The sequence below is a fragment of the Aeromonas sp. MTB genome (assembly GCF_056632455.1).
The window spans coordinates 2,143,944-2,258,359 of the sequence record NZ_CP147026.1 but is presented as its reverse complement, the minus strand read 5'-3'; the positions used below and the strand labels follow the sequence as shown (position 1 = coordinate 2,258,359).

Annotated in this window: 109 protein-coding genes and 2 pseudogenes (2 of these 111 cut by a window edge); 40 read left to right on the top strand and 71 right to left on the bottom strand. The window is 57.8% G+C overall.

From position 1 onward, the window contains the following. The 12 genes from rbsK to potA all read right to left on the bottom strand — a co-directional run. Positions 1-244 carry the beginning of a ribokinase gene (gene rbsK / locus WBR25_RS10410; protein WP_479749821.1) on the bottom strand. The gene continues 689 nt to the left of window position 1, outside the view, so 244 of the gene's 933 nt are visible here — the first part of the coding sequence; its start codon is at positions 242-244; the stop codon falls past the left edge of the window. A gap of 108 nt (positions 245-352) precedes the next feature. After that, entirely contained in the window at positions 353-1,228 is an 876-nt protein-coding gene (gene rbsB / locus WBR25_RS10405; RefSeq protein ID WP_005360585.1) for a ribose ABC transporter substrate-binding protein RbsB, read from the bottom strand. A gap of 30 nt (positions 1,229-1,258) precedes the next feature. Further along, positions 1,259-2,227, bottom strand: coding sequence for a ribose ABC transporter permease (rbsC, locus tag WBR25_RS10400; protein ID WP_005336670.1), 969 nt, complete (start codon positions 2,225-2,227; stop codon positions 1,259-1,261). Then, positions 2,224-3,753 (bottom strand): ribose ABC transporter ATP-binding protein RbsA, encoded by a 1,530-nt coding sequence (rbsA, locus tag WBR25_RS10395; RefSeq protein ID WP_479749819.1) that lies wholly within the window; start codon positions 3,751-3,753, stop codon positions 2,224-2,226. Before rbsA ends, rbsC begins: the two co-directional genes overlap by 4 nt. 35 nt (positions 3,754-3,788) lie before the next feature. Beyond that, complete coding sequence (gene rbsD / locus WBR25_RS10390; RefSeq protein ID WP_479749818.1) at positions 3,789-4,208, bottom strand: D-ribose pyranase; 420 nt, start codon at positions 4,206-4,208, stop codon at positions 3,789-3,791. Positions 4,209-4,441: 233 nt separating this feature from the next. Continuing rightward, the gene (locus WBR25_RS10385; protein WP_479749816.1) at positions 4,442-5,059 is read right to left on the bottom strand and encodes a glutathione S-transferase family protein; all 618 of its coding nucleotides are present in this window, start codon (positions 5,057-5,059) and stop codon (positions 4,442-4,444) included. A 265-nt stretch (positions 5,060-5,324) separates the two neighbouring features. Next, positions 5,325-6,443: a hypothetical protein gene (locus WBR25_RS10380; protein ID WP_257691600.1), complete on the bottom strand. Its 1,119-nt coding sequence runs from the start codon at positions 6,441-6,443 to the stop codon at positions 5,325-5,327. 69 nt (positions 6,444-6,512) lie between these two features. Further along, positions 6,513-7,022, bottom strand: coding sequence for a hypothetical protein (locus tag WBR25_RS10375; RefSeq protein ID WP_257686961.1), 510 nt, complete (start codon positions 7,020-7,022; stop codon positions 6,513-6,515). Between the two features lie 449 nt (positions 7,023-7,471). After that, entirely contained in the window at positions 7,472-8,539 is a 1,068-nt protein-coding gene (locus tag WBR25_RS10370) for an extracellular solute-binding protein (protein ID WP_005345409.1), read from the bottom strand. A gap of 81 nt (positions 8,540-8,620) precedes the next feature. Next, positions 8,621-9,391 carry a spermidine/putrescine ABC transporter permease PotC gene (potC, locus tag WBR25_RS10365; protein WP_005336644.1) on the bottom strand — a complete coding sequence of 257 codons (771 nt, stop codon included), beginning with the start codon at positions 9,389-9,391 and terminating at the stop codon, positions 8,621-8,623. Further along, complete coding sequence (gene potB / locus WBR25_RS10360) at positions 9,388-10,275, bottom strand: spermidine/putrescine ABC transporter permease PotB (RefSeq protein WP_005351941.1); 888 nt, start codon at positions 10,273-10,275, stop codon at positions 9,388-9,390. Before potB ends, potC begins: the two co-directional genes overlap by 4 nt. Beyond that, positions 10,262-11,365, bottom strand: a complete 1,104-nt coding sequence (gene potA, locus WBR25_RS10355; protein ID WP_005351940.1) for a spermidine/putrescine ABC transporter ATP-binding protein PotA — start codon at positions 11,363-11,365, stop codon at positions 10,262-10,264. The genes potB and potA overlap by 14 nt, the downstream gene beginning before the upstream one ends. Positions 11,366-11,566: 201 nt before the next feature. On the opposite strand from potA, the gene WBR25_RS10350 reads away from it, so the two are divergent. Both WBR25_RS10350 and WBR25_RS10345 read left to right on the top strand, forming a co-directional pair. Continuing rightward, positions 11,567-12,304, top strand: a complete 738-nt coding sequence (locus tag WBR25_RS10350; protein WP_279504758.1) for a DUF2189 domain-containing protein — start codon at positions 11,567-11,569, stop codon at positions 12,302-12,304. 16 nt (positions 12,305-12,320) lie between these two features. After that, positions 12,321-13,007: a DUF2987 domain-containing protein gene (locus tag WBR25_RS10345; protein WP_429106692.1), complete on the top strand. Its 687-nt coding sequence runs from the start codon at positions 12,321-12,323 to the stop codon at positions 13,005-13,007. 102 nt (positions 13,008-13,109) lie between these two features. Here the strand turns inward: WBR25_RS10345 and ttcA are convergent, their stop codons facing one another. The 11 genes from ttcA to ccoN form a co-directional block, all read right to left on the bottom strand. Continuing rightward, positions 13,110-14,018, bottom strand: a complete 909-nt coding sequence (ttcA, locus tag WBR25_RS10340; protein WP_005336634.1) for a tRNA 2-thiocytidine(32) synthetase TtcA — start codon at positions 14,016-14,018, stop codon at positions 13,110-13,112. A 74-nt stretch (positions 14,019-14,092) separates the two neighbouring features. Beyond that, positions 14,093-15,040: a universal stress protein UspE gene (gene uspE / locus WBR25_RS10335; protein WP_005345417.1), complete on the bottom strand. Its 948-nt coding sequence runs from the start codon at positions 15,038-15,040 to the stop codon at positions 14,093-14,095. 151 nt (positions 15,041-15,191) lie between these two features. Further along, positions 15,192-15,947: an FNR family transcription factor gene (locus WBR25_RS10330; RefSeq protein ID WP_005351934.1), complete on the bottom strand. Its 756-nt coding sequence runs from the start codon at positions 15,945-15,947 to the stop codon at positions 15,192-15,194. Positions 15,948-16,015: 68 nt separating this feature from the next. Beyond that, positions 16,016-16,702, bottom strand: coding sequence for a sulfite exporter TauE/SafE family protein (locus tag WBR25_RS10325; protein WP_042054997.1), 687 nt, complete (start codon positions 16,700-16,702; stop codon positions 16,016-16,018). After that, positions 16,686-16,874 (bottom strand): cbb3-type cytochrome oxidase assembly protein CcoS, encoded by a 189-nt coding sequence (gene ccoS / locus WBR25_RS10320; RefSeq protein WP_005336630.1) that lies wholly within the window; start codon positions 16,872-16,874, stop codon positions 16,686-16,688. Before ccoS ends, WBR25_RS10325 begins: the two co-directional genes overlap by 17 nt. Before the next feature lie 138 nt (positions 16,875-17,012). Continuing rightward, a complete protein-coding gene (locus WBR25_RS10315; protein ID WP_236353195.1) occupies positions 17,013-19,397 on the bottom strand; it encodes a heavy metal translocating P-type ATPase in 2,385 nt (794 codons plus the stop codon). Positions 19,398-19,483: 86 nt separating this feature from the next. Next, positions 19,484-19,984, bottom strand: a complete 501-nt coding sequence (locus tag WBR25_RS10310) for a FixH family protein (RefSeq protein WP_043820362.1) — start codon at positions 19,982-19,984, stop codon at positions 19,484-19,486. Between the two features lie 140 nt (positions 19,985-20,124). Continuing rightward, complete coding sequence (gene ccoP / locus WBR25_RS10305; RefSeq protein ID WP_019446377.1) at positions 20,125-21,108, bottom strand: cytochrome-c oxidase, cbb3-type subunit III; 984 nt, start codon at positions 21,106-21,108, stop codon at positions 20,125-20,127. Next, positions 21,108-21,287 (bottom strand): CcoQ/FixQ family Cbb3-type cytochrome c oxidase assembly chaperone, encoded by a 180-nt coding sequence (locus WBR25_RS10300; protein WP_005336620.1) that lies wholly within the window; start codon positions 21,285-21,287, stop codon positions 21,108-21,110. The genes ccoP and WBR25_RS10300 overlap by 1 nt, the downstream gene beginning before the upstream one ends. Positions 21,288-21,297: 10 nt before the next feature. Then, positions 21,298-21,912 carry a cytochrome-c oxidase, cbb3-type subunit II gene (gene ccoO, locus WBR25_RS10295; protein ID WP_005336618.1) on the bottom strand — a complete coding sequence of 205 codons (615 nt, stop codon included), beginning with the start codon at positions 21,910-21,912 and terminating at the stop codon, positions 21,298-21,300. A gap of 16 nt (positions 21,913-21,928) precedes the next feature. Then, positions 21,929-23,353, bottom strand: coding sequence for a cytochrome-c oxidase, cbb3-type subunit I (ccoN, locus tag WBR25_RS10290; protein WP_005360548.1), 1,425 nt, complete (start codon positions 23,351-23,353; stop codon positions 21,929-21,931). A 281-nt stretch (positions 23,354-23,634) separates the two neighbouring features. Here ccoN and WBR25_RS10285 point away from each other — a divergent pair, with 281 nt between their 5' ends. From WBR25_RS10285 to rmf, 15 genes are all read left to right on the top strand, one after another. Continuing rightward, positions 23,635-24,096, top strand: a complete 462-nt coding sequence (locus tag WBR25_RS10285; protein WP_429103233.1) for a hypothetical protein — start codon at positions 23,635-23,637, stop codon at positions 24,094-24,096. 93 nt (positions 24,097-24,189) lie between these two features. Continuing rightward, positions 24,190-24,648, top strand: coding sequence for a GAF domain-containing protein (locus tag WBR25_RS10280; protein ID WP_005336610.1), 459 nt, complete (start codon positions 24,190-24,192; stop codon positions 24,646-24,648). Positions 24,649-24,750: 102 nt separating this feature from the next. Continuing rightward, a complete protein-coding gene (proQ, locus tag WBR25_RS10275) occupies positions 24,751-25,389 on the top strand; it encodes an RNA chaperone ProQ (protein WP_005351923.1) in 639 nt (212 codons plus the stop codon). An 8-nt stretch (positions 25,390-25,397) separates the two neighbouring features. Continuing rightward, positions 25,398-27,413, top strand: a complete 2,016-nt coding sequence (gene prc, locus WBR25_RS10270) for a carboxy terminal-processing peptidase (RefSeq protein ID WP_005351922.1) — start codon at positions 25,398-25,400, stop codon at positions 27,411-27,413. Between the two features lie 143 nt (positions 27,414-27,556). Further along, positions 27,557-30,181 (top strand): aminopeptidase N, encoded by a 2,625-nt coding sequence (gene pepN, locus WBR25_RS10265; protein ID WP_236271444.1) that lies wholly within the window; start codon positions 27,557-27,559, stop codon positions 30,179-30,181. Between the two features lie 70 nt (positions 30,182-30,251). Next, positions 30,252-30,473 (top strand): DUF2835 domain-containing protein, encoded by a 222-nt coding sequence (locus tag WBR25_RS10260; protein ID WP_033136823.1) that lies wholly within the window; start codon positions 30,252-30,254, stop codon positions 30,471-30,473. Between the two features lie 278 nt (positions 30,474-30,751). Then, on the top strand, positions 30,752-35,590 hold the full coding sequence (locus WBR25_RS10255) for an NAD-glutamate dehydrogenase (protein ID WP_429106695.1): 4,839 nt from the start codon (positions 30,752-30,754) through the stop codon (positions 35,588-35,590). 77 nt (positions 35,591-35,667) lie between these two features. Continuing rightward, a complete protein-coding gene (pyrD, locus tag WBR25_RS10250) occupies positions 35,668-36,678 on the top strand; it encodes a quinone-dependent dihydroorotate dehydrogenase (protein ID WP_139741222.1) in 1,011 nt (336 codons plus the stop codon). A gap of 90 nt (positions 36,679-36,768) precedes the next feature. Beyond that, positions 36,769-37,305 carry a cell division protein ZapC gene (locus WBR25_RS10245; RefSeq protein WP_421348442.1) on the top strand — a complete coding sequence of 179 codons (537 nt, stop codon included), beginning with the start codon at positions 36,769-36,771 and terminating at the stop codon, positions 37,303-37,305. Positions 37,306-37,685: 380 nt separating this feature from the next. Further along, positions 37,686-37,949, top strand: a complete 264-nt coding sequence (locus WBR25_RS10240; RefSeq protein ID WP_005336598.1) for a type B 50S ribosomal protein L31 — start codon at positions 37,686-37,688, stop codon at positions 37,947-37,949. Continuing rightward, positions 37,950-38,075, top strand: coding sequence for a type B 50S ribosomal protein L36 (gene ykgO, locus WBR25_RS10235; RefSeq protein WP_005336596.1), 126 nt, complete (start codon positions 37,950-37,952; stop codon positions 38,073-38,075). A gap of 139 nt (positions 38,076-38,214) precedes the next feature. After that, on the top strand, positions 38,215-40,410 hold the full coding sequence (gene rlmKL / locus WBR25_RS10230) for a bifunctional 23S rRNA (guanine(2069)-N(7))-methyltransferase RlmK/23S rRNA (guanine(2445)-N(2))-methyltransferase RlmL (RefSeq protein ID WP_479749806.1): 2,196 nt from the start codon (positions 38,215-38,217) through the stop codon (positions 40,408-40,410). Continuing rightward, entirely contained in the window at positions 40,410-40,640 is a 231-nt protein-coding gene (locus tag WBR25_RS10225) for a glutaredoxin family protein (protein WP_362771602.1), read from the top strand. The genes rlmKL and WBR25_RS10225 overlap by 1 nt, the downstream gene beginning before the upstream one ends. Before the next feature lie 73 nt (positions 40,641-40,713). Continuing rightward, positions 40,714-42,627 (top strand): ATP-binding cassette ATPase Uup, encoded by a 1,914-nt coding sequence (gene uup, locus WBR25_RS10220; protein ID WP_021230103.1) that lies wholly within the window; start codon positions 40,714-40,716, stop codon positions 42,625-42,627. Positions 42,628-42,785: 158 nt separating this feature from the next. Beyond that, on the top strand, positions 42,786-42,965 hold the full coding sequence (gene rmf / locus WBR25_RS10215; protein WP_005315693.1) for a ribosome modulation factor: 180 nt from the start codon (positions 42,786-42,788) through the stop codon (positions 42,963-42,965). Between the two features lie 84 nt (positions 42,966-43,049). On the opposite strand, the gene fabA is transcribed toward rmf, so the two are convergent. Together fabA and WBR25_RS10205 are read right to left on the bottom strand one after the other, a co-directional pair. Next, positions 43,050-43,610, bottom strand: a complete 561-nt coding sequence (gene fabA / locus WBR25_RS10210; RefSeq protein WP_005336586.1) for a 3-hydroxyacyl-[acyl-carrier-protein] dehydratase FabA — start codon at positions 43,608-43,610, stop codon at positions 43,050-43,052. Between the two features lie 77 nt (positions 43,611-43,687). Beyond that, positions 43,688-45,664 (bottom strand): Lon protease family protein, encoded by a 1,977-nt coding sequence (locus WBR25_RS10205; protein WP_106843382.1) that lies wholly within the window; start codon positions 45,662-45,664, stop codon positions 43,688-43,690. A gap of 140 nt (positions 45,665-45,804) precedes the next feature. On the opposite strand from WBR25_RS10205, the gene WBR25_RS10200 reads away from it, so the two are divergent. Further along, positions 45,805-46,236 (top strand): hypothetical protein, encoded by a 432-nt coding sequence (locus WBR25_RS10200; protein WP_236380604.1) that lies wholly within the window; start codon positions 45,805-45,807, stop codon positions 46,234-46,236. A 28-nt stretch (positions 46,237-46,264) separates the two neighbouring features. Here the strand turns inward: WBR25_RS10200 and WBR25_RS10195 are convergent, their stop codons facing one another. From WBR25_RS10195 to WBR25_RS10125, 15 genes are all read right to left on the bottom strand, one after another. Then, positions 46,265-46,555, bottom strand: a complete 291-nt coding sequence (locus WBR25_RS10195; protein ID WP_236380603.1) for a hypothetical protein — start codon at positions 46,553-46,555, stop codon at positions 46,265-46,267. Positions 46,556-46,943: 388 nt separating this feature from the next. Further along, entirely contained in the window at positions 46,944-47,858 is a 915-nt protein-coding gene (locus WBR25_RS10190) for a zonular occludens toxin domain-containing protein (RefSeq protein ID WP_479749802.1), read from the bottom strand. Between the two features lie 30 nt (positions 47,859-47,888). Then, positions 47,889-48,155 (bottom strand): DUF2523 family protein, encoded by a 267-nt coding sequence (locus WBR25_RS10185; RefSeq protein WP_479749800.1) that lies wholly within the window; start codon positions 48,153-48,155, stop codon positions 47,889-47,891. Between the two features lies 1 nt (position 48,156). Continuing rightward, positions 48,157-49,278, bottom strand: a complete 1,122-nt coding sequence (locus WBR25_RS10180; protein ID WP_479749798.1) for a hypothetical protein — start codon at positions 49,276-49,278, stop codon at positions 48,157-48,159. A gap of 105 nt (positions 49,279-49,383) precedes the next feature. Next, positions 49,384-49,548, bottom strand: a complete 165-nt coding sequence (locus WBR25_RS10175; RefSeq protein WP_479749797.1) for a major capsid protein — start codon at positions 49,546-49,548, stop codon at positions 49,384-49,386. A gap of 129 nt (positions 49,549-49,677) precedes the next feature. Beyond that, on the bottom strand, positions 49,678-49,962 hold the full coding sequence (locus tag WBR25_RS10170) for a hypothetical protein (protein WP_479749796.1): 285 nt from the start codon (positions 49,960-49,962) through the stop codon (positions 49,678-49,680). Then, positions 49,962-50,216, bottom strand: a complete 255-nt coding sequence (locus tag WBR25_RS10165; RefSeq protein WP_330124251.1) for a hypothetical protein — start codon at positions 50,214-50,216, stop codon at positions 49,962-49,964. Before WBR25_RS10165 ends, WBR25_RS10170 begins: the two co-directional genes overlap by 1 nt. A gap of 2 nt (positions 50,217-50,218) precedes the next feature. Then, positions 50,219-50,560, bottom strand: coding sequence for a DNA-binding protein (locus WBR25_RS10160; RefSeq protein WP_429187532.1), 342 nt, complete (start codon positions 50,558-50,560; stop codon positions 50,219-50,221). Between the two features lie 53 nt (positions 50,561-50,613). Beyond that, positions 50,614-52,338 carry a phage/plasmid replication protein, II/X family gene (locus WBR25_RS10155; RefSeq protein WP_479749795.1) on the bottom strand — a complete coding sequence of 575 codons (1,725 nt, stop codon included), beginning with the start codon at positions 52,336-52,338 and terminating at the stop codon, positions 50,614-50,616. 457 nt (positions 52,339-52,795) lie between these two features. Continuing rightward, entirely contained in the window at positions 52,796-52,984 is a 189-nt protein-coding gene (locus WBR25_RS10150; RefSeq protein WP_421182062.1) for a hypothetical protein, read from the bottom strand. 413 nt (positions 52,985-53,397) lie between these two features. Beyond that, positions 53,398-54,222: a hypothetical protein gene (locus WBR25_RS10145; protein ID WP_219277905.1), complete on the bottom strand. Its 825-nt coding sequence runs from the start codon at positions 54,220-54,222 to the stop codon at positions 53,398-53,400. 360 nt (positions 54,223-54,582) lie between these two features. After that, positions 54,583-55,356 (bottom strand): hypothetical protein, encoded by a 774-nt coding sequence (locus tag WBR25_RS10140; protein WP_479749793.1) that lies wholly within the window; start codon positions 55,354-55,356, stop codon positions 54,583-54,585. A 294-nt stretch (positions 55,357-55,650) separates the two neighbouring features. Further along, positions 55,651-55,989 carry a hypothetical protein gene (locus tag WBR25_RS10135; protein WP_005333109.1) on the bottom strand — a complete coding sequence of 113 codons (339 nt, stop codon included), beginning with the start codon at positions 55,987-55,989 and terminating at the stop codon, positions 55,651-55,653. A gap of 373 nt (positions 55,990-56,362) precedes the next feature. Next, positions 56,363-57,640, bottom strand: a complete 1,278-nt coding sequence (locus tag WBR25_RS10130; protein WP_479749905.1) for a tyrosine-type recombinase/integrase — start codon at positions 57,638-57,640, stop codon at positions 56,363-56,365. A gap of 380 nt (positions 57,641-58,020) precedes the next feature. After that, positions 58,021-58,323 (bottom strand): YebG family protein, encoded by a 303-nt coding sequence (locus WBR25_RS10125; protein WP_005333111.1) that lies wholly within the window; start codon positions 58,321-58,323, stop codon positions 58,021-58,023. A gap of 170 nt (positions 58,324-58,493) precedes the next feature. Between WBR25_RS10125 and WBR25_RS10120 the strand changes: the two genes are divergently transcribed. Next, positions 58,494-59,369, top strand: a complete 876-nt coding sequence (locus WBR25_RS10120; RefSeq protein WP_479749791.1) for an esterase/lipase family protein — start codon at positions 58,494-58,496, stop codon at positions 59,367-59,369. Between the two features lie 90 nt (positions 59,370-59,459). Here WBR25_RS10120 and WBR25_RS10115 read toward each other — a convergent pair whose 3' ends face one another. Further along, positions 59,460-61,433: an SDR family oxidoreductase gene (locus WBR25_RS10115; RefSeq protein WP_479749790.1), complete on the bottom strand. Its 1,974-nt coding sequence runs from the start codon at positions 61,431-61,433 to the stop codon at positions 59,460-59,462. Positions 61,434-61,681: 248 nt separating this feature from the next. On the opposite strand from WBR25_RS10115, the gene WBR25_RS10110 reads away from it, so the two are divergent. The 4 genes from WBR25_RS10110 to WBR25_RS10095 all read left to right on the top strand — a co-directional run bounded on the left by WBR25_RS10110 (position 61,682) and on the right by WBR25_RS10095 (position 64,993). After that, entirely contained in the window at positions 61,682-62,254 is a 573-nt protein-coding gene (locus tag WBR25_RS10110) for a phasin family protein (protein WP_479749789.1), read from the top strand. A 94-nt stretch (positions 62,255-62,348) separates the two neighbouring features. Further along, positions 62,349-63,536, top strand: coding sequence for a patatin-like phospholipase family protein (locus WBR25_RS10105; protein WP_202004554.1), 1,188 nt, complete (start codon positions 62,349-62,351; stop codon positions 63,534-63,536). A 1-nt stretch (position 63,537) separates the two neighbouring features. Then, positions 63,538-64,179: a TetR/AcrR family transcriptional regulator gene (locus tag WBR25_RS10100; protein ID WP_479749788.1), complete on the top strand. Its 642-nt coding sequence runs from the start codon at positions 63,538-63,540 to the stop codon at positions 64,177-64,179. A gap of 25 nt (positions 64,180-64,204) precedes the next feature. After that, on the top strand, positions 64,205-64,993 hold the full coding sequence (locus tag WBR25_RS10095; RefSeq protein WP_204383176.1) for a tetratricopeptide repeat protein: 789 nt from the start codon (positions 64,205-64,207) through the stop codon (positions 64,991-64,993). A gap of 115 nt (positions 64,994-65,108) precedes the next feature. On the opposite strand, the gene WBR25_RS10090 is transcribed toward WBR25_RS10095, so the two are convergent. Both WBR25_RS10090 and WBR25_RS10085 read right to left on the bottom strand, forming a co-directional pair. After that, positions 65,109-66,539 carry a wax ester/triacylglycerol synthase family O-acyltransferase gene (locus WBR25_RS10090; RefSeq protein ID WP_479749787.1) on the bottom strand — a complete coding sequence of 477 codons (1,431 nt, stop codon included), beginning with the start codon at positions 66,537-66,539 and terminating at the stop codon, positions 65,109-65,111. Between the two features lie 255 nt (positions 66,540-66,794). After that, positions 66,795-67,127 carry a polyhydroxyalkanoic acid system family protein gene (locus WBR25_RS10085; protein WP_129504070.1) on the bottom strand — a complete coding sequence of 111 codons (333 nt, stop codon included), beginning with the start codon at positions 67,125-67,127 and terminating at the stop codon, positions 66,795-66,797. Between the two features lie 259 nt (positions 67,128-67,386). On the opposite strand from WBR25_RS10085, the gene WBR25_RS10080 reads away from it, so the two are divergent. After that, positions 67,387-68,115: a DUF8198 family protein gene (locus WBR25_RS10080; RefSeq protein WP_421286635.1), complete on the top strand. Its 729-nt coding sequence runs from the start codon at positions 67,387-67,389 to the stop codon at positions 68,113-68,115. A 99-nt stretch (positions 68,116-68,214) separates the two neighbouring features. Here the strand turns inward: WBR25_RS10080 and WBR25_RS10075 are convergent. The 3 genes and pseudogenes from WBR25_RS10075 to prpB all read right to left on the bottom strand — a co-directional run bounded on the left by WBR25_RS10075 (position 68,215) and on the right by prpB (position 71,694). Further along, positions 68,215-69,658, bottom strand: a pseudogene (locus tag WBR25_RS10075) (bifunctional 2-methylcitrate dehydratase/aconitate hydratase). 10 nt (positions 69,659-69,668) lie between these two features. Next, on the bottom strand, positions 69,669-70,796 hold the full coding sequence (gene prpC / locus WBR25_RS10070) for a bifunctional 2-methylcitrate synthase/citrate synthase (RefSeq protein WP_479749786.1): 1,128 nt from the start codon (positions 70,794-70,796) through the stop codon (positions 69,669-69,671). A gap of 10 nt (positions 70,797-70,806) precedes the next feature. Continuing rightward, positions 70,807-71,694 (bottom strand): methylisocitrate lyase, encoded by an 888-nt coding sequence (gene prpB / locus WBR25_RS10065; protein WP_479749904.1) that lies wholly within the window; start codon positions 71,692-71,694, stop codon positions 70,807-70,809. A 147-nt stretch (positions 71,695-71,841) separates the two neighbouring features. Between prpB and WBR25_RS10060 the strand changes: the two genes are divergently transcribed. The 4 genes from WBR25_RS10060 to rsmF all read left to right on the top strand — a co-directional run bounded on the left by WBR25_RS10060 (position 71,842) and on the right by rsmF (position 77,237). Further along, positions 71,842-72,468 (top strand): paraquat-inducible protein A, encoded by a 627-nt coding sequence (locus WBR25_RS10060; protein WP_005333129.1) that lies wholly within the window; start codon positions 71,842-71,844, stop codon positions 72,466-72,468. Further along, on the top strand, positions 72,452-73,054 hold the full coding sequence (locus tag WBR25_RS10055) for a paraquat-inducible protein A (RefSeq protein WP_479749784.1): 603 nt from the start codon (positions 72,452-72,454) through the stop codon (positions 73,052-73,054). Before WBR25_RS10060 ends, WBR25_RS10055 begins: the two co-directional genes overlap by 17 nt. A 55-nt stretch (positions 73,055-73,109) precedes the next feature. Further along, positions 73,110-75,662 carry a PqiB family protein gene (locus tag WBR25_RS10050; RefSeq protein WP_479749783.1) on the top strand — a complete coding sequence of 851 codons (2,553 nt, stop codon included), beginning with the start codon at positions 73,110-73,112 and terminating at the stop codon, positions 75,660-75,662. A gap of 144 nt (positions 75,663-75,806) precedes the next feature. Further along, positions 75,807-77,237, top strand: coding sequence for a 16S rRNA (cytosine(1407)-C(5))-methyltransferase RsmF (gene rsmF, locus WBR25_RS10045; protein WP_479749782.1), 1,431 nt, complete (start codon positions 75,807-75,809; stop codon positions 77,235-77,237). A gap of 226 nt (positions 77,238-77,463) precedes the next feature. Here rsmF and WBR25_RS10040 read toward each other — a convergent pair whose 3' ends face one another. The 15 genes from WBR25_RS10040 to yceD form a co-directional block, all read right to left on the bottom strand. Then, positions 77,464-77,748, bottom strand: coding sequence for a RepB family protein (locus WBR25_RS10040; RefSeq protein ID WP_421337700.1), 285 nt, complete (start codon positions 77,746-77,748; stop codon positions 77,464-77,466). Positions 77,749-77,911: 163 nt separating this feature from the next. Next, positions 77,912-78,853, bottom strand: coding sequence for a site-specific integrase (locus WBR25_RS10035; protein ID WP_421337701.1), 942 nt, complete (start codon positions 78,851-78,853; stop codon positions 77,912-77,914). A 372-nt stretch (positions 78,854-79,225) separates the two neighbouring features. Continuing rightward, positions 79,226-80,005, bottom strand: a complete 780-nt coding sequence (locus WBR25_RS10030) for a TatD family hydrolase (RefSeq protein ID WP_128835688.1) — start codon at positions 80,003-80,005, stop codon at positions 79,226-79,228. Positions 80,006-80,029: 24 nt separating this feature from the next. Continuing rightward, the gene (holB, locus tag WBR25_RS10025) at positions 80,030-80,977 is read right to left on the bottom strand and encodes a DNA polymerase III subunit delta' (RefSeq protein ID WP_479749781.1); all 948 of its coding nucleotides are present in this window, start codon (positions 80,975-80,977) and stop codon (positions 80,030-80,032) included. Next, a complete protein-coding gene (gene tmk / locus WBR25_RS10020; RefSeq protein WP_144713191.1) occupies positions 80,962-81,603 on the bottom strand; it encodes a dTMP kinase in 642 nt (213 codons plus the stop codon). Before tmk ends, holB begins: the two co-directional genes overlap by 16 nt. Beyond that, positions 81,603-82,604: an endolytic transglycosylase MltG gene (gene mltG, locus WBR25_RS10015; protein ID WP_421337705.1), complete on the bottom strand. Its 1,002-nt coding sequence runs from the start codon at positions 82,602-82,604 to the stop codon at positions 81,603-81,605. The genes tmk and mltG overlap by 1 nt, the downstream gene beginning before the upstream one ends. Continuing rightward, positions 82,594-83,400: an aminodeoxychorismate lyase gene (pabC, locus tag WBR25_RS10010; RefSeq protein WP_064337926.1), complete on the bottom strand. Its 807-nt coding sequence runs from the start codon at positions 83,398-83,400 to the stop codon at positions 82,594-82,596. Before pabC ends, mltG begins: the two co-directional genes overlap by 11 nt. Positions 83,401-83,470: 70 nt before the next feature. Further along, a complete protein-coding gene (gene fabF / locus WBR25_RS10005) occupies positions 83,471-84,712 on the bottom strand; it encodes a beta-ketoacyl-ACP synthase II (protein WP_005333158.1) in 1,242 nt (413 codons plus the stop codon). Between the two features lie 82 nt (positions 84,713-84,794). Next, a complete protein-coding gene (acpP, locus tag WBR25_RS10000; RefSeq protein WP_005300909.1) occupies positions 84,795-85,031 on the bottom strand; it encodes an acyl carrier protein in 237 nt (78 codons plus the stop codon). 158 nt (positions 85,032-85,189) lie between these two features. Beyond that, on the bottom strand, positions 85,190-85,924 hold the full coding sequence (gene fabG / locus WBR25_RS09995) for a 3-oxoacyl-ACP reductase FabG (RefSeq protein ID WP_005333159.1): 735 nt from the start codon (positions 85,922-85,924) through the stop codon (positions 85,190-85,192). A gap of 13 nt (positions 85,925-85,937) precedes the next feature. After that, positions 85,938-86,873 carry an ACP S-malonyltransferase gene (gene fabD, locus WBR25_RS09990; RefSeq protein ID WP_479749903.1) on the bottom strand — a complete coding sequence of 312 codons (936 nt, stop codon included), beginning with the start codon at positions 86,871-86,873 and terminating at the stop codon, positions 85,938-85,940. Between the two features lie 71 nt (positions 86,874-86,944). Next, entirely contained in the window at positions 86,945-87,904 is a 960-nt protein-coding gene (locus tag WBR25_RS09985; protein ID WP_040065495.1) for a beta-ketoacyl-ACP synthase III, read from the bottom strand. A gap of 7 nt (positions 87,905-87,911) precedes the next feature. After that, positions 87,912-88,931, bottom strand: a complete 1,020-nt coding sequence (gene plsX / locus WBR25_RS09980) for a phosphate acyltransferase PlsX (RefSeq protein WP_005351844.1) — start codon at positions 88,929-88,931, stop codon at positions 87,912-87,914. Positions 88,932-88,940: 9 nt separating this feature from the next. Next, positions 88,941-89,108: a 50S ribosomal protein L32 gene (gene rpmF, locus WBR25_RS09975; RefSeq protein ID WP_005300935.1), complete on the bottom strand. Its 168-nt coding sequence runs from the start codon at positions 89,106-89,108 to the stop codon at positions 88,941-88,943. A gap of 19 nt (positions 89,109-89,127) precedes the next feature. Continuing rightward, on the bottom strand, positions 89,128-89,649 hold the full coding sequence (yceD, locus tag WBR25_RS09970) for a 23S rRNA accumulation protein YceD (protein WP_013723766.1): 522 nt from the start codon (positions 89,647-89,649) through the stop codon (positions 89,128-89,130). Positions 89,650-89,768: 119 nt separating this feature from the next. Between yceD and WBR25_RS09965 the strand changes: the two genes are divergently transcribed. Next, the gene (locus WBR25_RS09965; RefSeq protein WP_479749780.1) at positions 89,769-90,350 is read left to right on the top strand and encodes a Maf family protein; all 582 of its coding nucleotides are present in this window, start codon (positions 89,769-89,771) and stop codon (positions 90,348-90,350) included. 101 nt (positions 90,351-90,451) lie between these two features. Here WBR25_RS09965 and WBR25_RS09960 read toward each other — a convergent pair whose 3' ends face one another. After that, on the bottom strand, positions 90,452-91,114 hold the full coding sequence (locus tag WBR25_RS09960; RefSeq protein ID WP_479749779.1) for an HAD-IA family hydrolase: 663 nt from the start codon (positions 91,112-91,114) through the stop codon (positions 90,452-90,454). Beyond that, positions 91,114-92,058 carry a 23S rRNA pseudouridine(955/2504/2580) synthase RluC gene (rluC, locus tag WBR25_RS09955; RefSeq protein ID WP_205759536.1) on the bottom strand — a complete coding sequence of 315 codons (945 nt, stop codon included), beginning with the start codon at positions 92,056-92,058 and terminating at the stop codon, positions 91,114-91,116. The genes WBR25_RS09960 and rluC overlap by 1 nt, the downstream gene beginning before the upstream one ends. A 413-nt stretch (positions 92,059-92,471) precedes the next feature. On the opposite strand from rluC, the gene rne reads away from it, so the two are divergent. Continuing rightward, a complete protein-coding gene (gene rne, locus WBR25_RS09950; protein WP_479749778.1) occupies positions 92,472-95,564 on the top strand; it encodes a ribonuclease E in 3,093 nt (1,030 codons plus the stop codon). 742 nt (positions 95,565-96,306) lie between these two features. Here rne and fruA read toward each other — a convergent pair. The 3 genes from fruA to fruB are packed head-to-tail and all read right to left on the bottom strand — an operon-like array spanning position 96,307 to position 100,117. After that, positions 96,307-98,031, bottom strand: coding sequence for a PTS fructose transporter subunit IIBC (fruA, locus tag WBR25_RS09945; RefSeq protein ID WP_479749777.1), 1,725 nt, complete (start codon positions 98,029-98,031; stop codon positions 96,307-96,309). Next, positions 98,028-99,017 carry a 1-phosphofructokinase gene (pfkB, locus tag WBR25_RS09940; protein ID WP_479749776.1) on the bottom strand — a complete coding sequence of 330 codons (990 nt, stop codon included), beginning with the start codon at positions 99,015-99,017 and terminating at the stop codon, positions 98,028-98,030. Before pfkB ends, fruA begins: the two co-directional genes overlap by 4 nt. Continuing rightward, entirely contained in the window at positions 99,017-100,117 is a 1,101-nt protein-coding gene (gene fruB / locus WBR25_RS09935; RefSeq protein ID WP_479749775.1) for a fused PTS fructose transporter subunit IIA/HPr protein, read from the bottom strand. The genes pfkB and fruB overlap by 1 nt, the downstream gene beginning before the upstream one ends. Before the next feature lie 296 nt (positions 100,118-100,413). Here fruB and cra point away from each other — a divergent pair, with 296 nt between their 5' ends. The 7 genes and pseudogenes from cra (at position 100,414) to WBR25_RS09900 (ending at position 106,579) form a co-directional block, all read left to right on the top strand. Further along, on the top strand, positions 100,414-101,400 hold the full coding sequence (cra, locus tag WBR25_RS09930) for a catabolite repressor/activator (RefSeq protein WP_168176924.1): 987 nt from the start codon (positions 100,414-100,416) through the stop codon (positions 101,398-101,400). 559 nt (positions 101,401-101,959) lie between these two features. After that, on the top strand, positions 101,960-103,153 hold the full coding sequence (locus WBR25_RS09925) for an aromatic amino acid transport family protein (protein WP_257686984.1): 1,194 nt from the start codon (positions 101,960-101,962) through the stop codon (positions 103,151-103,153). 253 nt (positions 103,154-103,406) lie between these two features. Then, positions 103,407-103,964, top strand: a complete 558-nt coding sequence (locus WBR25_RS09920) for a hypothetical protein (protein ID WP_043819989.1) — start codon at positions 103,407-103,409, stop codon at positions 103,962-103,964. A gap of 219 nt (positions 103,965-104,183) precedes the next feature. Beyond that, complete coding sequence (locus WBR25_RS09915) at positions 104,184-104,336, top strand: hypothetical protein (RefSeq protein WP_479749774.1); 153 nt, start codon at positions 104,184-104,186, stop codon at positions 104,334-104,336. A gap of 55 nt (positions 104,337-104,391) precedes the next feature. Continuing rightward, positions 104,392-105,554, top strand: a protein-coding gene (locus WBR25_RS09910; protein WP_479749276.1) for an IS3 family transposase whose coding sequence is annotated in 2 segments (ribosomal slippage) — positions 104,392-104,647 and positions 104,647-105,554 — 1,164 coding nt in all. Because the reading frame shifts where the segments join, the coding sequence is not laid out codon by codon here. 21 nt (positions 105,555-105,575) lie between these two features. After that, positions 105,576-105,812: pseudogene (locus WBR25_RS09905) on the top strand (MAPEG family protein); the annotation flags it as partial. Between the two features lie 116 nt (positions 105,813-105,928). Beyond that, positions 105,929-106,579 carry a hypothetical protein gene (locus tag WBR25_RS09900; RefSeq protein WP_439845085.1) on the top strand — a complete coding sequence of 217 codons (651 nt, stop codon included), beginning with the start codon at positions 105,929-105,931 and terminating at the stop codon, positions 106,577-106,579. A 120-nt stretch (positions 106,580-106,699) separates the two neighbouring features. On the opposite strand, the gene WBR25_RS09895 is transcribed toward WBR25_RS09900, so the two are convergent. Further along, complete coding sequence (locus tag WBR25_RS09895) at positions 106,700-108,100, bottom strand: DEAD/DEAH box helicase (protein WP_479749773.1); 1,401 nt, start codon at positions 108,098-108,100, stop codon at positions 106,700-106,702. Between the two features lie 348 nt (positions 108,101-108,448). Between WBR25_RS09895 and WBR25_RS09890 the strand changes: the two genes are divergently transcribed. Further along, positions 108,449-109,279, top strand: coding sequence for a substrate-binding periplasmic protein (locus WBR25_RS09890; protein WP_245096553.1), 831 nt, complete (start codon positions 108,449-108,451; stop codon positions 109,277-109,279). A 111-nt stretch (positions 109,280-109,390) separates the two neighbouring features. On the opposite strand, the gene aroC is transcribed toward WBR25_RS09890, so the two are convergent. Together aroC and prmB are read right to left on the bottom strand one after the other, a co-directional pair. Further along, positions 109,391-110,479, bottom strand: coding sequence for a chorismate synthase (aroC, locus tag WBR25_RS09885; RefSeq protein WP_479749772.1), 1,089 nt, complete (start codon positions 110,477-110,479; stop codon positions 109,391-109,393). A gap of 12 nt (positions 110,480-110,491) precedes the next feature. Next, positions 110,492-111,427, bottom strand: a complete 936-nt coding sequence (gene prmB, locus WBR25_RS09880) for a 50S ribosomal protein L3 N(5)-glutamine methyltransferase (RefSeq protein WP_005360393.1) — start codon at positions 111,425-111,427, stop codon at positions 110,492-110,494. An 82-nt stretch (positions 111,428-111,509) separates the two neighbouring features. Here prmB and smrB point away from each other — a divergent pair, with 82 nt between their 5' ends. Further along, positions 111,510-112,034 (top strand): endonuclease SmrB, encoded by a 525-nt coding sequence (smrB, locus tag WBR25_RS09875; RefSeq protein ID WP_005333198.1) that lies wholly within the window; start codon positions 111,510-111,512, stop codon positions 112,032-112,034. Between the two features lie 57 nt (positions 112,035-112,091). Next, positions 112,092-113,387, top strand: coding sequence for a sensor domain-containing diguanylate cyclase (locus tag WBR25_RS09870; RefSeq protein WP_479749771.1), 1,296 nt, complete (start codon positions 112,092-112,094; stop codon positions 113,385-113,387). A 133-nt stretch (positions 113,388-113,520) separates the two neighbouring features. On the opposite strand, the gene WBR25_RS09865 is transcribed toward WBR25_RS09870, so the two are convergent. Both WBR25_RS09865 and WBR25_RS09860 read right to left on the bottom strand, forming a co-directional pair. Beyond that, positions 113,521-114,129, bottom strand: a complete 609-nt coding sequence (locus tag WBR25_RS09865) for a histidine phosphatase family protein (RefSeq protein WP_042083010.1) — start codon at positions 114,127-114,129, stop codon at positions 113,521-113,523. Between the two features lie 31 nt (positions 114,130-114,160). After that, positions 114,161-114,416, bottom strand: the 3' portion of a protein-coding gene (locus WBR25_RS09860) for a GFA family protein (protein ID WP_042083008.1). Its footprint extends 131 nt past the window's final position; the window shows 256 of its 387 coding nt (coding positions 132-387); the start codon falls outside the window, past its right edge; its stop codon occupies positions 114,161-114,163.

The window sequence follows — 114,416 nt, the reverse complement described above, 5'->3', positions numbered from 1 at the left end:
TGACGTCGATGCCATCTTTGGCAAAGCCGGTTTTCATCTGGTGGCCGATGGCGTCATCACCGATGCGGGCGATAAAGGAGACGGGGGCGCCAAGGCGGGCGGCCGCAACCGCCTGATTAGCCCCCTTGCCACCGGGGACCACCTGATAGCTGTGGCCGATCAGGGTTTCACCCGGGCGAGGAAAGTGGGGAACGCGCAGCACATGGTCTGCATTGACACTGCCCAGAACGACGAGACGATTCATGTTGACTACTCCTGATGCATCTTGGCTTGAACACAATGACTGAGTGAGCCCAAGCCGGGAGGCACCTGAACGAGAGGGAAAAGGGGAGGCGAACCTCCCCTCGAGCACTTACTTGCTGACCACTTGCAGCGGTACCGGAATGGATTTCTCGACTGGCTGACCTTTCAGCACCTTGTCGGCAGTCTCGACGCCGATGGCACCGATCAGGGCGGGTTGCTGGGCTACGGTGGCGGCCAGTTTACCCTTGGCAACGGCGGCTTTGCCATCGTCAGTGCCGTCGAAGCCGACGATCATCACCTCTTTGCCGGCAGCCTGCACCGCGCGGATGGCACCCAGCGCCATCTCGTCGTTCTGGGCGAACACAGCCTGTACGGTCGGATGGGCCGCCAGCAGGTTTTCCATGACGTTCAGACCCTTGGTGCGGTCAAAGTCGGCAGGCTGGGAAGCCAGCACCTGCAGCTTGTTGGCCGCCACGGCCAGGGCAAAACCTTCGCCACGGTCGCGGGCGGCGGAGGTACCGGCAATCCCTTCCAGCTGGATCACCTTGGCGCCGGTACCCAGTTTTTCGGTGATGAAGTCACCGGCCAGCTTGCCGCCTGCCACGTTGTCGGAGGCGATATGGGCCTTGACCTCACCCTGCGCGGCGCCGCGGTCCAGGGTCAGCACCGGAATGCTGGCGCGGTTGGCCAGACGAATGGCGTTGCCGACAGCTTCAGAGTCGGTGGGGTTGATCAGGATGGCGCCGACCTTGCGCACGGTGAGATCTTCCATGTTGGAGAGCTCTTTGGCCGGGTCATTCTGGGAATCCAGTACCACCAGCTCGTAGCCAAGCTCTTTGGCTTTGGCTTCGGCACCCTCTTTCATGGTGACGAAGAAGGGGTTATTGAGGGTGGAGACCACCATGGCCAGGGTTTGATCGGCGGCCTGGGCGGTGCCCAGCACGGACATGATGGCGGCAGCGAGCAGGGTATTGAGCTTTTTCATCATTTCATTCCTTGTGTGTGGCTTGTCTTATCAACGATTGCTTTTGTTATCGATCATCACGGCAAGCAAGATCACGCTGGCCTTGGCGATCATCTGGTAATAGGAGGATACGTCGAGCAGGTTGAGGGCGTTGTTCAGGAAGCCGATGATCAGCGCACCTATCAGGGTGCCCATGATGCGGCCCTTGCCGCCCATCAGGCTGGTACCACCCAGCACCACAGCGGCGATGGCATCCAGCTCGTAACCCATGCCCGCCGTCGGCTGGGCAGAGGAGAGGCGAGAGGTAACGATAAGCCCTGCCAGCGCCGAGAGCGCGCCGCACAGACCATACACCGCCAGCTTCACCCGATCCACATTGATACCGGAGAGGCGGGTAGCAGATTCGTTGCCACCCAGCGCGTAGATGTAGCGACCGAGACGGGTGTGGTTGAGCATGAACCATGCGAGCAGGAAGACGATAGCCATCAGCCAGATGGGCACCGGCAGACCGAACAGGTAACCGGTACCGAGCCAGGCGAAATGATCGGCGCCGTCACTGAAACCGGTGGAGATGGGACGCCCCTCGGTATAGACCATGGTGATGCCGCGCAGAGCGGTCATGGTGACCAGGGTGGCGATAAATGCCTGTACCTTGCCCTTGGCAATGATGAGACCGCTGACGCCGCCCAGCAGGGCACCGGCACCCAGAGTGAGGGGCACCACCAGCCAGATTGGCAACTCCATGGCGACCATGGTCGCGGCCAGCGCACCGCACAGGGCGAGCACAGAACCGACCGACAGATCGATACCGGCGGTGAGGATAACCAGCGTCATACCGACCGCCATGATGGCGTTGACCGAGGTCTGGCGCAGGATATTGAGGAGGTTGTCGGCGGTGAAGAAGTTGGGGCTCAGAAAGGAGACCACACCAATCAGGACCAGCAGCGCGACCAGGGATTTATTCTCGATCCACCACGCCTTGCTCATAACGCCACGGCGGGAAAGGGTTTGGGTTGTCATTGGGATGCCTCTTGCTCTGCTTGCCACTGTTTACCGACTGCCGCCGCCATCAGCTTCTCCTGATTGGCATCGCGGGTGTTGAACTCTGCGCTGATGCGCCCTTCGTGCATCACCATGATGCGATCACTCATGCCGAGCACTTCCGGCATCTCGGAGGAGACCAGAATGATGCTCATCCCCTCCTTCTTGAACTGGTTGATCAGCTGATAAATTTCCTTTTTCGCCCCCACGTCGACGCCGCGGGTCGGCTCGTCGAGGATCAGCACCTTGGGCCGGGTCAACAGCCCCTTGGCGATGGCCACCTTCTGCTGGTTGCCGCCGGAGAGCAGCTTTATCAGCTGATCCTGACTCGGGGTCTTGATGTTGAAGAGGCGCACATAGTCGCTCACCGCCTGCCGTTCGGCCTTGCCGTCGATCTTGCCGTTGCTGATGAACTCGTCGAGGGCGCACAGACTCATGTTTTCGCGCACCGACAGCTCCAGCACCAGCCCATCACCCTTGCGATCCTCGGAGATATAGGCGATGCCAGCGGCCAAGCCATCGGCCGGGCTTCTGGGCACCAGCGCGTGGCCATCGACTGTGATTTCACCGCTGCTGACGGGGCTGGCGCCATAGATAAGCTTCATCAGTTCGGTACGACCGGAACCCATCAGGCCGCTAAAACCCAGAATTTCCCCCTGACGCAGGGAGAAGCTCACCCCGCGCACGCCGGGACCGGCCAGATCCTTCACCTGCAGGCTGACGGGGCCGAGCTCGCGCTCAAGGCGCGGGTACTGCTCTTCCAGTCGGCGACCCACCATCATCTCGATGATCCTGTCTTCATCCAGATCGCTCACCGCCTTCTCGCCAATCCACTTGCCATCGCGCAGCACGGTGACCCGATCGCAGATCTCGAAGATCTCCTTGAGGCGATGGGAGATATAGACGATGCCGCAACCCTGCTCACGCAGCTCGCGGATCACCTTGAACAGCTGCTCGGTCTCGGTATCGGTCAACGCATCGGTCGGCTCGTCCATGATGATGACGCTGGCTTCGAACGACAGCGCCTTGGCAATCTCCACCATCTGCTGTTCACCGATGGAGAGATCTCCGAGTCGGGTATCCGGCCCATGTTTGACGCCAAGTCGCGCCAGCAGGCCGCTCGCCCGCTCGCGCAGCTGTTTGTGGTCGATGCTGCCAAAACGGGTACGCGGTTCGCGACCGAGGAAGATATTGGCGGCAATCGACAACTCCGGCAGCAGGTTCAGCTCCTGATGGATGATGCTGATCCCCTGATCCTGAGAGTCGCGCGGCCCCTTGAAGTGAACCGGTTGACCGCGGTAGCTGACGCTGCCCGTATCGGCCTGATAGATGCCGGTCAGCACCTTCATCAGGGTGGATTTACCGGCGCCATTTTCACCGAGCAGGGCCATCACCTGGCCCGGATAGACCCGCAGACCCGCTTCGTCGAGGGCGCGCACACCGGGGAAGGTCTTGACGATCCCGGTCAGCTCCAGAATGGGTGAGAGGGGGGAGGTTGTGCTCATTTGCAGCTTCCTTGAAGAGGCCTTCTTTGAAGGATTCAGAACGCCACACCGGCGCAGAGGATCAGGTTGGCGTAGGGAGTCACCTCGCCGCTGCGCACGATAGCCTTGCTCTGGCGGGTGCGGGTTTTGAACTCCTCGTGCAGGCAGTATTCGATGGCGATGGGCTTGCCCTGGGCGGCGGCATGGGCCTCGAGCTGATCGACCAGCGCCTGATGGGCGGCGGGGCTGATCTGCTTGATCTCGCTTGCCATGATCGCTTTCTCCACCACCAGATCGGTGAGCAGGGCGGTCAGTACGGTTGCAAGGCTGGGCGTCCCCGCCATCAGCGCCAGATCGATCCGCTCCGGCCCTGCCGGAATGGGCAAGCCTGCATCGCAGACGGTGATCTCGTCGGTGTGGCCCATCTGTGCCACCAGAGCACTCAGGGGAGCATTGAGCAGTACGCCTCGTTTCATACAGCACCTCATCAGGCCTTGGCCCGTCAATCTGTGAACCGCTAGGCAACCGGTTACGCAACCGGTTGCGTCATGGCGCAAAGATAGGCTTTTTACCGGGGAAGGGCCACGGCAAAACCACGGAAATGTGAAAACGATCTCAAAGGCGGGAGAAGAAGTGCAGGGGAGGAGGCAGGAAGGGTGTCAGCAGAGCCCTGGCACCCTTGTTATTCATCGAGCTATTGATTTTATGGTTAGTTGGCCAGTGCCTTGGCGACCGCCGAACGGCTCAGCATGCGCTGATAATGCACGGCAACCTTGGGGAATTCACTGATCTCGACCCCATCGCTTTTCAGCCAGCCCGCGACCACGAACAGATAGATGTCCGCCACGCTGAACTGCTCGCCCAGCACCCAAGGGCCAGCCAGATAGTGCTGCTCAATCTGGGCAAAGCCATCGCGCATATTGCTGGCGACTTTCTGCTGCATGGCGGCAATGGCTTGCTCGTCATCGGCCCAGCGGCTGCCACGGCGACCGTGGGCGTGGGAGACATGCACGGTGGAGGCGAGGAAACTGTTGACCTCCTGCATGCGGGCCAGCAGGAACGGGTTGTCCAGCGGCGCCAGTTTGGCATCGGGGAAGCGCTGCGCCACATAGAGCAGCAGGGCCGGGGTCTCGGTCAGGGTGCCCTGCTCGGTGACAAGGGCAGGCACCCGCCCTTTGGGGTTGATGGCAAGATACGCAGGGTCACGCTGCTCCCCTGCGGCGAGGTTGACGAGACGGGGTTGGAACGGGGCATTCGCTTCCAGCAGGGCAATCTGCACGGCCATGGCACAAGTGCCGGGAGCGAAATAGAGGGTCAGATCGGACATGAATACTCCTGATTGGCTCAGGCCACTCGCGATATTGGCGAAAAACGTGTTTTCCGTGATACCTCGAGGGGTCATGAAAAAAGAGAGGGGGCAACGTTTGCCCCCCGACCAATCTACACCCCTAAGGGGTAATGAAAAAGCGCAGAATTAATCGGCTTTGGCCAACTTGCCTTTTGCCCATACCTTAAACTATTCGGCCAAAACTTCGAACCAGATAGTGCTGAGTTTTATTGGAAAAGACTGAGGGACGCTGTGGATTCATAAGTTAGCCACCAACTCGCTTTTCCATCCACTCTACGGCTTCATTGATGTCAGCAATTACCAGACATGGATAGTCGTTTGCCAATTGGAGATGCTTTTGCTGAAGCAGTGACCTTAGAGGTTTTTCCGTCATGAAGGCACTACAGTAACCAACTGCGGCTGCCGCATGTTGAAAGTCGTAGAAATCATTCGCTTCCAATTTTCTTCTTTTGTCCCAGCGAACTGCTGCATGGCATAGGGCAGAAACATGAAGACTCGGCAATCTCAGTGCCACGGACTTCTCTTTCACTAAGTTTCCGAAGACTGTGTGCCATTTCTGTTCACGCTCAAGTATTTCATGATCCGAGCACGAAGGCGAAACGCCCGATACTCTTTTGTATTCATTTTCCAACCACATGCGTGGTACATGCATGAACAGACTTAATGCACCGCGGATTTCATTAAGGTATAGCTGTTTAAAGTTCTTCACCTCATTTTGGTGATTTTGATTTAGCTCATTCAGCTTGTCAGCCATTTCACCAAACTTCTCGGGTGGAAAGAAGGTGTCGTCCTCGAGATAGGAAAGTACTTCAACTAATGGAATATTCCACATATGGTCAAAAAATGACTTTTGAATGACGAGTTCTTCTACCGGAGGAAAAACTGTCTCAGAAGGGTGCACTACGCCTAACACATAACTGAGTTTCGACCATATGAGGTCTTTGGGCTCATGATATTGAGCTCCGTTGGGTGTCAGCATGGTAATGACACTAATCAGCTCTTGTGCAACCCGTTGTTCGTATGGGGCGATTGTGATGCCATGGCTGAATTCATCAATTAGCTCTGCAGTCGCTTGCCGAGTTGTTAGATCTTGCTGTTTAAGCAACTCCAAAAACACGGATTCACTAATCGGGCAGAGAATTTTGCCGCTCGTTACAGCGCTTCTTATCGTGCCGAGCAGCCTATAGGCAGCCTGAATATTAGACCGCCCCATGTGTGCATCACGAAGTAGCACCCAAAAGCGTTGATCGAGATATATTTTCTCCATGTCTTGGATTGACTCAGCAAGCCCCAATGTTTTTGCTTTGACATATTGTTCTATAGAAATCTCAGGATGTTGCCTGTGAAACTCGAGTGAATGCATGGGATTACCTAGGAGGTTAATGTCTTAATGTGCAGAGAACCGGCAAGCAGTGTCGGCTTGAATGCAATGTTATGTTCGATTTAGGTCAATTAGTGCCTGTTTTAGCAGGTCTGACAATGCCTGCTGGTGAGCGATAAACTCGGCTTCATAGAACTCAAATTTTGGTTCTTCATTATAATCAAGTTGTTTTCTGTCTCGTAGTTCTTCCAGCAAGAAAACTGAATCCTTGGATATAAACAAAACCCCTATATCCGTTGCTCTAGATAAAGCAGCGGATGCTTTGATGTACTCCAAATAGAGTTCTCTTTCCTTCTCTTCAGACAGTCCAGTCCCTTGGCCATAATCTTCCTTGTGAACTCGGAAGTATGTAATTTTATCGTAAAGAGCATTAATGATCTCTTCATATGCTTGTTCACGGCGTGTGATTTGAGATCTGTAGCTTTCCAGCCTAACGGCATAGTCATGTTTTATGGATTCTCTTAGTCTTTCGAGTATCCAATTTTTGCCAAGGAAGATAAGTAGCGCAGCTAAGCTTACGCTGCTAATTGAGCTGAGCAATGCTATTGAGATTGATTCCATATGAACCTAGAACATAACCATAGTTAGATGGAAGGCGTATTAATCCATTTATATAAATATCTATATGACGCCGTATCACATTCTGTGAATGAGAAATTAAATTACTTTAAAATCATAATATTACTAACATGTGTTAATTGTCTAGGTATGTTCGCTTGAATCGGCTTCATGCCTGCTGTTAGCCGTTCTGCTACCGCATTCAAATCCTCCAATCTGCTGTGTATCACGGCATCGTCTTGCTGCACAGTTCAAGCAGCATCACCAACCCTGATCTGCATACTCATTCGGTTGGTGTTTGGCTATTGGGTTACTAATCCCGCTGCTCCATAAAATGCAGCAGGTGCCGGTGCATGGCTCGTTGTGGCTAGGCGTCGCAGATCCGAAAGACGAAAAAGGGGGCAATTGCCCCCTTTATCCATTAAGCCCATAAGGGCCGATTAACAGCCGACTTAACCGGCCTTGGCCACCATGGCTTTCAGCTGCAGGAAGTACTGCTCGTAGAGGCGGGAGGCATCCCCCACATCGGACTGGAACTCCCCCTTGCGTTTGATCTCGTCGCTCGGGAAGACCATGGGGTTGTTGCGAAACGCCGGGGTGAGCAGGGGAATGGCATCCTTGACCGGGGTCGGGTAGCCAATTGCCTCGGCCACCTTGGCGGCCACATCGGGGCGCATCAGGAAGTTGATCAGGGCGTGGGCCTCCTTCACATGCTTGGCCTTGGCCGGGATGGCGAGGTTGTCCATCCAGAGCACGGCGCCTTCTTCGGGGTAGGTCATCTGGATGGAGGGGTATTCGCGCTGGGCGCCGTAGGCCGAGCCGTTCCACAGCATACCAATATTGACCTCACCGGCGATAAAGGGGTCGGCCGGGTTGTCGGAGTTGAACGCCTTGACGTTGGGCATCAGTTTTTTCAGGTATTCGAAGGCTTCGGCAATTTGCGCCTTGTCCTGGGTGTTGGGGCTATAGCCCAGTTGCACCAGCGCGATATGGAACACCTCGCGGGCATCGTCCATCAGCAGCAGGCTCTCTTTCCACTCCGGTGCCCAGAGCTGCTTCCAGCTGGTGACCGGCTGCTCGATGATGTCGGTGTTGGTGCCGATCCCGGTTGCGCCCCAGATATAGGGGATGGAGTAGCGGTTGTCCGGGTCGTACTCGTGGTTGAGCAGGGTAGGGTCGAGGTGCTTGAAGTTGGGCAGCTGGGCGCGATCCAGCGGCTGCAGCATTCCCTCTTTGGCCATTTTCGAGATGAAATAGGTGCTGGGCACCACCACGTCATAGCCGTCGCCATGGGTTTTCAGCTTGGCGTAGAGGGTCTCGTTGGATTCGTAGGTGGAGTAGATCACCTTGATGCCGGTCTCTTGCTGGAACTGCTCCAGCAGGCCATCCGGCACATATTCCGACCAGTTGTAGAAGTAGACCACCTTGTCGTCGGCCGCGTGAGCGCTTTGGCTCAGCAGCGGGGTGGTGAGGGTGAGGGCGGCTGCCAGCAGGGCGCCGGCCTTGTGTTGGATTGTCATCAACAACTCCTTGGGGTTATGGGGCCTTGCGGCCCACCGTGACAGAGTTCGCCAAAGATGGCGGGGACGAAACGGGCAGGGTTAACCCTGCCGTTTGCGCAGTAACAGTTGCGCCAGCAGCACCATCCCGAGGGAGGCGACCAGCATCAGGGTGGCCAGGGCGTTGACCTCGGGGGAGACCCCCACCTTGACCATGGAGTAGATCTTGAGCGGCAGGATCTCGTAGGCCGGGCCGGTCACAAAGGAGCTCACCACCACGTCGTCCAGCGACAGGGTAAAGGAGAGCAGCCAGCCCGCCATCACCGCCGGCAGGGCCAGCGGCAGTATGATGCGGCGCAGGATGATCCACTCGCCAGCCCCCAGATCCCGCGCGGCTTCCAGCATCCGCACATCAAAACCGCACAGCCGCGAGTAGACGGTGATCACCACGAACGGCAGGCAGAAGGTGATGTGGGCAATCAGTAGCGACCAGAAGCCCAGCGCAATGCCGGTCACTACAAACAGGGTCAGCAGGGAGATGGCCATGACGATATCGGGGGACATCATCACCACAAACAGCATGCCGCTCACGTACTGTTTGCCGCGAAAGCGGTAGCGAAACAGCGCTACGGCGGTGAGGGTGCCGATCAGGGTGGCCGCGGTGGCGGTGAGGGCGGCGATGGTCAGGGAGTGCTGGGCCGCCTGCATCAGGCTGGCGCTGGCAAACAGCTTCTCATACCAGCCCAGGGTAAAGCCGCGCCAGTCGATGCCATATTTCGACAGGTTGAAGGAGTTGGCGATCAGCACCCCGATGGGCACATAGAGGTAGCCAAACACCAGCAGCAGGAACAGAGCTTTCAGTGCGCGCATCATGCCAGCTCCCCCTTCTTGCTGAGTAGCTTGCCTGCCCGCCAGTAGCAGTAGACCAACAGCGCCATCAGCACCGTCAGCATCACGCTGATGGCGGCGCCAAAGGGCCAGTCACGGCTGTTGAGGAACTGGGTCTTGATCAGGTTGCCGATCAGCAGGTGCTTGGCGCCCCCCAGCAAATCGGAGACATAGAACATCCCCATGGCGGGCAGGAACACCAGCAGACAACCGGCGATGATACCGGGCAGGGTGAGGGGCAAAATGATCCGCACCAGCCGCTGCCAGCCGTTGGCGCCGAGATCTCGCGCCGCCTCCAGTAAACGGCCATCCAGCTTCTCGATGCTGGAGTAGAGCGGCAGCACCATAAAGGGGAGCAGCACATAGACCAGCCCGATGATGACGGCCACCTCGGTATACATCATCTGCAGCGGTCGCTCGATAAGCCCCAGATCCAGCAGCCAGCCATTGATCAGCCCCCGGGTGCCGAGCAGCACTTTCAGGGCATAGGTGCGGATCAGGGAGTTGGTCCAGAACGGCACCACCACCAGAAACAGCAGCAGTGGGCGGATACGCGCTGGCAGATGGGCCAGCAGCCAGGCAAAGGGGTAGCCCACCAGCAAGCAGATGCTTGTAGCGAGCAGTGCCAGCCAGAGGGAGTGGAGCAGCACCTCGAAATAGAGCGGGTCCAGCAGGCGGCCATAGTTGCTCAGGGTAAAGAGCGGTGCGATAAGCTCGGACTCGTCACGGGTCAGGAAGCTGACGCCGATGATCATCAGGTTGGGCAGGAAGACAAACAGCGTCAGCCAGCCCAGGATCAGCGCGATGGCCCCGTTGCGAAAGCCATTGTGGGCAAAGCTGTGCGGCACCCGCAGATTAGTGAGGCTCATAGGGCAGCACCACCTCCCAGCTGTCAACCCAGTGGATCGCCACCTCCTGACCCAGACGGTAGTCAAAGTCGGGGTCATCCTCGTCGAAGAACTCGGAGATAAGCAGCTGTTTGCCACTTTCGAGTTCGATCACCGAATCCAGCGTCGCCCCCTTGTAGTTGCGCTCGCGGATATTGCCCCGCAGCGCGCCACTCTGATCGTCATCCTGATCGAGAATGCGCAGATCTTCCGGGCGCAGCAGCACCAGCACCTTGTCGTCTGGCTGGAACGGCAAGGTGGTATGGAGCAGGCATTCGCGCCCCTCTACCTCCGCTTGCCAGATACCGGGCTCGCGCTGGCTGATCAGTTTGCCATCCATCACATTGATCTCGCCGATAAAGCGGGCCACGAACAGATTGGCTGGCGATTCGTAGATATCGCGCGGGGTGCCGCGCTGGATGATCTTGCCGCCCTCCATCACCAGGATGCGATCAGACATGGTTAGCGCCTCTTCCTGATCATGGGTAACGAAGACAAAGGTGATGCCAAGGCGACGTTGCAGCGCCTTGAGCTCGCTCTGCATCTGTTTGCGCAGCTTGTAGTCGAGCGCCGAGAGGGATTCGTCAAGCAGCAGCAGGCGTGGCTTGTTGACCACGGCGCGGGCAATGGCGACCCGTTGTTGCTGACCGCCGGAGAGCTGATCCGGGCGGCGGTTGGCCAGCTCGGTGAGCTGCACCATGGCGAGGGTCTCCTCGACCCGCTGGCGGATCTCGCTGGCCGGTACTTTCTGCATCTCGAGGCCAAAGGCGACGTTTTCAAACACCGTCATATGGGGGAAGAGCGCATAGCTCTGGAACACGGTGTTGATGTGCCTGTGTTCGGCGGGGATATGGGTGATCTCGTCACCGGCCAGATGAATGGTGCCACCATCGACCGATTCGAGCCCGGCCAGCAGGCGCAGCAGGGTGGTCTTGCCACAGCCGGAAGGGCCCAGCAGGGTAAGAAATTCACCGTCATAGATTTCAAGGTCAAGGTCACTCAGGATCACCTTGCCATCGTATTTTTTGCTGATCTTGTTCAGCGCGACAATTACCTGTGGATTGTTCATCATCCGCCAGTCTCACCCCAGCCAGTGGCCATCGTGTTGAAAGAGGGCCGCATTCTATGCAGCCGACACATGAAATTAAAGGCTTTTTGGCCCGAATTAGCCGCAAGTGCGCAGGAAAAACGGCTACGAATAGCAGACCAAATCGCTATAATGTGCCACCTGATTTGGTCGTTTTCGATATTGGATAGTCAATTGAGTAATAAAATGCGTATTGGCGGCTCCCTTGAGCAGTCTCTGAACCAGGGCTACCGCCTTGATCTGAAAGGGGTCATCCAGGAGGGATGGCAACAGACCCGCCGTACCGGATTTGGCCTGCTGCTGGCGATTGTCGGGGTGACGGCGATCTGGATCCTGCTTAGCAATATGCTGCTGTTGCCCTATCTGGGGGACGACAACCAGATGAATGTGGCCATGGTGCTGAGCCTGCTGATGACGGTGGTGATGGCCCCCATGACCAGCTCCCTCGATATGCTGGGGTTGCAGCAGTCGGTCGGGGTGCGTGCCCGGGCCAACCAGGTGTTCGACTTCTTCCGCCACTTTGTGCGCCTCGGCATGTTGAGCCTGCTTGGCAGTCTGCTCACCAGCCTGTTTGGCCCGCTGTTCGATCTGCTGGGCTTGCCCGCCGTACTCTCTTTCATTCCCTCGGCCCTGATCGGCATGGGGCTGCTCTTTACCGTCCCGTTGGTGCTGGAGCGTGGCCTGACGCCGCCCCAGGCCATTCTGGTCTCTCTCAAGCTTTTCGCACGCGGCTGGCCCAGCATTGTGCTGTTCCACGGTGTGATGACCGCGCTCTTCTTCCTGGCTCTGATCCCCATGGGGTTGGGGCTTATCTGGGTGGCACCGCTCTATTTCAACTGCAAGGGGATCCTCTATCGGGATCTCTGCGGGGTGGGGGTAGAGGTTAACGAGGTGACAGAAGGCCCCAACCATTTCAATGCATGATGCAAAAGGACGTTGAATGACCCGTCGATATGGAGTGACCAAGGCTGTGCGCCAGAGTCTGCTGGCCACGCTCTTGCTGCCTGGGCTGGCGCTGGCTGAGCCGGTGCTGGATCTGCAATACAGCACCTTCTACAGCCAGATGAAGACCTTTGCCAAAGGGGAGTTTGGTCACGCCAGACTGGGGTTTTATCTGACCGATCCGCAAAATGGTCAGCGCTGTGGCCTCACCTTTGCCCAAGTTGCAACCGACACCAAGGAGGTCGCGGGCGAGGTAACTGTTGATAGTGAACTGCGACTGCCTTTTGATGAGGATCTCAACCTCGACAAGGGGATCGTGACCGTCGGCCTGAAAGAAGAGCACGCCACTTGCGATATGACGGTACAGGTGATGGCCGACGCACCGAACGGACCCGAGCTGCCGCTGGCCGAGCTGGCGGCCCGTCAGCAGCAGATGCAGTCGCTGCTCGACAAGATGGCGGGCATGGTCGGCAAGCACTTCCTGCCGAAGATGGAAGGGGTGCGGATTACCCTGGTGCAGCATAGCGGAACAGCTTATCTGATTGATGGTGCCCGTCAGGAGGCGCTGCCCTGGGAGGAAGGCCATCTGTTGCTTAGCAATGAGCAACTGGCCGCGTTCGCCACTGGGCAACTGCGTTTGCAGGGTTACGTGTTGCGCCTGACCCCCTGGCTGCATAAAGGATGAGATCGGTCGCGCTGTTACCGCAGTGACAGGCCAATCCAGAAAGCAAAAAGGAGCGATGATCGCTCCTTTTTTATTGCGTGGCGTTTGCCCTGTGAGCGCGGCTTAGCGCACTTCAATCACATCCAGCATGTCCATCTCGTCGATATCCAGCAGCGGCGCCTTCGGCATCTCGGGCGGATCAAACGCCTTGTCGCCGCCATCTATGATGCCGGAGTCGCGGTTGATGCTCTTGAAGTCAAACAGCTTGTGATCGAGCAGGTGGCTCGGGATCACGTCCTGAATGGCGGTGAACATGGTCTCGATACGACCGGGGAAGCGGCGATCCCAATCCTGCATCATCTGCTTGATGGCTTGACGCTGCAGGTTCTCCTGCGAGCCGCACAGGTTGCACGGAATGATGGGGAAGGCTTTGACGTCGGCGTAGCGGATCAGATCCTTCTCTTTGCAGTAGGCCAGCGGGCGGATCACCACGTTCTTGCCATCGTCGCTCACCAGCTTGGGCGGCATGGACTTGAGCTTGCCACCGTAGAACATGTTGAGGAACAGGGTCTCAAGGATGTCGTCGCGGTGGTGGCCAAGGGCAATCTTGGTGCAACCCAGCTCCTGGGCGGTGCGGTAGAGAATACCGCGGCGCAGCCGTGAGCAGAGGGAGCAGGTGGTTTTGCCTTCCGGTACCTTCTCCTTGACGATGGAGTAGGTATCCTCTTCGACAATCTTGTACTCGATGCCGAGGGAATCCAGGTACTCGGGCAGCACATGCTCGGGGAAACCGGGCTGCTTCTGATCCAGGTTGACGGCAACCAGATCGAAATGGATGGGGGCGCTGGCTTTGAGGCTCATCAGTATGTCGAGCATACCGAAGCTGTCCTTGCCGCCGGAGAGGCAGACCATGACCTTGTCGCCCTCTTCAATCATGTTGAAGTCGGCAATGGCCTGACCCACGTTGCGCCGCAGGCGCTTCTGCAGTTTGTTAAAACTGTATTTTTCTTTGGCGTTCAGCTCTTCTAGCATGCTCGTAAAACCCGGGACACAAATAAGCGCGTTATTATAGCCATGTCCCGGGGGAGGGCAAGGTGCCAGGCACCTTATGATTGATTGCGACGACTGTCGACCGGGCAGCTGTAGTCCGCCGGTTTGAGGATCAGGATGTCGCAGGAGAGGCGGTCAATCACATGTTCGGCGGTATTGCCGAGCAAAGCTGCAGAAAGCCCGGTACGGCCGACGCAGCCCATGATCATCAAGGTTGCCTTGAGCTCTTCGGCCATATCTGGCAACACCTCTTCCGGTAGCCCCTCTGCTACCCGGGTCCAGAGATGACCGATCCCGAACTTGTCGGCATGGCTGAGCAGCAGGCTTTCGTGGTGTTTGCGGATCGCTTCGTTGTAGGCGTTGGGATCAAACTCCGGCAGCTCTATGGCCACGTTGACCGGGGTGCCCGGGTAGGTGTTGACCAGATAGAGGTTGGAGCCCAGTAGTTCGGCGATGTCGCTTCCCTCCTGGGTGATCCGTTCATTGAGCAGTTTCTGATCCGGATCGTCGCTTGAGCAGTTGATGGCGGCGATGATGTTGCCGCCCCGTTGCCAGTGACCCTCCTTGACCAGCAGCACCGGACAGGGGCATTTGCGCAGCAGGTGCCAGTCGGTGGGGGTAAAGATGAAGGTTTGCAGGAAGCTGTGATGGTGAGTGGCTTTGACCACCAGATCGTGACGCTGCTCAAGCACTTCCTGAATGACACACTCGAAGGGGCGATTGTGCCAGACAACCTTCACTTCGCATTCGATCCCCTGTGCCCGATAGGGGGTCAGGATCTCGTCCAGCCACTCACGTCGCTGTGAAATGACGCCGTCGCGCATCTCTTGCCGCTCGTCCACCGAGAGCATGGCAGTCATTTCATACGAGAAGTCATAGATGGTGAGCAGCAGGGTCAGATGGGCGTTTTCGTCCAGCTCGGCGACTTTGACTGCCCGTTCGAGGGCGATTTGACGCTCCTCTTCTGGATTGATAACCACCAGAATATTCTGATATTTGACCATCTTCTCCTCCTTGGAAAAGTCCAATGACAGCAGAATCTTAGCCATTACAGCTTAGCGCAGGAGGAGGGTATGGGGAACGTACCGGATCACATTCCAGAGGAAAGGATCCGGCAGGGAAAGCAGGAAAAAAGTGAGAGGGTAAGCGGAAAAATCAGCCGCAGGGCGGGCGAGTTGCACCGGCCATCATGCCTAGCGCGACCTGATCCAGCACGGTAATGTATTTGCCTTTGACGCTGATGAGACCGGACTTCTGGAAACGGCCGAGCAGACGACTGATTGTCTCGACGGTCAGACCCAGATAGTTGCCAATGTCACCACGGGTCATGGAGAGACGGAACTCCTTGGCGGAGAAACCGCGCTCGGAGAAGCGTACCGACAGATTGTGCAGGAAGGCGGCGAGGCGCTCTTCGGCATTTTTCTTGGAGAGCAGCAGGATCATCTCTTGATCGCCCATGATTTCGCTGCTCATCAGACGCATGATCTGCTGGCGCAGTTTGGGCATCTTGCCGGAAAGATCATCGAGCACTTCAAACGGGATCTCGCATACCATGGCCGTTTCCAGCGCTTGGGCGAAGGAGGGGTGGGCCTGCTTGTTGATGGCATCAAAACCGACCAGATCACCAGCCAAGTGGAACGCAGTGATCTGCTCATCCCCTTGCTCGGTGATGGTGTAAGACTTGATGGTCCCGGAACGGATGGCATAGAGCGATTTGAACTCATCGCCAGCCTTGAACAGCTCTTCACCCTTCTGGATCGGCTTCTTGCGCTCGATGATGCTGTCCAGCTGATCAAGCTCGTTGTCGTTCAGAGTGAAGGGAATACAGAGCTGACTGATGCTGCAATCCTGGCAATGAATTGCACAGCCACCGCTCTGGATACGTCTGCCAGGTTTCTTTTCCGGGATCATAGGCTCATACGAATAATTGATTTATATCAAACAAGTTTACCATTAACTCATCCGTTTTGGATAGGGTTTCAAAAGGAAGCAATGCCAATCCAGAAGGTATGCACCCCGAACAAAATGAGCAGCAGGGCACCGCCAAGGCGCAAACTGCGCAGGGTGAGCCAGTATCTCAGGCGATCGGCGAGTCCGCCCAACGCGAACAGGGTGGGCAGGGTGCCGAGACCAAAAAAGAGCATGATGAGCGCCCCGCCACTGGCCGAACCGGCCGCCGCACTCCAGGTCAGCATGGAGTAAACAAGCCCGCAGGGGAGCCAGCCCCACACCATGCCAAAGGGCAGTGCCTGCACAGGTGATGTGAAGGGGATAAATTTGCCCGCCAGCGGTTTGATACGGGGCCAAAGTCTGGCGCCGAGCCGCTCCAGCAGCAAGATCCCTTGCCACCAGCCCGCCAGATAAAGGCCAAGCGCAATCATCAATAACGCTGCCACCAAGCGCAATCCGGCGATGGCGTGTTTGCCTGCGCCCAGCTCGCTGGTGGTGGCGAGCAGGCCGCCCACCAGTGCACCTGCAATCACATAGCTCAGGATCCGGCCGAGGTTGTAGTTGAGCAGATAGGCGAGTCGCCCCCAAAAATGCTGCTTGTTGGCGGGGATCGCCATGGAGAGCGCGGCGGAGACGCCACCGCACATGCCAATACAGTGGGCAGAGCCTGCCAGTCCGACCAGCAGGGCGCCGGCCAGATCAAGGTTGTGGGTCATGGTCAGCAGGCTTTACGGGTTTGTGGGCAGGTTGCTCTTCGTCAAACAGGATGTTGGAACCCTGCCGGTCGAGATCTTCAAACTGCTCGGAGCGAATGGCCCAGAAGAAGACGACCCCGGCGATGATCACAAACAGGATGGCGATGGGGATCAGGACAAAAATTATATTCATGAGAGGTACCTTGGCGTTCATCCTTGGCAAGCGCCCCCTATGGTAACCCTGTTCGGGCAGGGGGCCAGCCGCTATCAGTGAGAAATGTGGCCTGCATCGGAGGCAGGCCACATTTTCAGCTATTTTCCGCCACCAGCCTCATCGGTTTAGGCGCATGGAGTTGGTTACCACGATGAGTGAGCTGAGCGACATGCCCGCCGCCGCCAGATAGGGGGGGAGCCAACCGCAGGCTGCCAGCGGCAGCACCAGCAGGTTGTAACCGATGGACCAGGCGAAGTTCTCGATGATGATCTTGCGGGTACGCATTGCCAGCACTCTGGCCTCGAGCAGTCGGCTCAGGTCATCGGCCAGCAGGATGGCATCGGCGCTGTTTTTCGCCAGATCGGTGCCACCAGCCATGGCAAACGAGGCGTGAGCTCCGGCCAGTACCGGGGCGTCGTTGATGCCATCGCCCACCATGATGCTGATATCCCCCTGGGCTTCCCGGGCCTTGAGGTACGCCAGCTTGCCATCGGGCGAGACCCCCTTGACCAGCTCATCCACGCCCAGCTCGCGGGCAATCTCGTCTGCCTGCAGAGAGCTGTCACCAGTCAGCACGGTAGTTTGCAGACCTGCCGCCTTGAATGCCGCGATCAGCGCCCTGGCATCGGGGCGCAGGGTATCTTCCAGATTGAAGCGGGCCAAGACCTGCTGCTCGTCGGCCAGATAGATAGCCAGACCGCGGCCGCATTCTTGCGCTGGTTCCAGCCCAAGCCAGCGGGCACTGCCGATGCGGTAGCGTACTCCATCCACCAGCGCCGTGATGCCGTGACCGATGACCGGGGTGAACTCGCGAACGGATGGCAACACGGCGATGCTGTCGGCGGGCAGTCGGAAGGCGCGTGCAATGGGGTGTTCGGATTGCGCCTCCATGGCCCGGGCGATGGCGAGGCAGTGGGCCACGTCAAGGTCGGCCAACGCCTGAGTCTGCGTCAGACTGATCTCACCTGTGGTCAGGGTGCCAGTCTTGTCCATCACGATCCGGTTTGCCTTGGTCAGCACGTCCAGCACATGACCACGGCGCAGCAGAATGCCGTTGCGGGTCAGATTGGCGGTGGCCGAGGTCAGCGCCGTCGGGGTCGCGAGTGACAGGGCACAGGGGCAGGTGGCAACCAGCACGGCGAGGGTGACCCAGAACGCCTGATCCGGTTGATGGAAGTGCCAGAAGGTCCAGACCGCGGCGGCAATGATCAGCAGCACCAGAATAAAGTGGCGCGACAGCTGATCCGCCATCTGGGCGATGGCCGGTTTATCGTCGAGAGCATGATCCTGCAGCCGCATGATCTGGGCGATCCGCGACTCTTCAATACGGTGGCTGACCCGGATCTGCAGCGGGGCATCTGTGTTGATGGTGCCAGCATAGACCTGATCACCGCGCTGTTTGAGCAGGGGCAGCTGTTCACCGGTCAGCATGGATTCGTTGAGGCTGGCTTGTCCTTCGATAATGATGCCGTCCGCCGGCAAGGTGGCGCCAGCAAGCACCCGTACCCGATCGCCGACCTGCAAGGTCTTGGCCGCTACCTCATGCTCCCCTTCATCATCGATGCGGGTCGCCATGATGGGCACCAGTCGCGCCAGGTTGGAGCTCGATTCCGACGCCTTGCGTCGGGCCCGCAACTCGAGAAAGCGCCCCAGCAGCAGGAAGAAGACGAACATGGTGATGGAGTCGTAATAGACCTCACCGGTATTGAACACGGTGGCCCACATGGAGGCGATAAAAGCCCCGATCAGCGCCAGCGACACCGACACATCCATCGACAAGTGACCCTGTTTCAGGCTGCGCCAGGCACCCACGTAAAAGGGCTGGGCCGAGTAGATCATGATGGGGGTGGAGAGCAGCAGGCTTATCCACTTGAAGTAGACCATGAACTCATCTTCAACGCTGATGAAGAGATCCATGTAGAGGGCCACGGCGCACATCATCACCTGCATTGAGCCAAGCCCCGCCAGTGCCAGCCGGAACATATAGCTGCGCACCTCTTTGGCGTAGAGCGCCTCCTGTTGATGGGTCTGGAACGGATAGGCGCGATAGCCGATCTGGGCAAATCCCTTGAGGATGTCACTCAGGGAGAGCTGGTCCGGATCCCACTTGATGCGGGCCCGGTGGGTGGTGGTGTTGACGTTGATGTAGCGCAGGCCGCCAAGGGTCATCAGGTGGCGCTCGATAAGCCAAGCACAGGCGGCGCAGGTGAGCCCTTCAACTGTCAGCTGGATTTCGCGAAGGGTACCGCTGTCGGTGACAAACTCCTGTTGCACTTCTGCCAGATCGTAGTGGGTGAGGGCGGCCAGCTCTTCGGGTACCAGATCCCCCTTGGTGCCGGGGGCGGTGCGGTGATCGTAGTAGCTGGCGAGGCCGCACTCCATGATGGTTTCCGCCACCGCCTGACAACCGGGGCAGCACATGGGGCGAACAATCCCCTTTATCTCGAGGGAATAGCCACTATTGGCGGGTACCGGCTCGCCACAGTGAAAGCAGGGGGTCATGCTTTATCTCCCCCTGAATGCAGAATGCAAGCAGCAGGGGCGCTGGCGAGCACCGGCTCGCCACAGTGAGAACAGCCGGTCATGGCTTAGCGTCCTTTCGGGTCGAGTTCGACAGGGGCCAGGGTGGGCAGCTGGACGGTCTCTTGCAATCGCCACTCGTGATCAAAGGCATCGACCCGAATGTGCCACTTGCCGACCAGCGGCTTGTCGAAATGGAGGCGATAGGTGCCGCTCGCATCGGCGGTGATCATGTGTTCGCTGTCCTGACCGGCCAAGGTCGGGTGGAACAATGAGAGATAGAGAGCTTGCCCGGCAGGAATGTCACCGCTGATGGGTTTGAGGGTCAGCTCGTTGCCGTCAACCTCCAGCCCAAAGCGGATATTGAGCGCTTCGGAGCGGTCAAACTTGCTCAAGTCCTGATTGATCTCTTTCCCTTGTTTGTAATAGTCCTCGGCCACCAGATTGACCCCATCCTTGCTTGCGATGATGGCGGTGGCGATGCTGCCGACCACGGCGGCAGTGGGGAGGGCGATGATAAACCAGGGCCAGAATTGGCGATACCACGGTTTAGATAGAGGTTGGGTCATGATTGCTACTGCCATGAAACGAATGATTAACGTGGAAGATGGTTTTTACGCAACACAAGATAACAAAAAGCCTCGAGGAGTCGAGGCTTTTTGCTGTGTAATCACGTGTTTATCACATGTTACAACGTTACGGGCGAACCTTATTTGGCAGACTGTTGATGAGACAGGCTGTAAACGTAGGAGGCCAGCAGGTGAACCTTGTCCTCACCCAGAATGTCTTTCCAAGCTGGCATCACGCCGTGACGACCGTGGGTGATGGTTTGCACCACCACTTCGCGGGAGCCACCGTAGAGCCAGGTGTTGTTGGTCAGGTCTGGCGCACCGACGGCAACACCGCCCTTGGCATCGGCCCCGTGGCAGGCAGCGCAGATGGCAAAGCGTGCTTCACCTTTCTTCGCTTCCACCAGGTCGACCTTGCGACCGGAGAGGCTCAGCACATAGGAGGCCACTTCCTGAACGCCATCTTTGCCGAGGATTTCACCCCAGGCCGCCATGATCCCCTGACGACCGCCCATGATGGTGGTCTTGATTTGATCAGGCTGGCCGCCCCATTGCCATTCGCTGTCGGTCAGGTTCGGGAAGCCGCGACCACCACGGGCATCGGAGCCGTGACACTGGGAGCAGTTCTGCAGGAACAGACGCTGACCCACTTTCAGGGCTTCCGGATCCTTGGCGATCTCGGTGATGGCACGATAGGTTTTGCCATCCGCTTCATAGGTGAGTTCACGGAACTTGGCGCCGTAGATCTCGTCAGCCTTGGCGACCTCACGGTCATACTCCACCGCGCGACCTTCAGCCTTGGCCGATTCGGTTGCAGCCTTGGACTCGGCCAGCGAGCGCACGTCCTGGTTGGAACTTTGCCAGCCCAACAGGCCTTTAAAGTTGCCAAGCCCCGGGAAGGCGATCAGATAGACCAGACCGGTGACGATGAAGAAGAGGAACATGTAAGTCCACCACTTCGGCAGCGGGTTGTTGATCTCCTCGATGCCATCGAAGGAGTGCCCCATCGATTTGCCTTCTTCAACACCCATCTTGTCCTTGCGGCACCACATCAGCAGCAAGAAGCAGCCGAGGATGGTTCCCAGACTGATGACAGTCACAAAAATGCTAAACAGAGTGCTCATTATTGTTTCGCTCCTGCGTTCTTTTTATCAGCACCGGGTTGCTCATCATCGGCAAAAACCAGATTGGCAGCCTCGTCGAAAGAGGTCTTGCGGCGTTTGCTATAGGCCCAGACGATGATGCCAATCATGATGGCCATCAACAGCAGGGTATACAGACCGCGAAATGTGCCGTAGTCCATCTTCGCCTCCTTATTTCAGGGCATGACCCAGTGATTGCAGATAGGCCACCAGCGCATCCAGCTCGGTTTTACCCTTCACGGCTTCGCCTGCACCCTGAATATCGGCGTCGGTATAGGGCACACCGAAGTGATCGCGGAACAGCGCCAGCTTCTTGGCCGTCATCTCACCGGTCAGCACATTGGTATCAAGCCAGGGGTAGGCGGGCATGTTGGATTCCGGTACCACATCGCGCGGGTTGATCAGGTGAACCTTGTGCCACTCGTCGGAGTAGCGGCCACCAACACGGGCCAGATCCGGACCAGTACGCTTGGAGCCCCACAGGAAGGGGTGCTCCCATACGCTCTCACCGGCGACCGAGTAGTGACCGTAACGCTCGGTTTCGGCACGGAACGGACGGATCATCTGGCTGTGGCAGTTGGTGCAGCCTTCGCGAATGAAGATGTCGCGCCCTTCCATCTGCAGAGCGGTGTAGGGCTTGAGGCCCTCCACCGGCTCGGTGGTTTGCTTTTGGAAGAACAGCGGAGTGATTTCAACCAGGCCCCCCAGACTGATGGCGAAGATGATGCCGACCACCAGCATGGGAACGCTCTTTTCAAATATTTCGTGACGGTTATTGTTGCTCATGGGGTGACCTCTTCAATCATGCTGGCTGGGCGACAGGTTCCAGAGAACCTTTGGGCGCAGTGATGGTGCGATAGGCGTTGTAAGCCATCAGCAACATGCCGGTGACGAAGAAGCAGCCACCCAGGAAGCGCACGAAATAGAAGGGATAGGATGCCTGCAACGCTTCAACGAAGCTGTAGGTCAGGGTGCCGTCTTCGTTGACTGCACGCCACATCAGGCCCTGCATCACGCCGGAAATCCACATGGCAACGATGTAGAGCACGGTGCCCACGGTCGCCAGCCAGAAGTGAACATTGATCAGCTTGACGCTGTACATCCGGCCCTGGCCGAACAGGTTCGGGATCAGGTGATAGACGGCACCGATGGAGACCATGGCAACCCAGCCCAGCGCACCGGAGTGCACGTGACCAACGGTCCAGTCGGTGTAGTGGGAGAGGGCGTTGACGGTTTTGATCGCCATCATCGGGCCTTCGAAGGTCGACATGCCGTAGAAAGAGAGGGAGACGATCAGGAAGCGCAGGATGGGGTCATAACGCAGTTTGTGCCAGGCACCGGAGAGAGTCATGATGCCGTTGATCATACCGCCCCAGGAGGGTACGAACAGGATCAGGGACATCACCATGCCCAGTGACTGGGCCCAGTCAGGCAGTGCGGTGTAGTGCAGGTGGTGCGGACCGGCCCAGATATAGAGGGAGATCAGCGCCCAGAAGTGGACGATGGAGAGGCGATAGGAGTAAACCGGACGACCGGCCTGCTTGGGCACGAAGTAGTACATCATCCCCAGGAAACCGGCGGTCAGCAGGAAGCCTACCGCGTTGTGGCCATACCACCACTGCACCATGGCGTCCATGGCGCCGGAGTACATGGAGTAGGACTTCATGCCGGAGAGGGGCACTTCCATGTTGTTGACAATGTGCAGCACCGCAACGGTGATGATGAAGGCGCCGAAGAACCAGTTCGCCACATAGATGTGGGAGGTGGTGCGCTTCATCAGGGTGCCGAAGAAGACGATGGCATAGGCGACCCATACCACAGTGATGGCGATATCAATCGGCCACTCCAGCTCGGCATACTCTTTGGCGGAGGTGAAACCCAGCGGCAGAGAGATGGCGGCAGAGAGGATGATAGCTTGCCAGCCCCAGAAGACGAAGGTTGCCAGCGGGCCACCGAACAGCCTTGTTTGACAGGTGCGCTGCACCACGTAGAAGGAGGTGGCCATCAGTGCACTGACGCCGAAGGCGAAGATCACTGCGTTGGTATGGAGGGGCCGCAGACGACTGTAAGTCAGCCACGGGGTCTCGAAGTTGAGGGCAGGCCAGATCAACTGGGCTGCGATCAGTACGCCAACCGACATGCCGACAATTCCCCAGACAATCGTCATGACGGTAAACTGGCGAACAACGGTGTAGTTGTACTCAGGATGGTTAGTTGTATGGCTCATCGTTATATTCCGCTTCCGATGCTGCTGTTGTTTGGTTTTGTATCCGGAGAACCGGACTGGCTTCATCAGCCACCGCCGACCAGTTGTTAACATCTGTTAACGAAAGGAAAAGCAAAAGATGGCTAAATGAAAACTGCATGGGAATGATACTGAAGTGACAGGTAAAATAACAGTATAAACAGTGATATATTTGGCTCCGTCCGGTCTCGATATGGCGGTTTTTTACCTTGTTCGAGATCACAAAAAACTATTTTAATTGCATCTTAATCGGGCTGTTTTTGATGAAAGAGAGACTTACCGCACGTAAAGTTTTGCACCTCGTACTGGTATTGGCGCTGTTATTGGCGCTGATGGCCTATCGCACCTGGTTTTCGGCCGATCAAAGCGTCTCTGCTGACCAGAAAAAAGATCAGATTTGTGATCTTTCCCACACCCCTTGCAGCGCGCTGATTGGTGACAAGCTGCTGACGGTCGCCATCAAGGAATTACCGCTGCGCGCCGAACATGACTTTGCCATCGCTATTACCGGCGGCGATCCGGCCATCAAACCGGTGAAAGCGACACTCGAAGGCAAAGATATGTTTATGGGCACCATTCCGGTGAGTTTTGAGCAAATAGACGGACAGTGGCAGGGGGTAACCCAGGTGGGGAGCTGTACATCACCCGTCATGATCTGGTTGTTAAATATCGAGTGGAGTAATGGTCAACGCCAGCAATTGGCGCTTTCCGTTGCCCGGGAATAACGGCGCAAGGGGCGGGGAGTGGAAAAAATATTTGAAATTTCCCGGCCAGGCGTTACCTTCCCCAAACCATCAGGGAGTGAAGTTCATTTAATCATGATTGAAAAACAACCGTTTTATCGCACCCTCAACCAGCAGGCCAAGGCGCTGCTGGAGGGGGAAACCGATCTTATTGCCAATCTTGCCAACCTCTCCGCGCTGCTGAATCAGGAGCTGGAGGAGATCAATTGGGTCGGTTTTTATCTGTTGCAGGGTGAGACCCTAGTATTAGGGCCATTTCAGGGCAAACCGGCCTGCGTGCGGATCCCGGTCGGCCGCGGGGTGTGTGGTACGGCAGTGGCAGAGGGGAGAACCCAGCTCATTGACGATGTCCACCAGTTCGATGGTCACATCGCTTGTGATGGCGCGAGCAACTCGGAAATCGTGATCCCGGTGCGCCGTGGTGGCGAGATCATCGGGGTACTCGATATCGACAGTCCGATTTTTAACCGTTTCGACCAGCAAGACCGGATTGGCCTCGAAGAAACGGTGCAAATTTTGGAAAGCATGCTCTAAGTCATTGCTAGATGGTTCGCAAAAGGCCCCAAGCTCTCTATAATGGGGCCTTTGTTGTGCTCGGGACGTGCCCGTGCGTTTATATGAAAGCCAAGGTTATACATGGAAAACACTGAGAAGCTGAAGAACAGTAAAGAGATCGTTGCCTACCTGGTCGAGAAATTCCCGGCCTGCTTCGTTGCTGAAGGAGAGGCCAAGCCGCTCAAGATTGGCATCTTCCAGGATTTGGCCGAGCGTCTTGCTGACGATGCCAGAGTCTCCAAGACCATGCTGCGTTCCGCACTGCGTCAATACACCTCCAGCTGGCGCTACCTGCACGGTCTCAAAGCTGGCCAGGCTCGCGTTGATCTGGATGGCAACCCGGGCGAGCTGCTGACCGAAGAGCACATCGAGCACGCCAAGCAAGCTCTGAAAGAGAGCAAAGAGCGCGTATTCGCCAGCCGTCGTACCAATACCAAAGAGAAGGATGAGAAGGCCAAGAAGCCCCGTCGTCCTGCTGTGCGCAAAACCGAGAAAGCTGATGTAGCTGCCAAGCCGAAAGCTGCCGCCAAGGCACCGGTCGCTGACGCTCCGCTGGTTAAAGTGGATGCCGCTACGCTGAAAGTGGGCCAGGATGTGCGCGTCGTTATGGGTAAATTCCCGGTTCCGGCAACCATCAAGGAAGTAACCAAGGACGATGTACAGGTCCAACTGCAGACCGGCATGATGGTGCGGGTCAAATCAGAGCACTTGGTTCTCTAAGGAGACAAATGTTGAAGCATGGCGTAATTCGTTTTTCCCTCGTTGCCTGTAGCCTGGCGCTTGCCGGGCTTGCACAGGCCATCGAGCCGGTGCTCAAGGAGAGTGATTTGCCTGTGTTGGCTCAAGAGAGCCAACATGCTACGGCCAGCAAGCGAATTACCAATCTGTTTACCCGCTCGCACTACAAACAGTTCAAGCTGGACGATGCCTTTTCCTCCGTGATTTTCGATAAATATCTGGAGAATCTGGACTACAGCCGCAACCTGTTTTTGGCCTCTGATATCAGCCGTTTTGAAAAGTACCGTAACGGTTTTGACACCGACCTCGAAAGAGGCCGTCTGGCTCCCGCCTACGAGATGTTCAACCTGAGTCAGCAGCGGCGTTATGAGCGGTTCGAATACGCCCTCAAACTGCTTGATACTCCTTTCGATTTTACCCAGACCGACAACTATGTGTTTGATCGGGAAGGGGCGGCTTGGCCCAAAGATGAAGCAGAGCTCAACGAGCTGTGGCGTCAGCGGGTCAAGTTCGATGCCCTGAGTCTCAAGCTCAGCGGCAAGGAGTGGCCCGAGATCAAGGAGCTGCTTGGCAAGCGTTACAACAACGCCATCAAGCGGATGTCCCAGACCGAGAGCGAGGATGTCTTCCAGCTCTTCATGAACTCCTTCGCTCGCGCCATCGAACCGCACACCAGTTACCTCTCACCGCGCAGTGCCGATCGTTTCAACACCGAGATGAACCTCTCGCTGGAGGGGATTGGTGCCGTGTTGCAGGCGGAAGATGACTTTACCGTCATCCGTTCTTTGGTGCCAGGTGGCCCGGCTGCCAAATCCAACCACCTCAAGCCCGATGACAAGATCACCGGGGTGGGGCAGGAAGATGGCAAGATTGTCGATGTGATCGGCTGGCGTCTTGATGACGTGGTCGAGCTCATCAAGGGGCCCAAAGGGAGCAAGGTCAAGCTGGAGATCCAGCGCGGCAAGGGCGCAACTGCCAAGACCGAGCAGATCGAGCTGACCCGCGACAAGGTGCGCCTTGAAGATCGGGCTGCCAAGTCCAAGGTGATTAACGCCGAAGGCAAGAAGATTGGTGTCATCGAGATCCCGAGTTTCTACGTCAATCTGCACGATGACGTGATCAAGGAGCTCTCCAGCCTCAACAAGAAGAAGATCGATGGCTTGATCATTGATCTGCGCGGTAACGGCGGCGGCGCCCTGACCGAAGCTTCCGCCCTGAGCGGTCTCTTCTTTGCCAGCGGTCCCGTGGTGCAAATTCGTGATCACATGGGCCGTATCACGGTCAATGGCGATGACGATGGCAACGTCTACTACGGCGGCCCCATGTCGGTGATGATCGACCGTTACAGTGCCTCGGCCTCCGAGATCTTCGCTGCTGCCATGCAGGATTATGGCCGTGCCCTGATCCTGGGTGAAAACTCGTTCGGCAAGGGGACGGTGCAGCAGCATCGCAGCCTGGCCAAGGTCTATGACTTCTACGAGCAGCCGCTCGGCCACGTGCAGTACACCATCGCCAAGTTCTACCGGATCGACGGTGGCAGCACCCAGAACAAGGGCGTTGCGCCGGATATCAGCTTCCCGACACCGGTTGCTCCGGAAGAGACGGGCGAAAGCCGTGAGTTCAATGCGTTGCCGTGGGACAAGATTGCCTCCGCCAACTACGAGAAACTCGGCAACTTCGCCAGCGTGCTGCCCAAGTTGCAGGCGGCGCACGATGCCCGGATCGCCAAGGATCCCGAGTTTGCCTATGTGATGCAGGACATCGCCGACTACAAGGAGGAGAAAGACAAGAAGTCGGTCTCCCTCAACGAGGCGGAGCGTGTTGCAGAGCAGGCGAAACAGGATGAGAAAGCGCTCAAACGTACCAACGAGCGTCTGGCACGTCTTGGCAAGCCGGCGGTGAAGAGTCTGGATGAACTGCCCGCTGATTTCGAAGCGCCCGATGAGTATCTCATCGAAGCGGCCAATATCACGGCAGATCTGGCCAAGGTCAGCAAACGCAGCTGACAAGGCACCTCCAATGCACAAGGGCGACTGCGGTCGCCCTTTCTTTTTGTCTGGCGTATCTGACGTAATGCAAATTGTTTGACCCCGCCAGTTGGTTGTGACAGCCTCTTTCTCGCCTTTAACAAGCGTGGAAGCAGACAATAATGACCGATCACTCCCAGGCCATGACGGCCAAATATCGCCAGGATTATCAGGCGCCGCTCTACTGGATCGACACCATCGACCTCGATTTCCAACTGCAGGAGCCGCTGACCCAGGTCACCGCCATCACCCGCATTCGTCGCAACGGCGAGCACAATGCGCCGCTCGTCCTCGATGGTGAGCAGCTGACCCTCAAGAGCGTTGCCATTGATGGCATTCCCTGTGACCACTACGAGCAAGGCGAGAGCAGTCTGACCCTGTTCAACCTGCCGGCCGAATGTGTGCTCACCATTGTCACCCTGCTGGATCCGGCCGCCAACACCGCGCTGGAAGGGCTCTACAAATCGGGTGATGCCTACTGTACCCAGTGTGAAGCTGAGGGCTTTCGCCGCATTACCTATTATCTGGATCGCCCCGATATTCTGGCGCGCTACAGCACCCGCATTACCGCCGACAAAGCCCAGTTCCCCTTCCTGCTCTCCAATGGCAACAAGGTCGACTGCGGTGATCTGGATGGCGGCCGTCACTTCGTGCAGTGGCAGGATCCTTTCCCCAAACCGAGCTACCTGTTTGCGCTGGTTGCCGGTGATTTCGATGTGGAGCGCAGCCACTACACCACCCAAAGTGGCCGCAAAGTGGCCCTCGAGATCTTCGTCGACAAGGGCAACCTCGATCGCGCCGGTTTTGCCATGGAGAGCCTCATCAACTCCATGCGTTGGGACGAACAGCGTTTCGGTCTCGAGTATGATCTCGACATCTACATGATCGTCGCGGTGGACTTCTTCAACATGGGCGCCATGGAGAACAAGGGGCTTAACATCTTCAATTCCAAGTTCGTGCTGGCCAATCCGGCCACCGCCACCGACAGCGACTACCACGGCATCGAACGGGTGATCGGTCACGAATATTTCCACAACTGGACCGGCAACCGCGTCACCTGTCGTGACTGGTTTCAACTCAGCCTGAAAGAGGGGCTGACAGTGTTCCGGGATCAGGAGTTCTCCTCCGATCTGGGCTCCCGTGGCGTCAACCGCATCAACAACGTGCGTACCGTCCGCGGCCCGCAGTTTGCCGAAGATGCCGGCCCCATGGCACACCCGATCCGCCCTGATGTGGTGATCGAGATGAACAACTTCTACACCCTGACCGTCTATGAGAAGGGGTCGGAAGTGATCCGCATGATGCACACCCTGCTGGGGGAAGATGCCTTCCAGGCCGGTATGCGTCTCTACTTCGAGCGTCACGACGGCTCGGCCGCTACTTGCGATGATTTCGTGCAGGCGATGGAGGATGCGTCCGGTGTCGATCTTGGCCGTTTCCGCCGCTGGTACAGTCAGTCCGGCACCCCCGAGCTGACCGTGACCGACGAGTATGATGCCGCCAGCGGTATCTATCGCCTTCATGTGAGCCAGCATACCCCGCCGACTCAGGATCAACCGCAAAAGCTGCCGCTGCATATCCCTCTCGATATCGAGCTTTATGACGAGCAGGGTGCCGTCATCTCGTTGCAGTATCAGGGCAAGGCCATCGGCAACGTGCTCGACGTGCTGGAAGCGGAGCAGACCTTCGAATTCGATCAAGTGCCCGTCAAACCGGTTCCCTCCCTGCTGCGGGACTTCTCTGCGCCGGTCAAGCTGCACTATGACTACAGCGATGAAGCGCTCGCCTTCCTGATGCGCTTTGCCCGCAACGAGTTTGCCCGCTGGGATGCGGCCCAGATGCTGATCAACAAAGCGGTCATCGACGGGGTGGCACGGGTCCAGCACGGGCAGGGGGTTGAGCTCTCCCAAACCCTGTTGGCCGCCTTCGTCGCCATTCTGGACGACAACGATCTGGACTTGGCCCTCAAGGCGGAGATCCTGGCGCTGCCCGGTGAGGCGACCCTGGCCGAGCTGTTCGAGGTGGCCGATATCGATGCCATCCATCAGGTGCGCGACGCGATCCATACCCGTCTTGCCGAGGCCTTTGGTGCGCGCTTGGCGGCAACCTATCAGAGCCTGCGTCTGAATGGTTATCAGGTGGTGCACGCCGACATGGCCAAACGGGCCCTCAAAGGGGTAGTGCTCGGCTATCTGGCGGCGCTTGATGCGGAGCATGCCGATGCGCTGGTGCGCGAGCAGTATGCAACTGCCGACAACATGACCGACACCCTGGCGGCACTGCAGGTGGCCAACGGCTATCTGTTGCCATGCCGCGCCGCGCTGCTGGCCGATTTCGAGGGCAAGTGGGCCAAGGATGGACTGGTGCTGGACAACTGGCTGCGGCTGATTGGCAGCAAACCGGCTGCCGATGTGCTGAGTGAAGTGAAACAGGCGATGAGTCACCCCACTTTCAGCATTCGCAATCCGAATCGGCTGCGAGCGCTGATCGGCAGCTTCGCCATGAGCAATCAGGTGCAGTTCCATGCGGTGGATGGCAGCGGTTACCGCTTCCTGACCGATCTGCTGATCGAGCTCAACGAGGTCAATCCGCAGGTGGCCTCCCGCCTTATCACTCCGCTTATCCAGTTCAAGCGATTGGATGAGGCGCGCAAGGCGCTGATCCGCGCCGAGCTGACCCGTCTTGCCAACCTTGAGGGGCTGGCACGGGATCTGTTCGAGAAGGTAAGCAAGGCGCTGCAGCAGTAAGTGTCGACGGGGCAGGGGCGTTAATGCGCCTGCCCCTATCGTGTGATTTGTCGTGTGATCAGGAGCAAGCGTGAAGCAGTTTACTTTTCGGCTCTCATTGAGCAGTGACGAGGTGATGCTGATGTATCAGGGCCATGCCAGACGGCTGGTGGTGCGCAGCGAACAGGGATTGACCCTGGAGCTTGGCATAGAAAAAATACGCCCCTTTGTCGCCATCAATGGTGTGCATGGCTATTTTCGGCTGAAAACCCAGGACGATTACCGCTTTATCAGCCTCGAACGCATAAATTAACAAAAATCGAACAGATTACCGACTGTTTATCTGCTTTGCGTCACTATCTATCCGGTAAATTGGCACAAAGGTAGTGGGAATTTCTGTATTTTTGGTTATTTGCAAAATTTCTCACAGTTTAAGCCGTGATCTGCACCTTGTTTTTAACATCTCGTTAGCACCTTTCCTCGCCTTCCCTTAGCCAAGCCATTACACTTCGCAACAACTCTGCACCAGCGGGTAACCAGGGTGGTTGCCTCTGCGTCGGTGGTTAATGTCGTCCGATAAGGAATATAAAAATGGCATTGAAAGACGCCCCTACCTCAGTTCTGCTCGAAAACGTTCTCAGCCTGATCCATCAGAAGTTGCCCAAAAACAGTGCCTCTCTGGTCGAGCGCTTCGTTGCCAAGTTTTACGGCAACATGGCGAGCTCCGACCTGCACGATCGCAATGACAGCGATCTCTATGGCGCGGCCCTGAGCCTGTGGAATGCCCTCAATCAGCGCAGCGGTACCGATCCCTACATCCGGGTCTACAATCCCGAGCTGACCCGTCACGGCTGGCAATCGCCCCATACCATCGTCGAGGTGATCCTGCAGGACTCCCCCTTCCTGGTGGACTCCATCCGGATGGCGCTCAAGCGACTCAATATCACCGCCCACATGATGCTGCACCAACCGCTGCACCTCATTCGTAGTGCGGATGGCAAGATTGACGCCATTCTGGAACTCGACAACACCGACGGGCAGACCTCGGTTGAAACGGCATTCCTTATCGAGATCGATCACCTCACCAGCGAGGAGCAGATGGCCGCGCTGGCTACCGAGCTCAACTCCGTGGCCGGTGAAGTGGCGCTGGCAGTCGGCGACTGGCAGCCCATGCTGGCCAAGCTCAATGAGATCATCGACGAACTGCCCAAGCGCAAGCACCCGGTCAGCAAGGAGGAGGTGGCCTCCTGCGTTGCTTTCCTTAAATGGGTGGCTGCCCACAACTTCACCCTGATGGGGTATCGCCGTTACGACGTCAAGGCGGTGGAGGGGGATCACGAGATCCTGCCGCAGGCGAGCTCCAGCCTGGGGTTGATGAAAAACTCCATCAAGGAGGTGGGTCAGCGCCTTGGCAACATGCCAGCCAGCGCCCGTCACGCCGCCCTGAGTTCTGACCTGCTGATCCTCACCAAATCCAACAGCAAGTCCCGGGTGCACCGTCCGGCTTATGTGGATTACATCGGCATCAAGCGCTTCGACGAGCATGGCAAGGTGATCGGGGAAGATCGCTTCATCGGTCTCTATGCCTCTTCCATCTACAACACCAGCGCGACCCAGATCCCGCTCATCAGCCATCGTCTCGAACGCATCATGGCTGCCTCCGGTCACGAGAAGGGATCCCACGCCTACAAGGCGCTGCTGAACGTATTGGAAACCTACCCGCGCGATGAGCTGATCCAGGCCCGCGAAGAGGAGCTGTTGGCCACCGGTCTTGGGGTGCTGGAGATGCAGGAGCGGGACATGCTGCGGCTGTTCGTGCGCCGCGATGTCTATGGTCGCTTCTTCTCCTGCATGGTCTATGTCACCAAGGAGCGCTACAACACGGCGCTGCGGATCAAGACCCAGCAAATTTTGCAGAAGTATTTTGGCAGCAACGAAGAGGTGGAGTTCAACGTCTACTTCACCGAAGGCGTGCTGGCGCGGACCCACTACATAGTGCGGGTCAACAACAACAACGTGGATGTGGATGTGAACGAAGTACAGAACAACCTGATTGAAGCGGCCCGTAGCTGGGACGACAGACTCGACTCCGTGCTGCTTTCCCATTATGGCGAGGCCCGTGGTAATGAGCTGCGCCGCCGTTTCAGTACCGCCTTCCCCCGCGCTTACAAGGAAGATGTGCTGCCTGGCTCTGCCGTGGCCGACATCATGGCGCTCGATAACCTGAGCGAAGCCGAGCCACTCGGCATGCTGTTCTACCGCGCGCAGGAGGAGGAGAACGACCGTCGGGTACGGCTCAAGCTGTTCCATCGCACCGAGCCCATTCACCTCTCAGACGTGCTGCCGATGCTGGAGAACATGGGGCTGCGGGTGATCGGCGAAACACCGTATCAGGTTCGCACTCCAGGGGGCGATCTGTTCTGGATCCTCGACTTCTCCATGCTGCTGCACGGCGAGCAGCCCTTTGATCTGGCCCAGAGCCAACAGCGCTTCCAGCAGGCTTTTGCTGCCATCTGGAACAAGCAGCTGGAAGATGACGGCTTCAACCGGCTGGTGCTGGGGGCGGGTCTCACCGGCCGTCAGGTGTCGGTGCTGCGCGCCTATGCCAAATACATGCGCCAGACTGGCGTCTCCTTCAGCCAGTCCTATATCGAAGAGACCCTGACCCGCTACCCCGACATCGCCCAGTTGCTGTTTGCTCTGTTCGAACATCGTCTGGATCCTGCCGGCAAGCAGGACGCCAAGGTACAGGCCAAGCTGCACGAGGAGCTTGCCGCCAAGCTGGATCAGGTGGCCAACCTGGATGACGATCGCATCATTCGCCGCTATGTGGAGATGATCGACGCTACCCTGCGCACCAACTACTACCAGCTGGACAAGGCGGGCAACATCAAGCCCTACATCTCCTTCAAACTGGCGCCGTCCAGCATCACCGATATGCCGCTGCCGCTGCCCAAGTTCGAGATCTTCGTCTATTCACCACGAGTGGAAGGGGTGCATCTGCGCTGGGGCAAGGTTGCCCGTGGCGGCCTGCGCTGGTCCGATCGCAAAGAGGACTTCCGCACCGAAGTGCTGGGTCTGGTGAAAGCCCAGCAGGTGAAGAACACCGTCATCGTGCCGGTGGGGGCCAAGGGCGGTTTCTACTGCAAACAGATGCCGGTGGGGGCGCCCCGTGCCGTCATCCAGGAGGAGGGTAAGGCCTGTTATCGCCTGTTTATTCGTGGCCTGCTCGATGTGACCGACAACATCATCGGCGGCGAGGTGATCCCGCCCAAATCCGTGGTGCGCCACGATGAGGATGACTACTACCTGGTGGTCGCCGCCGACAAGGGCACGGCGACCTTCTCCGACATCGCCAACGAAATAAGCCTCGAATACGGCCACTGGCTCGGCGATGCGTTCGCCTCCGGCGGCTCGGTCGGTTACGACCACAAGAAGATGGGTATCACCGCCCGCGGCGCCTGGGAGTCGGTCAAACGGCATTTTCGTGAAATTGGCGTCAACTGCCAGACCACCGATTTTACCTGCGTCGGGATCGGCGACATGGCGGGGGACGTGTTCGGCAACGGCATGCTGCTCTCCGAGCACACCCGGCTGGTGGGCGCGTTCAACCACATGCACATCTTCGTCGACCCCACTCCGGATGCTGCCAAGAGTTTTGTCGAACGCCAGCGCCTGTTCGATCTGCCGGGTTCCAGCTGGGATGACTACAACCGCGAGCTGATATCACAAGGGGGCGGCATCTTCTTGCGCTCGGCCAAGTCCATCAAGCTGAGCCTCGAGATGCAGACCCTGCTCGGCACCGACAAGGCCAGCATGGCGCCGAACGAGCTGATCAAGGCACTGCTTTGCCTCAATGTCGACCTGCTGTGGAACGGCGGCATCGGCACCTATGTGAAGAGCGCTCGCGAGAGCGATGGGGAAGTGGGCGATCGCAGCAACGACGCACTGCGAGTCAATGGTCGCGATCTGCGGGCCCGTATCGTGGGCGAGGGAGGCAACCTCGGCTTTACCCAGCTCGGTCGGGTGGAGTACGCCAGTCAGGGCGGTCGCATCAATACCGATTTTACCGACAACGTGGGGGGGGTGGATTGCTCCGACAATGAGGTGAACATCAAGATCCTGCTGAACCAGTTGGTGGCGGCAGGGGATCTGACCCTCAAGCAACGTAACCAGATGCTTTACGAGATGACCGACGACGTGGCGCAGATCGTGATCACCAACGCCTATCGCCAGTCCCAGTCCATCTCGGTCACCAGCTTCCGCGGCTCTGAACAACTGAAAGAGCAACAGCGCTTTATTCAGGGGCTGGAGCGGGAAGGCAAGCTCGATCGTGCGCTGGAGTTCCTGCCCTCTGACGAGGAGCTCTCCGAACGGATGGCGGCAGGGCAGGGGCTGACCCGCCCCGAACTGGCGGTGCTGGTGGCCTACGGCAAGATGGTACTGAAAGAGCAGCTCAACTGCCCGGAAGTGACCGACGAGCCCTTCCTCGCCAACATGTTGGTCACCAGCTTCCCGGCCAAAGTACAGCTGCAGTTTGGTGCACAGCTGGCCGACCACCCGCTACGCGGCGAGATCATCGCTACCCGGGTGGCCAACATGTTGGTCAATGACATGGGGCTCAACTTCGCCAGCCGGATGAAGGACGAGACCGGTGCCTCGGTGGCGGAAGTGGCCTGCTGCTTCGCCATGGCCCGCGAAGTGTTTGGCATGAACCAGCTGTGGCGCGATATCGAAGGGTGCGACAACCTGGTGGATGCCCAGACTCAGCTCGAGCTGATGTTCTACAGCCGCCGCATTGTGCGCCGTGCCACCCGCTGGTTCCTGCGCGCCCGCAATCGCAGCTGGAGCATCAGCGAGAATATCGCTTTCTTCCGTCCGGCGTTCGAAACCTTAGGTAAGCACCTCTACGAGGTGATGGATGAGAGCGAAGTGGCCGAGCATCGTCAGGCTGTTGCCAAGTGGATGGAGAAACAGGTGCCTGAGGCCATTGCCCGTCAGGTCGCCCATATGAGCAGCCTCTTCTCCAGCCTGGACCTGGCGCAGATTGCCGCGGAGCACAAGACCGATATCCTGCGCGCCGCCAATGTCTACTATCGCCTCGGAGCCAAACTGGATCTGCACTGGTTCCTCGACCAGATCAACCATCAGCCGGTCGGCAACCACTGGCAGGCGATGGCGCGAGCTTCCTTCCGCGAAGATCTTGACTGGCAGCAACGCAGTCTCACTTCTGTGGTACTGGAAGGGTGCAAAGATCAGGGAGAATGCGCTACCATACTGGCCGACTGGATTTCGGAGCATGAGCAACTCTTGTCCCGTTGGACCCACATGTTGGCCGACTTCAAGACCACCAGTACTCACGAGTTCGCCAAGTTCTCGGTGGCCTTGCGAGAGTTGAACCTGCTCCAGTTGAATTGTCGGGCACTTTAATTGCCAGATTAAGGCATGACACCGACATTACACCCAAAGCCCCGGCCAGTTGCCGGGGCTTTCTTTAAGGAGCAAAGATGTTGTACCCCATCGCCAGGCATTTCCTGTTCAAACTCAATCCGGAACAGGCTCACGATCTCTCCATGAAATATTTGCCCCGCCTTCTCGGTACGCCACTCGATTGTTTCTTCCGCCAGAATTTGCCGAAACGCCCCGTCACTGTCATGGGGCTTTCTTTTGCCAATCCGGTGGGATTGGCGGCCGGTCTGGATAAAGATGGTGAGTGCATTGACGCGCTGGGCGCCATGGGATTTGGTTTTATCGAAGTTGGTACCGTCACCCCCAGACCCCAAAGCGGCAATGACAAGCCGCGCCTGTTCCGGGTTATTCCGGCAGAGGGGATCATCAACCGGATGGGATTCAACAACAAGGGGGTTGATCATCTGGTCGCCAAGGTAAAAGAGGCCAAATATCAAGGAGTCATCGGCATTAATATCGGCAAGAACAAAGATACTCCCATCGAACAGGGCAAGGATGATTACCTGATCTGCATGGACAAGGTTTATGATCACGCCGGTTATATTGCCGTCAATATCTCTTCCCCCAACACCCCGGGGTTGCGTTCGCTGCAATATGGCGAGGCGCTGGATGAATTGCTGGCCGCCCTCAAGCTGCGCCAGCAAGAGCTGGCCGCCCAATATAAAAAGTATGTGCCGCTGGCGGTTAAAATTGCCCCGGATTTAAGCCTTGAAGAAATAGATCAGGTGGCCGCGTCGCTGGTGCGTAATGGTATTGATGGGGTTATCGCCACCAATACCACCCTCGAGCGCGAGATGATTTATGACATGCCCCACGCCGGTGAAGCGGGTGGCCTGAGTGGGCGTCCGCTGCAGCACAAGAGTACCGAGGTGATCCGTCATCTGGCCAAGGCGCTCAATGGTGCTCTGCCAATTATCGGGGTGGGTGGTATTGATAGTGCCATGGCCGCCCGTGAAAAATTGGCCGCCGGTGCCAGTCTGGTACAAATTTATAGCGGCTTTATTTATAAAGGACCGGGGTTGGTCAAAGAGATTGTGACCAATATTTAAGAAATAGATGGCGGAGCCCTTTATTTGACGTTGCTGATTTCCTGCATATGGAATAAAGTCAACTGGTAATTATCAAGTAAGGGCTCCAACATGTTTATCCAACCGACCGATAGCTGGCAATGGCACTATGATGCCCAGAATGACCGTCTGATGTTGGACCTGTCTGATAACATGTTATTTGCGACCGAGTATAAAGGGCGACAATTGGTGCCCAGCTCATTTGCAACCCAGCCTTTTTGCGTCGATGATGCCGCCCTCTATTATCAGTTGATGGATAAAGCAGCCGAACTTGAGTGGAGTATTCCCCATCAGGTGCAACTGGTGCTTAATGCCATCGCTGTCAGTCGCTTTTATAAACCTCTGATGCCGCAAAGCTGGTTTTTTAGTGAACAGCATCCGCAAGTGATCCCGCAAAACGGTGACCTGGTCCTGATGAATACACCTCATGGCAACGGCGAATTTATGGTCATTGAGGCAGGGGAGCAGGCCAGCGTCTGTTTGAACCTCACAGCCGATCTGGTATTGACCACCAGTAAAACCTTGCCGCGTTTCGGGGTGATCAAGGTGATGAATAACCGGATGAAACAGCGTATTACCGTGACCGAGCAATATCGTCAGGTCAGTTGATATATTTTCATCAATCTTTTTATCTCTGTGATTACACCGCTGTCTGTTTTTACTGTGGTCACCTCAATCGCGCCTCGTTTCTGATACTTCATTTATCCGCGAACATCTTGCCCATTCTCATCGATCTTCATGGTTGTGATCCAGCCTCTCTTGAGGCTTGTTACAGTCACTTGCACCTTGTGTTCTGACCCACGCAGTGTCTTGGTCTTCCGTGCTGCAAGCATGGTGCCTTCCTCTTGTTTCGTTCTGCTTGCGTAGTGCCTCCACCTAGCTATCAACACATCACTCACTGCAGCGATTTTCTTCATACGACATTTTATGCTTGAAACGAGAGCTATTCTCACTTACATTTTGTTATAACATAACAAAATGGAGTTGCCATGAAGCCTCATATTCATCCGGATTATCGTTTGGTGCTGTTCCATGACACGGCGGCAGATGCCTTTTTCCTGGTCGGTTCAACCATCAAGAGCGATCGCCGCTACACGTGGCAAGACGGGAAGGAGTATCCCTACGTATCGCTCGATGTTTCCAGCCAGTCGCACTCGTTCTATACCGGCAAGCAGAAGCAGGTATCGAGTGAGGGGAGTGTGGCCCGTTTCAACAAGCGCTTTGGCGCATTTTCAAGCAAGAAGGAGTCCTGAATGCAGGTCGTCTGTTCACTCAAATCCGCACGGGCGCGTCATCCCGATTGTCAGTTGGTGCGCCGTCGGGGCAAATTGTTCGTGATTTGCAAAAGCAATCCCCGTTTCAAGGCTCGTATGAAGTGATCCGCTAAATGATGTCTGGCCCCATGATCTCGCCATCGGGTAGTCATGGGGCCTTTTACCTTTTCGCCACCTATCAATCTGTTTCCATCCTGCTGTTTGCGCCGACTTTTGCATGCTCCAGCCCGCCTGATGAGGTATAATGCGGCACTATTTTTATGGGTTCCCCGTGAGCGTGATGAAAGAATTTTTTGCAACCTGCCCCAAGGGGCTGGAAAACCTGTTGGCCGACGAGCTGACCAATCTTGGCGCAGAACAGGTCCGTGAGACCGTGGCTGGCGTCCATTTCAAAGGCGAACTGGCGATTGGCTATAAGGCCTGCCTGTGGAGCCGTTTTGCCTCCCGCATCGTGCTGGTGCTCTCCGAATTCCAGATGAACGACGATCTGGATCTCTATCTGGGCGCCCACACCATTCCCTGGGAAGAGCACTTCTCCGGTACATCTACCATCGCGGTGGACTTTACCGGTACCAACCCTGCCATTCGCAATACCCAATATGGCGCGCTGAAGATCAAGGATGCCATCGTCGACCGCTTCACCAAGCGCGGGCACGTGCGTCCGGACGTGGACAAGAAGTCGCCGGATATTCGCATCATGGCGCACCTGGGCAAGGGCAAGGCCAATATCACGCTGGACTTGTCAGGCCCGGCGCTGCACCAGCGTTTCTATCGTCAGGGCACAGGTGAAGCTCCGCTCAAAGAGAACTTGGCCTGCGCCATGATTGCCCGTAGCGGCTGGGCCGGTGAGCCTATGATGGACCCCATGTGCGGTTCCGGTACCTTGCTGATTGAAGCGGCCTTTATCGCCGCCGACATGGCGCCGGCGCTGCGCCGCGAGCGCTTCGGTTTCGATCGCTGGCTGCAGCACGATAGCGAGCTGTGGCAAAGCCTGATGATGGAAGCGCAAGTGCGCGCCAAACGTGGCATGCAGCGTTGCGAAGTAAAACTGTTTGGTTGTGATGCCGACCAGCGTGTGCTGCTCAAAGCCCGTGACAACGCCAAAGCGGCCGGTGTGGCCCACCTCATCACCTTCAAGCAGGCCGACGTCACCAAGCTGGAAAACCCGCTGCCGATGCCTGCCCCTGTTGAAGGGGAAGAAGGTCAAGGGGAGGCTCGCCAAGTTGGTATGCTGATCTCCAACCCACCTTATGGCGAGCGTCTTGGCGAATTCCCGGCGCTGCTGGAAGTGCACCAGGCCCTCGGCGATGCCCTGCGTCGCAGCTTCCAGGGTTGGAAAGTCTCCATTCTTTCCGCATCGCCCGAGCTGCTTAGCTGTCTGCGCCTGCGCGCTGACAAGCAATATCGCCTGTTCAACGGCGCCCTCGAGTGTCAGCTGCGTAACTACCAGATCGCACTGGACTCCGTGGCTTCCCAAAAAGAGGTCGCGCAGGACTTTGCCAACCGTCTGCGCAAGAATCTGAAAACCCTCGAGAAGTGGGCCAACAAAGAGGGCATCGATTGCTATCGCCTCTATGATGCCGACTTGCCGGAATACAACGCCGCCATCGACCGCTATCAGGACTATCTGGTGGTGCAGGAGTATGCCGCGCCCAAAGACATCCCCGCCCAGAAGACCCGTCAGCGTCTGCTCGACATGGTTCAGGCCGCCATCAAGGTAACCGGCATGGACGGCGAGAAGGTGATCCTGAAGGTGCGCGAGCGTCAGGAAGGTAAACAGCAGTATCAGAAGCTCTCCGAAGAGCTGCACCGGATGGAAGTGCAGGAGTACGGCGCCCGGCTGTGGGTCAACCTCTACGACTATCTGGATACCGGCCTGTTCCTCGACCATCGTCAGACTCGCCGCATGCTGGGTCAGATGGCCAAGGGCAAGCGCTTCCTGAACCTGTTTGCCTACACCGGTAGTGCCACCGTGCACGCAGGTCTTGGCGGTGCCAGCGAGACCACCACAGTCGACATGTCTCACACCTACCTGAACTGGGCGCAGGACAACATGCGTCTCAACTCGCTGGTGGGCCGTCAGCACAAGTTTGTGCAGGCAGATTGCCTGAAGTGGTTGTCTGAAGCCGATGAGCAGTACGACCTCATCTTCATCGATCCGCCCACCTTCTCCAACTCCAAGCGGATGGACGAGAGCTTCGACGTACAGCGCGATCACCTGCTGCTGATGCAGCACCTGAAGCGCCTGCTGGCGGCGGACGGCACTCTGGTCTTCTCCAACAACAAGCGTCACTTCAAGATGGATCTGGCCGGTCTCGAGGCCACTGGTCTCAAGGCCCAAAACATCACCCAGAAGACGCGGCCGAAGGATTTCGAGCGCAACCAGCACATCCACAACTGCTGGATCATCACCCATGCGCCGGAGCAAGGCGAGGCGTGATGCTGACCCTGTTTCATACCGACGGTTGTCACCTGTGCGAGCAGGCCTGGGCGCTGGTGGAGGAGGCAGGTCTTGCCGCCGCCACCCGCCAGTGCGACATCATGGATGATGAGCAGTGGCTTGCCGCCTTTCGGGTGCGCATTCCGGTGCTGCGTGACGAAGCAGGCCGCGAGCTCGGTTGGCCCTTCACACTGGCCGAGCTAAAAAGCTGGGCCGCCCGTCAGGGGTGAGAGTGATTTGACGATAAAACGGGGGCAGACCCAGTCTGCTGCCCGTTTTTTTCATATGAAATAAGGAACACACATGGCTCTTTTAACATTGCACGGCGCATGTCTGTCGTTCAGTGATTTCCCGCTGCTCGACAATGCCGAATTGACCATCGAGCGGGGCGAGCGCCTCTGTCTGGTTGGCCGCAACGGGGCGGGCAAGTCCACCCTGATGAAGGTCATTGCCAGCGAATTGCCGCTGGACGACGGGCGTCTGGTGCTGCAACAAGATTTGAAAGTGACCCGCCTTGAGCAGGATCCGCCTGCTTCCAGCGAGCTGACGGTGTTTGACTATGCCGCCGAAGGGCTGGCGGGGGTGGGGGAACTGCTCAAGCAGTACCACCACATCTCCATGGAACTGGCGCATGATCCGTCAGACGCCAACATTCGCAAGATGAGCGAGTTACAAGAGCAGCTCGACTATCAGAACGGCTGGCAGTTCGAGACCCGTATCAGTCAGGTGTTGACCCTGCTGGGGCTGGATCCTGACGTGACCCTCGATAGCCTCTCCGGTGGCTGGCTGCGCAAAGTGGCGCTGGCCCGTGCGCTGGCTTGCGATCCCGACTTGTTGCTGCTCGATGAGCCGACCAACCACCTGGATATTGAAGCCATCAACTGGCTGGAAGATTTCCTCAAGGATTTTCGCGGCGCCATCGTCTTTATCTCTCACGATCGGGAGTTCATCCACAAGCTGGCCACCCGGATCATCGATCTCGATCGCGGCGCCATCACCTCCTGGCCGGGCAACTACGACGAGTATCTTCAGGGGAAAGAGGAGTGGCTGAGGGTCGAAGAGCTGAAAAATGCCGAGTTCGACCGCAAACTGGCCCAGGAAGAGGTGTGGGTGCGTCAGGGTATCAAGGCTCGCCGTACCCGTAACGAAGGTCGGGTGCGCGCACTTGAGGCGATGCGGATGGAGCGTTCCCAGCGCCGCGAGCTGCAGGGCAAGGCCAAGTTGCAACTGGATGAAGTCAATCGCTCCGGCAAACTGGTGTTCGAGACTGAGGGGCTGGGGCTGGACTTTGGCGATCGCACCCTGTTCAAGGGGCTCGATCTGCAAGTGCTGCGTGGCGACAAGATTGCGCTGGTCGGCCCCAATGGCTGCGGTAAATCGACCCTGATCAAGCTGTTGCTGGGTCAGCTTGAGCCAACCCGTGGCACCGTCAAGGGGGGCACCAATCTGGAGGTGGCCTACTTCGATCAGTACCGCGAGCAGCTTGATCCCGAGCAGACGGTGGTGGACAACGTCGGGGAAGGCAAGCAGGAGGTGATGGTGCGTGGCCGCTCCCGTCATATCCTCGGTTACCTGCAGGACTTCCTGTTCGAGCCCAAGCGGGCCCGTACGCCGGTCAAGGCGCTCTCCGGTGGCGAGAAGAACCGGCTGCTGCTGGCCAAGCTGTTCCTCAAGCCGAGCAACCTGCTGATCCTCGATGAACCGACCAACGATCTGGATGTGGAAACCCTGGAGCTGCTGGAAGAGCTGCTTTCCGACTACCCCGGCACCCTGCTGCTGGTGAGTCACGATCGTCGCTTCATCGACAACACAGTGACCGGCTGCTGGCTGTTTGAAGGGGATGGCCGCATCAGCGATTACGTGGGTGGTTACGCCGACATGATGGCGACCCGCGAACAGCAGAACGCTCAACAACAGGCCAAGAGTGCAACGGTCAAGGCGCCCGAGCCGGTCGTTGCCGCCGCGCCAGAAGCGCCGAAGAAAAGCAAGAAGCTCTCCTACAAGCTGCAGCTTGAACTGGAAGGGTTGCCTGCTCGTCTTGAGCAGCTGGAAGCCGAGCTGGATACGCTGCAAAGCGAGATCAACCAGCCCGGGTTCTTCTCGCTGCCGGCAGATAAAACCCAGCCGAAACTGGATGCGCTCAATGCCGCTGAAGCCGCGCTGGAGCAGGCATTTGCTCGCTGGGAAGAGCTGGAAGGACTCAAAAATCAGGAGTAAGTTCCCTGTAATTAAAACTTAATCCAGTTCAGTGCCTTGTGTCACATAGCCCGGTTAGGGTGGAAGTTTTTGTTTGACCGAGTGCGTTCGCAGGAGTAAAGATGAAAGCGACCGATGCAGAATTGGTCGCTTTTTTTGTTCCACGAAGAGGGTCGTAGATGATGAAGAGACAGAAGCGGGACCGTCTGGAAAGAGCTCGTGCTCGTGGTTATCAGGCTGGCGTGGTCGGCAAACAGAAAGAAGCGTGTCCGTATCAATGCCTGGATGCCCGAGGGCATTGGCTTGGTGGTTGGCGTGACGCCATGGAAGGGCGGGGCTCAGGCCTCTTCATGAAGTAGCAGGTACTTCATCACTCATTACAAAAGGAAAGGGGCCGTTGTGGCCCCTTTGCGTTAATGCTGTTTTACCACCAATCAGAGAGATCAGAATGCGGTGGTATCTTTGAACAGGCCCACTTTCAGGTCGGTGGCGCTGTAGATCGGACGGCCGTCGACTTCGACCACGCCATCAGCAATCCCCATCACCAGCTTGCGGTTGATGACACGCTTGAAGGTGATCTTGTAGGTCACTTTCTTGGCTGTCGGCAGGATCTGGCCGGTGAATTTCACTTCACCTACGCCCAGAGCACGACCCTTGCCGGGGCCACCTTTCCAGCCAAGGAAGAAGCCAACCAGCTGCCACATGGCGTCCAGACCGAGACAGCCAGGCATCACAGGATCACCCGGGAAGTGGCAATCGAAGAACCAGAGATCCGGAGTAATGTCGAGCTCAGCCAGGATCTCGCCCTTGCCGTGTTCGCCGCCGTTGTCATTGATCTTGACGATGCGGTCCATCATCAACATGTTGGGGGCAGGCAGCTGACTGTTACCCTCACCAAACAGTTCGCCACGGCTGCAAGCCAGCAGCTCTTCACGGGTAAAAGAGTTCTTGCCCTGTTCGCACAGGGAAAGGCGGGCTTCCATGGTGGTATTGTCTACGGTCACGCGGTATTTCCTTCAAATGGGTCAAAGCCGGGCCAATTTAGCTTACAGTTGTTCGCTAAACAACTCCGATCACTTCATCAGCGGCCAAACAGGCGCCCCAGCAGGGATTGCAGCAGTCCGACTTTGGCAGTGGAGCCGTTCAACTCGTCCAACCGCTCCTGAATACGGCCAAACAGGGTATCGGGCATATCAGGCTCACCGGCGACACAGCCAGTGAGCAACTCGATGGCCTCTTCCACATGATCCACCGGGTGGATGTGGAACTGGCCCGCTTCAACCGCTGCAATCACCTCGTCAGAGAGGTTCAATTGCTGAATGTTGGTGCCCGGCAAAATGATCCCTTGCTTGCCGGTGATGCCGTGGATTTTGCACACCCGGAAGAAGCCTTCAATCTTCTCGTTGACGCCACCAACGGCCTGCACATTGCCAAACTGATCGACCGCACCGGTCACGGCGAAGTGCTGATAGATAGGCTGGCGGGCGAGGGCAGAGAGCAGGGCACACAAGCCGGTCAGGGAGGCACTGTCACCATCAATTTCGTGGTAAGACTGCTCGAACACCAGATTCGCCGACAGGGGGGAGGGGTTCTCTGCACCAAATTTGTTGGAGAGATAGCCGTGGATAATCATCATCGCTTTGGCGTGGATATGACCAGCCAGCTCCGCTTTGCGCTCGATATCCGCCACATCGCCATCACCAAGGTGTACGGTCGCGGTGAGGCGCACCGGTTCACCGAAGTCATAGGGGTGACCGGAGACCTGAATGACAGACAGGCCGTTGATCTGGCCAATCTCTTCGCCATCGGTTTGCAGCAGGATCTGGCCGTCGATAACCCCCTGATCGGACTGCTCAACCAGATAGTTGAGGCGGTAATCCTGCTCTTCCAGTGCGCCGCGAATATGCTCGTCGGTGACCACATCAGATTCCAGCTCCCGGGCCAGACTGTCAGCCATCCGCATGATGGCGGAGAGTTGCACTTCGGAGAGCGACAGCCACTCCTGATGGTCACAGAGGCGGCTGGCATGACGACAAAGGGCGGCGAGGGCGGCTGGCGTGAAGTCCAGCAGGCTCCAACGCTGGCGCAGCCAAGCCAGGTACTGCAGAAATTCCTGCAGATCCTCTTCAATATTCACCTCTGACACCAGATCCGCGCGCAGGAAGATGCGCTCGGACATATCCCGATCCAGCATCTGGAACTCGGCCACGTCCAGTCGGTCACCCACCAGGATCAGCTTGAGCTTGATGGGGGTTGCTTCAGGCGCGAAGAAGGGGGTCAGAGTTTTCCCTTCCTGATAGGCGTTCCAGTCCAGCTCGCCTTTTTGCATGGCATTTTTCAGTTTGAACCAGAGGTGCGGCTGATCCAGCAGCTCGTCCAGTTGCAAAATGAGGTAGCCGCCGTTGGCTTCGCGTAGCAAGCCAGGCTCCAACAGGTGCTGGTTGGCATAGACAGAGCCTTGCTCTGTCTGGTAATTGATGGAGCCAAACAGGGTATCCCAGTTGAGATCACGGCCATAAATCACCGGCGCTTCCTGCGCTTCGTGGTGGATCAGCAGGTTGATCAGAATGGGGTGCTGGAACTCCAGACCCAATGCCACGTGAGCCGCCAGATCGGAGAGGAAATCATCGATTTTCGGATCATTGTTCTGCTTGCGCATGATGCGGGTCACGATGCGTTCGGCATCGAGATGGTGGCTCAACAGCTTGAGCAGCTCGCCAACCATTTCGCAAAACTCGACGCCGGTGCCCGGTTGCAGGCGCAGCCAGATAGGCTTGTAGGGGTTGTTCAGATTCTCGGTGTAGCAGAGATCAAACAGGTCACCATCCTTGCCATGGGAGTCGGCAATCAACGTTTGGCAAACGCCTTCGTAATCTGCGCCGGGGAATCCGTTGAGCAGCATAACTGGACAGTCACCATCAAAACTGGCAAGACGTTTGATGCCGGAAATGGCTCTGGGTTGCAGCGCAGCAAAGGGGATAGGTTCAAGCTCGCTGAGCGTGGGGAACTGTTCAATCGCAAAAGCGGGTTTTAATTGTTCTGATGTTAATTCAGCCACTTAAGACATCCGGTCGAAGATAGGATCAATTGTTGCCATTATACACAGTTCAATAAGTGGTGACAGGAAACAAGATATACGATTTAACATAATATACATTATGCGCAGTGATGGGTTTGTACGTTTTGGAGGTTTTCTCGATGAAACACAGCCGTCGCCCACAGGATCGACTCTCGCTGGATGTGTTAACCGCCGGTGTCGACCTGTTGGCACAACTGCGGCATCACCGGTTTCGGCAGTTGGATATCGCGGTGCCCGATGACCACCAGTTGTTGTGGTTTGACGTGTTCCCGTTGGCCGGTGCGTTGGCGCTGGTTCATCGGGACACCCCGTTGTGGGTCTGCCGCTGGCGGGTGGTCGACCGTGTGGCAGTTATCAACGACTGGCGGGCGTTTTGGTACACCCATCGACAGGATTTTGCCCATCTGCCGCTGGAGGCGATTTGTTGGCTATCCAGTCGTTACCAGGTGCAATGGGCCGCGCCCAGTGGCAGGCACTTTTGGCAGCGCTGCCTGCGGGAGGCCCGCGCCCGTGGCCTGTCGGTGAACGCTGGTGCCATCGGCCAGCTCTAAACATTGCTCACCGGGTTGGATGACTCGATTAGCCGTGCTCTACGGGCGCGACCTCGCGGCGTGCGGCATGTAGAACGTCGGACATTTCCCCTGGACTGATGCGCCGCACCACATCCACAGGCCGGGCGCTGCCTAGCCAGCCATTCGCTGACTGGAACCAGATCGCCATCGCCACAGGACCGCGCTGCGCTTGCAGGACGCTGATGATCTGGTCCAGTTCTGGCGATGCCGGCAGGTTCAGCTCAGACAGGCTCAGCACATATCCTTTGGCCAGCAGCTCCTCGCGGGTTGCGACCCGAAAAGGTGATTTCTCTCCCATTATTATCTCCTCTGGTGTGGGTCTACTCTGTGAGACATGTTGAAGGTCAAAACAGAGGTTTTGAAGGTCAAAAAGCAGATGTTGAAGGTCAATTATCACCGACTCTTTACAAACAATGCCGATAACCCCATTTATCGGCATCAGCGCAGAGCGGGAAATCGGCTGCCAGCTATTTATCGCCACAGTGACCGAAATTCAGGCGTTTATGGGCCCGCCGCCTGCCCGCCGTGCGCGAGCGCCCGTCGGCCATCCGTCTGGCCCTAGGGGCGCCTGCGGCGCCCGGGGTGTTGGCATCAGCGCCTGGCGAGCTGGACCCCCTGCTCCAGCGCATCCACCCATAACGACCGATCGGTGATCTTCCAGAGGTCCGGACCATTCGGACCGCCCATCACAACGATATGCCCCCCTCCTCTCTCCAGTGCCGCACATCGCCCCAGGTCAGCGAGACCTCACAGCGCCCGTCAGCCCCCTCCTGACAGAGCAGCAGATCAGTTTTTCCAGCGTATCGCTGCCAGCCGTGGTACGCCAGCACCGGCAACGCGGGTGCAGCGGGTGCCGCTGGAGCCAGGGTCGGCACTGCACCGGAGGGTTCCTGGTAGAGCGGCAGTTCGAGTTCGGTCCCCTGCCCCGCCTCCACCTGGGCGACGTCTGATGCGGGGCCCTTTTTGGCTGCCACCCCAGAGAACGAGACGATCATCATGGCCACGCCGCCGACTATGGCACCCAGAGGTAAAAGGGTTTTTTTGATGATCGGCCACCACGACTGCGGTTTGTGCGTGTTCTCTACTGTGCTTTTATACAGTGAAAAGATGGTTTTATTGAATTTTCTCTTTTCAGGGATTGGTTTGAGTCTCGGCTGGCAGGCCGTTTCGCAGTAACTCCATTCATACCAAACCGAGTGCTCCTGTGCCCGAGGGCGATACGCGTGCAGATGGCGCCCCACCAGAGCCCGGATATCCTGGTCAACCAACCCAGGGTGCTGAGTCAGGAGAATTAGATCGATCCCTTTGTGACGGTGCGTGTTGAGCGCTGCGACGCTCTCGGGGCGTTTGGACCCGCTCGGTCTGGAGGGCCAAAAATCCTGGCACTCATCCACGACGATCAGGCTGCCCTCGGGCAGGTCCATCCAGCGCAGCGGGTCGAACTCTGCCACGGCGCCGATTTCGGGAGCCAAATCGTTGACGTTCGAAAAAATCAGTCTCGAGCGGGTTTTCGGATCGTCGTCGTTACGCAGCTCGGCGAGGAGCTCCACACAGCGGAGTGTTTTTCCGGCGCCAGGCGTGCCGGTGATGAGCGTGATCATTCCGTTATCTCTTTTTGGTCACTGTTACCATTATTTGGGGAGGAACCGAGTTGCGGCACTTAGGGTCAGCGCCGCTGCTTGACCGGCAAACCATGCGGAAATGGGGACATCAGCGTGCATGTACCCCATCAGCGCCAACAGATCGGCAGGGATGCCGCCGAACAGCCCCTGTATCCGGGTCATGGCCAGAGTCAGCAGCTCCGAGAATCCGATCATCGATACGATCCCCACACCCAGCGCTAACAGCGCACGGGCGAGGATGCTACCGATCACCGTACTGGTTAACGCAGCCCACATATCAGGCCCCTCCTGTACGCACACGAAGCACGATGGACAAAAAGATCAGGATCGCCGTGAGGTCTGATGCTGGCACCACATAGGTGCCGATTAATGGGCAAAAATCGCGCTCGTATTGGGAAAAATCGATGCGCCACTCAGGCCAGCGGTCGATCGGAGTGACTGGTCCAGGCAGCGAGCAGCTGCGCGGCAACCAGCCCCAGCTGTCAGGGGTGAACCATGCCCGGACATCAATAACGCTTCGGTCGACATCGTCCATGCTGGCATCGGGTGGGAGCTCGGTCTCGCCCTCCCCCGGCTGGGTGGTCTCGGGATCCTGCTCGAGATCCTCGACCCGCAGCGGCTCCCAGAGCTCGGCGGGGAGCACATCGTTCAGTGCGAGCGGGCCGATCACCTCGGGTGTCATTAGCCCCTGGGTCAGCTCGGCGGGGGTCAGCGGGGTGCTAACGGCAGGCATCTCGAGCTGTTTTTCAGGTTGAGGGCGGATGATCTCGCGCATCCCACGGACAGAAACAGCCGGGTTGCTGGCCTCGACGTACCAGACGTCGCGCTGGGTGTCACTGCCGACCCCGTACTCGTTGAGCCAGGTCGGGTCGGGGTTCCAGGGATACGCCGGGGGGAGACGTAGCACCAGCCGAGTCGGCGCGCTGCCCCAGGCGTAGCAGGGGAGGTATGCGTAGGAGTTGTGTTTTGCCCCGCCTGCGTCGGCGACAGAGACCAGGTTTGACTCGCACAGCTGCCAGGCGGGCATCGTGCTGGGGCGGATGGCCACGCCATTTTCGACCTGCACCTCGGGCCAGAGCTGGGTCAGGGAGCCCCGCATCGCCTCGGCCAGCAACAGGGCGATCGACGCGCTGGCGACCAGCCGCCCGCCGAGGATCCGCGTGGCCAATGCGCCGCCCTGGGCAGCGATGGGTCTGAGCGCGACGGCAGATCGGCGCACGTTCCCGAGCCTATCGGTCCAGCGCACCAGGGCACTGGCGCGGCCATCGACGACCCGATTCAGCGTCTCGATCGTACCGGTCCGCCCATCGACGAACGGCACGTTCAGCGCCGCATTGGCTGGTGCTGTCAGTGCCAGGGCAACCAGCGCGGCCCCGAGTTTCAGCGGAAAACGATCCATAATGCCCCCGCGAATGCGAAAAAGACAAACAATCCCATGACAAAAATCCCTCTCAATTTCGGTAACGGTTACCAATAAAAAAGGCCCCTTTCGGGGCCTCGTGCCTTAGCCTCTCCCGCCCATCGCGCTGCGCACGATGTGGAGCAATTTCACGGCGGCCGTGATCCCCAAAACGATCGCGCCCACGTCCACCACGGCACCAGTCCCGCCCGACATTGCCGAGGTGGCGGCGGTTACGAGTTGTGCACCGATATCTGCTGTACCTTCCATAAAAATCCCTCTATTTCAGTATTTTAGTTACGACCCGGACCACCCAGGCCGTTCCCCAGAGAGCGGCCACGGAGGCCGCCAGTTCTACACCCTGCTCAGGTGTGAGACTGAGCAGGATCTCTAACGCGCTCATGCCGAGCCCGCCATTTTGAGACGATAATCCGCCAGCATTAGCCCCGCTGGCGACGAGACGACCGGCAGTGCCACGAGAGTGCCGACGAGGCCCAGCAGATGCTGCTCCTGAGCGGAACCGACAAAACCTGCGGGGCAGAGCACCACGAACAAATCGGCCTCGGCCTCCAGGATCAGCAGGTTGGCGGGATCCGCATCGGTGGCACTGCGCTCGATGCGATCGACGTGGGTCAGCACCGCGTGCAGGACCAGACCGAGGCTGTCAGTGACGATGGCGGCCATCAGCTCTGCGCCTCGGGATCCCGGTACTGTGTGTCCAGCACGCGGGCCCCATCGATCTCGTGCCCCGGCACGACGCAAAATCCCATTTTTTCCCCGACCAGCCGTTCAAAATGCGCTGCGGGATCGGGCAGGAGTTGCAGTGCTAGCGGTGGGATGATCACATCGACGTCGCCCTCTGCTGTACGCACGACAACAGAAAAATCCCGAGCCTGTTTAACGCCGGCCAGCACGCCGGTGACAGTCGCCATAGCCATACCTAGATCCCCAAAATTTGCTGTTTAGAGTCCAGCATCAACGCGTACCCTGCCCCGCGTTTTCCCGTGTAGCTCTGCACCCAGACAGGCAGGGAGAGCACCTGGCCACGCAGCCCATCGAGCTGGCGCGGCAGACCTGCATCGACGGCGGCCTGCGGCAGCCTGACCTCGACCAGCTCACTGATCTCACCGCCATAGGCGTCGACGGTGGTCACCCGAACGCCAGCGGTGTGTCTGATGATCTGGCTATCGCCGTTGCGGAATGAGTCGGTTTTTACCCCGGCGATTTCACCGACGAGATAGAGGCCTGATGCGCCTACTGACGGAGCGGTTTTGTCGTTCATCTGAATCAACCCTTTTTGGTAACAGTTACTAAAATTGGTGCCATAAAACCCCCTCACACCAGCCGTAGCTGCGGATGGCGGGGTACGGCGGGAACACGGAGATCGGCCACATCCGACTGGACGACGATCAGATCCCAGTCGACTTCGGGCGGGAACAGCCCAGCGTGGGAGCTCAGGCCGTGACCGGCCGAGCGGTCGAGGAATGCAAAAATTTCGGCATCGGTATCAGGGCGCGTATCGACCGGACCACAGAGGCCATCGTCGGAGCCGATGCAGTCGACCAGACCGTCGCCCACGGCGCGGCGGTGACGGTGCGGTACGGACATGAAATCCTGATCGTCCAGCCAGCGGGACAGATCGGCCGGTTTGAACCAGCTAGGCGCGGAGTTGACTGCCTGCACCTCGAGCACCGACCGGAGAGAGACCACGACACCGGCAGCGAGGCGGCTCTCAGCGGTCCCGTCACAGGACTGGAGAGCGGCCAGCGAGATCCCTGCGTCGACGAGCTCGCCGATCGTCCTGTACCAGGTCGCCTGAGATGCAGGAGGCGACAATTTGGCGGCTGTCCAGCCGCGATCGATGATCGCCCGCAGGTGGGTCAGGGCGCGGCGCGTGCCCATGCTGCGGGCACGCCCAACGGCATTTTCCTCGTAATAGGTGGTAATTTTCTGCTCGAGTTCAGTCTCATTTGCGAGCGACATAGACGGGTCTCCCCAGAGTGCTGTTAGGACCGGGCGCCACACGTGTGCCCAGAGGCTGTGTACAAAATTCGTTCCGGTCTCAGCGAGCTGGCGCTCGCACCGGATGAGGTCGACGGCGGTGCCGCCCCAGTCGGTGATACCCAGGCGTGCGAGCTGACCGACCAGCCCGCGGCGCATGGTCCGGGCCTCGAGGCGCAGCAGCTTTTCGCAGTACGCCTGATATTCTGGGTCGGATAGGGCCTCGACCCGAGCTTCGAGGGCAGCGTTACCGGGGTCGCGACGGAGCTCCTGAGTCAGGCGTTTTTCCTCCTCGCGGGCCTCGGGGCCCTTGGGGTAGGTAGCCCCGCGCTGGTGCTCGGAGTTCGGGTTGACGTACACCGTGTCGCCGGATTTGGCGAGGAGCTTCTGCTCACGCTCGGCGTAGATGCCCATAGACCCGGCGGCGTGGACGTGACCTATCTGCACGTGACTGATGCGTTTCAGCAGGGCGCTGACGTCAGCCGCGGTGGCGCAATGCACGCCAGAGGTCGAGTCGACCCGCATGACCTGACACCCAGCCACATCGACCAGGGCGGCGAGGTCCGGGCAGCCACGGACAAACGCGCTCATCGCGATCGGGAGGGCTTGACCGAGTGTGTGGATGTCGCTGAACGCGTTGAAACCGTAGGAAATTTTGGTCGGATTGATTTTCGCGGAGACGTAGGGATCCAGTCCCAACCGAGCATTACCACGAGGATAAATTTTTATCGCCATCGACCCGAGATGGGACTCGATGGATTCGAATGGGGTTTTCAGTTCGTCCGTGATCACTGACCCGTCGGGCTGGAACGTGACCTCTGCACACAGGCGCAGGTCAGGCACCAACGAGGCCAATTTTTTCAGATCGACGTCAAAAGTTTTTTCGGTGGCGAGGCTGACGATGCCGTCGGATTCGACCGCATCGGAGGCGCCCACACAGCAGCGTGGGTCGAAAACGAACGGGAATCGCAGCTCAACGAAATCGTTGAATACCACGAACGACGAGAGCGCCGTTTCGATGGCAGTACTGAGAGGGGTTTTCTGTGATACCGAATCCATGCGCCTATCCGAGACAATGCAGTGAAAAAAAATCCGGCCTCGGCGCCAAGGCCGGACCAAAACATAATTTTTTTCATTACCCCGGAGGGTGCACTGCCCGAAGGCATCATATCCCGAAGGATTTGATTGAGACACGAACGTGTCTCGAACTGACCGCCCCGCATAAAATCACGGGACTCGATCATCCTGCCACAGGGTCAGACGGAACACAACCGATTTTTACAGGTGAATACAGACCCCAAAAAAGGCTAAAAACAAAGCCTCAAACGACACCGAATTTATCACGGTGAGAATTGGGTGGGAGATTACAGTGCTCCCACCCGACCCAACCACCCTCCCCCAGACCGACCCGACACACAACAATAAAAACCGCCCCTACGGGGTTGCGCTCTCTGCCGCTGGGCAGGCCGACCGGCGTGGGTGGTCGTACTGATGACCACCCGTGCGGACGGCAGAATCAGGGCTCTGGCTCACCGGCCACCGCCCGGTTGAACTCGGCGAACTCCGGTGCCTGCTCCTCCCAGAGCTCAATGGCCAAAGACAGCAGCTCGATCAGCGCCCTGTTGGCGTCATAGTCATCAACCAGAGTATCCAGCAGCGCCAGCGCCTGCTCGTAATCCTCCTGGCAATGGATCTCGCCCATCATTCTGCCACCGGTGCCAGCTGCGCCAGCGTGGCGGACCGGATCGATTCCAGGATGGAGGCAGCGTGTTCAGGAGGAATCGGGGCGTCGAGACCTGCCACGAGGGCGCGAATGTGGGTGTCGAGCGCATCGATGGCCGCTCTGTCAAACGTCACAGTGACGCTGCGGGCCCGTTGGCGTTGGCGGTATCTGGCCTGTTTTTGGGCTGGGGTCAGTGCCGTTCCTGTGCTGGGGCGGCCACGGCGGCGGGGTGTGGGGAGCAGTTCGGAGGTGGAATGATCATGGGGGGCGCGCATCGGATATCCATTCTGGTAATAGTGACCAAAATAGAATAGCACTATTTATGGTAACTGTTACCAAAAATAAAGGCGGGCATCCATGATGCTCGCCTTGGTGCAAGAGATACCGCAACTTTATCAGATCAAGGTCGCCTTACCGTCGATGAACACGAGGCGTTTGCCGTCCTCACGAGGAGCAACACGCGGAAGGATCGTGTTGGTGTTACCCAGAACGAACATGCCATGCTCGAGATGGAAATATGCGTCAGGGGCGTCGTTCTTGGGATTCAGCACTGCGCCCTTATCGTTACGCATAACATATACCCCGTACTGGCCCGCTGGCAACGGCATGACTTGACCGAACTCGCTGCCATTAGCCGGTCGGACAATCTTCACGTACATGTTGAAACTCTTGTACGCGGGATCGAAGCAGCTATAGTCGAAATCCGATTTCCCAACCCAGTCCGCTTCTTGACAGACATAGGCATCCAGATTTGGTTTCTCAAAGAAGCCTTTAAGACCCGAAAACTCATCTGCATCTTTCGCTCTTTTCTCGAAGTTAGCCTTCACAACCCGCAGTACGGTATCCGCCGATTTGAAGTCTTCGCCGGGTTGGAGCTTTGCGGTGACGATCTGTGCAATATCGAGCGGATATTGGTCTGCCAACCCTGTGATGAATCCCAACCCCAACCCTAGTCCGCCACCGGCAATCGACCCCATACTACCGGCCAAGTCGCTCGATAACAGCATGGCATTGCTGGTAGAGGTGACCACGCTATCCAACCCTTTGTCGTAGGCGTTGTCCGAGAACATGTATGGATAACCGGCATAGGCTGCAACGTTCAACGCCACGCTCTTACTCTTATCCTGAACGAATGGCTGCCCCATATCCTTGGGGGCGGAGGAGCAACCCGTTATGGCTGCAATTGAAAATACAGATGCAACAATAAAATCCCTTTTCATTTTTGTTTTCTCACAGAGCCGGGCGCACCGGCAGTTTGATGGAGTCATTTGATTTCGTGGGGGATTCTACTGGCAATATTTTCGCGCGATCTAGGCCTACTTCTATTTTTTCTCACAGAACGTGATGGAGATAGAAAATGACAATGACGCCTAGTGGTGGGTGCGGAGAGAAAGGATGCAACTGACGCATAATAGACATTATGTTACGGGCGGGAATTGGTATAACGATGCCGCTTCGCGGCCCACGTTCTACCAACCCCCGTCAGCACAAGTGCTGCAAACCCTCAACATAATGCTCGCATTATGCGCAGTCATGCCTGTGGGTAGAGCAAAGGGGCCAGAGGCCCCTTGAACATCAACTCACCAACGAGTTGGCCTAGAAGGTTCATCCTCAATGAAACCACCCAAAAAATAACCATGCGTGTGCATCTGTGGCCATAACTCTTCGACTCTATCTCGACTAAGGCCAGACAGACGTGCAACTTGGTCCTTTGTAACGATCCGCTTTGGTGTCGCCAAAAGCATGCTAATTGCTTCACTAAAAGCCAAGATTTCACGTTCAGCAGTTGTGGATGGGAACAAATGCGGATGCTTCGTTACCACCTTGTTCCAAGCCTCCTCAAAAGCAACTGCATTCATATTCATTTGTATAGCAATCTCAGATTTCCGACGCTCAACATCATGAGGGTTATCCATGATGACTTTCTCGAGATCTGCCTGAAGCGTTTTGGCTTTTGTGGCCAAGAAAATGTAACGAAAAAGCAAAATTGGAAGCCAGATTGGCATCATGGGCAGCCAAATGGGCATCAAGAGCAGCAACATTAAAAGGGCAGAAAATGGATCTTGTTTAGCCCTCCTAGCCATAAAATCACCTGAATAAATAGTTGAATGACCCGGATGCCGATAAATGGTGTTATCGGCATTATCGTGAGAGATAACAAGGATTATTAAAAGAAGTAGCCCGCAGCTTTTCCTTAGCTTAAAGGTTCGGAAATCGATCGGGATCGAGGCTACACACAGACCTCCAGCGATCTGACTGCCCAAAGCAGAAGGACAATATCTGGTTGATTCCCCCTGCAGATGCTCTTGCAGCGACAACAGAATAACATAGTCAACCGCCCTGCCCCACATCACCGAAATGTCCCATTTTGAGGTAAGAGTTTACTATTAAATCAATACATTGTGCGGAATCCCCCTCACTTATTGAGCGTTATGTTTGATTTTCACCGTTATAACTATCGTCATTACCGTGAATATTCTTGGAAATATCTGTCCCCTACTTGAGAGGTCTCTCTCTGGAAATATTGATACTCCTTCTTGTAAAACAGCCATAAAAAATGCCGACTATCACGATAGACTCCCCTCCCCTTAAACCGTCACGGCTTATTAGGCTTGAAGAGTATTCGCCATTTCATTTTGGAAGTCGGGTCAATTCATATTCAAGGCACGTTTGGCGATGGCCAATGTGGGTGGCTGGCAGGTCAAGTAGAGGTTGCTGTTGAACTGCTGCAATATGCGTTTGAGCTCGTTCATATCATCGGGATGGAGGGTTAAGGACCAGAGTGCTCTGGGCTGGCCGTGATGGAGGCCATTGGTATAGATAATGGTGCAATCTTCGATACGCAACTCTTTGCAGTGGGCCTCCATCTGCAGGCCCACATCCGGAAACCAGATATGCAGTGTGCCTGAAGAGATAAAGGTGAACTGGGCCATGAGCGACCCTTTGCCAACGATCCTGAAGGTCTTTTCCACCACTGCCACTTGCATATCCGCTCCTTGGCCTCTCGTTAATATTAACATCAATATCACCAATGATGACTGGATATGCAAGTGTGATGACAAGGCGCAGTTCAAACCGAATATGATTGCTTCCGGCATGTTACTTAGCTTTCGGCATCAGGTGGTCTCGGTGTTTCAGCAAGCAATTTCGTTTTTTGCTTCTCTGTTATGCGATAAATATGTATGCCACAGATGGCAAGGTGCCTGTTCTGAATCATCCATGTGAGCCAAAAATATTTCCTGAACCGATTGCCATCCAGAGAAGTACAACATTGCCGCGCCAACTTCTATGACATCCCAAACAAGCCATTCTGTGTTCTAAGAGCAGTCAATACAAATCAGGGGCATGTCACGTTGTTCGTTAGCTTTTGTGAGCGTTATCTCTCACTTGTTGGTTCAATCGGTCCAGCGGCTTTTGCTGGGCGCTCTCATGTCGTTCACTGTTGCTGGTGTGCAGGTATTTCGAAGTGGTGTCGATGCTGTCATGTCCTGCATCGGCTTGTACGTGGGAGAGCGGCCGCCCGTGCAGATTGATGTCATGGGTGATCCCGGTATGGCGGATTGCATGGGGAGACAGTTGCCGCATTTCGGCTGCATCCTGGGCAAATCCATCCTGCTCTGCCAATTCTGCCCCTTTACCGATGATCACCATGATCAAATCCCGTAGCTGGCGAATTCCCAGGTTGGCGTTGATCTCCCCCTGCTCGCGGCCGTGGGCTGCCGCTTTATGGCGAACGAACAGTGGTGTCTGTTCATCCGGTGTCGGCAAGAGAGAGAGACCGAGGAAGCGGCGGTAGCGTTCGAGTGCCGCCAGCAGCGCTTGGGATACCGCTACGGTACGCCGTTTGCCCCCTTTGCTTTGCGGAATAAAGTAGCCCCAGACGCCGGTTTTGCGATCCCGCCTGAACTGCCCCATCACAGGGGTAAAGCCTGGCCGGGCTGCAACCTCAGAGATCCGCAGATAGCAGGCGTACATCAGAATGGTGAGAAAACGGCTGCGCTCGTGTTGCTCCGGATGGTCGTTGGCAAGGGTATCGGCGGCCTGCATCACGTATGACCACTGCAATTCGCTGAAGGCCTGCACCTGATCATCGGCCTCCTGCTGTTGCGGCCGTTTGACCCGCTGCAGTAGCAGAGCGGGATTCCTGTCCATGTACTCCTCCTGGATCAGGAACTGGAAGAAGGCCGACAGGATGGCGAGCTTTGTCTTCATCGCCTGCTCGCTAAGACGATAGGGCAAGTTGCGGCCCAGCTCCCGCTTGCCGAGAAACGGTCGCCATTGCGGATTGGGCAACCGCTCCCCCCACTCCTTGTCGAGGATAAACTGCGCCACGTTGCGATAGGCGATCAACTCGTCAGGGGGGGACTGACAGTAGTCGAGATAGCGGATCATGATGCGGCGAGTGAGATCTTTCGGGCTGATGGCCGCCTCGCGAAAGCACCAGTGCAAAAAAGTGGTCAGTTCGCTGCGATATGTTTTGTAGTTGTTTTCGCTGTTGCGCTGCTCCAGCAGCCAATCGACCGCCAGTTCGTAAACCAGACCGGCATCGGGTACATCGTTGAGGCTGAGGTTGGCAAGGTACTGATTGACCTGCGGGTTACCGGCCTCCAGATAGATAAGGCTGTCAAACAGCGGCATGGCTGGCGGCAAGGATAATGGTTGTTGAGTCATGGTTTTGCTTGTTGATGCTGAGATGAGTCGATATGAGCCTGTGAGCCGAGTTGCTAGAAAAGGGCTCGTGATACATGAATGTGGCTTCTATTGGGATTGGTACTGCCTCTTGTTGTTGCTGATTAAGGTCACCAGGAGCGGTCTGGATAACGTTCTCTCCACTATTTGCTCATTATTTCCTCATAGATCTGGCTGGTGTCGCTCAGTGGTTCACGCTATTCAGTTATGCATGGGATATGTAGCATGGTTAAAAAATTCTCGGGGTAAATAGCCGTGAAAATGGTTTTAAATGCAATTAAAGTGAATGCCGCGAGCTGTTTATCCCGAGAAATAGCTGGTCTGTGCAATCAGGCCACCTGCTTTAGTGGCTTCTCCTTGCGCTTGGCTGCTGGGGCCTCTTCCTCTTTCGTGCCTGCCTGAACCTTGCCGCCGCGCAGCAGGGTTTGCAGCACATCGCGCTGCTCTGCCAGGTAGAATGCCAGACTCTCTTGCTGCTCTGGCGCCAACTCGATCGGGGCGCCAGCCAACAGGGTCATCAACTCGTCTGCCGTATCCAGCAGCTTGTCATAGGCATCGGCCTCTTTTTTGCTGGCAAAGGTCATTTTTTCCACTCCCCCACGAACAACCACATATTTGATCTCGACAGCCATGATGGCCTCCTCTTGGTGATGATGGATAGAGTATATGTATGGATATACAGTATTGCAAATAACCTCACCGGAAAAGAGTTCGCCGGGGTTTAGCGACAAAAGCCGCGTTGGATCAAGCTGTCTCAAAGTGCCATTTGACTTCCACGCCTGACTGGTCGGATCATGGCCTTATGACGATCGTACGACACCTGTTTATCCTGCTGATGGTAGAGGTGCTGCTCCTCGGGGGTATCGCCCACTTGGTCGTGGGACTCCCCTGGTTGCTGACCCTGCTGTTTGTGGTGTTTGCCCTGCTTGGGTTGCGCTGTCTGGTGGTGCTCGGCAGCTGGCTGTTTACCCGCTTCTACCCCTCCCCGGCTATCGGCCCCTGGCGCAGGGTGAAGATGATGGCGCAGGAGATGCTGGCCTACCTTTACACCTTCACCTTGTTGTTACCGTTCGAGCCTTTGTTGATGGCACCCGATCGGCTGCGTCCATGCCAGCGTCCCGTATTGCTGGTACATGGTTACGGTTGCAGTCGCGGTATCTGGCGCACCCAGCGCACCCGGCTGGAGGCCGCAGGCCATGTGGTCGCCACCATTACCCTGATGCCACCATTTGGTCATATCGATGAGATGGTGCCGCTGCTGGCCACCCGGATTGACGATGTGCTGGCGCAGACCGGGGCTGACAAGCTGGTGCTGGTCGGTCACAGCATGGGGGGGCTGGTCTGCCGCGACTATCTGGCTATCCATGGTGGTGACAAGGTCGTGCGCCTGATCACTCTGGCTACGCCTCATCAGGGGAGTCAGCTTGCCGCCCTAGGGCTTGGGGCCAATGCCCGCGAGATGGAGCCCGGTTCCGGCTGGTTGCAGCGTTTTGCCTCTGTGCCGCTTTGCGTGCCCGGCATCTCGGTGCGCACCAGTCACGACAATGTGGTGATGCCGCAGGAGCGGCAACGATTGGCGGGAATGGAAGATATTGAGTTGCCTGCCATTGGCCATCTCTCTCTGCTCTACTCCCGTCGCACGACAGATCTGCTGCTTGATCTGCTGTCCCGAGTCTGACCCTCCTTATTCGTCCTTCAACTGTTATTCCAAATAAAACAGGGGCCTGATTGCTCAGGCCCCTGTTGAGCTCTTTATCCCATCATCCGGTTAGAAGTGTATCCCCTTGATCAGGGTCGAGACGGCAACCTGATCGGCGGTCGCCTTGGACTTATCGCCATCCTTGGGATCGGCAAAGGTGCGGAAGCTGGTGTTCATGATCACCTGGGCGACGCGCGGAGCCAGGGCATGCACCACTTGGCCAAATACCCCGAGGCGAGTCGCCAGTCGCACATGCTTGTTGATGATGGTATCGCACACCAGATCGGCCGCCTCTTCCGGCGTCATCATCGGCACCTGCTCATAGACCTTGGTCGGTGCGACCATTGGCGTTTTCACCAGCGGCATATTGATGATGGAGAAGCTGACCCCCTTGTCGGCAAACTCGGAGGCGGCGGTACGCACCCAGGCATCGAGGGCCGATTTGGAGGCAACATAGGCGGAGAAGCGCGGCGCATTGGTCAACACCCCGATGGAGGAGATGTTGATGATGTGGCCTTTTTTCTTCTCAATCATGGTGGGCAGCACCCCCATGATCACCTTGAGTGCGCCAAAGTAGTTGAGCTGCATGGTGCGCTCCAGATCGTGGAAGCGATCGAAGGAGTCTTCGATGGAGCGGCGGATGGAGCGGCCGGCATTGTTGACCAGAATATCGACGCCGCCGTGATCGGCCACGATGCGAGCGGTGATCTCCTCGGCCTGCGCCAGATTGGAGAGATCCCCCTGATAGATCTCGATGGTCAGCCCCAGCTCGGCAAACTCAGCTTTAGTCTCGGCAATCTTCTGCTCGTCGCGGGCGATGGTAACGACGTTGGCCCCCGCCCCCGCCAGCTTGCGTGCGGTTGCACGGCCAATGCCGGAGGTTGCCCCGGTCACCAGCACCACCTTGCCCTCTACCCGACCACGCAGGGAGCGATCGATGAAGAGCTCCGGGTCGAGGTGACGTTCCCAATAATCCCATAACCGCCAAGCGTAGCTGTGCAGCGGTGGCACTTCGATACCGGTCCCTTTCAGTACCCGCTGGGTTTCGCGACTGTCGAAACGGGTGGGGTAGCTGATAAGGCGGAACACATCCTTGGGCAGACCCAGATCGGCGATGGCGGCATCGCGGATGCGGCGCACTGGCGCCATGGTCATCAGCATGGCGGTCAGGTGGCGGGGAATGAAATTAAAGAGAGAGGCGTTGATGCGGATCGCAGGCTCCGGCGCATGGGCGGCGCGGGAGAAGGTGCTCAGCATATCGCCAACCCGCATCGGGTTGGGGTCGGTCAGGTGGAAGGTTTTGTTCTCCTCTCTCTCCTGATGGGCGATATGCACCATGGCGTCGACCACAAAGTTGACCGGCACTATGTTGATGCGTCCGCCCTCAACCCCGATGGCCGGCATCCAGGGCGGCAGCAGACGGCGCAGCTTCTGGATGGTCTTGAAGAAGTAGTAAGGGCCGTCGATCTTGTCCATCTCGCCGGTATTGGAGTCACCGACAACGATGCCCGGGCGGTAGACCCGCCACGGAACTGTGCACTCATTGCGCACAATCCCTTCCGCTTCGTGCTTGGTCTGGAAGTAAGGCATGTCGAGGTGCTCTGCCTCATCGAACATGTCCTCGCGAAACAGACCGTCGAACAGACCCGCTGCAGCGATGGAGCTGCAGTGGTGGAACTGTCCCGCCCCCAGCCGCTCGGCAAGTTGAACAGCCTGACGGGTCCCTTCGGTGTTGACCTGCTGCTGGATCCCAGCCTTGGCGTTCAGATCATAGATGGCAGCCAGATGGAAGAAGTGGTCTATCTTGCCGATCAACTGCTCCTGCATCTCGACCGATACCCCCAGCAGCGATTGCGTCATGTCGCCAAAAACCGGGACTGCGCGCGATTCATCCACATTCCAGAATGAGAACAACTCTGGCAATTTATCCTGATGAGAGGTGCGCATCAGAAAATAGACGATACAGTCGGGATGCTGTTGGAATAACTTTTTGATCAATCGACGCCCGATAAAACCACTACCGCCAGTAATGAAATAGTTCATAAAGAGAATCCTGCTACTGATTAGGGTGTTACTAGGTTGTTAGATATATCACGATTCATATGGGAATCCGCAATTTGATTGTCGGTTCGTGAGCAAACCCTAATTTCGGTGGTGTGCCTGTTCCGTTATTAGGTAGAACCCTCTATTTTTTCTCCCTAGACTGAAGTTGAAAAATCAGTAATGCCACAACCCGATTGCAGCTTCGTTGTCGCCATTACATTTATCTGTCGTTATTCAAGGAGAAGATCATGGCTAAAAAACTTAAAGCGCTGGCAGGGTCAGTGACCGACAACCAACTCACCTCCACCATCAAGGAGTCCACCCAGCAGATCTGGTTGGCGGGTCTGGGTGCCTATGCCAAAGCACAGGAAGAGGGTGGCAAGATCTTTGAAGCTCTGGTGCAGGAAGGGGAAGCATTGCAGGCCAAAACCCGTCAGAGCGCAGATGAGAAGATTGCCGCTGTGACCGACAAGACCGCCAATACCTGGGGCCGTCTGGAGCAGGTGTTCGAAGATCGCGTGGCACGCGCTGTGGCCAGCCTCGGCATTCCGACCCGCAAGGATATCGACAAGCTCTCCAAGCGCATGGCCGAGCTGACCGACGTGGTCCAGCAACTGCTGGATGCACAGGAAGAGGAAGCCCCTGCCGCTGAAGCCAAACCGACTGCCGCCAAAAAGCCCGCTGCCCGCAAGCCTCCGGTAAAGAAGGCACCGGTAGCCAAGGCCAAAGAGGCCGTGGTTGAGCAGGCCGCCGATCTCCTCTCCGCAGCGGAAGATGCGGTGAAAGAGGTGAAAGCCAAAGCAGAGAGCGTCCTGCCCTGATCCCTCGCGGTGACGGAAGGTGATTGATACCGGCCCATGCCCTGCGCTGGGCCGGTCTTGTCATGGAGAATGTCATGGATAGAGAGGCGACGCTATGAGTACCATCGCAATTGCCCTTGCTGGCGGCGGGCCGCTCGGCGGCATCTACGAGATCGGTGCCTGCGCAGCCCTCTCTGACAGCATCAACGGCTTGCGCCTTGACCATGCCGATATCTATGTTGGCGTCAGTTCGGGGGCCGTGGTGGCGTCGGCGCTGGCCAACGGCATCTCGCCGGCTAAGCTGGTGCGGATCCTGCTCAGCGATGATTCAGGGGAGATGTTTGACCCGGCCACCTTGCTGCGACCCGCTTTTCGTGAATATGCCGACCGCCTGACCTCGATCCCGCCACTGGCGTGGCAGAGCCTGACCTACTATTTGGCGGCGCCCTGGAAGCGCAGCCTGTTTGAATCGCTGCAGGGGCTCTCCAAGGCCATTCCGACCGGACTGTTCGACAACCGCGGGGTGGATCGCACCCTGACCCAGTTTTTCTCTCGTCCCGGCCGCAGCAATGATTTCCGCCAGCTGCGCAGTCGACTGTTTGTGGTCGCTACCGAACTCGATACCGGCCATCCGGTCGCCTTCGGCAGCCCGGGGCTCGATGACGTGCCCATCTCGGCGGCGGTACAGGCGTCAGCCGCCCTGCCCGGCCTCTTTCCCCCTTCATTGATCAACGGTCGTTACTATGTGGACGGGGCGCTGATCAAGACTCTGCACGCTTCGGTAGCGCTGGAAGAGGGGGCGGATCTGGTGTTCTGCATCAATCCGCTGGTGCCCTATGATGCGGACATGGCCGCCGGCACCCCGACCAATCTGGTGGACAGCGGTCTGCCGGTGGTGCTGGCCCAGACTTTTCGCGCCATCATCCACTCCCGCATGCATGTGGGGATGGATCGCTACAAGCACCAATATCCCGACGCCGACGCCCTGCTGTTTGAGCCCTCTTCTGCCGATGGCGAGATGTTCTTCACCAATGTGTTCAGTTACCGGGATCGTCGCCGCCTCTGCGAGCACGCTTACCAGCATACCCGCCGCGATCTCTGGCTGCGTCGTGACGAGCTGGCGCCGGTGCTTGCCAAGCATGGCCTCGAGCTCAATCTGGCCGCGCTGGCCGATGAAGATCGCACCCTGCTGGCCCCCGGCATTGGCTCGGTTGCCGCCCTCGACAAGTCGCTGGAGCAGTTGCAGCACTGGCTTGCCAAACGCTATCGCCACGGCGTGCGCCGTTCATCACCAAAGGAGTAGCATGGATCGCAAACCCAAACGTCGTACCCGGGAGCGGATCCTGACCACTGCCCTCGCCTGCTTCAATCGACAAGGGGAACCCAGCGTCACCACCTCGGCCATTGCGGTCGAAATGGAGATCAGCCAGGGCAATCTCTACTACCACTTCCACAACAAGGAGGAGATCGTCAACGCCCTGTTCTGCGAATTTGAACAGCAGATGGATCGCCTGCTGGAGGCGGTCAGCACCCCGTCCGATGAGCCCGAAGATATCTGGCTCTTTCTCCACCTGATGTTTGAAGCCATCTGGCAGTACCGTTTCCTCTACTACGATATCGCGACCCTGATGAGTGGTTATCATCAGGTGGAACAGCGCTTTTCCGCCCTGCTGCGCCGCAAGGAGCAGACCGCCATCGCCATTTGCAACCATCTGCAAACGGTCGGGCTGATGGAGGGCACAGCGCAACAGATGCGCACGCTGGCGGCCAATGTTGCGCTGGTGGGCACATTCTGGATCTCTTACCAGCGGGCACTGCACCCCAAGGCGGACGCCGATATTGCCCTCGGCGTCTTTCAGGTGATGCAGCTGGTCGCACCCTATTTGCGGGCCGATGCCCGTGCTCATCTGGGCGCCCTCGCCCACCACTACACCGACAAGGTTTGATTCACATGCTACAGGGAGAACAAGCATGACCACTTCACAACTCGAATTTGTCCCCTTCCCCTACGCGGATGCGGCCTATGACTATGCCGGCCAGAAGCTGGCGGACAACTGGGATCGACTCCATCAGGGGGATGCCGAACCCTGGCCCGAGGATGAACAGGTACAGGATGCCTGGCGGGCCTATCATGCCGGGGATTTTGCCCGGGCCGTCGCTCTTGGTGAAGCGGCCGGTGAGGCGGGCCTCAATGTGGCAAACAAGGCGCTGGTGATCCACGCCAGCTATCTGCTGGAGGACAAGTATGCCAAACGAGCCGCCTTCGAGCGGGCGGCCAGTCATGCCGAGAAGCTGCAAAAGCGCCAGCCCAGGAACGCCAACGCCTGGTATTTCCACGCGCTGGCACTCGGTCGCTACAGTCAAGTGATTTCCATCTCCAAGGCCCTCTCGCAAGGAATTGGCGACAAGATCAAGGCAAGCCTTGAGAAGGCGCTGGAGCTGGCGCCAGACCACGCCGAGGCCCATATCGCCTTTGGCGCCTGGCATGCGGAGATCGTCGACAAGTTGGGGGCCATGATCGGCGGCCTCACCTATGGCGCCAAGAAGGAGGAGTCCGAGCGTCACTTCAAGGAGGCGCTGGCGCTGATCCCCGACTCGGCTATCGCCCGCATGGAGTACGCCAACGCTCAGGTGATGCTGCACGGCAAGAGCCGCCTGAAAGCCGCCGAAGCCCTCTATGCCGAAGCGGCCGAGTGCGAACCCATGGATGCCATGGAGCGCCTCGATGTGGAGGCGGCGCGCGAAGAGCTGGAGGATTAACCGTCACTCCTGCCACTAAGAGGTAGCAAAACAAGAGGCCAACCCACGGGTTGGCCTCTTTTATGATGGGAGCTGACCGGTTGGCTACGCCGCCACCGGTCTATCAAATGCACGATCAACCGAGCAGCGCATCCAGTCCGTTGGGGTCAAACAACAGCTCCGGCTCCATCAGCACCAGCAACAGCAATTGCTCGAACTCCACTGCAAACCGCTCGACCACCTGATCCGGATCCGGTACCAGCTTCTTGTCGGTGATTAGGCCCAGTTGCACCTTGTGATCGTAAGAGAGGATGGAGACGCCGACGCCGATATCCCCCGATTGCGGCACCCAGAACAGCGGCTGACGCAATTTTGCTCCGGCCAGATAGAGGGTCTGTTGCGGGCCGGGCACATTGGTGATCACTGCACTGGCCTTGGCCGTGAGCAGCTCGACGGCCTGCTGTTGCACCGCATTGGGGGCCATGCCAAGGGCATGTAACAGGTTGAGCACCACCACGGGTTGCAGCGAGGTGCGCAGCGCCTGCATCCGGTCACGCACGGTATAGAGCCGCTGCAACGGGTGTTCAACATCCAGTGGCAAGTTCAGGGCCACCAGCCCGAAGCGGTTGCCAAGTGCCCCCTCATCATCCGGTGCTCGCATATTGACCGGCACCAGGGCGCGGATCTTGACCTTGTTGGCATCATCCCCCTTCTCCTGCAGGTAGTGGCGAAACGCCCCTGCGGTGGCAGCGATCAGCAGATCGTTGACCGAGCAGCCCAGTACCTTGCCCACTGCCTTGATATCCGGCAGATCAATTTGCTCCGACCAGGCTACCCGCTTGGTGCTGGTGGTCTTGCCCCGCAGGCGGCAGGGAGAGTCATCACCGAGGGTGGCGATATTGCACAGCTCGCTCGCCACATCCCGCCCGGTCTTGAGGTAATCCACCGCCTTGGTGGGATGGGTGACCACTTCGACATATTTGGACCAGAGGCTACCGGTCAGCTTGAGACCGGCTCGCACCAGACGGCTGCCCTGGTGGCAATCCTCATCATCCTCGTCATCGCTGTCATCCAGTGGCTCCGGTGACGGTGGTCGCGGCGCCCCTTCTGGTGTGTTATCCATCATGGTCAGCATGGCTCGCACCAGCGAGAAGCCGTCGCCCATGGCGTGGTGAATGCGCACCACCAGCGCTTGTCCACCCAGCGACGTGTCGGTGAGGTGCATATCCCACAGGGGGCGCTGGTGGTTGAGCGGCGTCGAGGCGAGATCGGCCACCAGCTTCTCCAGCTCCAGCTTGCCCGCTTCACCCGGCAGGATCACTCGCTTGAGGTGCTGATCGAGATCGAAATCGGGATCATGGCGCCAGTAGTAGGAGCCCCCCTCCAGCACGGCCCGCTGGTGAAAGCGGGGTTGCACCGAAATGGTGTGGCGCAATCCGGCCCGCAGACGCGCTTCATCAAGCTCTCCTTCAAACATCAGGACACCGATGATCTGCATCAGGTTGTTGGGTCTGTCCATGCGTAACCAGGCGGTATCGACGCAGGAGATAAATTCACTCAGTGGCATGGTTGTTTCCCTACAAAATGAATTTACCGAGACGGCAAATTGCTTCTGCCCTCATATCCGGATGAAGGCTTGATGCAATCAGAATGACATTAATGAGTGCCGACTCGAAATATAAAATAAAGATGAAAGATTACTTACAAAATAGAATCTAGACCTCGCTGGATAATAAATCTGACAAACCATATGGCTTGCCAACTTATTTCAAACAGCTATCGTTTACAGCTGGTTTATTTAAAGCCAGTGCAACGAAGAGTTTCAAACACGTTTGGGGCAAGGTAAGCGATTGTCGACATAATCGAGGATCTCTTGCTCCAGTACGCTGCGTACCGGCAACAGCATCAAACCAAGATGCACTTCCAGTTCCAGGGTATCTTCGTCCAGGGTGAGAGTGCCATGTACCCCTGAGCCGCGAAAGCGTAGCTCGGTCTCCTCTTCATCTGTCCATTCGCAATCGAGTTGATAACTCTCGCTCATGTCCGCAGCGATGGCTTCGGCCGCGATCCGGGCGGCGGCCAGTCCCAGCGGATGCTGACGGCTGATCTGGATGGTAGAGAGTGCGCTGCTGCCAGCGAGCGAGTTGAAGAACATGGTCGTTACTCTGGGTCATAAGTTAGTTATTGATATTAAACACATGTTCACAACAAATGAAAGGATGGTTCACATAAATGGGACTCACTTAACAGAGTCGAGAGGGATGCAGGCCATCAACGGGGCATGGCATTTATTCCCTCCCCCGTGCGCGCTACACTTGTCACGGAACGGTCAGCAAAAGCTGCTTGTTTTTCATTCACTTGTATCTTCGTATCACCCAATCCCCATCAATGGGCCCAAGGCCAGAGAGCTGTAGATGACGCATCAAGAACATGCCCACGACGACGATAGCACCCTGGGTCGGCTCTACCGCCAGCTCAAACGGGTTGCAACCTTGCGCGAGCAGATGCGTGCTCACCCGGAAGATCAGCAGGATCGGGATCGGCTACGCCAGTGGCAGGCCGACCGGTTGGGGCGGACCCATCGTGATCTGCTGGAGAGTGACCGCTACGGCCCTGCCGCCGAGTTTTTCCTGACCGATCTCTATGGCCCGGGGGATTGTGCCCGCCGCGATGCGGACGTGATGCGGGTGATGCCGACCGCCGAGCGGCTGTTGCCGGAGTCCGGCCTCAAGGTGCTGGCGCAGGCGATCGAGCTTGATGCCCTCTCCGAAGAGCTGGATTACCTGATGGTGGTGGCGCTGCGGCGCATTGATGGCATTGATCCCATCACCCCGGACCACTACACCATCGCCTATCGTGCCGTGGGTGAACAGGCGCGCCGGGAACATCAGATTGCGCTGGTGAGCGAGCTTGGGATGACGCTGGACAGGCTGGCGAGAAAGCCGCTGCTGGGGGCAACCCTCAAGCTGGTGTCTGGTCCCGCCCATCTGGCGGGGCTTGGCGAGCTCTTCTCCTTTGTCGAGCGCGGCTATCAGGTGTGTCATCAGATGGGGCGTGCCAACGAGTTCCTCGAGACCATCGCCAGTCGCGAGATGGCCATTATGACGGCGCTCTTTAACGGCGACAGCAGTGCGCTGGGGTAAGGATTATCGAGGGATAAGCCGCCGGAATAACAAAGCGGGCCGATGAGCCCGCTTTTCGTTTATCACTGTTTGCCGATATGTTGGCCAATGCAAGACCGGTCAGATCACCAGCAGATCCATGAAGGCATGTACCGGGGTGGCGGCAAGGCGCGGCCCATCCTGACAGAGGGCCAGAATGTCGTTGACCCGTTTTGTCGGGAAGCGGGTGGCCAGATTGTGCTGGAATTTCTCCACCAGCAGCGGGATCCCCTCCTCCCGCCGGCGACGATGGCCGACCGGATACTCCACCTCCACCTTGGCGGTGTGAGTGCCGTCCTTGAAGAAAATCTGGATGGCGTTGGCAATGGAGCGCTTGTCCGCCTCCAGATATTCGCGGCTGTAACGCTTGTCCTCCTGCACCACCATCTTGCCGCGTAGCGCGTCGATGCGGGGATCGGCAGCAACATCGTCCTCGTAATCCTCGGCAATGAGGCGACCGAAGATGAGCGGCACCGCCACCATGTACTGCAGGCAGTGATCCCGATCGGCCGGGTTGTTGAGGGCGCCGACCTTGCTGATGATACGAATGGCCGACTCATGGGTGGTGAGCTCGATACGGTCGATCTCCTCCAGCCGTCCCTTCACCTGCCCATGCAGCTTCATGGCGCACTCCACAGCAGTCTGGGCGTGGAACTCGGCGGGATAGGAGATCTTGAACAGCACGTTCTCCATCACATAGCTGCCGTATCCCTGATGCAGGGCGAACTGATTGCCCTTGAACAGCACATCGTAGAAACCCCACTTGGGCGCGCTCAGTACGCCTGGATAGCCCATCTCGCCGCTCATGGTGATAAGGGCGAGGCGCACCGCGCGAGAGGTGGCATCCCCCGCCGCCCAGCTCTTGCGCGACCCCGCATTGGGGGCATGCCGGTAGGTACGCAGGCTCTGGCCATCGACCCAGGCCTGGGAGATCGCATCGATCACCTGATCACGGGTACCCCCAGCATGTGAGTCACCACGGCGGTACTGGCGACCTTGACCAGCACCACGTGATCGAGACCAACCCGGTTGAAGGAGTTCTCCAGCGCCAGCACCCCTGAATTTCGTGGGCTTTGACCATGGCCACCAGCACATCAGCCATGGTGAGCGGTGCCTTGCCCTCTGCCACGCGAGTACGGGAGAGCCAGTCGGCAGTGGCGAGAATACCGCCCAGATTGTCGGAGGGGTGGCCCCACTCGGCGGCCAGCCAGGTGTCGTTGTAATCGAGCCAGCGGATGATGGCGCCGATATCCCAGGCCGCCTTGACCGGGTCGAGGCAGAGCTGGGTACCGGGCACCCGGGCACCATGGGGTACCAGTGTACCGGGGACGATGGGGCCAAGGTGCTTGGTGCACTCGGGGAAGCGCAGGGCCAGCAGGCCACAGCCAAGGGTGTCCATCAGGCAGTAGCGGGCAGTGTCGAGCGCCGACTCGCTGGTAATGGGGTGGTTGCAGACATAATCGGCAATATCGACCAGCACCTGATCGGGCTCGGGTCTGTGGTTGACGTCGACGTTGGCGGACATCGTGATTTCCTTATCGTTGTTGTAGAGAGACAAAGTGACGGGGCGCCGGGCCGACATAATCGGCGCTCGGACGGATGATCCGGTTGTGCTCGCGCTGCTCCATCACGTGGGCGCACCAGCCGGTGACCCGCGAGCAGACGAAGATGGGGGTGAACAGCTTGGTCGGGATCCCCATGTAGTGATAGGCGCTGGCGTGGAAAAAGTCGGCGTTGGGAAAGAGCTCTTTCTCTTCCCACATCACCTTCTCAGCTTCGCAGGAGACGCGATAGAGGCGAGCATCCCCTACCGCCTCGGCGAGCTTGGCCGACCACTCCTTGATGATGACGTTGCGTGGATCCGAGGTGCGGTAGATGGCGTGTCCAAAGCCCATGATCTTCTCCTTGGCCGCCAGCTTGGCCAGCAATTCGCGCCTTGCCTGCTCTTCATCCTGCCAGTGTTCGATCATCGCCATGGCCGCCTCGTTGGCACCGCCATGGAGCGGGCCGCGCAGGGTGCCGATGGCCGCGGTGATGCAGGAGAACATGTCAGAGAGCGTCGAGGCGCAAACCCGCGCCGCAAAGGTGGAGGCGTTGAACTCATGCTCGGCGTAGAGGATAAGGGAGACATGCATCACCCGCCGCTCCAGCTCGCTCGGTGCCTTCTGGTGCAGCAGCGCCAGAAAGTGGCCACCGATACACTCCTCGTCGCTGTCGAGGGCGATACGAATACCTTCATGGCTGAACTTGTACCAGTAGATCAGAATGCCCGGGAAGGCAGCTAGCAGCCGATCCGCCACTTCATGCTCATGCTCGAAACCATCTTCCGGCTCCAGATCGCCGAGCATGGAGCAGCCAGTGCGCAGCACATCCATGGGATGGGCATCGGCGGGAATGCGTTCCAGCACTTCCAGCAGCGGCTGGGGCAAGGTGCGCAGGCGGCGCAGCTCGCGCTTGTAGGCGTCAAGCTGCTGCTCACCGGGCAACTCCCCCTTGAGCAGCAGATAGGCGACCTCCTCGAACTGGGCGCTGTCGGCCAGCTCCTTGATGTCATAGCCACGATAGGTAAGACCGGTGCCACTCTTGCCTACTGTGCAGATACTGGTCTCCCCTGCGCTTTGACCGCGCAGACCGGCCCCGCCCAACGGTTTTTGCTGTCCCATAAGCTGCCTCCTATTCCTTGGCTGTAAACAGACGATCCAGTGTCTGCTCGTAGTGGTGATATCCGAGGAAGTCGTAGAGTGACTCCCGGGTCTGCATGGTCTCCACGACAGCGCGCTGATGGCCATCCTGGCGAATATGTTGATAGACGTTGAGGGCGGCCTGATTGGCGGCCCGGTTGGCACTCAAGGGGTAGAGCACCATGTCGACCCCGTGGGCGGCCAGTTGCTCTTTGTCAAACAGCGCGGTTTTGCCGAACTCGGTCATGTTGGCGAGGATCGGCACTTTGGCCACCAGCTTGAACTGGTCGTACTGGGCAAGCTTGGTCACCGCCTCGGCGAAGATCATGTCGGCACCGGCGGCCACATAGGCAGCGGTGCGTTCAAGAGCAGACTCCATCCCTTCCACCGCCAGTGCATCGGTGCGGGCCATGATGACGAACTCGCTATTCTCGCGAGCATCTACTGCCGCCTTGATGCGATCGCACATCTCCTCCAGCGACACCACCGCCTTGTTGGGACGGTGGCCGCAGCGCTTTTGGGCCACCTGATCTTCCATATGGACGGCGGCAACTCCGGCTCGCTCGAACGCGCGAATGGTGCGGGCGATATTGAATGCCCCGCCCCAGCCGGTGTCGATATCGACCAGTAGCGGCACTCGGGTCGCTGCGGTGATCCGCTCGGCATCGATCAGCACGTCGTTGAGGGAGGTCATGCCGAGATCCGGCAAGCCGTAGGAGGCATTGGCTACCCCGGCGCCGGAGAGATAAAGAGCTTGAAAGCCGCTGCGTTCGGCCATCAGCGCCATATAGGCATTGATGGTGCCGACGATCTGCAGGGGATGTTCATTGGCAAGGGCGGTGCGAAAGCGCAGGCCTGCCGAGGGGGACAAACTGGACATCATGACTCCTTTCACCTGTCTAGTCTGGCTATCTAATATCACGTTTACGTTAACGTCAATTATACTTTCGTAACATTCCGGCTGCAGGCAAGACAGGAAACCGGTTTTAGGGTAAATTTCACCAATTCCTTCAACAGGTTGAATTGTATGATGGAGCCCGGTTCCGTGATTGTCTGTCCGGCGTGCGACTTGCTGATCCAGCGCAAAGCACTGCCGCTGCGTCGCCATGCCCACTGCCCGCGTTGTCACCAACATCTCTATGGCCGTTATGCCTTTCGTCCCTCCCAGTTGATGGCCCTGACCATCACCGGATTTCTGCTGCTGCCCTCCGCCTTTTTTGAGCCGCTGATCTATCTGCGGCTGGCTGGGGTCAATACCGACGCCGACCTGCTGCGCGGTATTCTGGTGCTGTTTGGCGAGGGCGAATGGTGGGTAGCCAGCCTGGTGCTCTGGTGCGCCGTGTTGGCGCCGGTGGGGTTATTGGCGGGGATCTTTGCGCTGGCTTCGGGTCTGGCCAAACGTTGGCACATTCTTCCCGTCACCTTGAAGCTGGTCGAGGTGTTTCGCCACTGGGCCATGCTGGAGGTCTATATCGTCAGCCTGCTGGTTGCCCTGTTCAAACTGATTGACATCGCCGATGTACGCCTCGGTGGCGGGTTGCTCAGCCTCGGTATTCTGATGCTGCTCAACATGACCCTGCTGATCCTGTTTGACCCCGCCCCCTACTGGGCGAGGATCCCGTTAAAGGAGCCGGAACATGACCAGCGCCCGTGAGATGGGGCTCTGCCGCTGCCATACCTGTGGTTTGCTGGTGCGCTATCAAACCGGGGCAGTCTGCCCCCGTTGCTGCAGCAAATTGCAGGTGCGCATTCCCCGCTCCCTCGCCTGGTCGTGGGGCTTGCTGGCGCTCGCCACCTTCATGTTGCTGCCTGCCAATCTGTTGCCCATTACCCATTTCTACAACAAGGGGTTGCTGCAGTCAGATACCATCTTCAGCGGTATCATGATGCTCTATCGCAGCAAAATGAGCGGGATTGCCACCATAGTCCTCACCGCCAGCATACTGGTGCCGGTGGGCAAAATATTGGGTCTGGGCTGGATCTGCTGGCAGTTGCAGCGGGCCAAACCGGTGCGGCGCAAGCGCCAGCTGGTGATGTATCGGGTGATCGATTTTATTGGTCGCTGGTCAATGCTGGACTTGTTCGTGATTTCGCTGATGGTGGCACTGGTCGATCGGGGTGTGCTGCTGAGTGTCCGCGCAGGCCCCGGTGCCACCGCCTTTGCCGGTGTGGTAGTGCTGACCATGATGTCGGCCCGCATGCTTGATACCCGTTTACTGTGGGACAAGGCGGCCCGTTGATGATTTCTCTGTTTTTGTCTGATGTGCTGTTTAATCCAGCCAATAAGGAGTCACTATGATCGGGGCTGAACCCGTCATCGAAAAGCGCCGCTGGTTATCGCCGGTCTGGCTGTTACCCCTGATAGCCCTGCTGTTGGCGGGTGGCTTTCTCTATCAGCAGGTATTGAGCCGTGGCCAACTTATCCAGATCAACTTCGCCCAGGGCAACGGCATCTTGCCGGGTAAAACCCAGGTTCGTTATCAGGGGGTGGCCATCGGTGTGGTGCAGGAGCTGGAGCTGGCTGAAGATGGCCGCAAGATTGCGGTGATGGCCAAGATTGACAGCCGTGCCAGACCACTGATCCGCAAGGGATCCGACTTCTGGCTGGTGAGCCCCAAGGCGTCGCTCACCGAGATCTCCGGCCTCGATACCCTGGTCTCCGGCAACTACATCAACCTGCAACCGGGGCGTGAAAGCAATCCGCTGGAGGAGACCTTCGATGCACTGGAGGGCCCTCCTCCCGGCTATCAGGCTCAGGGGCGCATGCTGCACCTTACTGCTGATTCGCTGGGCTCGGTGGGGATTGGCGCCAAGCTCTATTTCCGCGGTATCGAGGTGGGCAGCGTCATCAATACCCGCCTGGGTCAGGACAACCAGAACGTCATTCTGGATCTGGTGATCGAGCCGCGTTTCGAACATCTGGTCAAAGCTGATACCCGCTTCTGGAACATTAGTGGCATCAAGGGCTCCTTCAGTCTGGCCGGAGTGAGCGTGGAGGCTGGCAGCCTCACCTCCATTCTGAGCGGCGGCATTGCCTTTGATTCACCCAAAGATTCACCAGAGCCTGAGAAGGGACAGACCTTCGTCCTCTATAAAGGGCTGGCGGAAGCGGCACGCGGCTCGCGTATCGACATTGCGGCTGGCGATCTCCCGGTCAAGGAGGGGATGCCCATCCTCTATGAGGGGATCGAGATTGGTCGTATCGACCCCATTCGCCTTACCGACAAAGGCCGTGTGGTCACAGCGCTGATCAATCCGGAGCAGGCCTATCGCATTACCGACAAGAGCCAACTGGTATGGGAGAGCGTCTCCCTCTCCGCGACCGGTGTGCAGCATGCAGATCGCCTCCTCTCCGGCCCGGCCATTCGCCTCGACTATGTGGCGGGAAAACCGGCGCGGAAGATGGCTCTGACCGATCGCGACCCCCAGAGCGGCACCAAGGTGACGCTGCAGGCTGACGATCTGGCGGGGCTCAATCAGGATGCACCTGTCTGGTACAAGGGATTGCAGGTGGGCCGTATCAGCCAGCTCACCCTGGATGCGCGCGGCAATGCCAGTGTCGAGCTGGTGATGGCGCCGAACTATGGTCATCTGCTCAACCGTGCCCGCTTCTATCGCGCTGCCCCGCTGCAGATCGATGCCGATCTGAGCGGCATAAAAGTAGAAACCAGTCCGGCCAGTGCCTGGTTGGGAGGCGGGATCAAGCTGGTACAAGCCAGCAGTGGCGAGCGGATTAACCGTCTCTACCCCAGTCAGGAGCTGGCACTGCTCGGTACCCGTGATGCCAAGCCCCGGCGCTGGTTGCTCAAGGCAGATCAGGCCGATGGCATCGGCATTGGCTCACCTGTGCTCTATCTGGGGTTGGAAGCGGGCAAGGTCAAACAGCTGCGCGCCGCCAAAGAGGGGGTCGAGATCGAACTCGAGATTGATGGGGTCTATGCTCCCCTCCTCGCCCAGCAACCCCAGTTCTGGAAAAAACCGGCCATCGACACCAAGGTGCGGGTCGATGGGGTGCAGGTCAAGGTGGGCAACCTCGGTACCTTGCTGCGCGGTGCCATCGAGTTCGATCGGTTGGCCAATGGCCGCAGCAGTCATCAACTGTTCGATTCCAGGGAGCAAGCCAAGGCCAAGGTGCGCCAGCTGTCACTGGTAGCAGAGAGTAATCCGGGGCTCGGGATTGGCAGCCCGATCCGCTATCGTGGGGTCGATATCGGCAAAATTGAAGAGATCGAGCTGGAGCCGTCACTGGGTCAGGTGATCTTCAAGGCCGAACTCGATGGCCACTACGCCGAGCGTTTCCTGCAGTCCGGCGCCCGCTTTACTCTGGTGCAAGCCAAGCTGGGGCTGGGCGGTGTCGCTCACCTCGATACCCTGATCAAGGGGGCGTTTGTAGAAGCACAACCCGGTAAAGGCGCTGGCAAAGATCGCTTCCCCTTGAGTCAGGTCGGCCCGGTGGGTCTGGCCCTGACCCTCAATAGCCCCTCCGTCAATGGCCTGAGCGTCGGCAGTCCGCTACTGTTTCGCAAGATGGTGGTGGGCAGTGTCACCAAGGTAGCGCTGGCTCGGGATGGCAGCGAGGTGGTGATCGATGTCAACGTGGATCAGGAGTATGCCCATTTGGTGCGGGCCAACTCCCGTTTCTGGAATGTCTCCGGGGTCAAGGCGGATATCGGGCTGACCGGCGGTACCATAGAGGTCGAGACAGTACAGAGCTTGCTGGCCGGCGGCATCGCCTTCAATACGCCGGAGAAAGAGATGGGTCCAACCGTCAAGGCTGGCCACAGCTATCCGCTCTATGGCAAGGCCGAGAAAGAGTGGCTGGAGTGGAGTCCACGTATCCAGCCCTGATCTCTTCCCTTTGTATCTCATCCAAGCCCGGCACAGTGCCGGGCTTTTTTATATTCCGGTGCCTGTTGATAGGGTTCAGATTCAGAATATTCTTAGCCTTGTGGTAGGATATCGCCCCTCTTTTTCGGTCAACGAGACGGCACAGTGCACGACAACACCTTCCTTCCCGATTACTTTTTACGCCACATTGCGGCCATCATGCCGGCCCATCTCTCGATGGATGACTTTGTGGCCAGTTGTCGACGTCCGCTGCGCCGCAGCATTCGGGTCAATACCTTGAAGATCGCCGTCTCAGATTTCGTCGCCCTGATGGAGCCACTGGGTTGGCAGCTTGACCCTGTCCCCTGGTGTGATACCGGCTTCTGGCTGACCCGCAGCGATGAAACTGTCCCACTTGGCAACACCGCCGAGCACTTGAGCGGGCTCTTCTACATTCAGGAAGCGAGCTCCATGCTGCCGGTGACGGCACTCTTTGCCAGCGACAAGATCAAAGCGGATGGCATGTTGCTGGATGCGGCGGCGGCCCCCGGCTCCAAGACCACCCAGATAGCCGCCTTGATGAACAATCAGGGGATGTTGGTTGCCAACGAGTTTTCCAGCAGCCGGTTGAAAGTGCTGAGCGCCAATATCCAGCGCTGCGGCGTGACCAATGTGGGCATGACCCATTTTGATGCCAAGGTATTTGGCCAGTGGTTGCCGGAGACCTTCGATGCCATCCTGCTCGATGCCCCCTGCTCCGGTGAAGGTACGGTGCGCAAGGATGAAGATGCGCTGCGCAACTGGAGCATCGAGAGCATCGACGAGATTGCGGCGGTGCAACAAGGGTTGCTGGAGAGCGCTTTCCATGCCCTGAAACCGGGTGGCGTACTGGTCTACTCCACTTGCACCTTGAGTGAGCAGGAGAACCAAGCGGTTTGCCAATCCTTGCTGGACAAGTTTGGCGATGCCTTGAGTTTTGACTCGCTGGCAGACCTGTTCCCTCATGCAGAGCAGGCCTGCACATCCGAGGGATACCTGCACGTTTGGCCCCAGATCTTCGACAGTGAGGGCTTTTTCGTCGCCAGATTGCGCAAGCATCACTCGGTTCCCAACACCATGTTCAAGCCGGGCAAGCTGGGTAAATTCCCCTTTGCGCCGCTTCCTGCCAAAGAGGCGGAACCCATGTTGCGCGAGATTGAAGCCAACTTCGGGGTGGCACCACAGGGTCTGCTGTTTGGCCGCAATGACGAGATCTGGCTCTTCCCTCAGCGGTTTGATCAGGTGCAGGGCAAGCTGCGTTTCGATCGCATCGGCATCAAGTTGGCCGAGACCTTCAAGAAAGGCTATCGCCTCACTCATGAGTGGGCACTGGCCTATGGCGATAAAGCGAGCAAGGGCGTCGTTGAGCTGGATAGCACCAATGCGCGGGAATTCATGATGGGGCGGGATGTCTGGCCAGAACAGGATGTTGGCACTGGCGAGGTGATCGTCCGCTATCAGGGGCATACCCTGGGCATGGGGAAATGGGTGGGGAGTCGGGTCAAGAATGCCCTTCCCCGCGAGCTGGTGCGTGACAACAATCTGTTCAATGCGTAGTGGGTCGTTCGGTGCATCAGCACTTGAACGAGTCTGAAATACCCACACTCTGGTTGAACTTTTCTTCGGATCTTGAAAAGCCTTGAGCCTTGTCTAAGCTTAAGGCAATCCGAACACCAGTTAGCGCACGGCTCTGCAAGGAGCCAATTCCCCTATGCCAGGTACAAGGAATTCGTACCTGGCTTTTTTTATCTGTTCACGTTTCGCTGTTACTTCACTCTTGTGTCTATTCAACGGTCTCTTCGAGCTGTGTAGCGACTCTGTTTTCAAACGGAGGTTCTCTACCCAGCTCATGTTGGTAGAGCAGATCGATCGCCTGCTCGATGAGTGATGCCTGACTGTCTTCGAGATGGATACCCAGAGCGGCCAATCGCTCGGCGTGGCGATTGCTGATCCAGCATTGCAGCCGGGTATGGGTCTCCTGCTTGCGTTTTACATGTTGGCGCTGCCGCTCGGCATTGTTTTGGGGCCCCGCCTCTTGCTCTTCACGCACTGTCATTTTTTGGCTCATATGTCCTTGCTATATTCTATTTCCAGCTTTGTTATCTCTAACAACAAATCCATTATCTATTGGAAGATGGCCCTTCCCTCTTGGTCTGTTGGCTTGCGCGACAAATATATCATCAGATCAACAAGATATCATTTAACATAAAAAAAGCAGTGACGCAGTTGTGTCAAAGCAAGCCATCAAGGGCATGATCAGAGAATTTATGGGCGTCATCGAAGTACTCCTGCAGGGTTCGCATATCCTTGTGGCGTGTCACCTCAATGATCTTGTTCATCGGTTTGCCGGCTGTTACCGCCGAGGTGATAAAACCGCGGCGCAGGCTATGGCCACTGACATAAAGATCGTCGATGGTTTGGCCGGTTCGCCGCTTGATCATCAGATTGATGCCCTGGGGGCCGAGTGGTTCAGCCATCAGTTGACCCCAGCGGTTCATGCGCCGAAACAGCGGCCCCTCGCTGATCCGGCTTTTGTGTAGCCATTTTTGCAGTGCCGACACGGGGCAGTAGTGCTTGCCCGGGATCAGGGCTATCTCGGTTTCATGCAGCTGATGTTTGCTCGGTTTGAGACGAAGACGGATCCCCTGCCCCACAAAATCGAGATCACTCACCTCAATCCGGGCTGCTTCCGAGCGACGCAAGGCGCCACTGAACATCAAGAGCAGCAGGGTGTGATCACGCAAACCCGCGAGGTCACTGGTGTCGATGCCATCGAGCACCTGGGTCAATGGTTGCAGCGTCAGGGCGCCGGTTTTGCGTTTACGGTTATCCCCCAACCTGACAATACCGCGCATCATCTCCTTGATTTCGGGATGTTCGGTGGGCATGGGGTGAATGCCTTTCTGCTTGAAGGCATAACGGATCCCGGCTAGCCGTCTCACCAGGGTTGCCGGTTTACGAGGTTCACCATTACGTAGCACCCCTTTTCCCTCTTCTTTATCCAGCCATACCCAGTCTGCCAATACGCCGTCAGCCTGATCAGCAAGAAAGTTCATGATGTCGTGATGGGTGGTTTGCAGCGGATCCAGCCCGTGCAATTGGCACCAGAAGACAAAAATACGGGTATCCGCCTGATAGGCATTGAGGGTGGAATCTGCTTTTGCACTGCGCAAAAAGCGGCGTGCCCGACTATTAAGCTGTGCATCGAAAACAGTCTGCAGTGACTGATGAGCTTGATTGGACAAGGATGGGTATGCCACGGAACTCTATGATTCATATGAAGTTTGAGAGGATCTTACAGGATCCTTTCCATACATCAAGTATTGATAATGAATATTATCGATACTTACAGCCTGATGTTTTTATACCTCTTGGCCACATTAGATAAACGAAACATCGGAATATGATTCGACTCAGTTTGTATGGATGAACAGGTTACATAGACTGGGTAAATGTGAGAGATAACATGGTTCGGTGTTGATATTCAGGTGGGTAATAAGATTGGTATTTGAAATATAAAAGCCCCGAGCAACGGGGCTTATGTGTTATTTTTTCGCCAGCTTGAAGAGTTCAAAGAAATTTCGGCTGGTGGCTTCTGCCAATTCGTTAAGCGGAATATGGCGCAGGTCGGCAATAAACTGGGCAACGTCTCGCACAAAGGCGGGTTCGTTCTCCCTCCCCCGATGCGGCACGGGGGCAAGATAGGGCGAGTCGGTCTCGACCAGCAATCTGTCGAGGGGCAGAGTCTTGACCACCTCTTGCAGGGCAGACGCATTTTTGAAGGTAGCGATCCCCGAGATGGAGATATAGAACCCCATCGCCATTGCTGCTTCTGCCATTTCGAGGGATTCGGTGAAGCAGTGCAGCACACCGCCAACCTGATCAGCGCCCTCTTCACGCATGATCTGCAAGGTATCTTGCTGGGCATCGCGGGTATGGATGATCAGCGGCTTGTTCAGTGCACGAGCGACCCGAATATGTTCACGAAAGGAGGCTTGCTGCACCTCTTTGTTCTCGGGGGAGTAGAAGTAGTCGAGCCCAGTTTCGCCGATGGCGATCACTCTTGCGTCAGCAGCCTGTGTCAGCAACAAGGCTGCATCCACCCCGGGTTCCTGATTGAGCGGGTGTACCCCGCAGGAGGCAAACACCTGGGGATAGGGAGCGATCGCCTCGAGCATGGTCGGGAACTGTGCCTGAGTCACACTGACACAGAGAAAATATCCCACGTCCAGTTTCGCGGCCTTGGCCAGCACATCGGCCATGCTGGTCTGCTTGCTACCATAGCTGAGGCGATCGAGATGACAGTGGGAATCAACGAGTAACATATAAAACCTTCTGCTTGTCGGTACTTATAACCAGCGACTGAGCCAGTTCATCAGATGGATGGTGGGATTGGAGAGCTGACCCGGCTGACATGCCGCTTTCAGGGCAACCAGATCTTGTTCTGCCTCCAGCAGTTTTTCGCTGGAGTGCTGCTCCGCCAACCGTTGACTCAAGATGGCCAGATCAGGCATGGCCAGCTGATGGTGACCACATCCGGCCTGGGTTTTCAGGGCATCGCACAAGAAGAGCTGCAACCAGTGCAACCTGACCTGCGTCTCCTGACCAAGCTGGCTGCACAAAGCCGTTGCCTTGACCGGACTTTGACTCAGGGCGACAAACTGTTCCAGCAGTTCGCGGCGAGTCCCATCCTGTTGCTGCTCGATATAGTCGAGTACCCGCAGCGGGGCCCCCTGACAGATCCGCACCTGAGCCAGCGTGGCCTGATGACCCTGCTCGGCCAGCCAGCGTACCGTCTCCCCTTCCGCTGGCAACTGACACACATGTTTGTGACAGCGGCTGAGGATGGTGGGGAGCAGCCGGGAAATCTGGGAGGCAATCAGCAACAGCAAGCTGTCGCCGGCCGGCTCCTCCAGGGTTTTCAGCAGGGCGTTGGCCGCCGATTCGGTCATCCGCTCCGCATCCGGGATGATCACCACTTTGCCCCGGCCGAGCTGGGCCGAGTTCTGCAGCCGGGTGCAGATCTCGCGAATGGCCTCGACCCCGATGGTCTTGCTGTCGCGAGTTATGGTGCCGAGGTCCGGGTGGTTGCCCTTGTCAAACAACTGGCAAGAGTGGCACTGACCGCACGGCTCTCCGCGATCCGGTTGCTGGCAAAGGTGTAAACGCGCCAGCCGCTCGGCCAGTTGCTCCTTGCCAAGACCGGGATCGCCCAACAGCAACCAGGCGTGGCCGAGACGACCGGACTGGGCCGTCTGGCTCAGGGCATGCCAGTCAGGGATCAGCCAGGGATACATAGCGGCTCGTTCGACAGATAGTGATCCAATGCACACTCGATGGCAGCTTTGACCTGTTCCGGCGTTTGCGCCGCATCGATCACCACAATTGAATCATCCTTGGCGGCCAGTTCGAGATAACGAGTTCGGGTACGCTCGAAGAAGCTCAGTTGCTCCAGTTCGATGCGATCCAGCTCGCCGCGATGGCGGGCGCGCTGCAAGCCAAGGGCAGGATCGATATCGAGATAGAGGGTAAGATCCGGCTTGAAGTTGCCGAGCACCGCCTGCTTGATGGCTCCGATAAGCTGGGCATCGATACCACGGCCGCCACCCTGATAGGCCTGGGAGGAGAGATCGTGGCGATCCCCCACCACCCAGACACCATCGGCCAGTGCGGGTTTGATGCGTGTCTCCACCAGTTGTACCCGGGAGGCATACATCAGCAGCAATTCCGCCTCGATGGTGAGGCGCTCGTCGTGCACCTCTTTGACGATGGCCCGCATCCGCTCGGCCAGTGGCGTACCACCCGGCTCGCGGGTGCACTCGATCCGGTTGATGCCGTGGCGCTGCAGATAGTCGGTCACATAACGCACGGCCGAGCTCTTCCCTGCCCCTTCCAATCCTTCGATCACAATAAATTTAGACATTAGGGTTTCTTCAATATGTATTCGCGAACCGCCCGATTGTGTTCATCGAGGGTCTTGGAGAAATAGTGGGCACCGCCCCCCTTGGCGACAAAGTAGAGATAGTCGGTCGATTTGGGGTTGAGCGCTGCTTCGATGGAGGCCTTGCCCGGCATGGCGATGGGCGTGGGCGGCAGACCGTCGATCACATAAGTGTTGTAGGGATTCTTGTCGGTCAGATCGCTGCGGCGAATGTTGCCATCGTAGCGATCTTTCACCCCGTAAATGACGGTGGGATCGGTTTGCAACTTCATGCCCAGACGCAGACGATTGACAAACACTGAGGCGATCTGCGCCCGTTCGTCCGGCTGGCCGGTCTCTTTCTCGATGATGGAGGCCATGATTAACGCCTCATAGGGCGTTTTGTAAGGCAGGTTGGCCTGACGTTTCTCCCAGCTCTGCTGCAGGAACGTCTCCATATCCTGATGAGCGCGACGCAAGATCGAGAGATCGCTGGCATGGGTGGTATAGGCGTAGGTTTCCGGCAGGAACCACCCCTCCAGCTTGCCATTCTCGATGCCGAGCTCCTGCGCCAGGTCGGCTTCGGATTGCTCGACGGTCAATCGCTCAAGGTATGGGGCGCTGGAGAGTTGCTTCTGCCAATCCTCGAAACGGGAACCTTCGACGAAGGTGAGACTGAAGTGAAACTCCTTGCCCGATGTGAACAGAGAAAGGGTCTCCTTGAGAGGGGCCCCTTCCTTTATTTCATAGGTGCCCGATTTGATGGCCACCAGTTCGGGATGGCTGCGCAGCCAGAGCCGCACCGCCCAGGGGCTGGCTTCCCCCTCACCCAGTTCGGCGATGAGGCGCGCCGCATGGGCGCCCTTCTCCACCGTAAAGAGCCGGGTCGGCCCCTTGTTGGTGAGCGTCTCTACCTGTTGCCATTTGTAATGTACATAGCCCCCGGCAGCGGCTACCGTCAGTGCCGCCCCCGCGAGCAGGGTGTAAAGCCGATTAAACTTCAATGACCAAACGCTCCTGTAAACGGCGACTCAATACCGCTGGGGGATAATGGATATCCTCGATGCCATTGACCGGCACGACCCCCATCAGGGTATTGGTGAGCCACACCTCTTCCGCCTGCCATAGTGACTCCAGCGGAGCCTCTACCACACGCAACTCAATACTCATCTGTTTCAACATCGCCATCACCTGGCGGCGCATGATGCCATCGACACCACCGCGGGCGAGATCGGGCGTAAACACCGTCTTGCCCCGACGCCAAAACAGATTGGCACTGACCCCTTCAATGAGAAAACCTCGACTGTTCAGCACTATCCCTTCGACTGCATTTCGGCTGACAAGTTCGCTTTTCAGCAATACCTGCTCCAGACGATTCAAGGTTTTAAGCCCGGCCAGCATGGGAGCATCACCGATCCGCTGGCGGCACACCACCATCTCGATCCCCTCCTGTTGCCACTGGCCATAGTGAGTGGGAAATGGCGCCAGAGTGACAATCCGGGTTGTGTGCTGACATCCGCTGCCGTCATAGCCCCGCCCCCCCTCGCCGCGGGTCAGGATCACCTTGGCCACGCATTGTGGCTGGTCGGCCACCATCTCTTCAACCTCTCGGGTCAAGAGATCCCAGTCCGGTTCAACCAATCCCAGCCGGTTGTTCGCCTGCTGCAACCGTGCCAGATGGGCAGGCCACTGCAACACGCGACCTTCCCTGACCGCCATGGTGGTGAAATGGCCGTCACCATAGGCCAGCCCCCGATCATGGGCCGAGATGGTATCAAGCTTCATGCCATTGATAAGCAAAGGGATCCCTCCGATAAAAAAGGCCCGATACCGGGGCAGTATCGGGCCTGTGTCTTTGCCCTGCGGCAAATTATACGCGTTTGAAGATCAGTGAGCCATTGGTGCCGCCAAAACCAAACGAGTTGGACAGGGCGTACTCGAAGCTGCCTGGCTTGGCCACATGGGGTACCAGATCCAGATCGCACTCTTCATCCGGGTTGTCCAGGTTGATGGTGGGCGGAGCCACCTGATCACGCAGGGCCAACACAGTGATGATCGCCTCGATGGCACCGGCGGCGCCCAGCAGGTGACCTGTCATGGACTTGGTAGAGCTCACCATCAGGGATTTGGCGTGCTCACCAAACACCGACTTCATGCCACGCAGCTCGGCCACATCACCCAGCGGGGTGGAGGTACCGTGCGCGTTGATGTAACCAATCTGCTCGGGGGCAATGCCGGCATCCTTGATGGCATTTTTCATGGCGCGAGCACCACCGTTGCCATCTGCGGGAGGAGCAGTCATGTGGTACGCGTCACCGCTCATGCCAAAACCGACCAGCTCGGCGTAGATCTTGGCGCCACGGGCCTTGGCGTGTTCGTACTCTTCCAGCACCAGTACACCGGCACCGTCACCCAGCACGAAACCATCGCGATCTTTATCCCACGGACGGCTCGCTTTTTGCGGCTCGTCGTTGCGGTTGGAGAGTGCCTTGGCGGCAGCGAAGCCACCCATCCCCATCGCGGTAGAGGCTTTCTCCGCACCACCGGCGACCATCACGTCGGCATCACCGTAAGCGATCATCCGGCCAGCCATGCCGATGGCATGGGTACCCGTGGTACAGGCGGTAGTCACGGCGATGTTCGGCCCTTGCAGACCTTTCATGATGGAAAGATGACCGGACACCATATTGATGATGGTGGACGGAACGAAGAAGGGACTGATCTTGCGCGGGCCGCCGTTGACCAAGCTTTCGTGGTTCTGTTCAATCAGACCCAGACCGCCGATACCGGAGCCAATCGCCACGCCGACACGTTCGGCATTCTCTTCATTGATGGTCAGGCCGGAATCATCCAGCGCTTGCATACCGGCCGCGATGCCGTATTGAATGAAGAGATCCATCTTGCGAGCGTCTTTACGGTTGATACCGTACTGCTCGGGATCGAAATCCTTGACCAGACCTGCGAAGCGGGTTGCAAACTCGCTGGCATCAAAATGTTCGATAAGGGAAATGCCGCTCTGCCCGTTGAGCAGTGCTTGCCAGCTGGATTCGGCAGTGTTACCCACCGGGGAAAGCATCCCCAAGCCGGTCACCACGACTCTGCGTTTTGACACTGAGGTAGTCTCCGAGAGGTGTTTTGAAAAGGAACAAATACAAAAGAAGCGGCCCTTGGGCCGCTTCTTTCAGAACAGGAACTTATTCCTGATTAGCGGTGATGTAGTCGATAGCCGCTTGAACAGTGGTGATCTTCTCGGCTTCTTCATCAGGAATTTCGGTATCGAATTCTTCTTCCAGCGCCATTACCAGTTCAACGGTATCCAAAGAGTCAGCGCCCAGGTCGTCGACGAAGGAGGCAGCGTTCTTAACGTCTTCCTCTTTAACACCCAGTTGTTCGATGATGATTTTCTTTACGCGTTCTTCGATGTTGCTCATGACCTGAATTTTCCTTTAAAAATACGCTATTTGCGTCTGGTTGGGGTAGTTTATTCAATTGACGTGAGTTTGCAAGTAGCTTGCCGCTGGTCAAACCACGAAATGTGCCAAACTTCGGCGTACTATCGCAAATTTGAACAGATCTTACGACAAATTGATTACACCATGTACATCCCGCCATTAACATGCAGGGTTTCGCCGGTGATATAGGCTGCTTCATCAGAAGCCAAGAATACCACAGCTGCGGCAATTTCTTTTGGATCACCCAAACGGGCGGCAGGCACCTGACTCATGATGCCGGCACGTTGATCGTCATTCAGGGCACGGGTCATGTCGGTTTCGATGAAACCGGGGGCAACCGCGTTCACTGTGATACCACGGGATGCCACTTCCCGCGCCAACGATTTGGTAAAACCAACCAGACCGGCCTTGGCGGCAGCATAGTTGACCTGACCGGCATTGCCCATGGTTCCCACCACGGAGCCAATGCTGATGATGCGACCGTGACGTTTCTTCATCATGGCACGCAACACCGGTTTGCTCAGACGGTAAAGCGAGGTCAGATTGGTATCGATGATCTCGTTCCACTCGTCATCTTTCATCCGCATCAACAGGTTGTCACGGGTGATCCCTGCGTTGTTGATCAGGATGTCGATGTCACCAAAACGCGCCTTGATGGCGGCGAAGACGGCTTCGATGGATTCCTGGCTGGTCACGTTCAGTGCCATGCCGCAACCATTCTCGCCCAGATAGGCGCTGATCGCCTCGGCACCGCTCTCGCTGGTCGCCGTACCGACCACTTTCGCGCCACGGGCCACGAATGTTTCGGCAATCGCACGGCCGATGCCACGACTGGCACCGGTCACCAACACAACCTTATCGGTAAAGCTCATCACTTGCTCCTGTTTACTTGATCTGGGCCAGCGCCTGCTCGAAAGAGGCGGCATCGTTGGCGTGAATACCTTCTACGCGCTTGTCGATGCGCTTGGCGAGCCCGGTCAACACTTTGCCCGGTCCCATCTCGATCTCGAGGGTAACCCCCTCATTGGCCATCCGCTCGACAGTCTCGGTCCAACGAACCGGGCTGAACAGCTGACGTACCAGCGCTTGCTTGATGGCGGCCGGATCCTGTTCACAGGATACGTCGACATTATTGATGACAGCGATGGTTGGAACCTTGATCTCGATCCCGTCCAGCGCAGCTGCCAGTTTTTCTGCGGCAGGTTTCATCAGCGCGCAGTGAGACGGCACGGAGACCGGCAGCGGCAGCGCACGCTTGGCGCCTGACTCTTTCATCAGCACGTTGGCGCGCTCAACGGCCTCTTTGTGACCGGCGATAACCACCTGGCCCGGGGAGTTGAAGTTGACCGGAGAGACCACCTGCCCTTCTGCCGCTTTTTCGCAGTTGGCGGCGATGGATTCGTTATCAAGGCCGATGATGGCCGCCATGGCCCCGGTGCCTTCCGGTACCGCTTCCTGCATGGCCAGACCACGCAACTCGACCAGTTTGACCGCATTGGCAAAATCGAGTGCGCCGCTGCAAACCAGCGCGGAGTACTCACCCAGGCTGTGACCCGCCATCATGGCAGGAGTTGCCCCACCCTGCTGTTGCCACAGGCGCCACAGGGCGACAGAGGCCGTCAGCAGCGCAGGCTGGGTGCGCCAGGTTTTGTTCAGATCTTCAACCGGACCATCCATCACCAGGGCAAACAGGTCATAACCCAGCACCTGACTCGCCTCGGCGAAGGTCTCCTTGATCACGGCATGTTGTTCGGCCAGCTCGGCCAGCATGCCAACGGACTGGGAACCTTGTCCCGGGAAGGCAATGGCAAATTGGGTCATCATTGATTCCTTTTAGATAAGACAAAAATGAAATCGGTGACGGGATGATGGGCACACCATCCCGCCGAAGATCAGAGGCGAACCAGCGCCGAGCCCCAGGCAAAACCGCCGCCGAAGGCCTCCAGCAGTACCAGCTGACCCGGTTTGATCCGGCCATCCCGCACCCCTTCGTCAAAGGCGACCGGAACGGAAGCGGCAGAGGTATTGCCGTGCTTGTCGAGGGTCAGCACCACTTTATCGAGGCTCATACCCAACTTCTTGGCAGTGGCGCTGATGATGCGGAAGTTGGCCTGATGTGGCACCAGCCAATCCAGCTCGCTCGGCTCGATGCCAGCAGCGGCCAACGTTTCGGTGACGATCTCGCTCAGACGGGTGACCGCGACCTTGAAGACATCGTTGCCCTTCATGTACATGTAGGCTTCGAGCTCGGCACCCGGCATGCCGCGACGAGGGTGCGGCAGCTTGAGCAGCTCGCCATAACGGCCATCGGCATGGAGATGGGTAGAGAGGATGCCCGGCGTCTCGCTGGCACCGACAATCACAGCCCCTGCCCCATCACCAAACAGGATGATGGTGCCGCGATCTTGCGGATCGCACATGCGGGAGAGCACATCGGCCCCGACGACCAGCACATGGCGGGCTGCGCCGGATTTGACGAACTGATCGGCAATGGAGAGTGCGTAGGTGAAACCGGCACAGGCAGCTGCCACGTCAAAGGCAGGAATGCCCGGTACGCCGAGCAGCCCCTGCAGCTCGCAGGCGGCAGCCGGGAAGGCATTTTCAGCACTGGTGGTGGCCAGCACTATCATATCGAGATCGGCAGCGGTCAAACCGGCTGCATCCAGGGCGCGCAGAGCGGCCTGGTAAGAGAGGGTGGCAACGGTTTCGTCAGCCCCGGCAATACGGCGCTCACGGATACCGGTGCGTTCCACGATCCACTCATCACTGGTCTCAACCATCTGCTCGAGATCGGCGTTGGTACGCACTGAACTCGGCAGGTAGCTGCCAGTACCCAGAATTTTGCTATGCATAGAGTTCTTATAGATCCCTGTCAGAGAAGACAGCTTCAAGGCGATCTGCTATTTGCAGTGGAAGTTGATGTTTGGCCTCTTGTGCGGCCAGCAGGATCGCATTACACAGGGCGCGCCGTTCGGCCCGCCCATGACTTTTTACCACAATGCCGCGCAATCCTAACAGACTTGCTCCGTTATACTGGTCGGGGTTCAGGTAAGAAAAACGCCGTTTGAACATAAATCCGGCGATCCGGCCAAGAAAAGTGCGTTTCTTGCGGGGATATCCGGCCAGCTGGGCCATCATCCGCACCACCCCTTCTGCCGTCTTGAGGGCGACATTGCCGACAAAACCGTCGCAGACGATCACGTCGCTGTCGCCGCTGAAGATGCGATCCCCTTCTACAAACCCGACATAATTGAGCGCGTGGCACTGACGCAACAATTCGGCGCTGTGGCGCACCAGATCGTTGCCCTTGATCTCCTCCTCGCCGATGTTGAGCAAGGCAACACGGGGGGATGCAATGCCTTCTACCTTTTCGGCCACGACGGAGCCCATCACCGCAAACTGCAGCAAGGTATCCGCATCGCAACTGACGTTGGCGCCTAGATCCAGCATCACGGTGCGTTTGCCACTCAATGTTGGCAACGCCTTGATGAGGGCGGGTCTGTCTACCCCGGGCAGGGATTTGAGCACGCACTTAGCCATCGCCATCAACGCACCGGTATTGCCGGCGCTCACGCATGCATCGGCCTCACCGGCTTTCACCAGATTGAGTACCACCCGCATGGAGGAGTCTTTCAGAGTACGCAGCGCCACGATCGGTTTATCGCCCATGCCAACCACCTGGGATGCATGTACGAAACGAACGCGGGGATGATTCAGCAAGCCATGTTGCTGCAGCAGAGAGGAGGTCTGATGTTGGTCACCGACCAGGATCAGTTTTAGCTGAGGTAAAAGAGACAGTGCCTGCACGGCGGCAGGCACTGTTTCCGAGGGGCCAATATCTCCCCCCATGATGTCTAGCGCGACAGTTTGCGTAGACAAAGGCAATCCTTAAGCGATTACCTTTTTACCGCGGTAGAAACCATCGGCAGTCACGTGGTGACGACGATGAATTTCGCCACTGGTCTGATCAACAGTCAGGGCAGCGGTGGTCAGCGCATCGTGGGAACGACGCATGCCACGCTTGGCACGGGTTTTACGGTTCTGTTGTACGGCCATTGTAGGCTAACTCCTAAATTCACTTACGTTTAAGCTCTTCAAGAACTGCAAAGGGATTCGGCCGCTCATCAGCAGGTTCGATTTCACCCCAGGTCATCTCCATGTTTCCTCTCGGGCATGCATCCAGAGAATGCATAGCGACTTGAGGCAACGAGAGGATGAGTTCATCCTCCAGGATTTGATGAAGATCTATCTCGCCGTTTTCGTCCAACTCAATGGGCTCATAAGCTTCCGGCAGTTCTTCCTCGTTTGTTCTTTCGAACAGCGGAGTGTAGATAAATTCAGCTTCACAGAGGTGTTCGAATGTCTCTCCGCAACGTTGGCAAACCAGGTCAACCTTGGCATGGGCAGTGCCTTTCATAACGGTCAACTTCTGGACATCTTTGCCAAAGTGCAGTGATACATCGATATCACTCTGCAAGCCAGCGGTTGATTCCTCCAGCCTGGGCATCTGCGACTTTTCCACTATCCCGATGTAATCGAGCAGCTTCAAGGCACTACGGACTGGATCAACCTTAACGGGCAACTTCACCTTTTGCATAGGGCGCGAATAATATAGGTCCAACAACTGATAGTCAAAGGAAAAAGTCCTTACCGCCGATGATTTTAACGTCACAAGTCCCTAGAATGCCGGTACCTGCTTTCATCGGTAACTCGATTATGCCACAGAATCTGATCCTCGCCTCAACTTCTCGCTATCGCAAAGCCCTGCTGGAGAAGCTCGGTCTCCCCTTTGAATGTGCCGCCCCCGATGTGGATGAGCGACCACTGGCTGGCGAATCCGCCGAGACGCTGGTGGCCAGACTGGCTCGTGCCAAGGCTGATGCCATCGCCGGGCAACGTGATCACGGATTGATCATCGGATCTGATCAGGTGTGTGTCTGCGATAATCACATCCTCGGCAAACCGGGCACCATCGACAATGCCATCGCCCAGCTGATGGCGGCTCAAGGTCGCAGCGTCACCTTCTACACCGGCCTGTGTGTGGTAAATGCCGCAACCGGTGAGGCTCATCAACTGGTGGAACCTTTCACCGTCCATTTTCGCAACCTCGATGAAGCCGCCATTCGCCGCTATGTAGAGGCTGAATTGCCCCTAGATTGTGCAGGCAGCTTCAAATGTGAAGGGATGGGCATCGCGCTGTTCAAGGGGCTGGAGGGGCGCGATCCTAACGCCTTGATCGGTCTACCACTGATCGGCCTGCTCGAGCTGCTGGAGCGCCACGGTATTGCCCTGCCCTGATTGCGGACGAAATAGATAAGCTAGATCGAGCATATAAAAAGCCCGGTCAATACACCGGGCTTCTGTTATCAAGCAGATCGATATCTCTTAAAGAGAAGCGTCTATAACAGCTCGCGAAGAGCCGCCATGGAATCCACCACCGCCACAGGCCCGTGACGACTGAGGGCATCGCGGCTATCCACCCCCCAGGTGACACCAATACGCGGCATGGCGATCGCCTCGGCCATCGCCATATCGTGAACAGAGTCGCCGATCATTACCGCCTGCCGGGTTGACAGCCCCAGCTCGTTCAGGATCTGCTCAAGCATCAGCGGATCAGGCTTGGAGCGAGCCTCATCGGCCCCGCGACCGGTTACAAACAACGGGCGCAGTCCGGTCTCATCCAATACCCGATCCAGCCCACTGCGTGATTTGCCGGTCGCGACGGCCAGTTGCAGCCCTCGTGACCGCCAATCATGCAGCAACTCCCCTGCCCCGGAAAACAACGGGCTGGGGGTGGCATCGTGCAGATAGTGATGACGATAGCGATCGATGAGTACGGCAATCTGGCGCTCACCGCTGGTAGCACCACTGCCACTGCATAAGGGGAACAGACGGGGCATGGCGACATCGAGGCTCAATCCGATGATCTGCCGGATCTGGGCTGGAGCAGGAACCGCCAGCTCACAATCTCTGGCGGCCCCCTGCACACAGGCCACAATCCGGCCCACCGAATCCATCAGGGTACCGTCCCAATCGAAAATGGCGAGCCGGATATCCTGCATCAGCGTGGCAAGCCGTTGAGGAAGTTGTCGAGTTCAGGTGCCAGCGGTGCTTCTACCTGCATCTCGCGACCATCGGCCGGATGGGTGAAGCTGAGCTTCCAGGCATGCAAAAAGAGCCGTTTCAGCCCTTGGTTGCGCATTTTCTCGTCAAACGCCGCTTCACCGTACTTATCGTCACAGGCGATCGGATGACCGGCATGCAGGGTATGCACGCGGATCTGGTGGGTACGGCCAGTAATGGGGCTGCACTCGACCAGGGTCGCTTCGGCAAATTGACGCACGATGCGGAACCGGGTTTCGGAAGGCTTGCCATCGGCGCTGACCCGCACCACCCGCTCACCAGATTGCAGATCGTTCTTGCGTAGCGGCGCGTTGACCACCTTGACGTGAGCCTGCCACTTGCCTCGAACCAGCGCCAGATACTGCTTGCGCATGGTCTTGACCCGCAACTGCTCATGTAGGCTGCGCAGTGCGCTGCGCTTTTTAGCAACCAGCAGTACGCCTGAGGTATCGCGATCCAGTCGATGAACCAGCTCGAGGAAACGGGCTTCAGGCCGCAGTGCGCGCAGCCCTTCTATCACGCCAAAGCTCAGGCCGCTGCCACCGTGTACGGCCATGCCGGAGGGCTTGTTCAGCACGATCATGGCATCGTCCTCGAACAGGATCTGGCTCTCCAGACGCTGGATAACCCCGAGGTTTGCCGAAGGCAGCTCATTCTTCTCGGCAACGCGCACGGGGGGCACCCGCACCTCGTCACCTGCGCAGAGTTTGTACTCCGGTTTGATGCGCTTTTTGTTTACCCGCACTTCGCCTTTGCGAAGGATGCGATAGATCAGGCTCTTGGGGACGCCCTTTAGCTGAGTCTTGAGAAAATTGTCGATGCGCTGCCCGTCATGCTCAGCTTCGATGGTGAGCAGCTGCACTTGTTGTTGTATCTGTGTCATGGCGCGGATTTTAACACTGCCAGCGCCCCTTGGCTGCATGGTTTGTTGAAAAATGGCGCCTTGCTATAAAAGAGGTTTAAATGGGATAATAAACAAGGTTTTGTCATTGTGTTCAAGCCTTGTACTAAGTGGCCAAAAAGTATGCCACCCAATCCCGAAACACCGTGTATACAAGAACATGACGGTTCCCGGGTGCGAGGTACAACGCATGGAGAACACAAACATCACCGTTTATTTGTCTCCATTTCGGCATCCTTATTCATTCCTTCTCGAGAAGTGATGACCAGAACGCCCTTAGTTTGCGCCTCATGCATACCCCAACCGGGAGGTTGCCCCAGTATGCTGAAGACCCGAGGCCGGCGCTGGCAGGACCCAGATGGAGGAAATCAAAATGACACAATAATGAGAACTCAATGAAAAGAATGCTTATCAACGCAACTCAAGAAGAGGAGTTGCGCGTAGCGCTGGTTGACGGACAACAGCTCTACGATTTGGATATTGAAAGTCCGGGACACGAGCAGAAGAAAGCGAACATTTACAAGGGTAAGATCACCCGCGTAGAACCCAGCCTTGAAGCTGCTTTTGTCGACTACGGCGCCGAGCGCCACGGTTTCCTGCCGTTGAAGGAGATCGCCCGCAATTACTTCCCCTCCGGTTACTCCTATCAGGGTCGTCCCAACATCAAAGAAGTGGTCCGCGAAGGTCAGGAAGTTATCGTCCAGATCGACAAGGAAGAGCGTGGCACCAAGGGTGCAGCCCTCACCACCTTTATCAGCCTGGCAGGTAGCTACCTGGTACTGATGCCCAACAACCCCCGTGCCGGTGGTATCTCCCGCCGCATCGAGGGTGATGAGCGGACTGAGCTGAAAGAAGCCCTGAGCGGATTGACCGTGCCGGAAGGCATGGGCCTGATCGTACGTACCGCAGGTGTGGGCAAGTCGCCAGAAGAGCTGGAGTGGGATTTGAACGTCCTGCTCAACCACTGGGACTCCATCCACAAGGCCTCTCAGGAGCGCGCTGCGCCGGTGCTGATCCACCAGGAAAGCAACGTCATCGTGCGTGCCATCCGTGACTATCTGCGTCGCGATGTGGGCGAGATCCTGATCGACAATCCGGTGATTTTCGAACGCGCCAAGGCCCATATCGAGCTGGTACGTCCCGATTTCCTCAACCGCGTGAAGCTGTACAAGGGTGAAGTTGCCCTGTTCAACCACTTCCAGATTGAGAGCCAGATTGAATCAGCCTTCCAGCGTGAAGTGCGTCTCCCCTCCGGCGGCAGCATCGTTATCGATCCGACCGAAGCGCTGACCTCCATCGATATCAACTCCTCCCGCGCCACCAAGGGCGGCGATATCGAAGAGACTGCGCTGCAAACCAACCTGGAAGCGGCCGACGAAATTGCCCGTCAATTGCGTCTGCGCGACCTGGGTGGCCTGATCGTTATCGACTTCATCGACATGACGCCGGTTCGCCATCAGCGCGAAGTAGAAAACCGTCTGCGTGAAGCGGTTCATCAGGATCGCGCCCGCATCCAGCTGGGTCGTATCTCCCGTTTCGGTCTGCTGGAGATGTCTCGCCAGCGTCTGCGCCCTTCACTCAACGAGTCCAGCAGCCACATCTGCCCTCGTTGCCAGGGTCAAGGCGTGATCCGTGACAACGAATCCCTCGCCCTGTCCATCCTGCGTCTCATCGAAGAAGAGGCCATGAAGGACAACACCGAGCAGGTTCACGGCCAGGTGCCGGTGGATGTGGCCGCCTATCTGCTTAACGAGAAGCGTGCTGCCATCGCCAGTCTGGAACAGCGCAATGATGTGCGTGTTTACATCATTCCGAACCAGCATCTGGAAACCCCGCACTACGAAGTAACTCGTATTCGTCAGAACGAGATCCCGGAAGCGGCCAGCTACGAGCTGAAAACCGAGATTGCCAAGCCGGTCTACCAACCGAAGCAAGCTCAGGTGATCGAGCGTGAGCAACCGCTGCTGCAAGGCTTTGCCCAACCGGCACAACCGGCCCCTGTTGCACCGCAACATCCGGCGGCTCCCGTTGCTGCGGCCCCTGCCGAAGCCGGCTTCTTCAGCAAGCTGATCAAAGGCATTACCGGCCTGTTCAGCAGCGATGCTGCCCCTGCCGACGTGAAAGCGCCCGCCGAGAAACCTGCTGCTCGTGAAGCACGCAAGGATGAAGGTCAACGTCACCAGCGCGAAGAAGGCCGTGGCCGTGGTCAGCGTCCTCGTCGTGATGACAATCGTGGCAACCGCAACAATGCGGAAGCTGGCGAGAAGCGTGAAGGTGGCAACCGCGAAGCTGGTGAAAACCGCAATCGCCGTCCACGTAAAGAGCGCGAGCCTCGTCAGGAGCGTGAAGCTCGTGGTGAAGTGCGCAGCGAACAGCGCATGGAACGTGAACCCCGTCAGGAGCGCGAACCTCGCGAGCCGCGCCAGGAACGTGCGCCACGTCCAGCCCGTGAACCTCGTGCTCCCCGTGAGCCGCGCGCCGAAGTCGTTGTTGACGCGGTAGACGCCGTTGATGCAGCTGCCGCCCAGCCACGTCAGGAGAAAGAGCAGAAAGTGGCCGAGCGCCGCGAACGTCGCCAACTGCGCAAGCAGATCCGCGTCGATGTCGCCGCTGCTGACACCCCTGCCCTGCCGGTTGACGAAGTACCCGCGCAAGCTGAAGTGATCGATGCTAGCGTGGGTAACGAGCAGGAAGAGCAGAGTGAAGGCCAGCGCCGTTCACGCCGTACTCCGCGCAGCCAGCGCATCGAAGGCCAACGTCGCAAGCGTATTAATGAAGAAGCACGTAGCCAGCGTGATGAAGAGCAACAAGCCGAGCCTACTCTGACTACCGCCGCCCAGGCCGATATCGCCAAAGCGCAGGTTGAAGAGCCGGTAGTGCCTGTTGTCACCATCCCGAGCGCTGAAGCCGTAGCAGCTGCCCTGCAAGCCTCTGCGGCACTGACCGAGCATGTGGTTGTCGAAGCCGTTGCTGAAGAAGCTGCCGAGCAGGCTGCTGCCCAGGTTGAAGCAACTCAAACCGATGTGACCGCTAGCCCGGTTGTTGCAGCTGTCGCAGAAGTCGTGGTTGCAGCAGAGCCGGAAGTTGCCGTTGTCACCGCTACCGCTGTAGACGAGACTGCCGCTACCGTGGTTGAAACCGCTCCGGTTGTTGAAGAAGCCCCTGCTGTCAGCCCCTCTGTCGTAGAAGCTGTACCGGCTGCAGTCGAAATGCCAGTTGCGGTTGTCGAAGCCCCGGCTTCTGTCGCTGCCGTTGCGGTGGAAGAGACTCCGGTCGTGACCAAACAGGTAGCTCACGGTGCTGGCCTGCTGGCTCGTGCCCGCAAAGCATCCGCCCCAATGGCAACCCCTGCCGAAGCCCCTGCCCTTCCTGCTCATGAGCCGGTTAACTACCCGCCGCTGGTACGCAACGAAGTGAGCACATCAGGTCGTCATGGTGGCAGCACTGCCGCCGTCAACGTGGCCACCTGCCCGGCCGGTCGCCCCTAAGCAACCCGGGTTGACCCCCTAAACAAAAGCCACACCAACCGGTGTGGCTTTTTTATTTCTCTTTTCCCCTGTGCACTCACATACACATTAATACCTATGCTCGGCAAAACCGCTTTGTCTGTTATCTCTCTATCACTGAACACTGAGTTAACTTGTGTTTACTTTTTGACGTAACAGTGAAAGTCCATTTTCTACTTCTATGTTCAGCATGTTGCGAATTGATTTTGTTTGCTTAAAACTTTGTTTGTTGGCATACAAATAGTTGTATATATGACGGTCTGCAATGGGCTGGTGTGGGGTTCAAGATTCATTTGATATGGAACCCTCTGGTTCAATGCATGCTTGCCAACCAAGGCATTCGGTTGTACCGAAACCTGAATCCTCCTTTCGCAGAAATGGGGGGGTCGACATAAAGCAAACCAGCCTCAAGTCTTGTTCAACTGATGATCAACTCAGGTTGCATCTACACAGATGTACATATAGGTAACTGTCGCTGATACAGATTTGCTTCCCGAAAGTTCGCCAGTTCCCCCTATCCTAGCGGCAGCACAATCTATACACGGGATATTGGTTACGGCCCTTCCCCACACAATTAAGTGTTGAAACTGAGCCTGACGCTGGCCCTGATACGCGAGACTTCAGTAACCGCTGCTCAACGATTCTGTTTAAAAGGCATATAAAAATGCCGCCCGGCTTTGCAACCGGGCGGCATTGATCATCTTCTGTTATCGAGGATGAGCTATCAGGCCGTGGCCAGCTTGGCCTGCTCTTCGCCGCGTTTGAGCATGGCGTAGGAAACACCGGTCAGCAGCGAGCCTGCGGCAATTGCAACGATATACATCATGACGTTGCTGATGGCGTGCGGGATGAACAGCACGAACAGACCGCCGTGGGGAGCCATCAGCTCACAGCCGAACAGCATGGAGAGCGCACCGGTCAGGGCGCCGCCAACCATACAGGCCGGGATAACGCGCATCGGATCCTTGGCGGCAAACGGAATGGCCCCCTCGGAGATAAAGCACAGTCCCAGTACGAAGGAGGCTTTACCCGCTTCCTGCTCCGCCTTGATGAACTTGGTGCGGGCCAGGAAGGTGGCAATACCCATGCCCAGTGCCGGCACCATACCAGCGGCCATCACCGCTGCCATCGGGGCATAGGTTTTGGAGGCCAGCAGGCCGACACCGAAGGCGTAAGCAGCTTTGTTGACCGGGCCGCCCATGTCAAAGCACATCATGGCGCCGATGATGACACCCAGCAGCACGGCGTTGGCAGAGCCCATGTTGTTGAGGAACTCTGTCATGGCATTCATGATGCCAGCCACCGGACCACCCACTACGTAGATCATCACCAGACCGGTAAAGAGGCTGGCCACCAACGGAATGATCAGGATGGGCTTGAGCGCTTCCAGGGTGGTCGGCAGGCGCACCTTGTCGCTCAGGTATTTGGCGCTGTAACCGGCCAGGAAACCGGCCACGATGCCGCCAAGGAAACCGGCGCCCAGCGAGCTTGCCAGCATACCGCCGATCATGCCGGGAGCGAGGCCCGGACGGTCAGCGATGGAGTAGGCAATGTAGCCGGCCAGCACCGGGATCATCAGGGCGAAGGCGGAGCCGCCACCGATCTTCATCAGAGCCGCGGCCAGCGTGCCTTCCACCTTGAACGCCTCGATCCCGAACACGAACGAGAGCGCGATAATAAGACCGCCCGCCACCACCATGGGCAGCATAAAGGAGACACCGGTCAGCAGGTGCTTGTAGGGGCCGGCTTTTTCCTCTTTCTTGGGCTGGCTGGCACCGCTGTGGCGATAGAGTGTCGCCTCGTTCCACGCCTTGTCGAGTTCGGCGTGGGTTTTCTTCAATGCCGCGCCCGTGCTGGTACGATAGACCGGCTTACCGTCAAAGCGCGCCATGTCCACTTCGATATCGGTGGCGAGGAATACCAGATCGGCAGATGCAATCTCCTCGGCAGTCAGGGCATTCTGGGCACCGACCGAGCCTTGAGTCTCGACGCGGATCTGATAACCCAGCTGTTTGGCCATGGTCTCCAGCGCTTCTGCCGACATAAAGGTGTGGGCAACGCCAGTCGGGCACGCTGTCACTGCCACGATGCGCTTGCCAGCGGCGGCGGGTTTAGCTGCTGCGGGAGCGGCTTGATGACGATAGATGCTGGCACCGCTGGTGGCAGCTTCCAGCAAGGCAGCCGGATCCTGCAGGGCGAGACCCATGCTCCCTTGATAGACTCGCTTGCCATCATAGGCGGCGAGATCCACCGGGGCACTGGCGACAACCAGCACCAGATCGGCGGCGGCAATCTGCTCCTTGCTCGGTACTTGGCGGGGCTGCATGCTGGAGCCGACGTCGAGGGTGAGTTCCCAGCCAGCCAGTTTGGCCTGCTGTTCTATCCGTTTGGCAGCGAGAAAGCTGGTGGCAATGCCCGCCGGGCAAGCCGTAACCAAGATTGCTTTCATTGGGCATCTCCTGAGTTTTCCATTGAGGGGGTATGGCATTGAACTTGTGCCAGCGCTTCCAGACGCTCTACGCGCACCTGTTCAAGTAAAGGGTTGAGCACATTGATATCGTTAAAACCGACCGCAACCTGACTGACCGCCAAGGCCGAGACGGCGGTGGCCAGCCGCAGGGTCTGCTCCGGCGCCCAGCCAAGGCTGAGACCATGGGCAAGACCGGCGACCAGGGAGTCGCCAGCACCCACGGTGCTGACCACCTGCATCCGCGGCGGAATGGCCTGCCAGACCGCATCCGGGGCAAACCAGATGAGGCCATCGGCGCCGTTGGAGATCACCACGTTGGGGATCCCGCTTGCTTGAAGCGAGCGGGCACACTCTGCCTGCTCGCTCAGCGTCTTGACGGGGCGGCCTGCCCACTGGCTCAGCTCCTCCAGATTGGGTTTGACCAGGGTCGGCGCCGCCTTGATCCCTTCGCTTAAGGCCGCGCCGCTGCAATCGAAGATCACCTGCTTGCCCTTGGCCTTGAGCAGACGGATCAGATGGGCGCAGTAATCGGGGGCCACCCCTTTGGGCAGGCTGCCCGCCAGCACGAACCACTCGGCATGCGGTGCCAATTCGTCAATCGCCTGCTCCAGCGCGTTCACCTCCTCTTGCTGGATGGTGAGCCCCGGCAGGTTGAGATCGGTGACCCGACCGGATTGCTCGGAGATCTTGACGTTGATGCGGGTGCTGCCCGCGACACGGACAAAGTGATCATCCAGCGCCCGCTCTGCAAACAGGGAGACAAAACTCTGTTCATTGTCAGCGCCCAGCCAGCCGGTGACGCCTACGTCGCGGCCCAGATCCTTGAGCACCATGGCGACGTTGATCCCTTTGCCCGCCGCACGCAGGTTGGCCTCACTCACCAGATTGACCTCGCCCAGGCTCATTGCCTCAAGGCGAGTAGTGAGATCAAGGGCAGGGTTAAGGGTAATGGTGACAATCTTCATCAATGCGCCCCCTCGCCGAGACCAGCGGCAATGGCCTCACCGATCCCCTTGAGAGCCGCTTCGGCATCTGCCCCTTCGGCGCGAAATGCCAGACGGTGACCGCACTTGACCCCAAGGCCGATCACCTTCATCAGGCTCTTGGCGGAAACCGCTTCGCCGCTGCCATCCAGATTGGCCACCCGGATGTCGGATGCAAACTCTTTGGCCACCTTGACCAGCATGGCGCCGGGACGAGCGTGCAAGCCGTGGGGATTGATGATGGTGAAGGTTTCGGAAAGACCGCTCGCGGGCCCTGCCTGCAACATGGCCAGTCCCTCACCGCCTGCCAGCGTAGCCAGCTGACCGGCAGCCGCCAGTTTGGCCAGATTCTCCAGTTGCGGCAGATGGCCACTATCTGCGGCGCACAGCAGCAGCATGGCGCTGACCGGCAGCTCCCCTGCCGTGAGGGCGCTACTCGGGGTGGCCAGCACCCAACCGGTCTGGGCCGCTTGCGCGCGGGCCAGCCAGATGCCCTCACCCAGATAGGCAGGTTCGCTTGCCAGCAGGGCGCTCACCATGGCGGCATCGCCCCAGCCCGCCGATTTGGCGCGGGCGGCTGCTCCCAGCAGCAGTTGGTCGCGATCATCGGCCGGGAAGTCAGCCAGGGTCAGGTATTGCACCTCTTTGGCGGCAGTGGCGCCAGTCAGGATGTTGATGATGGTGTCGGCATCGGTGACCTCTTTGAGCTGAGCTGCCGCCTGCTCGTCACCCAGCACATGGGTGAGCTGGCGCAAAATGCCCAGATGCTCGTCGGACTTGGCGGCGATGCCGATGGCGACATAGGCGATCTGCCCCTCATCCCACTCGATACCATTGGGGAACTGGGCCACCATGACGCCTGTGCTCTTCACCAGATGACGGGTATCGGTGGTGCCGTGGGGAATGGCGATGCCGCTGCCAAGATAGGTGGCATGCTGCGCTTCACGGGCCAGCATCCCATCCACATAGCCCGCTTCGACCAGACCGGCTTCGGTCAGTTTGCCTGCCAGCAGGGCAATAGCGTCCGACTTGGTCGCCACCGACTGCCCCAGCAAGATCTGCTCTCGCGCCAACTTCAACATAGAGACTCTCCATCAGGTTCCGGCCGCGCCGGTACGTCACAATTGAACATTCGGATAACTCGCCAGCTGACAATAGACCCGAACACGGTTCACTGTGATCGGGGCCCGATTTTCAGGCCACTGGGTCTCTTCGTTGCTGACAGGCTGAATCGTTTCACTTACACTCAGACTGAATCGTTTCAGCGAATTGATCAAGTACCCACAAAGAGTGCTTTTCAATGATATGATCCCGCGCACACTTTTCGGTGCCCTCACCTGGCAGTGACCGTGGGCCTTGCAACTCAAACAGAGCCAATATGATGAAACTGGATGAAATCGCCGCCCTCGCCGGTGTCTCGCGCACCACGGCAAGCTATGTGATCAATGGCAAGGCCGACCAATACCGCATCAGTCAGGCCACCCGCGACAAGGTGATGGCCGTGGTCACCGCCCATAACTACCAGCCGGACAGCCGCGCCGCCTCCCTGCGCGGCGGCCAGACCAAGACCCTCGGCTTTATCCTGCCCGACCTTGAGAACGCCAGTTACGCCAAGCTGGCCAAACGGCTGGAACAGGGGGCCCGGGCGCAGGGCTATCAGCTGCTGATCGTCTGCTCGGAAGATGAGCCCGCCACCGAACAAGAGCTGGCCCAGATGCTGGTAAGCCGCCATGTGGATGCCCTGCTGGTGGCCAGTTGCCTGCCGCCAGACGACCCCTTCTACGGCAAATTGCAGGCGCAAGGCAGCCAGATCCTCGCCATCGACCGGGCGATGGCAGCCGACAAGTTCGTCACCGTCGCCAGTGAAAACGAGAAAGCGAGCTTTGATCTCACCAGCTCCCTGCTCACCCCGACTCTGCGCCATATCGCCTTGATCACCGCGCTGCCGGCACTCACGATCAGTCAGGAGCGCAAAGCCGGTTTCGAGCAGGCGGTCGCCAGTCACAGCGCGGCTCGCCACCTGTGCGAGGGGGATCACTTCTCTCGTCTTGAGGGGTATCGCCTGATCAAAGATCTGCACCAGCAGCTGGGCCAGTTGCCCGAAGCGCTGATCACCACCTCCTATATCCTGATGGAGGGAGTACTCGACTACCTGTTGGAGCAAGAGATCGATATGAGCCAGCTCGCCATGGCCACCTTCGGGGACGATCGCCTGCTCGACTTCCTCCCCTTTGGCATCAACTCCCTGCCCCAGCAGCACGACGCGCTGGCGAGCCAGGCGCTGGATCTGGCGCTCAAGGCGGTTAACGGCGAATACCAGAGCGGGCTGCACTATGTGAGCCGCACCCTCAAGCGCCGCCGCTAACCTGTTCGAAGCAGACCCGATTTGCTGTCAATGGGTGGGTAAAACGAACAGATGACAATAAGGCTGCCAGCATTGGCAGCCTTATTGTTTCTCCCAATAACCCTACCCGCCCGAGTTGCTTTCTCTACCGTCTGGCCGACTAAACAACCGGCCTCCACACTCCTTTCACCCCGCAACTAAACGCCAACGCCACGACAAGGCACTCCCCCATCCGTGCTGCAACCACTTGGCTGACCTGTATCAATGAGCCCCTGCCAATCATTTTTTCGGTGCTTTTTTCTGCAATTAGCTACCGCTGTCATCATTTATTTCCACTTGTTGCCACAAGCCAGCACAAGATCCGTATAAAAGGGGTTGTTTCCGCTATTTTGATCCGCTAACGTGGCAATCATCTTTTACAACTGACAGGTTTTAGGTACAGATGTTCCCGTTCCGATATTGCTAGCCTCCGGCCCTATCACCGGAGGCACCTTCTGATAACGCCAATCGGCCCCCTCTTGTTGACGTCAATGCTGACATCGCCAGTTTGCACTGACACCGCTACGTTCGGATGGATAACATGAATACCAAAACTCTGGGTTGTACCCTGTTGATTGCCGGCACCACCATTGGTGCCGGCATGCTGGCCCTGCCGCTGGCCTCCTCCTCCCTCGGCGGCCCCGCAACCCTGATGTTGATGGTCGGCCTCTGGGCTCTGATGGCCTTCACCGCCATGCTGCAAGTAGAGGCAAGCCTCAACACCGGCAAGTGGTACCTGCACCAACTGGCGGACCATCTGCTCGGCCCCTGGGGCAAGCGCATCGCCTCCTTCTGTATCCTGATGCTGTTTTACTCGCTGGCCTCCGCCTACATCAGCGGCGGCAGCAGCCTGCTGGCACAGGCGCTGGCCGATGCGGGCATGACCCTCAGCCAGGAACAGGCCGCCTGGGCCTTTACCCTGCTGTTTGGCGGCATGGTCTGTGTCGGTACCCGCTCGGTGGATTACCTCAACCGGCTGATGTTCACCGTCAAACTGGTGATCATGGTGGTGGTGCTTGCGTTGCTGCTGCCCCGCACCGAAGGGCAGCATCTGCTCTCGATGCCGCTGGGTCAGGGCCTGTTGCTGGCGGGCCTGCCGGTCATCTTCACCTCGTTCGGCTTTCACGGCTCCATTCCAAGCGTGATGCTCTACCTCGGTGACTGCCCCAAGCAGCTGCGTCGGGTCTTTGTCTGGGGCTCTGCCCTGCCGCTGATCCTCTATGTGCTGTGGCAGGTGGCAATCCTCGGTCTGCTCGGCCAGCAAGCCCTGCTGCAAACCGGCGGCGCGCTGGACAGCCTGCTGGCCAACGTCGGCAAGCTGGTGAGCTGGCCTGCGTTTAATCAGGCGATGCACCTGTTTGCCGATCTGGCACTCGCCACCTCCTTCCTCGGGGTAACGCTGGGGCTGTTCGACTTTATGGCCAAGGCAACCCGCCGCAAGGACAACTGGCAGGGCCGCACCCAGACTGGCCTCATCACCTTCGTGCCGCCATTGCTGTTTGCCCTCTACTTCCCGCAGGGCTTTATCATGGCGCTGGGCTACGCAGCCATTGCGCTGGCGATCCTCGCGGTACTGCTGCCGGTGGCGCTGGTATGGCAGAGCCGCAAACAGGCGCCTGCCCACCACTACCGCGTCCCGGGTGGCGTAGTGGCGCTTGGAGTGGCCGCCGCCATGGGCGTGCTGATTGTCGGCGTCCAGATCAGCGTCAGCCTTGGAATGCTGCCAGCGCTGTAATCCCCGATACTGAATGCCCCAAATAGCAAAGCCCCGCCAATTAACTTGGCGGGGCTTTTTGTTGGAAAAGAAATCAAGTTGGATACAGGCATGCGCCATTAATTAAGAGTGCGCCCCTTACCAAACAAACACCCTAACCTTCAGCTATATACCGACCTTTTTACTACCCAACCCTGAATAATCAGTTCAAAAACCGTTCATGCCCCTTCGTTACACTGCCCGCTCGTTTATCGCGTTTAGGAGTTTGAAAACAATGATGTTGCACCTCAAGAGGAGCACCCTTGCCCTCGTCCTGCTTTCCGCCAGCGGCGCACTTAGCGCCGCCGAAATCGCCAACAACAATATTACCGAGGCGGAGATCAAGGCCGCACAGGATGGTTGGGGCGCGGCGCTTATCAAGATCAGCGATGATTATCGCGCCGGTGGGATTGAGCGCGCCAAGGCGACCGCCGAGTCGGTGCTCGACAGCGCTTATGGCTACCAGCAGGGGCCGGTGCTGTTCAAACCCACCCTGGCCGGTGGCGAGCAGACCTTTCGCACCAACCGCGAGGGGGCGCTGGCCTACTTTGTCGGCAACAACAGCGCCTACCCCACCGACAAAGGGTTCGCCCTGAAAAACTGGCAGAGCTATCGCTATGACAATGCCGCCGTCTATATCAACGGCGACATGGCGCTGACCATGGGCAAGGTGCATCTGGTAGATCGCGACAACAAGGAAACTACAGTCGACAAGACCTGGGGTTTCAAGAAGGGGGATGATGGCAAGGTGCGTATCGTGCTGCACCACTCCTCCCTCCCTTACGAGGGGTAATGACGGGGCGCAGCCCACCATCAACACGGTCAAAATACAGCCCTGCCACCTCGGCAGGGCTGTTTTTTTTCGCCTGCGCTTGGCAGATGGCAAGTGAATAGATGACGGTCGTGCTAAAGCAGTTTGCTGCTACCCTCAAGGCAAACCATTGAGATGCCGAGCAATATAGCGTCTCTGAACACCAGCTACTCGATATCATCACACAAGGAGCCAGATACCATGACCATACTGCCTGTTTACGCGGCCCTGCTCGCTCTGCTGTTTGTGTTGCTGAGCATTCGTACCATTCGCACCCGCCATAGCCGCAAGGTGGCGCTGGGGCATGGGGATGACCCAGCCATGTTGCGCGCCATGCGGGTTGTAGTGGTCTAATCATCCCGGACACCATTTTAGGTGGTACAGTCGCCACCGTGACCTGAGGTTTTCAATGACAAGATTACGTCGCTCATTTACTGCCGAATTCAAACTCGAAGCCGCATCCCTGGTGCTCGACCAGGGATATTCTGTCCCTGAAGCCAGCCGTTCACTGGATGTCGGTGAAACCGTGCTTCGTCGCTGGGTTCAGCAGCTTCAATCCGAACGCTGTGGTACAACCCCCACCGGAAAAGCACTGACTCCTGAGCAGCAGAAAATCCAGGAGCTGGAAGCCCGTATCAATCGACTCGAACGTGAAAAGGACATACTAAAAAAGGCTACTGCTCTCTTGATGGCGGACGAGTTCACACGTACGCGCTGATAGACCGATTAAGGGAGCAAGCCCCTATCACCCTGGTCTGTTGCGCTTTCGATGTGCCCACTTCCTGTTTTTACGATTATCTGGCCCGCAGGCGGACGATTAACCGTGAGCGCATGCAGCAGCGCTGTGAGTTGCGCCGGTTGTTCAAAGAAAGCAGGAGCTCGGCAGGCAGCCGCGCCTTGATGTCGATGATGCGGGAGCTGGGGTATCAGATTGGCCGATTCAAAGTACGTAACCTGATGAAGGAAGCCGAGTTGGCATCCAAACAGCCAGGCGCACACCGCTACAAGGTGGCACGGTCTGAACGACCGGACATTCCCAATCTGCTGGCCCGCGAATTTGATGTCCAGCAACCCAATCAGGTGTGGTGTGGCGATATCACCTACGTCTGGGCAGGTGACCGTTGGCATTACCTGGCAGCGGTGCTTGACCTGCATACCCGACGGGTTGTGGGGTGGGCGATGTCAGATAAACCAGATGCCGAGCTGGCCATCAAAGCACTTGAGATGGCGTATCAGCAACGAGGTTGTCCGTCAGGCGTGCTGTTTCACTCTGACCAGGGCAGCCAATATGGTAGCCGGGCATTTCGGCAACGACTGTGGCGCTATCGCATGACCCAGAGCATGAGTCGGCGTGGCAACTGCTGGGATAACGCCCCGATGGAGCGGTTGTTCAGAAGCCTGAAGTCAGAGTGGCTGCCGGCAACGGGATACATGAGCGTACGGGAGGCAAAGCGGGATATCAGTTATTACCTGATGGATTACTACAACTGGCGGCGTCCACATCAACACAATGACGGGATACCGCCAGCAAAAGCCGAAGAACGGCCTAACCAAGTGTCCGGATTTAGTTGACCACTACAGGTACACGCCAACTTTGCCGAGTATGTCCCCCTCGCCCTGCTGCTGATCTATTTCGTCGAAACCAGCAACCAGACTCCCTGGCTTATCCATCTGCTGGGGAGCGCCTTGCTGCTTGGCCGCCTCTGCCATGCATTTGGCATGAGCCGCACGCCGGAGAACTTCCGTTATCGTGTGGCGGGAATGGGGCTGACCTTCACTGTGATCCTGGTGAGCACCGTCCATATCCTGATCACTGCGCTGCTCCCCTGACCCGGCCGTCACGAATAGCTGGCGAAGCGGTCTGGCAGCCATCCACATCGGCTATTCTTTACTGCACAGATAGTCGCAACAGTTCTGCTTGAACAAGCCCGATTCAGGAGTGCGATATGAAGTGGATTGGCTGGTTACTGCTTGTCGGGCTGACTCCCGTTTCCCACGCAACCCCGCTAAAGCTGGCGGCAGCGGTCGAACACACTGCGATATTGCGCCCTTTTATTCATGACTGGTTTGGTCGGGCCGGCATCGACTTTCAGTTGATCCCCTGCACCTATGCCCGCTGCGAAAAGTTGATTGAGGCAGACCATGCCGTCGATGGCGATATGGCCCGGATCAAGGGCTTTGATCAGACCTATCCCCACTTGCTGCAGATCGGTGCCCCCATCTCGGAGGCGGCGATTTATGGTCAGCCAAGGGATAACCCGAGCTGGCCCCCTGCCGAGGGTACCGTGATTGGCTGCCTGCGTGGCATCCAGTGGTGCGAGCGCTTCCTCGGCAACTATCAGGTCATCTGGTTGAACGATGAGAAGCAGGGGCTTGCCCAACTGCATCGAGGCAAAGTGGACTGGCTCATCAAGATGCGCCCCGCCTCTCAACCTGCACTGGCATCCCCCTGGCAGAAGATCACCAAAGAGCAGGTCTTTCTCTATCTCGATAAAAAGCACCGCGCGGAAATTGCAGCCCTGCTCAAGGTACAGCTGGCGTTTATCAATAACGGCCGCTGGCTGGCGATGCAAAAGCAGTACCTCTCCGCCATCTAGCGTTGCTCTCGCTGCACCACACAGAGCCGATTGTATGGCTGAAAAAAACAAAAAGCCCTGCCAGATTGGCAGGGCTTTTTCAGTCAACCGCATAGCTGGGGAGTCAAGCTCCCGAGCCGCTTACTGGTTGTGGGTAGAGCGACGTGGACGACGGGCCTGAGCCGGTTTGCCAGCGCCATCAGCCGGACGCTGACCACCTTGCGGCTTGGGCTTGCCACCGTTACCGGTACGTGCACCACCCGCATTGCCATTGGAGGCGGAACGACCGGCCCCTTGACGCTGGCCCTGACCTTGCGGACGCGGCGCACGGCGCTGCTCGCTCGGATCGCGGGGCTCTTTGCGCAGCGGCGCGCCGATACCACGGGCGATATTGTCCAGGGTCTCGCGGGAAGCTTCGAAACCGGCCACCTGCTCGCACGGAATGTTCTGCTTGGTCAGACGCTCGATCGCCTTGATAAGCTTGCCTTCATCGGCAGCCACCAGCGAGATGGCGTGACCGGCAGCACCGGCACGGCCGGTACGGCCTATACGGTGCACGTAATCTTCCGCCACGTTGGGCAACTCGAAGTTGACCACTTGCGGCAGCTTGTCGATGTCCAGACCACGGGCGGCGATGTCGGTCGCCACCAGCACCTTGACGCTACCATCCTTGAAACCGGCCAGTGCGCGAGTACGGGCACCCTGGCTCTTGTTACCGTGGATGGCGGCTGCGCTGACGCCGTTCTTGTCGAGGGTCTCGGCAACACGGTTGGCCATGTGCTTGGTACGGGTGAACACCAGTACCTGCTGCCAGTTGTTGCTGGTGACCAGATGACTCAGCAACGCGATCTTGTTGGCCTTGTCGCACGGATGCACCAGCTGCTCGATACGCTCAGCAGTGCTGTTGCGCGGGGCCACTTCGATCACTGCCGGGTTATCCAGCAGACCGGTGGCCAGTTCGCGGATCTCGTCGGCGAAGGTGGCGGAGAAGAGCAGGTTCTGACGCTTCTTCGGCATCAGGGCCAGGATACGGCGGATGTCGCGGATAAAGCCCATGTCGAGCATGCGATCCGCTTCGTCCAGTACCAGGATCTCCACCTCGTCAAACTTGACGGCGTTCTGGTTGTAAAGATCCATCAGGCGGCCAGGACAGGCCACCAGCACGTCCAGACCACGGCGAGTTGCCATCATCTGCGGATTGATGCTGACGCCGCCGAACACCACGTGGCTGCGCATCGGCAGGTGTTTGCCGTAGTTACGCACGCTCTCGCCCACCTGGGCAGCCAGCTCGCGAGTCGGGGTCAGCACCAGCGCACGAATGCGGTTCGGAGAAACCTTGCGCTTGCTCTCCATCAGACGTTGCAGCATCGGCAGGGTAAAGCCTGCGGTCTTGCCGGTCCCTGTTTGGGCCGCCGCCATCAGATCGCGGCCAGCCAGAACGGCGGGGATCGCTTGCTGCTGAATGGGAGACGGGATGTCGTAGCCTTGTTCGGCAACGGCACGCAACAAGGGTTCGGCCAGACCGAGGGAAGTAAAACTCATAATTACCTGCTAGAGATAGGGGCGCCGGGAATTTGTGGTGGGGCTCCTCTGCTGAGCCGATGCCATCTCACAAGATCTGGGCCTATTGAGAAAACAACGATTTCCCCGGGGAGCAGAGCAAAGGGGAAAGAATAGAGGCGCAGTCTAACGGAGTTGCCCGGGATAAACGAGAAAAATGTGATGCTCCTCCCAGCACGAACAGAAAATCCCCCTCCTGCCCCCCGAATAATCCCGTTGATTGATGCAGCACGCACCACACTATTAACTGGCAACACAATATCAGCCCTCGCAGGCATGGCTCGCAGGGCAAAAGCACGGAATAAAAGAACACAATAACGAGGTTTAGCTATGACCACGCCATATCGTCCCCGCGGCAGCTGGCAGGCAAGGATTGGCCTGCTGCTTCTGCTGCTAAGCCCTGCACTGCAGGCCAGTCAGACCCTGACCGTGGCCTGGAGTCACTGGCCCCCCTTCAGCCAAATCAACAACCGGGGTGAGCTGGATGGGCTGGATGTCAGCCTGACCCGCCAGATCCTTACCCAGGCGGGCTTTGCCCCCAAGTTTCGCGAGCTTCCCTGGGCGCGGGCACTGCATCTGGTAGAACACGATCAGCTGGATGTGGCGATGGCCGCCCTCCCTCTGCCGGAGCGCCAGAGCTATGCCCGCTTCTCGACCCCCTACCGCCAGAGTGCCTATGTGCTGCTGAGCAATGACCCGATTCCCGGCCATCAGGATCGCTGGGCGCAGCTCGATAATCTGCCCGCGTTGTGCAACGAGAAAGGGCTCAAGATAGGCAAATTGCGCGGCACTCGCCCCATGCATCAGATGGATAGCTGCCCGGCGCTAAAAATGGCGACCGAATACAACGCCGATGAGCGGATGATCGATCTGCTGCTGGCTCGCCGCCTCGATGGCATCATCATGGAGTGGCAATATGCTCGCTACCGGCTGGCCCAGCTGGGGGCCGAAGAGTTTATCAGCTGCCAACTGCTGCTACACCACCAGCCGGTCAGTCTGATGTTTGCCAAAAACAGTGTGAGCGAAGAACAGATCATCAAAGTCAACGAGGCCATTCATGCCTTGCCCAAACCCCACAACAAGTTCTCGCCTCCCAGGTGTCGCCTCAATGCCGATCCGGGCGCCGCGGATCTGCTGACCCGCACTCTCCGCAAGCATTGACGGGATAAGCCGCCACCTGAAATAGCAAAGGCGACCCGAAGGTCGCCTTTTTGGTATTGTCGAACTTGATCTCCTGACTGATGGTGATCAGTCGATAAGCAGCAACAGCGATCAGCGCAGCTGCGGCGTCTGGGTCAACACCCCCTGATTCTGGGCACGATGGCGCAGCAGGTGATCCATCAACACAAGCGCCAGCATGGCTTCGGCGATGGGCACGGCGCGAATGCCGACACAAGGATCGTGACGACCCTTGGTGATAATCTCGATTGCCTCACCTTCGGTATTGATGGTCTTGCCTGGCACAGTGATGCTGGAAGTCGGTTTGAGCGCCATGCTCACCACGATATCCTGACCCGACGAGATCCCACCCAGAATGCCCCCCGCATGGTTGCTGGCAAAGCCCGCCGGGGTCATCTCGTCGCGATGCTCGGAGCCTTTTTGCTCCACTACCGCAAAGCCGTCACCGATCTCCACCCCTTTCACCGCATTGATACCCATCATGGCATGGGCGATATCGGCGTCGAGGCGATCAAACACCGGCTCACCCAGGCCCACCGGCACATTGCTGGCAATGACCTGCACCTTGGCACCGATACTGTTGCCCTCTTTTTTCAGGTCACGCATGTATTGATCCAGTTCTTCCAGCTTGCCCGCATCGGGGAAAAAGAAGGGATTCTGCTCAATCTGCGCCGCGTCAAACGCCTCAGCCTTGATGGGGCCGAGCTGGGAGAGAAAACCGGTGATCTCGATGCCATGCACCTGTTTGAGGTACTTCTTGGCAATGGCCCCCGCCGCTACCCGCATCGCGGTCTCGCGTGCCGAGGAGCGACCACCGCCGCGATAGTCCCGCTGACCATACTTCTGGTGATAGGTGTAGTCAGCGTGACCCGGGCGGAACAGATTCTTGATGTCGGAGTAATCCTTGGAGCGCTGATCGGTGTTCTCGATGAGCAGCCCGATGGAGGTGCCGGTGGTCTTGCCCTCGAACACCCCGGAGAGGATCTTCACCTCATCCGGCTCGCGGCGCGGCGTGGTGTAGCGGGAAGTGCCCGGCTTTCGCCGATCCAGGTCCCCCTGCAGATCCGCCTCGCTGATCTCCAGCCCCGGCGGGCAGCCATCAACCACGGCGCCCAGCGCCAGGCCGTGGCTCTCGCCAAAGGTAGTGACCCGAAAGAGTTGACCAAAACTGTTCCCTGCCATGCGCGCTCCTGCTTAGTTCTTGTAGATGGCGAAATGATCCTGATACTGCACCAGCTCGTCACGGGTCATCACAAAGACGCCGTGACCGCCGTTTTCGAATTCAACCCAAGTAAAGGGGATCTCGGGGAACTGGGCTTCCAGATGGATCATGCTGTTGCCCACTTCAACCACCAGCACACCGTTATCCTTGAGGAAATCTGCCGCATGGGCCAGCAGACGCTTGGTCAGCTTGAGACCATCGGAGCCGGACGCCAGCGCCAGCTCGGGCTCGTGACGGAACTCGTCCGGCAGATCCGACATATCTTCGGAGTCCACATAGGGCGGATTGGAGACGATGAGATCGTACTTGTCGCCCGCCGGCAGATCGCGGAACAGATCGGAGCGGATCGGAATGACCTGCTGCTCCAGCCCGTGATCGTTGATATTGCGCTCGGCCACGTTCAGCGCATCGATGCTGATGTCGATGGCATCCACTTCCGCTTCCGGGAACTCGTGGGCCATGATGATGGCGATACAGCCGGAGCCGGTGCACAAGTCCATGATCCGGGTCGGTTCATGTTTGAGGAAGGGCGCGAAACGGTTGGCCACCATCTCCGCAATGGGGGAACGGGGAATGAGCACCCGCTCGTCCACGTAGAACTCCCAACCGGCATACCAGGCCTTGTTGGTCAGATAGGCGGCCGGTACCCGCTCCTGTACCCGGCGGATAATCAGCTCGGCGATACGGTGACGCTCGCTGCTGGTGAGACGGGAGTGGCGCATGGCCGGGTCTACATCCGGTGGCAGATGTAACGCGGGCAGTACCAGCTGCACAGCTTCATCCCAGGCGTTGTCGGTTCCATGACCGTAAAAAATCCCGGCGTCGTTGAAACGACTCATGGCCCAACGCAACATGTCCTGGATGGTGTGCATCTCGGCAACCACCTCATCGATAAATATCTTGTCCAAATCCACCTCCAAGTCGAGTAATATCCGGCCCGAGCCCCGTTTACGTTGCGGGCAAGACGCATACCTAATACATGAGCATCTGATGAAAAAAACGCCCTCACCGACAGACGAGGAAACCCTGCTGTTCCGCGATGCGATAAAAGGTACCCGGAAAATCAAGCAAGATACCATAAGGGCCGAGTTACGCCCGGTCAAGCAGAAACGCGAATTGCGCGAAACCCGCGAAAAGCTTGGGGTTGACCACTATTTCAGCGATGAGTATCAGCCCCATCTCGACGATGATGGGCCGACCCGTTACGTGCGGGAAGATGTGTCAAAATTTGAGCTGAAAAAGCTCAAGCGGGGCATTTATCCACCGGAGATCTACCTGGATCTGCACGGCATGAACCAGCAGCAGGCAAAACAGGAGCTGGCCGCCCTGCTCACCCTCTGCCAAAAAGAAAACATTCACGTCGCCTCGGTGATGCACGGCATTGGCAAACATATTCTCAAGCAGCGCATTCCCAGCTGGCTGGCCCAGCACCCCAATGTGCGCGCCTTCCATCAGGCCCCCCGCGAATGGGGTGGCGACAGCGCCATTCTGGTGTTGCTGGATATCGAAGAGTAGTTAGCCAAACGACCACACTATACTGAATATCAATACGTTATTCGCCGTGGAGGTCGCATGTTTACACAGGGTTCCCATGCCGACATAAAGTCATCTCTCGACGCCATCGGCGCCGCCGTGGCGGTGTTCAGCCTCGACAAGGATGATCACTTTGTGCTGGTCTCTGCCAACGATACCTTTGCCAAGGCGTTCGAGCTGGATGTCCTTGGCAGCATTGGCAAACAGCTGAGCGAGATGTTTCCCCGCTACATCACCAATACCATCGAGCCGCCAATGCACGAATGTGTGCGCATGCAGACCGGGCTCGAGAGCGAGCTGCCCATCGACAGCCTCTCGCGCACCAGTTGGTGGCGCTTTATTCTCTCCCCCATCATCCCCGAGCAGGCACGGATCAACCGGATCATCGTGACCGCCATCGACATCACCGCCAGGATGCAGCTGGAAGAGGCGCTCACCACCAGTCGCCGTCGCTTCGAAGCGGTGGTCAACTCCGCCTATGACGGCATCATCAGTGTCAGCAGCGAGTCACGCATCGAGCTTATCAATACTGCCGCCTGCGAGATGTTCGGCATCGACGAAAGCTATCTCGGCAAGCGGCTGGAAACCCTGCTTCCACAGCGTTTTCGCGCCAATCACGAAACCTATTTCAAAGCCTTCAGCAGCTCCCCCATCAATTCGCGCCCGATGCATGCCCGCGCCTCGGTGATGGGTCTGCGCCGCGATGGCAGCGAATTTCCGCTGGAGGTGACTATCGCCAAGATCAATCTGGGCCCGACCACCGAGATGACCGCCACCTTGCGGGATATCTCGGAGCGAGCCCGACTGGTGGAGGAGTTGAAGGTCGCCGCCACCACGGATCCCCTCACCGGCATTGCCAACCGGCGCCGCTTCAACGAGCTGGTCAACGCCGAGATGCAGCGCTGCCAGCGTTTCGGCCATACCATGAGCCTGCTGCTGATCGATATCGACCACTTCAAGGAAGTAAACGATACCTTTGGCCATCAACAGGGAGATTTGGCGATCCTGAGTCTGGTGAAACGGATCAGCAAACAGCTGCGTGAGGTGGACATGCTGGGTCGCTGGGGTGGCGAAGAGTTTATCGTGCTGCTGCCGGAAACCTCCCTCGAGCTCGCCTGGGCCAGCGCCGAGCGGATCAGGCTCGCCATCGAATCCCAGCACCATGCACTGGACGGGGCTCTTGAGATCTCCCTCACCATCAGTATCGGTATCAGTGCCAGCAAGGCCAGCCATGACACTGTAGAGAAAATGGTTAGACGAGCCGACACCGCCCTCTATCTGGCCAAGAAACAGGGACGCAACTGCTGCCGCAAAGAGGAACCGGAGCCGACCTGATGGCGCGCGCCCCTGCCCTCTGGTGACACTGCTAACCTGTGCCTGCAGAGATAACCAACCGCAGCGAACACAATAAAGCAGCGCGACTCTCTTCAGTAGCACTGCTTTTTTCGTTCTGCCTTTGGTGCACTTTTCAATCACCACCATCAAGAGGACGGCTAAAGCGCAGTGGGCCGCCATCAGCCTGAGATAGCCTCACCGACAGCATGCCGCCGTTGGGCAATTGCCATTCGAAGAAGTCATCAAAACCGGCAATCGTTACGGCGCGGATCACCTTGGCGACCACACCGTGCGCCACCAGCAATATCCGCTCCCCTTGCATGGTCGAAGCAAGTTCCGTGAGTCCCTGCGAGACCCGAGCAATCACCTCATCAATGGTTTCACCACCGGGTGGAGATTCAGCCCAGCGCCGGGTGATATTGCGCGCCCACAGCTCGGGATAGCGTGTTCTTGCCTCTACCTGTGTCAGCCCTTCAAACAGGCCGACATCCCGCTCACGAAAGGCAGGCACAAGCTCCACAGGCAATCCCAACTGACGAGACAAGATGGTAGCACTCTCACTTGTTCGCTGCAGAGGGGATGCCAGCAGCCGATCGAACGGGGCCTGAGTGGCCGCTATCTCGTCAGCCAATCGGGCAATGTGCCTCTGGCCACTCTCATTAAGCCCGATATCCAGTGCACCCTGATACCGTCCTTCCGCATTGGCTTGCGTCTCGCCATGGCGGATAACTACCAGCTCCATGTCAACCTCCCTTGTTGGGGCTACCTTGGTTTTACTTCCCTTTACGATAACGGGGATGCTCGTCCTGGATCGACAACCAGGGCAGCTGGCTGTCAGTATGGATGTGATAGGTTGGCGCAATAGCCTCTGGATTATCGAGAGAGGCGATAGCCAACGTGAGATAGTCAGGGTACTGGGTGCTGCGATACGTGAGGGTGGAGCCACACTCGGCGCAAAATCCCCGTCGGATAAAATCTGAAGACGCATACTCGGTCGGTTTGCCGCATAACCACTGCACCTGTTCGGCG

What these genes read in the sequence shown, in the direction of transcription:
- rbsB (WP_005360585.1), bottom strand. Translation starts at nt 1,228, where the DNA reads ATGAAAAAGCTCAATACCCTGCTCGCTGCCGCCATCATGTCCGTGCTG.
- rbsC (WP_005336670.1), bottom strand. Translation starts at nt 2,227, where the DNA reads ATGACAACCCAAACCCTTTCCCGCCGTGGCGTTATGAGCAAGGCGTGG.
- rbsA (WP_479749819.1), bottom strand. Translation starts at nt 3,753, where the DNA reads ATGAGCACAACCTCCCCCCTCTCACCCATTCTGGAGCTGACCGGGATC.
- rbsD (WP_479749818.1), bottom strand. Translation starts at nt 4,208, where the DNA reads ATGAAACGAGGCGTACTGCTCAATGCTCCCCTGAGTGCTCTGGTGGCA.
- WBR25_RS10385 (WP_479749816.1), bottom strand. Translation starts at nt 5,059, where the DNA reads ATGTCCGATCTGACCCTCTATTTCGCTCCCGGCACTTGTGCCATGGCC.
- WBR25_RS10380 (WP_257691600.1), bottom strand. Translation starts at nt 6,443, where the DNA reads ATGCATTCACTCGAGTTTCACAGGCAACATCCTGAGATTTCTATAGAA.
- WBR25_RS10375 (WP_257686961.1), bottom strand. Translation starts at nt 7,022, where the DNA reads ATGGAATCAATCTCAATAGCATTGCTCAGCTCAATTAGCAGCGTAAGC.
- WBR25_RS10370 (WP_005345409.1), bottom strand. Translation starts at nt 8,539, where the DNA reads ATGACAATCCAACACAAGGCCGGCGCCCTGCTGGCAGCCGCCCTCACC.
- potC (WP_005336644.1), bottom strand. Translation starts at nt 9,391, where the DNA reads ATGATGCGCGCACTGAAAGCTCTGTTCCTGCTGCTGGTGTTTGGCTAC.
- potB (WP_005351941.1), bottom strand. Translation starts at nt 10,275, where the DNA reads ATGAGCCTCACTAATCTGCGGGTGCCGCACAGCTTTGCCCACAATGGC.
- potA (WP_005351940.1), bottom strand. Translation starts at nt 11,365, where the DNA reads ATGATGAACAATCCACAGGTAATTGTCGCGCTGAACAAGATCAGCAAA.
- WBR25_RS10350 (WP_279504758.1), top strand. Translation starts at nt 11,567, where the DNA reads ATGCGTATTGGCGGCTCCCTTGAGCAGTCTCTGAACCAGGGCTACCGC.
- WBR25_RS10345 (WP_429106692.1), top strand. Translation starts at nt 12,321, where the DNA reads ATGACCCGTCGATATGGAGTGACCAAGGCTGTGCGCCAGAGTCTGCTG.
- ttcA (WP_005336634.1), bottom strand. Translation starts at nt 14,018, where the DNA reads ATGCTAGAAGAGCTGAACGCCAAAGAAAAATACAGTTTTAACAAACTG.
- uspE (WP_005345417.1), bottom strand. Translation starts at nt 15,040, where the DNA reads ATGGTCAAATATCAGAATATTCTGGTGGTTATCAATCCAGAAGAGGAG.
- WBR25_RS10330 (WP_005351934.1), bottom strand. Translation starts at nt 15,947, where the DNA reads ATGATCCCGGAAAAGAAACCTGGCAGACGTATCCAGAGCGGTGGCTGT.
- WBR25_RS10325 (WP_042054997.1), bottom strand. Translation starts at nt 16,702, where the DNA reads ATGACCCACAACCTTGATCTGGCCGGCGCCCTGCTGGTCGGACTGGCA.
- ccoS (WP_005336630.1), bottom strand. Translation starts at nt 16,874, where the DNA reads ATGAATATAATTTTTGTCCTGATCCCCATCGCCATCCTGTTTGTGATC.
- WBR25_RS10315 (WP_236353195.1), bottom strand. Translation starts at nt 19,397, where the DNA reads ATGACCCCCTGCTTTCACTGTGGCGAGCCGGTACCCGCCAATAGTGGC.
- WBR25_RS10310 (WP_043820362.1), bottom strand. Translation starts at nt 19,984, where the DNA reads ATGACCCAACCTCTATCTAAACCGTGGTATCGCCAATTCTGGCCCTGG.
- ccoP (WP_019446377.1), bottom strand. Translation starts at nt 21,108, where the DNA reads ATGAGCACTCTGTTTAGCATTTTTGTGACTGTCATCAGTCTGGGAACC.
- WBR25_RS10300 (WP_005336620.1), bottom strand. Translation starts at nt 21,287, where the DNA reads ATGGACTACGGCACATTTCGCGGTCTGTATACCCTGCTGTTGATGGCC.
- ccoO (WP_005336618.1), bottom strand. Translation starts at nt 21,912, where the DNA reads ATGAGCAACAATAACCGTCACGAAATATTTGAAAAGAGCGTTCCCATG.
- ccoN (WP_005360548.1), bottom strand. Translation starts at nt 23,353, where the DNA reads ATGAGCCATACAACTAACCATCCTGAGTACAACTACACCGTTGTTCGC.
- WBR25_RS10285 (WP_429103233.1), top strand. Translation starts at nt 23,635, where the DNA reads ATGAAAGAGAGACTTACCGCACGTAAAGTTTTGCACCTCGTACTGGTA.
- WBR25_RS10280 (WP_005336610.1), top strand. Translation starts at nt 24,190, where the DNA reads ATGATTGAAAAACAACCGTTTTATCGCACCCTCAACCAGCAGGCCAAG.
- proQ (WP_005351923.1), top strand. Translation starts at nt 24,751, where the DNA reads ATGGAAAACACTGAGAAGCTGAAGAACAGTAAAGAGATCGTTGCCTAC.
- prc (WP_005351922.1), top strand. Translation starts at nt 25,398, where the DNA reads ATGTTGAAGCATGGCGTAATTCGTTTTTCCCTCGTTGCCTGTAGCCTG.
- pepN (WP_236271444.1), top strand. Translation starts at nt 27,557, where the DNA reads ATGACCGATCACTCCCAGGCCATGACGGCCAAATATCGCCAGGATTAT.
- WBR25_RS10255 (WP_429106695.1), top strand. Translation starts at nt 30,752, where the DNA reads ATGGCATTGAAAGACGCCCCTACCTCAGTTCTGCTCGAAAACGTTCTC.
- pyrD (WP_139741222.1), top strand. Translation starts at nt 35,668, where the DNA reads ATGTTGTACCCCATCGCCAGGCATTTCCTGTTCAAACTCAATCCGGAA.
- WBR25_RS10245 (WP_421348442.1), top strand. Translation starts at nt 36,769, where the DNA reads ATGTTTATCCAACCGACCGATAGCTGGCAATGGCACTATGATGCCCAG.
- WBR25_RS10240 (WP_005336598.1), top strand. Translation starts at nt 37,686, where the DNA reads ATGAAGCCTCATATTCATCCGGATTATCGTTTGGTGCTGTTCCATGAC.
- ykgO (WP_005336596.1), top strand. Translation starts at nt 37,950, where the DNA reads ATGCAGGTCGTCTGTTCACTCAAATCCGCACGGGCGCGTCATCCCGAT.
- rlmKL (WP_479749806.1), top strand. Translation starts at nt 38,215, where the DNA reads ATGCGGCACTATTTTTATGGGTTCCCCGTGAGCGTGATGAAAGAATTT.
- WBR25_RS10225 (WP_362771602.1), top strand. Translation starts at nt 40,410, where the DNA reads ATGCTGACCCTGTTTCATACCGACGGTTGTCACCTGTGCGAGCAGGCC.
- uup (WP_021230103.1), top strand. Translation starts at nt 40,714, where the DNA reads ATGGCTCTTTTAACATTGCACGGCGCATGTCTGTCGTTCAGTGATTTC.
- rmf (WP_005315693.1), top strand. Translation starts at nt 42,786, where the DNA reads ATGATGAAGAGACAGAAGCGGGACCGTCTGGAAAGAGCTCGTGCTCGT.
- WBR25_RS10200 (WP_236380604.1), top strand. Translation starts at nt 45,805, where the DNA reads ATGAAACACAGCCGTCGCCCACAGGATCGACTCTCGCTGGATGTGTTA.
- WBR25_RS10195 (WP_236380603.1), bottom strand. Translation starts at nt 46,555, where the DNA reads ATGGGAGAGAAATCACCTTTTCGGGTCGCAACCCGCGAGGAGCTGCTG.
- WBR25_RS10190 (WP_479749802.1), bottom strand. Translation starts at nt 47,858, where the DNA reads ATGATCACGCTCATCACCGGCACGCCTGGCGCCGGAAAAACACTCCGC.
- WBR25_RS10185 (WP_479749800.1), bottom strand. Translation starts at nt 48,155, where the DNA reads ATGTGGGCTGCGTTAACCAGTACGGTGATCGGTAGCATCCTCGCCCGT.
- WBR25_RS10180 (WP_479749798.1), bottom strand. Translation starts at nt 49,278, where the DNA reads ATGGATCGTTTTCCGCTGAAACTCGGGGCCGCGCTGGTTGCCCTGGCA.
- WBR25_RS10175 (WP_479749797.1), bottom strand. Translation starts at nt 49,548, where the DNA reads ATGGAAGGTACAGCAGATATCGGTGCACAACTCGTAACCGCCGCCACC.
- WBR25_RS10170 (WP_479749796.1), bottom strand. Translation starts at nt 49,962, where the DNA reads ATGGCCGCCATCGTCACTGACAGCCTCGGTCTGGTCCTGCACGCGGTG.
- WBR25_RS10165 (WP_330124251.1), bottom strand. Translation starts at nt 50,216, where the DNA reads ATGGCTATGGCGACTGTCACCGGCGTGCTGGCCGGCGTTAAACAGGCT.
- WBR25_RS10160 (WP_429187532.1), bottom strand. Translation starts at nt 50,560, where the DNA reads ATGAACGACAAAACCGCTCCGTCAGTAGGCGCATCAGGCCTCTATCTC.
- WBR25_RS10155 (WP_479749795.1), bottom strand. Translation starts at nt 52,338, where the DNA reads ATGGATTCGGTATCACAGAAAACCCCTCTCAGTACTGCCATCGAAACG.
- WBR25_RS10150 (WP_421182062.1), bottom strand. Translation starts at nt 52,984, where the DNA reads ATGATGGGCGAGATCCATTGCCAGGAGGATTACGAGCAGGCGCTGGCG.
- WBR25_RS10145 (WP_219277905.1), bottom strand. Translation starts at nt 54,222, where the DNA reads ATGAAAAGGGATTTTATTGTTGCATCTGTATTTTCAATTGCAGCCATA.
- WBR25_RS10135 (WP_005333109.1), bottom strand. Translation starts at nt 55,989, where the DNA reads ATGCAAGTGGCAGTGGTGGAAAAGACCTTCAGGATCGTTGGCAAAGGG.
- WBR25_RS10130 (WP_479749905.1), bottom strand. Translation starts at nt 57,640, where the DNA reads ATGCCGCTGTTTGACAGCCTTATCTATCTGGAGGCCGGTAACCCGCAG.
- WBR25_RS10125 (WP_005333111.1), bottom strand. Translation starts at nt 58,323, where the DNA reads ATGGCTGTCGAGATCAAATATGTGGTTGTTCGTGGGGGAGTGGAAAAA.
- WBR25_RS10120 (WP_479749791.1), top strand. Translation starts at nt 58,494, where the DNA reads ATGACGATCGTACGACACCTGTTTATCCTGCTGATGGTAGAGGTGCTG.
- WBR25_RS10115 (WP_479749790.1), bottom strand. Translation starts at nt 61,433, where the DNA reads ATGAACTATTTCATTACTGGCGGTAGTGGTTTTATCGGGCGTCGATTG.
- WBR25_RS10110 (WP_479749789.1), top strand. Translation starts at nt 61,682, where the DNA reads ATGGCTAAAAAACTTAAAGCGCTGGCAGGGTCAGTGACCGACAACCAA.
- WBR25_RS10105 (WP_202004554.1), top strand. Translation starts at nt 62,349, where the DNA reads ATGAGTACCATCGCAATTGCCCTTGCTGGCGGCGGGCCGCTCGGCGGC.
- WBR25_RS10100 (WP_479749788.1), top strand. Translation starts at nt 63,538, where the DNA reads ATGGATCGCAAACCCAAACGTCGTACCCGGGAGCGGATCCTGACCACT.
- WBR25_RS10095 (WP_204383176.1), top strand. Translation starts at nt 64,205, where the DNA reads ATGACCACTTCACAACTCGAATTTGTCCCCTTCCCCTACGCGGATGCG.
- WBR25_RS10090 (WP_479749787.1), bottom strand. Translation starts at nt 66,539, where the DNA reads ATGCCACTGAGTGAATTTATCTCCTGCGTCGATACCGCCTGGTTACGC.
- WBR25_RS10085 (WP_129504070.1), bottom strand. Translation starts at nt 67,127, where the DNA reads ATGTTCTTCAACTCGCTCGCTGGCAGCAGCGCACTCTCTACCATCCAG.
- WBR25_RS10080 (WP_421286635.1), top strand. Translation starts at nt 67,387, where the DNA reads ATGACGCATCAAGAACATGCCCACGACGACGATAGCACCCTGGGTCGG.
- prpC (WP_479749786.1), bottom strand. Translation starts at nt 70,796, where the DNA reads ATGGGACAGCAAAAACCGTTGGGCGGGGCCGGTCTGCGCGGTCAAAGC.
- prpB (WP_479749904.1), bottom strand. Translation starts at nt 71,694, where the DNA reads ATGTCCAGTTTGTCCCCCTCGGCAGGCCTGCGCTTTCGCACCGCCCTT.
- WBR25_RS10060 (WP_005333129.1), top strand. Translation starts at nt 71,842, where the DNA reads ATGATGGAGCCCGGTTCCGTGATTGTCTGTCCGGCGTGCGACTTGCTG.
- WBR25_RS10055 (WP_479749784.1), top strand. Translation starts at nt 72,452, where the DNA reads ATGACCAGCGCCCGTGAGATGGGGCTCTGCCGCTGCCATACCTGTGGT.
- WBR25_RS10050 (WP_479749783.1), top strand. Translation starts at nt 73,110, where the DNA reads ATGATCGGGGCTGAACCCGTCATCGAAAAGCGCCGCTGGTTATCGCCG.
- WBR25_RS10040 (WP_421337700.1), bottom strand. Translation starts at nt 77,748, where the DNA reads ATGAGCCAAAAAATGACAGTGCGTGAAGAGCAAGAGGCGGGGCCCCAA.
- WBR25_RS10030 (WP_128835688.1), bottom strand. Translation starts at nt 80,005, where the DNA reads ATGTTACTCGTTGATTCCCACTGTCATCTCGATCGCCTCAGCTATGGT.
- holB (WP_479749781.1), bottom strand. Translation starts at nt 80,977, where the DNA reads ATGTATCCCTGGCTGATCCCTGACTGGCATGCCCTGAGCCAGACGGCC.
- tmk (WP_144713191.1), bottom strand. Translation starts at nt 81,603, where the DNA reads ATGTCTAAATTTATTGTGATCGAAGGATTGGAAGGGGCAGGGAAGAGC.
- acpP (WP_005300909.1), bottom strand. Translation starts at nt 85,031, where the DNA reads ATGAGCAACATCGAAGAACGCGTAAAGAAAATCATCATCGAACAACTG.
- fabG (WP_005333159.1), bottom strand. Translation starts at nt 85,924, where the DNA reads ATGAGCTTTACCGATAAGGTTGTGTTGGTGACCGGTGCCAGTCGTGGC.
- fabD (WP_479749903.1), bottom strand. Translation starts at nt 86,873, where the DNA reads ATGACCCAATTTGCCATTGCCTTCCCGGGACAAGGTTCCCAGTCCGTT.
- WBR25_RS09985 (WP_040065495.1), bottom strand. Translation starts at nt 87,904, where the DNA reads ATGCATAGCAAAATTCTGGGTACTGGCAGCTACCTGCCGAGTTCAGTG.
- rpmF (WP_005300935.1), bottom strand. Translation starts at nt 89,108, where the DNA reads ATGGCCGTACAACAGAACCGTAAAACCCGTGCCAAGCGTGGCATGCGT.
- yceD (WP_013723766.1), bottom strand. Translation starts at nt 89,649, where the DNA reads ATGCAAAAGGTGAAGTTGCCCGTTAAGGTTGATCCAGTCCGTAGTGCC.
- WBR25_RS09965 (WP_479749780.1), top strand. Translation starts at nt 89,769, where the DNA reads ATGCCACAGAATCTGATCCTCGCCTCAACTTCTCGCTATCGCAAAGCC.
- WBR25_RS09960 (WP_479749779.1), bottom strand. Translation starts at nt 91,114, where the DNA reads ATGCAGGATATCCGGCTCGCCATTTTCGATTGGGACGGTACCCTGATG.
- rluC (WP_205759536.1), bottom strand. Translation starts at nt 92,058, where the DNA reads ATGACACAGATACAACAACAAGTGCAGCTGCTCACCATCGAAGCTGAG.
- rne (WP_479749778.1), top strand. Translation starts at nt 92,472, where the DNA reads ATGAAAAGAATGCTTATCAACGCAACTCAAGAAGAGGAGTTGCGCGTA.
- fruA (WP_479749777.1), bottom strand. Translation starts at nt 98,031, where the DNA reads ATGAAAGCAATCTTGGTTACGGCTTGCCCGGCGGGCATTGCCACCAGC.
- pfkB (WP_479749776.1), bottom strand. Translation starts at nt 99,017, where the DNA reads ATGAAGATTGTCACCATTACCCTTAACCCTGCCCTTGATCTCACTACT.
- fruB (WP_479749775.1), bottom strand. Translation starts at nt 100,117, where the DNA reads ATGTTGAAGTTGGCGCGAGAGCAGATCTTGCTGGGGCAGTCGGTGGCG.
- cra (WP_168176924.1), top strand. Translation starts at nt 100,414, where the DNA reads ATGATGAAACTGGATGAAATCGCCGCCCTCGCCGGTGTCTCGCGCACC.
- WBR25_RS09925 (WP_257686984.1), top strand. Translation starts at nt 101,960, where the DNA reads ATGAATACCAAAACTCTGGGTTGTACCCTGTTGATTGCCGGCACCACC.
- WBR25_RS09920 (WP_043819989.1), top strand. Translation starts at nt 103,407, where the DNA reads ATGATGTTGCACCTCAAGAGGAGCACCCTTGCCCTCGTCCTGCTTTCC.
- WBR25_RS09915 (WP_479749774.1), top strand. Translation starts at nt 104,184, where the DNA reads ATGACCATACTGCCTGTTTACGCGGCCCTGCTCGCTCTGCTGTTTGTG.
- WBR25_RS09900 (WP_439845085.1), top strand. Translation starts at nt 105,929, where the DNA reads ATGAAGTGGATTGGCTGGTTACTGCTTGTCGGGCTGACTCCCGTTTCC.
- WBR25_RS09895 (WP_479749773.1), bottom strand. Translation starts at nt 108,100, where the DNA reads ATGAGTTTTACTTCCCTCGGTCTGGCCGAACCCTTGTTGCGTGCCGTT.
- WBR25_RS09890 (WP_245096553.1), top strand. Translation starts at nt 108,449, where the DNA reads ATGACCACGCCATATCGTCCCCGCGGCAGCTGGCAGGCAAGGATTGGC.
- aroC (WP_479749772.1), bottom strand. Translation starts at nt 110,479, where the DNA reads ATGGCAGGGAACAGTTTTGGTCAACTCTTTCGGGTCACTACCTTTGGC.
- smrB (WP_005333198.1), top strand. Translation starts at nt 111,510, where the DNA reads ATGAAAAAAACGCCCTCACCGACAGACGAGGAAACCCTGCTGTTCCGC.
- WBR25_RS09870 (WP_479749771.1), top strand. Translation starts at nt 112,092, where the DNA reads ATGTTTACACAGGGTTCCCATGCCGACATAAAGTCATCTCTCGACGCC.
- WBR25_RS09865 (WP_042083010.1), bottom strand. Translation starts at nt 114,129, where the DNA reads ATGGAGCTGGTAGTTATCCGCCATGGCGAGACGCAAGCCAATGCGGAA.